The sequence below is a fragment of the Pantoea cypripedii genome, assembly GCF_002095535.1.
GTDB lineage: Bacteria > Pseudomonadota > Gammaproteobacteria > Enterobacterales > Enterobacteriaceae > Pantoea > Pantoea cypripedii.
In genome coordinates this window covers 980418-1095760 of the sequence record NZ_MLJI01000002.1, presented here as the reverse complement: position 1 = coordinate 1095760, position 115343 = coordinate 980418, and the positions used below count along the sequence as shown (strand labels likewise).

Here is a 115343-nt window from a genome sequence, read left to right as displayed (position 1 = left end):
TGCTGAAGAAAAACACTTTGGCCGCGCAGCTAAGCGTCTTGGCATGACCCAGCCACCACTGACTCAGCAAATTCAGGTGCTGGAAAGCTCGTTAAAGATTCAGTTGTTTGATCGTACGCGTAAAGGGGTGCTGCTCACCCCGGCAGGCCAGGCGATCCTGCCTGCGGTGCGCAAGTTTGCCGAACAGGTTGAGCGTCTTGAGTTAGCCATCCACGAGGCCGTGGCCGGACATACCGGCGTACTCACCATTGGTGCCATCAGCACGGCCATGCTCGATGTGCTCCCGGCTTATATTGAAAAGATGAGGGTGATTGCACCGCAACTCACACTATCAGTGAAGGAAATAGACAGCGCGGAGGCTATACCGCTACTGCAAAGTGGCGATATCGATCTGGCCTTTGCCCGTCTTACCGGCGAACTGGGCAACGACATCCATTCGCTGCCATTAGCCAGCGATAACCTGGTGGTAGCCCTGCCGCATAATCATCGTCTGGCGGGAAAAAGCCGTGTTGCGCTTTCCGCCCTGAGTAATGAGGAATGGGTGATGTTTGCGCGCCACCTCAGCCCGGTATTCTTCGACAGCATCACATCGGCATGTCGCGCCGAAGGTTTTTCACCTCGCATCATTCATGAAGTCCGTTCGGTTGCCTCGCAAATTGCGTTTGTCAGTTGCGGCCAGGGCATTGCTCTGGTCCCGGCAAAGCTTGAGCGTGTGTCACCGGCCAATGTGGTAATCCTGCCGCTGGAGAACGATATTGAGGTGGTCACTACCGCGATGGCGTGGTCATCTGCGCGCGTGAATCCTTCGGTAGAAAAGTTTATTGGCGTGGTGAAGAACACGTAAAGCATTCTTGCTGACTACAGAACAAAAGTTGAATTTAACAAAATTTCCAGCCCTGTAAGGCTGGAGAGCATCAAGTTATTTTGTTGTTACTTCCAGATTATATTTAACGACCTTATTGCCCTACCCCATATGATGAAAAACACCCTGCAATATCATTAGCATATTGCTATAACATTTTCTTTGAATTGGACAATGCTGCCGTAGCCCTCTACTTTCGATGCTTTTACGGAGGGTTAGATGGTGGAAAGTCTGTTCGTATATGGCACCCTGGGACCGGGTCGCCCCAATGCGCATATTCTGGAAGAAATCGGCGGCCATTGGTTACCGGGCCATGTTTATGGCGTGCTGCATAAACAGGGATGGGGAGCGGATATGGGTTTTCCCGGTATACGCCCTGACCAGGCGGGCGAAAAGATTGAGGGTTTTCTGTTCCTCTCCGAAGCACTCGCTCATCACTGGGATAAACTGGATACCTTTGAAGGCGCGGAGTATGCCCGAACACCTATTGCAGTCACTACGGCAGAGGGTGAAATCATTAACTCTTACATCTATGCGCTGAGGTAATCAGCAGAAGCCGCATTTCGGTCTCCTGTAAATTAGCGATTATCAAGACAAGGATATCTTCGGGCCCGCGCGTTCTGGTTAGTATCGGAAAAGCCACCTCATCATGAAGGTGGCTTTCCTCGTTTTTTTCATGGCACAGCCCACCAGCTGTCATAATACGCCTGTACTGCGCGCGATGCCGACGTAGGGGGAGATAACTCAAATGTATGATGTAACTAAATGCAAGCCGGAAACAGAAACTGGTTTGCTTCAGGCGGTGAAAACTGTGCGCGTTTCCGGCCCGAATATCCTGCCGAGCGCCGTCCGGTTTTCTGGCCGATAAATATGCGTATAGGGAGAATCGGACAATGACGGAGCCATTAACCACGGGGATAAGCATCCTCTCACCGGGCAGCGATTTCCGCTGCCCGCAAGATATCAGGCAGGAACCGGCGTCACCAGTGGCTCGCCAGCAAACCACGCATTAACGTTTGCCATTACCAGCTGTGACATTTCCCGACGTGTCTCCCAGGTGGCACTCGCCATATGCGGCGTAATCACCACGTTATCGCGCTGCCGCAACGCCACGGGCACGTTTGGTTCATCCACAAATACATCCAGACCCGCACCCGCAATCACCTTATTGTCGATCGCTTTAATCAGCGCCGCTTCATCAATCACACTGCCACGGGAAATGTTGATGAGGATCCCTTCAGAACCTAATGCTGCCAGCACCGCCTGATTGACCAGCGCTTTTGTCTCTGCCCCACCGGGAACACACACCATCAGAAAGTCACTGTCCTGGGCGAGTGATTGCAGATCCGCAATATAGCACCACGGCAACGTGGTTAGCTCGGTGCGATTGCTGTAGGCAATTTCCATATCGAATGCGCTGGCACGGCGGGCGATCGCCTGCCCGATACGCCCCATGCCGATGATACCCAGGCGTTTGCCGGAAACTTTGCGCGTCCACTGGAAACCGCCTGACGACCAGTTCCCCTGCTCGATAAAACGCTGTGCGGCGACGATTTGACGCGAGGTGGCCAGCATCAGGCCAATGGCCAGATCGGCGACATCATCGGTCAGCACACCCGGTGTATGGGTGACAGCCACACCAAAATCGCGGGCTGCTGAGACATCGACACCATCATAACCAACGCCAAACACGGCAATCAGCTTTAACCCAGGCAATGACTGCATGAACTCGCGTGTCACTACCGCTTCACCGTTAGTCACCACCGCAGTGACCTCACTGGCAATGGCGGCGAAATCGGGAGCAGTCATGTTCGCCAGCTCATAGAGATCATAACGCTCACTCAGTTCCTGCGTCAGGGCATCTGGCAGACCGGCTTGTTTCAGGACTTTCTGTTTCATGTTGTTATTCCTTTATGAAAGGCGGGAAGCCGCACGTTTACTGACATCAGGCTGAGACGGACGCGAAATCATAATGCCGATAATGCCTCCAATAATCAGGGCCGCCGCGACAATCATTAAACCGTAGTGATAACTGTTGGTGGCATCTTTGATTTTGCCAAGAATGGGCGGCAAACCAAGGCCGACAAAGTTGGCGACGGTATTAATAAATGCGATGGAGGCCGCTGCCGCCACGCCAGCCAGTTTTTCGGTGGTGACCGCCCAGAAGATTGGTGTCAGGGCAAAATTAAAGCCGACAGTCAGGACCAGCATTACATAGGCAACCAGCAGATTACTGGAATAAATAGCCAGGGTTAGCGATAAACCTGAGAGGATTAACGGTAAGCCCAGGTGCCATGAACGCTCATGGGTGGTATCTGAGTGACGGCCATTAAAATACATAAACAGGCAGGCAAAAATAAACGGTACCGCAGCAAGCAGACTGATGACGATATTGCTCTGCTCACTGGCCATACTTTTGATGATCAGCGGCAGGAAAAGCGTTATCCCTATTGAACCAAACGCCTGCAGGAACCAGACCAGGCTCAGTAACAACACGGTCTTATTTTTCAGCGCGCCTAACCAGCTATGCTGCGCACCAATTTCAACACTGGCGTTATCGCGCGCCAGCTGCGTTTTCAACCAGCCCTTTTGTTCTGCTGATAACCACGCGGCATGGTCAGGAGATTGCGGCAAACGCCACAGCACCATAATACCCAGCGCGACCGCCGGAATACCTTCCAGTGCAAATAACCAGCGCCAGCCCGCAATGTCAGCAAAACCATGCATGTTCAGGATGGTGCCGGAAATGGGTAGCCCAATAATGGAAGCCATCACAGAACCCATATAGAAGAATGACATGGCGCGGGCGCGGTTACTCTTCGGAAACCAGCAGGAAATGTAATAAATGATACCCGGTGTAAAACCTGCTTCGGCCATTCCTAACAAAAAGCGCATCACATAGAGCTGCGTGGGAGTCTGAACCAGCGACATTCCGGCGCTGACGATGCCCCAGGTGATCATAATGCGCGCAATCCATACTCGCGCACCGACTTTCGTCATGATCACATTGCTGGGAATTTCGAACAGGATGTAAGAGATATAAAACATCCCGACACCCAGACCATACATACTGGTACTCAGACCCAAATCGGCATTCATTTGTAATGCAGCGATAGAGATATTGGTTTTGTCGAGATTGGCAACGAAATAACAGATAATGATAAACGGAATAATTTTCGTATTGAGTTGCTTTAGGGTAGCACCGTACAGATCGTTGTTCATGAAACAAACCTCGATTAAGATTTAAACAATAACAATCCCTCTGACCGTAATCAGCATCTTTTAATTTAATGATTAATCAATGTGACATTACCTGAGTAACACACGCCGGTATTGATTGGATCTATTCAATGACGTTTCCTCAACCTCTGCACCGGGTTACCTGTTGATCTTACTACGCTTCCGTGTCAGACAATTTAAAGTCAAGTAAAATCAATATCATAAAAAAATCCCCTCACCGTTTGATGTTGAGATTGTAGTACAATTTATATTTATGGTACTGCAATTTAGATCACAAAAACGACAACTCATGGATGTGAAACCCGGTTGTATCTGCTCTTGCCAGAGAGGGAAAAGTCAACCGCCATCAAAAGTCTGCTGTGGCGAAGAAAGTGCAAATGTGACAACGCGTGGAATTTTTTGTTCTCTTTTTCCAATCTCAGCGGCGTATTGAATAATCTGTGCCATACTTTAACTTTCAGCAATTTCATAAAATCCGTTACAACAATAAATCACCTCTTTTTCGATTGGAGTTTAAAGAATTTTAATGCCGTTAAAAGACCGATTTTGCTTTGTTAAAACAAAAGACAAGCTGGAACCACACTATAAAAACATTGTGCAATTTGCACTTGAACATGCCAGCCTGTCAGGGCGAAATTTACGGGTTTGCGTTCCTGTGAAGGCTTCCTGCGAAGAATATTTAACCAAAGCGTTTGATGAGCCGACCTATAGAATACTGCATAGCAAAAAGCAGATTGTGGTTTCAGGCGTTAAGGTCGGGTTGTTCTCCACACAGACACTCAGAAAAGAACATATCCTGCTTGATGCCATCTACCTGGTTTTTCTTCCGAATGCAGACTTACTCAATGCCATAGAAACACAAGGCCGCAGAGCCACTGTCATTGTGTTTAGCGAATCGGATAAAGAAGGCCAGACAATCAGTAATTGGGTGAACCGCTACCAGCCCAAGCCTGTGCGCCTGAGACAAAAAAAGACGCTGGCAGTGTGAGTAAGATAAGCCGGTAATTTGTGTTAAAGGACTCTTCAAATCGGCAGATCAATGCTCTGCCGTATTTAGTCAAGCCTGAATAATAATGCCACGCTTTAGCTGTTTAATTCCGCTATGCGGAACTGGGACCGTTTTGCGTAATCAGGACTGAACTAACCACCTGAAGCAAACTGCAGAATTAACACCCGGTTGTATTATCCTAAGAACAACCAGATAAAAATCGTCTTGTTAAAACTCAAAAAAGAAGAGAATTGTCTTTTTTTTCCCCGATGCTGTTGATGTTCATTGGGATTTTTCTTTATTGAAACTAATATCTGACCTCCAGGGGACCAAAAATAACTTAAGAGTTACTTTAATGTTTAATCGCATGATATCAGGCGTGGCAGGTGCCATTCTGTTAACTTTATCACCATTAACTATGGCAGCCAGCGCATTACCGACACCGAAAGAAGCGGATTGGGTCGCCAAAGAATTCACCTTTAACAGCGGCGAAAAACTGAAAGATCTGCGTATTCATTATTTCACTTTGGGCGATCGCAATAAACCAGCGGTATTATTACTTCACGGTACTAACCAGCCTGTTAGCGCATTACTGGCTCCGGGATTCGCTGGCGAGTTATTTGGACCGGGGCAGGCGCTGGATATCAGAAAATATTTTATTATCATCCCGGAAGGTATCGGCTCAGGTAAATCATCCAAGCCTTCGGATGGCCTGCGGATGACATTTCCGCACTATGATTATGACGATATGGTGACGGCCCAATATCGCCTGATTAAAGAAGGGTTGGGTATTTCTCATTTACGCCTGGTCATGGGTTATTCAATGGGCGGTATGCAGACCTGGCTATGGGGAGAGAAATACCCGGCGATGATGGATACGCTGGTGCCGATGGCTTCGCAGCCTAATGAATTGTCCGGACGTAACTGGATGCTGCGCCGTATGTTGATTGAGTCCATCAAGGGCGACCCCGCATGGGCGGAAGGCAATTACCACCAACAACCTCCTGCGCTGAAGACCGCCAACATCATGTTCAGTATTGCCACGACGGGCGGCACGCTGGCTTATCAGCACAAAGCGCCAACGCGTGCGCTGGCAGATAAGCTGGTCGATGAGCGTCTTGCTGCCCCTGTCACCGCAGATGCTAACGACTTCATTTATATCTGGAATTCATCAGCGGATTACAATGCGTTGCCAGATTTAAAGCGCATTAAAGCGCCGATGCTGATTATCAACTCAGCGGACGATGAACGTAACCCGGTTGAGACCGGTATTCTTAAGGGTGAATTGCATCGGATTAAAAAAGCTGAATTGCTCCTTATTCCGGCCAGTGCCGAAACCAGCGGACATGGCACTATGATGCAGGCAAAATTTTATAAACAAAAACTCAAGACTTTCTTAGCCCACGCGCCCAAAACGCAGGAAAAGCGCTAAGTCAGCCACCTGACAGGAAGTAACCATGTTACTTCCTGTTTTTTTATAACGGACTTGTTTTCCACAGCATTCATCATTCAATCGTTAGCAGGGAATACTCTATGTTTCGTAGAATAAAAATCCGCACTGCACTCAGCATGATGGTTTTTTCACTGACTGCATTGCTATTGTTCGTGGGCGTTCTGGGATTAGTTGCCGTGCAGTCAGGGAATAAATCCTTTGCTACCGTCGATACCGAAGTATTACCGGGTCTGGTGGCACTGAATGAAAGTTCAGAACTGTTATTACGCGGGCGACTGGATTTACGGTTGTATGAATCCCTGATGGGCAGCGGCGACACTGACAAAGCCAAAGTCGCGCTGGAACGTGCCAGGGGCAAAATCGATGCTGCCAGCGCGAAGTGGCAGGACTACCTGAAATACCCGCAATCCGCTGGGGAGCGCCCGATTGCCGCTGAAATGGCGTCCACCCGTGACGCGCTAATGAAAGAGTTTATTGATCCGGCTTTTGCCGCTCTGGAAGCGGGAAAACTGGACGAATATCGCCAGCGTGCCGGAAAATCGACGGCACTGTATGGTGCCTTTGATAAGGCATCAAAAGCCCTGGTGGCTTTCAAACTGAAAAGCATCGATGTGGCCTACGATGACTCCAGCGATCGGGTAAAACGTATGGAGTTTACCCTGTACTTTGCCATCGCCTGTGCGCTGGTGCTGGCCGCATTGGCCTGGTCGGTGATGACCAATCTTATCGTCAAACCATTAAATCATGTGATCACGGTGTTTGACCGTATTGCTGAAGGAGATCTGCGTGCGCGCATTGATATCTCGGGTAAAAACGAGATAGCTCAGCTGTTTGCCGCCGTACAGCGTATGCGTGATGGACTGGAAAACATGGTACTGATGGTGCGCAACGGCACGGATGCTATCGGCTCAGGCGTAGAAGAAATCGCTGCCGGCAATATCGATCTGTCCAGCCGTACCGAACAGCAGGCTGCATCACTGGATGAGACGGCCTCCAGTATGGAGCAGATTATGGCGACAGTGAAAAACAACGAAGACAATACCCGTAAAGCCAATTCGCTGTCGCAGAAAGCCTCAAACTCTGCTTCCCGTGGGGCAAATGTGGTGTCTGAAGTGGTTGCCACCATGAGTTCAATTGAGAAAAGCTCGGCCAAAATTGGTGACATTGTTGGTGTTATCGACGGCATTGCATTCCAGACCAACCTGCTGGCACTGAATGCGGCTGTCGAAGCGGCACGCGCCGGTGAAGCAGGACGTGGCTTTGCCGTGGTGGCTTCGGAAGTGCGTGTCCTGGCACAGCGCAGCGCCACCGCAGCGAAAGAGATCGGCACCATGATCAATGACTCGCTCAGCAATATCGAGCAGGGTTCGGGCCTGGTGAAAGAGGCCGGGACGACCATGAATGAAGTCATGCTCGATGTGAAGAAAGTGGTCGATATCATGGATGAAGTGATGCTGGCCTCCGGCGAGCAAACCCGCGGCATCTCGCAGATCAATATCGCCATCCAGCAGATGGACGGTGTGACGCAGCAGAATGCCTCGCTGGTGGCCGAAGTCGCCACCGCAGCCAGTTCCCTGCAACAACAGGTCGTGAACCTGCAACAGTCGGTGACACGCTTCCAGGTCGATAACGATCAGACCACGCTGGCCACTGACCTGTATACGGGATCACAGGATATGGCGCTGATTAGCATCAATTAAGCGGTTTTAGCTCAGAACTGACAGTTATCGTTGATTGATGCCGGTAACTGTCAGCTTAATCATTCCCTTCGCCCGACTTATCCCTCTCTGATTTTTATGTCCCTGGCCGCTGTGACATGAATATTCATCTGAAATCACACCCTGCTCTTTGCCACAGCCGAAGCATTGTCGGGCAGTTCTCATAAATTTATCAGAGCAGACCCTCGTCGGGTCATCCAGGCTAGCTTCAGCTTAAAAGGAGGAAAGCGATGCCTATTGGACCCACCCCTCATGGTACTTCCAGCATTCCCAACAGTTTTGCGTCATCATCTGCCAGTCCACAAAGCACATGGCCACTTCGGCTGATACATAACGCCTGCGCCTGCATGAAATCCTTGTGGCCGACCCTGCCTGCCATTCCCCAGGACGCAGCATTACAGGAATTTAATCGCCTGGCCGGTGGAAGCGGATTCGATGATTATGATGCGTTGCTGGCCGCTATCCGCAACAGCCTGCACGACTTCCTGGCGCAACCCGTTGCCCGGCCAGCCAGCGCTCCACCGCTCAGCTGGCAACGGATGTCTGACGATGTGCGGACATTGCTGGCCGCTAAATACCAGGGATTTTGCGATGGGTCGGCAATCCTGCCGATGCAGGTGTTATTGAGCGACGCGCAGGTGCTGGCAAGGTTACACATGATTCTTCCCTTTCTCAGCGATGCCACCGTCCTGGCGCAGCTCCCTTCCCGTTATCCTCATCTCTATCATCTTCTGATGCGGGAAATTTTTCAGGCAGATAATAAGCCATTGATGGAGCCCGTACCCGGCGCGGGCAAACAATTAATCGTTCGCACCCTTGCCACGATTTATCCCTTACCGGCGCTGCTTATCCAAGTTATCAACGCCGTCAGACTCGCGCCGGTGCAGGGCATCAAACCCCTGCTGCAGGCTGGCGATCAATACGCGACCGGCAGATGGCTAAGCAGTGGCCGGGATGATGCCTGGCATCCGGCCCCCATCACGTTCCCGCACCTTATTACCCACTGGCGGGACTGGTCGTGTCGTCAGATCTCCGCATTTTTATCCCCTGTCGCACCACCAATAGAACCCCCCGCACCGATGGTCATTACGCTGAAGTTAACCGCTAACTCGGTACTTAACCATCAGCATCACGGCCAGCCCCTGCGGCTTGCACCCCATAGCTGCGCTGACTTTCTGCGGCCCGATCAGCAATATCCCCGCTGTGCAGCGGACCACCCCGTTACGCTTATCAATGACACCGCCCCATTGCAAGGTCGTGGCGTCGTGACTTTCGAGCATTTTGTCGCCACCAACAACCAGGGTTTGGTGCAGGAAGGCACGCGTATGGTGACCAGCGAAGCTGCCGTGATCATTTACGGTTGCCACATCCCGCAGAGACAAAGCCCGATAGCGTTACATCAGCTGCAAAGGCAAATGCGCCCCTGGCCGTCGCCTGCGCCACAAAAAAAGACACTCACCACCGCGGTGACGCCTGTCATTGGCACCTCGTCCTCAGCAGGGGGCTGGATTATATCCAGCGTACATGCCGAAGAGACCACCGCCTTATACCAGCCTGACTGGTGGAAAGTGGATAAGCGCGGCTTCGCTGCCGGTTTTGTTCGTAAGCTCGAATTTGAAACCGAACCTGCGCCAGCCAGTACGCCTAAAACCATCAGTTGGCCCGGCTGGGTGGCGACTCACTCCAATGCACCGACTTGTATCGTTGCCCCTGCACCACTCACGGCCACCAGCCTGCGAGATATGATCAATCAACTCAGCCAGCGGATTGAAACATTGCCGACGCAGCAACTTGCTGATTTGCTGGGTGAGACGACGTTTCTGACCGCCTGTGACCGCCTCGTGTCATGGGATAGTCAGCACCATAGGCTACATATCGATCCGGTCCAGGCCGCAGATTTTATTGCCCGTCTGCCCGGTGTGGCGACGTTTAAACAGGACCCGGCAGCGATCAACGCCTTCGTGCATTCCGCCAGGGGCCGCGCCGCACTGGCACGCCGTTTGTTGCTGGCGTTAGACCATAGCCTTGATGCCACTGGCCGCCCGTTGCTGATCAGTCTGCAACAATTCAGCCAGCACATAAAACCGGCCACTACCACCTATCACGATCTCGCCGCGGTGCTACAGGATATGGAGCAGGTATTTAGTGGCCATACGCGCAAGGCAATTGCCGTGACAGTCAGTGAGCGACAAGCCCAGGATAAGCTGGTGGCCAAGCTGGATTTTCTGATGCTGACCATGATGAGGCAGGAATATCCGATGCTAAAACTTTGCGACCACCCCGATCTCGCCAGCGAACGTTGCCTGTCTCTCGCCGGGTATCAGCGTGCCGTCGCCGCGCACGAAATTCAGGACGAACAAGTCCTCAATCAGGCCAGCGGGGAAGATCTGGAAAGATTCGGTTCACAACTGATGTATCGCCGCCCGGAACCCGCCTTGCTGGCTGAGTTTGCCGCCACAGATAAGCTGTTCTTTAACCCCAGACAGGGGATGCACCATTATCTGACCGGGATGCAGCTGCAACAGCAGCAGCTTATCCACTACCATTTGCACGCCAGCAGGCTGAGAGAACTGCTCAGGCATCCCAACGGCAATACGGTTGCGATCACCGAGACCTACCATGCGTTACGCACCACCATCAGTGCATGGTATCAACAGGTGCTGGAAAATCTGTCTGCTGACGACCAGGCGGTTTATCGCGCACAAGGCATACAGATGTTTATGGTGCGACTGGAGCACAGCAGCGGTGACAACACCGAGACCTCCTGCGTCGGCTGCTATCTATACGCCAGCGGCGATCTCACCTCACGCGCCCTCTTTATGACGCCGATAGCCCCGATGAACAGACCGGGACATCCAGGCAGCTTTGATGCCAGCGATGAATTCAGCAGCCGCGAACAGGCACAATCGATGCTCAATGGTGCTGGCAAAGTGGATATGTTGACCCGGCTATCCCCGGCCGCTTTGCCGCATGTCGCCCGCTATCGCTTTCTGGTTGATGTGCCAGTAAGAATTAACCCTGGAAACATCAGCGACGACTGGCCGCAATGTGCCGCAGCGATTGCCCGGCAGATCAGCGAATATCAGTTCCCCACCCTCCCTGCTGCCCTCTCCCCTACGGTACAGCCGCCCAATCTGCTGGAAATATTGTATGGCTTAAATCCCGTCACTCGTTGCTACAACGCGCTCAGGTCCGCCGTGCTGGGAGAGTCGCTGAAAAATAGGGCGCTGAAGTTCGTGGGTTGTGCCATCAGCATCCTTCCTGAAGAGGAAGCCGCGAGTGAGATCGAGCAGACTGGCGTGTACGCCCTGAACTCGGTTTACCACTGGCTGGTGAATAGCGTCATGGACCATCCGGCCCTCCCCACCGTTTCCCCGCTCGCTATCACGCGGGCTGAAGCTGCCCTGGTGGATGACAGCCTGGTGGGTGCAAAACTCTGCTCAACCGCTGCGTTTCAGCCTGTCTTCGGCAGGGAACTGCTACGGCGCTCGCTGCCGCTGAACGATCTGCCCAGGGGTTATCATCTCACCGGCGTAATCTGGGACGAATTCACCGATCAGTTGCATTGCAATGTCACCACGCCCGCCGGGGCAAAAATTTACCTGCTGGACCAGAAAAATCAGTATTTATTGCCGCAACCGGAAACCGCGCCGCCAGTCGGGCTAAGCATCCCGCTGGCCGAATTCTGGCCAGCGCTCAGCGAGCAGCGGCTCCCGGCCTTAATCGCCAGCTTATCGCCCATTTCGTCGCTGCCATTGAGGTTCAGTGAGCATGAAGCAAACCACCCTGAACAGGATATCGTCTATAACCATCTGGATCCCGACAGCTTTCCAGCCGACTGGCGCTACCAGCGCAGCTGGATAAAAACCGATCCGCATGAGCAACTGATTGTTGAGTTCAGAAATGCCTCCGGCACCACGGTCTATGTCCAGCCGAACCATGCCGGTCAGTGGCGCAACTGGCAACCGGCAACCCCGCTGGTACGCCAAAGCCGTGATACCGTTTCGCCTGAGCCGCTGTTTTTTGATGCCCTTACGCCTTCCTCCAGCGGCTATCAAACCGTAGCGCCTTATGCTTCGTCGGCACGTGTCGAGGCGGTAGAGGAAGTGGCGCGCCTGCTTCCGCAGATCCCGGCTCCACTGCTGTTAAAAAAGATCCATGTGAAATCCCTGTTTCGCAATATCGCTCCCCGGCTGCACCCCACCTTTGCTCAATTCGGTGACGGTGCCGCGAAACGTCTGGTGGAAGAGTTAGGCACATGGCGCAAACCGCTCACCGATGGCGCCGTCAGAATAGTAGAGGAAGTTTTTGGCAATTATAAACTCGTTCATTATGAGAAAGGGAATAGCGCTATTGATGCTTTTGTGGTGGATATGGAACACGTTTTGGCTGAAAGGAATAAGATTGCCGGGCGTTACAATGATTTCCTCATTAAATATCATAAATATTATCAGGCGTTGAAAAAGCTGGAACACATTATTATCGACGAACAATCAGCGCTTAAAACATTTTTAACCAAACTTAAGAAAACCCTACTCCCCAGCCCTTCCCCCTTTATTCTCAAAACTCTCGATGAAGAACAATTACTCAGGAAGTATCCGCAGGAAGTCGAAGCGATTAAGAATGCCATACACGAAGTCCATTACAGTTCCGACCTGGCACTCACCATGGTGAACCCAAATGAAAACCCCGGTGGCATGTTGAAATATATGAAAATGTTCTTTGTAAAAAGAAACATCGACAGCAAGGACGTGGCGTTTTTTCAGAAAAACTTCGTCAGCATCCTGGAAAAAGCCAATGCGCTGTCGCTCGACAAAATACATATCGTTGAGGATCGTTTTCTGAGCGATGGGCGGATCCCCGCCAACTGCGCCAGGCTGGCATTAGAAAAGATGCTCCTGGGCACCAGCGTCGTCGGGTATACCTCAAGTAAGGATGATTACCAACGTATCTATTTAATGTGGCATGCCTTAAAAGAAATGCCCGCCAAAGAAGTGGCCAATGTGTTCCTTCATGAAGGAGAACACAGCGCCATGAGCCATCAGGGTGAGGAATATATCGGTGCGGAAGTGTATCTGGATACAGGACATCCGCTAAAAAAACTGACCAGTCGCGGCATGAGCGTGCTGGCAAAAAACCTGATGTCTGACGTGAATGTTTTCAAAGATTATCTGCTGGAAGATGATCAGTTTCTCGACGCCTTCCTGACCCATTTTTATGCTTTTACCCGCGACCCGGCGATGAAAGAAAAAATATATCATTTCCGCAGCCGCTACCTGCCAAATAAACTCACCGCCAGCAACAATAAAAGTAAAGAAAATAAGGCAGATAAATACCACCTGTTTACGCCTATTGTCGAAGCAGCGTTCTTTAATATTAAATATATGATTGAATTTACCCTGCGCAATGCGGACTGGCTGCTCAGTTTCATTGGCATGATGTTGGGTTATGCGAAAAAACACGCCCGCCCGCTGGTGCATTCTGTGCATAAACGCGAGGCAGAAGCCGAGCAAGCCGCGTCGTCACCGGCTTTTTACCACCAGCTGGCAGGGGCTAATGCCACAACGGACATCGCCCATAGCTTATTTCGGCAGTTTTTTGCGATGTACGTCAGAAGCAGCGTACTGGAGGAATAAGCTGCCTGGTCAATCAATCAGATTGCCAGGCAATCCGCTAACTGGTCGCCAGCGATACCGCTTTGCGCAGCCCGGTCACGCCGGAAGAATTAGCAGGCGTGACCAGCGCGTAGTTGTAGTGCTGGTCGCTCCAGTATTGCGCCATCACGTCTTCGGCCTGGCGTTGCCCGTGCGGTAACTTAACCGGCTCCAGTGGCCGGATATACCAGCCGACTCGGGTGCCCTGCGGATCCTGATACATAATCAGGGCGGCTGGCCCCTGCGCCGTTGCCATCAGACGCGCCCCCACCAGCCTGAATCCAAACTGTTCAAGATTGGGGGGTGGATTACCATTGATAAAATAGCGCGCCACCCAGCTGGTCAGTTCCGCGTGCTGGCTTGCCATTACATCCATCGGCGTTTGCGTCTGATTATCGAAGATCTTGTAAGCCTGCACCGCATCTTCCATCGGTTGAGGCGCAACCGCTACCTGCGAATCCTTCAGTTGCCAGCCCGCAACGCCGCCGATGCTGACCGCCATCACCAGCATAAAAGCCATCGACAGCTGGCGCAGGCGCTGTTGCCGCATCCGACGCCGCAGATGTTGCGGATTGGGCCGATCAAAAGCCCAGGCCTGCCGACTCATTGCCTGACGTAATTGCTGTGCATCAGCCCGCCAGCCAGCAACCTGCGCCGCCGCTTCCGGATTCGCCTGCAGATAACGTTCCACTTTCTCTGCCGTTGCTTCATCCGCTTCACCATCCATCCAGGCATGGAGATCGTTTTCATCCGGTGGCAAAGTCATTTCAGTCTCCTCAGCGGTAACGGCGTCGCCTTACCTTCTAATTGCTCATGCAGCAGCTTACGCCCCCTTGAGAGCCGCGACATTACGGTCCCCAGCGGGATATCCAGCGTTTCGGCCGCCTCTTTATAGCTCAGGCCCTCGACGCTCACCAGCAATAAAACCACGCGATAATCGGTGGGTAGCGCGGCAAACACCGCCAGCGTATCGTCAGCAATCGCCATCGCCTCACTGGATTGCGCAAACATCTCCTCACCGGTAAAAAAAGTCAGCAGTTTCATATAGCGTTTGCGCCGCCGCTCACCATCAATAAATTGCCGGTAAAGGATGGAAAACAGCCAGGCGCGTAGGCTTTGTTCGCCATCATTCTGGCGCTCGCGGGTTAACGCTTTCGCCAGACAGTTTTGTACCAAATCCTCAGCACTGTGCGGGTTACGGGTCAGCCACACCGCAAATCGTTCCAGATGTGGCATCACCTGGCGGATTTCATCATCAGTTAGCTGTGACATGGATATCCTTTAGCGTCTGCGGCTGCCTGACATACTTTCAAACACCCCATCGCGCAGCACCAATGCATGGAATAACGCGGCGGCTAAGTGCATCATCACCGTGAGAAACAACACCAGCGCCACCGCCGTATGGAGAGGACGAAGTATGGCATACCAGTCATTATCCACCGGCAGAATCGCTGGCAAAATCACGCCACCGCCTAACGAAACCGGGTAACCCGCCGCTGACAGCATCGCCCAGCCAATCAATGGCTGAATCAGCATCAGCGCATACAACACCCAGTGCGACAGATGCGCGATACCACGCTGCCAGGCAGGGATCGAGGACGGTAACGCAGGCGTAGCAGTATAAAAGCGTAGCCACAGGCGCACAAACACCAGTACCAGAATCATCACCCCCAGCGGTTTATGTATCGCCACCAGCAGGCTATGCAGTGATGACACCGTTGCCACCATCGCCACACCAATAAACAACATCGCCACAATTGCCGCCGCCATTAACCAGTGAATGATACGCAGCGCCGGGTGAAAATAGCTAACCTGTTTCATAAGTGCGTTCCCGCCTGTTGAGACTGTTCACGCGTGCGCAGATTGTAGGATTTGGCATAGGCTGCTGAGCGCGCATTGAGTAAAGGATCGTCTGATGCAGCAATGCCATCAGGAAGAATCAGCGGATCGTAATTGATGTCATTACACGGCCCCTGCTGCTGAGGAACGGCGCGCGTTAACACTAACGTACCGGCGTTGATGGTCTGGCGATCGGCAGGCCAGATCTTTGTCGCATTGCTGCCATCATCACCCGGTTGTGCCACGGTGATCACCAGATCCCATTTCAGCGGTCCCTGCCCCAGGCGTTTTGCTATATCCTCTTGCAGGAAATTTTTGTCTTCTTTATCCGCCGCGCTGATCGGCTGATATGCCGTTTGCGGCACCATGCTCCAGCGCACCAGATGCGCGTTACCCGCTTTATCAATAAAACGGAACGCATTCAGGCTATTGAAACGATCGCTGGCCCAGCTGGAAGAAGGGGTATAGCTTTTTGCCCAGGCAGCAAAAGCCTTAAATTCAGGATGCTGACTGACGAATGCCCCGACTTTTTGCGGATCAGGCTTGCCGGTGGCCGGGTCGGGCAAGGTGGCGGTTTGCAGCGCATAAAATCCTTCCGGCGTCGCCACCGGGAACAGCGGCATGGCATTCATACCCGTGCGCCATTGCTCACCGTCCGCCAGCTGAAAAGCAAGCGCCATGCTGCGTACCGGTACGGCATAATCCGGCGCGGCGGGGTTTCCGCCAGCGATGGCGAAACGTCCGGTGACCTGCGTTTCTCCCGGCGCAAAGATCGCCGCACGCGATAAGGCGCTGGCATTGCCGTTAGAGACAAAGTTACCGATCACGCAGATCCCTTTAGCATGGTTGCGGCGGTAGCCCGGATGGTCGCCACCCGCTTTTTGCAACACCGCGACCAGTTTGTCGGCCGTCAGACGTTGTGGCGTCAGCCAGCCGCCCGCCCACAGAAACAACACGATTAAAACCAGTGGAACCAGGCCAATCAGCAACAGTCGCCGTATTTTCTGGCCGGTAGAAAGTGGAGTTGGAATCATTTTTTTGCTCACCCTGCTCACATTGAGCCCATAAGACGAATGGGCAGAAGATTTATTCCCGCAGGATGAAAAAATTTTTGTCTTTGCCATTTATGAGTCAGAGTCATTAACCCTAGCGTATTTTACGGATAATTGAATAAATCAATCCGCGTTATGCTTTTCCTGAATCAACGCGAAGGAAAACATCATGCAAGCAGTAAAACTGAATAACGGAATCGACATGCCCCTGCTGGGCTTTGGCGTATTCCAGATGACCGATGCGGCAGAATGTGAACGCGCGGTTATTGATGCGATTGAAACCGGCTACCGTCTGATCGATACCGCCGCCTCGTACCAGAATGAGACTCAGGTGGGCAATGCCCTCCGACAGAGCGGTATGGCGCGTGAAGACCTGTTCATTACCACCAAGTTGTGGCTGGGCGATGCCAGTTACGCAGGGGCAAAAGCCCAGTTTGAGCGCTCACTTAATCGACTCCAACTGGACTATGTCGACCTGTATTTAATCCACCAGCCCTACGGTGACGTGCACGGTGCGTGGCGCGCCATGGAAGAATTACAGCAGGCCGGTAAAATCCGTGCGATCGGCGTCAGTAACTTCCAGCCGGATCGACTGGCTGACCTGATGGCATTCAATAACGTCGTTCCCGCCGTCAATCAGATTGAAGTTAACCCGTTCAATCAGCAATTACATGCCGTGCCCTGGATGAAAAGCCGCGGTATCCAGCCCGAAGCCTGGGCACCTTTTGCCGAAGGACGTAATGGCCTGTTTCAGCATCCGCTGCTGACTGCCATCAGTGAGAAATACGGCAAAAGCGTGGGTCAGGTGGTGCTGCGCTGGATTTTTCAGCGTGGCGTGGTTTCGCTGGCAAAAACCGTGCGCAAGTCGCGTATGGCAGAAAACATCAGCATCCTCGACTTTGCCCTCACTGAAGAAGAAATGCTGCAAATCACCGCGCTGGATAGCGCAACCAGTGCCTTCTTCTCTCATCGTGACCCGGCGATGGTGGAATGGCTGACTAAGCGCAAACTTGACGTTTAACCCGTCGTAAAGATGGGGGTTCCCCACGAGGAGTGACCTGATGCAAAAACGTATGCTCGGAAATTCTGGTCTCGAAGTATCCGCTCTGGGCCTGGGTTGTATGGGGCTCAGCCACGGTTATGGCCCGGCAACCGATACCCGGCAGGCGATTGAGCTTATCCGCGCGGCTGTTGAACGCGGCGTGACCTTTTTTGATACGGCTGAGGTTTACGGCCCTTACCTCAACGAGGAAGTGGTGGGTGAAGCGTTAAAACCCTTCCGTGACCAGGTGGTGATTGCTACCAAATTTGGTTTCACTTTTGGTGACGATAATAAGCAGCAGATCTTAAACAGCCGACCGGAACATATCAGAGAAGCCGTCGAGGGATCATTACGCCGCCTGCAAACCGACGTCATCGACCTGCTGTATCAGCATCGCGTCGATCCGGCGGTGCCCATTGAGGACGTCGCCGGTACGGTAAAAGATCTGATTCAGGAAGGTAAGGTCAAACACTTTGGTCTTTCCGAAGCGGGAGCGGCCACCATTCGCCGCGCGCATGCGGTGCAGCCGGTAGCAGCATTGCAGAGTGAGTATTCAATGTGGTGGCGCGAACCGGAGCAGGAAATCATTCCTGTTCTCGAAGAGCTGGGGATTGGCTTTGTGCCCTTTAGCCCGCTGGGTAAGGGATTCCTCACCGGAACCATCAAGGCAGGCGCGACCTTTGGCGAGAATGATTTCCGCAGCAAAGTACCGCGTTTCGCCGCAGATGCGATTGCCGCGAATGAGCAACTGGTGACGCTGTTGACCGCCTTAGCTACGGAAAACGCCGCCACCCCGGCGCAAATTGCGCTGGCATGGCTGCTGGCGCAAAAACCCTGGATCGTGCCGATTCCCGGTACCACTAAACTGCATCGACTGGCAGAGAACCTCGGTTCTGTTGATGTTTCGCTTTCAGCGGATGCCATGGAAAAAATTACCCAGGCGCTGGAAACCGTAAGAATTGTCGGCGAGCGTTATCCAGCCCATTTGCAGTCACGGGTGGGCCGCTAAGGTTTATCACCTATAAAAAATGGGGCTGTTATCAGCCCCATTCTGCCCTGTCAGAAATCCTGTGACGTCGGACGCAGGACGATCTCGTTAATATCCACATCAGCCGGTTGCTCAATCGCATAAGCAATGGCGCGCGCAACGGAAGCGGCCGGGATTGCCTGCTGATAAAAATTCAGCACCGCTTCTGAACTGGACTGGTGGGATGTCCCGTATTTCAGTTCTGAATCCACAGCACCCGGTTCAATAGTGGTGGTGCGAATATCCCCACCCACTTCATGACGCAGACCATCGGAAATCGCTCTGACTGCATATTTGGTCCCGCTGTACACCGAACCGCCAGGGCTGAAGACTTTGATACCGGCCACCGAGGAGATGTTGATGAAATGACCGGACTTCTGTGCCTGGAATAAAGGCAGAGCGGCAGCCACACCGTACAGCACTCCCTTGATGTTGATATCAATCATGCTATCCCACTCCTCAACCCGCAGCTCGCTGATGGGGGAAATCGCCATCAGTCCCGCATTGTTGATCATCACGTCGACGCGACCAAAAACAGCCACCGCATGCGCAACCAGGGCATCAAGATCGGCACGGCGAGTCACATCGGTCGCCAGCGCACTGGCCTCGCCACCATCCGCCCGGATGTCTTCAACGATCGCGGTCATTTTGTCCAGGCGACGTGCACCCAGCACCACTTTTGCGCCCAGGGCTGCCAGATGACGTGCGGTTGCTTCACCCAGACCACTGCTGGCACCTGTAATCACAACGACCTTACCTTCGATACCTGCTTTCATGATGTTTTCCTGTTGTGGAGTTCATTCGACGCCTCCGATCATGCAACAACGCTTTATCTCAATATATGGAAGAGTTAGGATTTCAGAATTCACAATAATGGAATAAACCCGATGCAGAACCGCGCTGAAATGATCAGGATTTTTGTCGCCGCCGCTGACGCGCACTCTTTCCGCGAAGCCGCCAGTCGGCTGGGGATCTCACCGCAAAAAGTGACGCGTGCCATCCAGGAACTGGAATATATCCTTGGCGAACCGCTGTTTCACCGCAGCACCCGCCAGCTGCATCTGACGACATTTGGCACAGAGATCTGCCAGGAAGCCACCAAAGCCCTGAGTGAATTTGAGCGGGTTTTCACCAGGCGCAACGCCGGAGCGGTGAATGAGGTGGCAGGCCGGGTGGTGATCACCGCCCCTCTGGCGATTGGCAGGTTATACCTGACCCGGTTCCTGGATGAACTGATGACCACTCATCCACACCTGACCCTGTCGCTGCACCTGGAAGATGAGCTGACAGATGCGATTGCCGCGCAAATTGACATGGGTATCAGGGTGGGAACGGTCAGACATCAGAACTTTATCGCGAAGGTAGTCTGCCCGGTGCCTTTAGTCACCGTGTGTACGCCCGCACTTGCCAGCCGCTATCCTGGCCTTCTATCCGTGTCTGACCTTGCGCGCTGTCCGTTGTCAGTGCTGATGGATCGTAAAAGCGGCAAGCCCTGGCCGTGGGTATTTCAGCAGGGTGACATTTTTGTCCCTTCTGCACCGGTTTTTATCAGTGATGACCCGGAGACTGAGCTGGAGATGGTGCTCGCGGGCAAGGTATTTGCCCAGATGCCACGCTACCTGGCAGCAGCGCATTTACTGAGTGGGAAGTTAGTTGAGGTTTTATCTCAGGCAGCGCCGACACCGATGGAGCTGGTGATCTATCGGACACAATCAGGCCCGGTTCCTCCCCGGACCCGCATCGTTTACGACCATCTGATCGCCTGTTTTTCTGATGCAACGCTCTTTCCGCGCTGATCACTGACGTGACAATGTCACGCTGTTTTTACAGGCGACAATATCGGCCATCACCGCTAACGCGATTTCTGCCGGGGTTTTGCTGTTGATCGGCAGCCCAATGGGCGCATGGATGCGGTCAATCTCCCGGTCACTCAATCCACCGATGGTTTTCATCCTCGCCAGCCGGTTTTGGCTGTTTTTCACAGACCCCATCGCACCGATATAAAACGCGTGAGATTGCACCGCCTCCATCAGCGTCAGGTCATCGATACGCGGATCATGTGTCAGGGCCACCACCGCGCGACACGGATGTTGCGCATTTTCCTCCAGCCACTTTGCCGGGAAGACTTCCTTCAGCAAAATCTCCGCAGGTAAACGATGCTGGTAGTTTGCCAGCATCTCCGCTCGCACTTCGCAAACGACTGTCTGAAAACCCAATGCCAGTGAAAAACCGGCACAGGCCAGCGCGACCTCGGACAATCCCGCAATCACCACCTGCGGTGTGGCGGCAAGACACAGTTCCAGCCTGTCGCCCTGCTCGACCACCGTGGTGCTGCTGATATAACTCGTTTCCTCCAGGCCTGAACAGGCATCCGGGAGGCGAACAAATTTCCGCAGCGTTACCGCTCCGAGTAAGGCGGCCTCCATGCGCTCAAGGTACGAACAGGTCGCTTCACTCAGCGTCAAACGCTCTACCAGAATCGAGAGAATTCCACCGCATGGCAGCGCTTTGTCGGGTGTCAGCCCCCCATCCCCATAGATAACCTTCTGGCTGGGAGCATGAAATTGCCCGGAAGCGATACGCTGTAAAAAATTCTTCTTCCACACAGCCACCCGACAGAGAACCCACATGCTGGCCCGCGTCATTGATCACCATCATGGTCCCTGGCGCACGCGGCGATGATCCATAGGTACTGATGACCGTGCATAACCATAATGTATGCGTCGGTAACCACTTTCTGGCCTGAGCTAAAACCTCGACATCAAGACGCTGCATTTTTCTCTCACATTAGAAAACAGGATTTGATCATCATGCAAAAACAGACTTCATCCGCTGATTAAATTTAGCGTACAAATAATGCAATAGCCTGGACAGATTAAAATGCATCCTTATTTAACTAAAAATAGCCGGTCATTTTATTTTCTCCGATGCTAATAAATCCCCCCAGCAAAAGCAACTCACACGGCAACCCGTGACAAACCCACAACACCATGAACAACAAGCAATTTATTTTAACTTGTTAGCTGAACTCATAAGCACTATGAACAAATCTCAACAATGTGAGATCAGCTGATAAGTATAATCCCAAAACCCGTACAGATGTTGTGCCTGTCTCATTATTAAAACTTCAATATTAATAAACGCTGCATCCTGAAATTTTGCAAATTGTCTTTTTAATTCGCTGATGCAGTACATTTGGGAGTCCTGTGTGCAATGAAAGAGCTTAATATTGATGTCTCCAGACGCCGTTTTATCGCCGGTGCTGGTGCGTTAATTATCGGTGCCAGTTTGCCTCTAAAGAAGGCCATGGCGGCGGTCGTCAATCCTCAGCGTGAATTTGAAGCCAACGCGTTTGTGCAAATTGGCCTGGATGGCATCGTCACCGTTCTGAGTAAACATACCGAGGTCGGCCAGGGCGTTTACACTGGCATGGCAACGCTGATAGCGGAAGAACTGGATGCTGACTGGTCTCAAATCCGCGTGGTGGCCGCACCGGTCGATACCTCGGTTTATAAAAACCTGTCCCTGGGGATTCAGGGGACTGGCGGTTCCAGCTCGATCGCTAACGCCTATGAACAAATGCGTCGCATGGGTGCAGCGGCGCGCAGTTTGATGGTCTCTGCCGCAGCTAAATTGTGGAACAAACCAGCCAGTGAGATCACTATCCAGAATGGTGTGGTGATGCTACCGGGTACCGACCTTAAAGCCGGGTTTGGTGAACTGGTTGCCATCGCTGCACAGCTCACGCCTCCCGACCCCGCCTCGCTGGTGCTGAAAAAGCCCGAGCAGTTTACCTATATCGGTAAGGTCAAAGGCCCGCATCGCATCGACTCAAGAGATAAAGTCACCGGCAAAGCGATGTACTCCCAGGATATTAACAAGCCGGGAATGCTGACGGTCACCATCAAACGCCCGCCCCTGTTTGGTAGCAAGTTAGTCTCTTTTGATGATTCCCTGACGCGTCAATATCCTGGTGTGGTGGAGGTTAAAGCCACGCCGAGTGGTGTCGCTGTGTACGCCACCAGCACCTGGGCAGCCATAAAGGGGCGCGATCTGCTGAAAGCCAGCTGGGATGATACCAAAGCGGAGCACCGCAATACTGAAGAGATCTTCCAGGAATTTCGCACCACGGCCACCACGCCGGGTGTGCTGGCGCGTAAAACCGGCGATGCCCAGCAGGCATTCTCCAGCGCCGACAAAATTATCGAAGCCGAATATACCTTCCCTTATCTTGCGCATGCGCCCATGGAACCGCTCAACGGCTACATTTTTTGGGATGGCGACAGCGTCTATGCGGAGTATGGTTGCCAAATCCAGACACTGGATCAGGCCCAGCTGACCGCTGCTTTTGGCTTACCCCCGGAAAAAGTCAAAATCGAAACGATTCTGGCCGGTGGCAGCTTTGGTCGTCGTATCGATTTTGGCAACCCGAAGCTGGGTCCCGATCTCGCCGCAGACATGGCGGCAGCCGCCCTGGCTATTGGCCCTGGCAAAGGGCTGAAAGTTGTCTGGACGCGCGAAGATGACATCAGAGGCGGCTGGTATCGTCCAATGGTGTTACATAAGATGCGCGCCGCCATCCACGACAATAAAATCAGTGCCTGGACCAACACCGTCGCCGGTCATTCATTTTTCAAAGACAGTGCGTTCGATGCTGCCATCAAGAATGGCCTGGACCCGATGCTGGTCGAAGGTGCCAGTGAACCCCCTTATACCTTCGCTAACTTCCAGTGCGATGCCCATATCGTGCCTGGACACGTGCCGGTCACCTCGCTGCGTTCAGTCGGCAGTACCCACACCTGCCATGCCGTTGAGGCTTTCATTGATAAAGTGCTCGATGCGCTAGGCCAGGACCCTGTCGAAGGCAGGCTGGCCCTGATGACCGATGCTCCACGCGAAGCCGGTACCCTGCGGGCCGTTGCTAAAGCCGCTAACTGGACGGGGGCGATGGTGGGCAATAATCGTGCCCGTGGTGTCGCCGTGGCGAAAGCGTTTAATACCCGTGTGGCACAAATCGCTGAAGTTTCCATTGGTGAAAACGGCCAGCCCAGAGTGCACAAAGTCTGGTGTGCGGTGGATTGTGGCATTGCCGTCAACCCTGATGTGATCAAAGCGCAGATTGAAGGCGGCATCGGTTACGGCCTGAGTGTCGCCCTGTACGGCAATATCACCCTGAAGGAGGGTCATGTTGAGCAGTCCAACTTTAACAATTACCGTCCATTGCGCATCAATGAAATGCCCGAAATTGAGGTCATCATCATTCCGTCTGACGAAGCGCCCACCGGGGTCGGTGAATTAGGCGTTCCCCCCATTGCGCCAGCCGTAGCCAATGCGCTGGCAAAACTGGGGCGCTCAAGAGACAACCTGAGCCTTCCCCTGCATAAACCTGGCAGCACCATTGAAGTTTAAAAGAGGCAAACATGATCACTTTAACCCTGAATAACAAGACCCTGACTTTCAATGATGATCCCAACATGCCCCTGCTCTGGTACATCCGCGAAGAAGCAGGCATGACCGGCACCAAGTTTGGCTGCGGCGTCGCCATGTGCGGCGCCTGTACCGTTCATATGGATGGCAAGCCGGTTCGCTCATGCCAGACAACGATGGCCGAAGCGGCAGGTAAAAACATCACCACCATTGAATCCGTGCATGAATCGTCAGTCGGCAAAGTGGTACAGGATGTCTGGTTCGATCTGGATGTGGTGCAGTGTGGTTACTGCCAGTCGGGACAGATCATGAGCGCCACCGCGTTGCTGACAGAGAAGAAAACGCCCACCGATGCCGATATCGACGCGGCCATGAGTGGCAATGTGTGTCGCTGTGCCACCTACGTCCGCATTCGTCAGGCTATTCACGCAGCAGCGAAGAAACTGGGCGAGGCTGAACAATCATGAATATCTGGTTAAAACGAGCAGGCATCAGTGCCGGTGCCATTGTCATTTTGCTGGTAGCATTTGCGGTCTATGTTGCACTTCGGCCCGTCGGGGAGGAACCGGCCGCACCGGTATCAGGTGCTCCAGCCAACCTGCAAACGCAGGTTCAACGCGGTGAGTATCTGGCGAAAGCCGCTGACTGCGTCGCCTGCCATACGACGAAAGGCGGAGAACCTTTAGCCGGTGGGCTGGCGTTCAAAATGCCGTTTGGCACCATTTATGCCACCAATATCAGTGCTGATAAAGAGCATGGCATCGGTAACTGGAGCGACGACGAGTTCGTGAGCGCGGTACGCCAGGGGATCAGTCCGCACGGAAACTTATATCCGGCAATGCCGTATACCTCGTATACCGCGATGAGTCGTGACGACGTACTGGCTATCAAGGCGTGGCTAATGAGCCAGCCCCCTGTGGCTCAGGCCAATCGGCAAAACGACCTTGGATTTCCGTTTAACCAGCGTTGGGCGATGAAGTTCTGGAATGCGGCGTTCTTCCGCGATCAGCGTTTTGTCCCACTCGATTCATCCGATGCTGAGCTGAATCGTGGAGCCTATCTGGCAACCGCGCTGGGCCATTGTGGTGAATGCCATACCCCCAGAAACCTCGGTTTTGCCATGGACCAGGGCCATGAGTATGCAGGTGCCGAGATTCAGGGTTGGTTTGCCCCCAATATCTCGTCCAATCCTGACATCGGTCTGGGTGAATGGAGTCCCGAGCAGATTTCTCAATATCTGTCGCAAGGCCACGCCCCTGGCCGCAGCAGCGCTGCGGGCCCGATGGCGGAAGTGATCGAGAACAGTCTGCAATATCTGACACCGGAAGATAACCGGGCATTGGTGAAGTATCTGCAACACACCCAGTCCACAGACAATGGCGACGGTATCAAAGTCAATCTTCAGCCTGCGGGTGCGATGAACTCCTCGGCGTTGTTACCGGGTGATCAAAACGATAGCGCGGGCAGACAACTGTTTGCCGGTGACTGTAGTGGATGTCACCAGTGGAATGGCCCAGGCAAAGTGAACCAGCATGCTTCTCTGGCGGGCAGCACCACCGTCAACGATCCAAAGGGCCGCAGCCTGGTGCAGGTGATTCTAAAAGGCGCGCATATGAAAGTCGGTGATCAGCAGGTATTTATGCCAGACTTTGGCAATAAATATTCCGACGCAGAAGTGGCGTCGGTTGCCAACTTCGTCATTGGTCACTTTGGTGGTAAACAAGGTGAAGTCACCGCTGATCAGGTCAAGCAGCAAAGAGATAAGTAAACATCAGGCCCCTGAGCTGAAACCCGCTCAGGGGCTTTTTTGCCAGTTCTCTGTTAAATCCCCGCCTTACGTATGTGATAAGGCGCAAGAATGCCCCCTGGATTAGGAGGAATAAACAGGTCATTTTTTGCGACCAGTACGGATATATTCTGCAATAACGGTATCGAATATCCCTGTTCAACCTGCCAGCGATCAAATTTTTTATATGCATCGATGCGTTGCGCATAATTTGTCATTTTATCTAATGCTGCCAGGGGTTGAATCAGATCATCACTCTTCCACAAACCCATACTGACATTTTGATTGAGCAGAAGTCCTGAATAGGTTGCGGGGTCCCCCGCTACGGGATTCCAGCCCTGCAATAAAGGGCCATCGAATTTTTTCTGATTTTGATAATCCGCAATCATCGCTGGCGTCAAAATAACCAATTGCGTTCTGATGCCGATATGATCCCATTGCTGAGAAATCGCTTTAGCAATCTCCAGGTCGTTAGCAAGCGCACCTTTTGTGGTATAGAAATTTAATAACAGCGGCCGTTTGCTGTGATACCCGGCTTCCGCCAGTAGCTTTATCGCCAGCTCAGGATCGTAAGGGAAATTAAACTCAGGGTCATATCCCGCCATACCCTTACCTGCTGGCGTAGCAATGGGTAGCGCCTTGCCCTGAAAAAGCGCTTTTGAAATTAATGGCTTATCAATAGCATGGTGTAATGCCAGTCGGACTCGCTTATCCTGCATCGCCCCCTGATTAACCATCTGCAATAACATTATCCCTGAAGTGGGTTGATAATTTGCCTTGAGATTATTCAGCTTCGCGATTTTATCCGCTTCCCAGGTTGAAAAGTTAAGACTTAAATCCGCTTCACCCGTCTCAAGCATGGCCAGCCGGGTCATTTTATCCGGGGCAATCAGAAAGATGACGCGTTTAAACGCCGGGGGGGATTGCCAATAGTTCTCGTAAGCGTCCAGGATAATATGCATACCCGGCTGTCTTGTCGTCACTTTATAAGGGCCAGAACCCACCGGATGTGCGCGAAAACCATTTTCCCCGACCGCCTGATAATAGCGTTTAGGCAGCAGGTAAGCCGGAATATCAGCCATCATCGCAGGCGCAGTCGCCATCGGCCAGGAGAAGTAAACAATTGCGGAATACGGTGTTGGCGTCTCAATCCGCATGATACCGCCCCAGATCCCCGCGAGCAGCGAATCGGGAAACTTTTTCAAGCGTTCAAAAAATGAAAAATGAAAATCTTCTGAGGTCAGAGGTTGACCGTTATGAAACACCACCCCTTCCTGAAACACCAGTTGCAGAATTTGATTGTTATCATCAAGCCAGGCATAGCTTTTAACGATGCCCGGTGACAACGCCAGTTCTGATGAAATGTTTAACGGTTGGTCATAAACACACTTCAAAATTGCCGACTGGAGAGGGTTCGTTTGATTTGGCTCCCAACTAACAATATCGGTTGGATAGGCGATCGTTAGCGTGTCTTTTACCGATAAAGCAGAAGCAGACAACATCCTGAAAGGATCGGCAAAACTTAGCGCACTGAGCATCATAAAACGACGACGGGATAAGGAAATCATGCCATCGTACTCCCGGTATGACTGTTCTTAATCAGCTCCTGGGTTAACAGGCTTTCTGGCTCATGCAGTACCTGCTTTGTGTTACCCTGCTCCGCGATAAACCCTTTATGCAGCACAATCACTTTACTACATAAATAATTTACAACATTAAGATCATGTGAAATCAATAATAAGGCGAACTTTTGTTTCTTACGCAACGCCAGAAGTAAATTAAGAATTCGCGCCTGAATAGAAACATCCAGCCCGGAAACAATTTCATCGGCAATCAGCAATTGTGGCATCGTGCAAAGCGCACGCCCAATATTTACCCGCTGACGTTGTCCACCAGAAAGCTGCTGGGGATATTTATCCAGCAACTTGTGTGATAATCCAACCAGATCAGCTAACTCTTCAGCTCGTTGTTTACGTTCACTGCGCAGAAAGGGTTTGTTTTCCATTCCCTGCGTCAAAATATTAGCCACATTACGATGGGGATTCAGTGCCTGGGCGTTATTTTGGAAAATCAGCTGGATACTGTCCGACATACTGCGCCCGGTTTTTGGCAGAACCTTGCCATTGAGCAAAATCCGCCCCTGAGTCGGTGATTCCAACCCCATCATCAAACGCGCCAGGGTTGATTTACCACTGCCGCTTTCACCGAGTAAACCAATAAACTCACCAGGCGAAACAGTAAAATTAACATCGGAAAGTACCGGCTTTATGACATTACGCCACCCTTTCCGCTCGACATATTCTTTACCCATTCCTTCCACGCGCAAAAAAGGGATTGAATGCCCGGAGAATTGATGCGGTGATAATTGGGGAGCGGCATCGACAGCAGCAGCGACAACAGGCAATTGGGCACTAAAGTGACATTTTATCTCTTTATTCCGTGGCAATGGCTGTGTGAGACAACGGGGTTGCTGGCAGTCACAGCGTGGGGCAAATCGACACAGAGACTCAGCGTTTAGTGCTTCAAGGGTTGGCATGTTTCCGGGGATGCCAGCAATATATTGCCAGTCCGGATTCAGTGAAGGTCTGGCCTTTATCAGTGCGCGAGTATAAGGATGGGCGGGATGATTCATTACATCGCTGGCTGTGCCAGTTTCGATAATCTCGCCCGCATACATAACCATTAATTGATGGCAATGCTGGGTAGCGAAGGCCAGATCATGCGTGACGAATAAAATGCTGGTGCCATAGCGCGCCTGCATTTTTGCAATCATCGTAATCACATGCTGCTGGTTGATAACATCCAGAGCTGTCATTATTTCATCACAAATAACCAATCTGGGCTCAGTGACGAATGCTAAAGCAATCAGAATACGCTGCGCCATTCCCCCGGATAACTGATGGGGATAGCAGGATAATAACTCCTCGGGGTGCGATAAGTTAACCGCGCTCAGTATATCAATGGCTTTCTCACGAATTGCAACCGCCGGGAGCCGGAGTAAACTCAATTGCTCGTGAAAATGGCGCATAACGGTATGTATCGGATTTAAAGCATTCATTGGATCCTGAGGAATGAAGGTCACCTCACTGCCTAATTTCAGACGATTACCTGCGGGCACGTCGTCAGGGAAGAATCGTATCGCATCCTGATTGCCCACAAAACCGGGTGGAAGCTGATTGACCAGTGTTTTCAATAACAAACTCTTGCCCGCACCTGATTCTCCGACCAGGCCGAGAATTTCTCCCTGATGCAGCTTGAAGTTAATATTATGGAGTGCCTGCAACCGCTGACCATTTCGTTGCAGGGCAACATTCAGGTCATTCACATGCAGGGCAATTGGCTTAATATTTACCAGACCCACAGTCGCAGTGTTCATTATTGTTCCTTATGCGGGATAACATTTCTGGTCATCCCATCATTGAAGGTCATACAAATAAGTACAAAAAATACAATGCAGAGTGCAGGTTGTAATAGCAGCCAGGGACTGGCATATGCATAATCCATCCCATGCGCAATCATCGCCCCCCAGGAGGGTTGCGCAGGGTCAACTGAAACGCCAACGAAAGAGAGTGTGCTTTCAATTAATACGGATATGGCCATCTCCGTACTAAATAACATAATAATGCCTGGAATTAACGAGGGTATAATATCACGAAGGATTATGCTGAGTTGCGAAGCTCCCATTAACTTCGCCACATAGATAAACTCTCTGGATTTCAATTCTGAGACTTCGGCATGGATAACACGGCAAAAACGGGTCCAGTCCACCAGCACGATCGCTATGACAACACTGAGCAGACCCGGAGAGAAAGTGACAACCAGAAGAAGTGCCAAAATCACCGCCGGAAACGTCATCCAAAACTCCACCAGCAGCAGAATTCCCTTTTCAATCAATCCTCCCATGTAGCCCGCCACAATGCCTAATCCGATGCCCATCACCGCGCAGCCACTGGCCGCTCCCAAAGCAATCAGGATTGCAGTTCGTGTTCCATAGATTAATTGGGCAAGGATATTTTCACCCAACGCGGTGGTGCCTAGCGGGTATTGAAAGCTGCCACCCGTTTGCCAGACAGGGGGAAGTAACACCGCGTTCAGATTTTGTGTATTTGGGTCCTGCTGAATCAATATTGGCGCAAGGAATCCCAACAATAAAATGAAAGAACCCGCCAGCAGCGAACAACGCAGACGCCAGTTTGGCGCAGAGGCAGTTACGGGGGATTTGCTTTTGAACATTATACATTTCCCCTGCGGCGCGGATCGACCAGGTACATGCATGTGCCGGTAATGAGCTGGATCGATATCACTAATAATATGTAGCATAATGCAATGCCCTCAATCAGCGGCAGATCCTGATTACCTAACGCCTTAATCATCAGCATTCCCAAGCCTGGGAGGCCAAATAATGTCTCCACCAGTAACGTTCCTCCCACGAGCATACTCGCCTGATTGGATAACAAAGACAAAGCGCCCGCCAGGGTGTTGGGAATGGCCTGGCTTATCAACAACTGAAACGCTGTCTGCCCACGCAGCTGTGCATAATAAATGAAGTCCCTTTGATAAATACGTGTTAACTGGTTAAACAGATTTTTCATCTGAAGTGGTGTAATACCCATAATCAATGCCATTGCAGGCAACAATAAATGCGCAGCCAGGCTTAACCATGCCGATGGTCCACCAAGGATTATTGCAACGAAAAGCCCGTGTTTATCATTCAATGTTAAGTCAGTTGCAGGATCAATTAAGCCAAATGTCGGGAGCAGATGAAAACTGATGCCAAAAATGAACACCAATAGGATTGACCAAAGGAAATCAGGAATGCAAAGAAACAAATTATTTAAATGATCGACCCACTCTGACAGCCGATTTCCGCGATAATAAAATGCCAGAATGGCAAAAAAAAATGCCAGAGCAACGCTAACAATCAATGTGATAGTGATCAAAGTGAATGTCACTGGCACAGCGTGTAAAATCAACGCAGTGACCTGTTCGCCGCTGACATAAGACATCCCTGCGTTGCCATGCAACAATGCGTCAACCCAATAGAGATATTGTTTCCAAATCGGCAGATCAAGACCTAACCGATGTTTTATGTGCAAAATGTCAGCCGGTGTAGACATGGGTGACATTAGCAAACCCGTTGGGTCAAGTGGTGCCAGTCTGAGGAAAAAAAAGATGAATGCAGTGACAACAAGCATAAGGAAAAGATATTTTACACACAGATTAAAGCAAGATCTGAATCTAAATACCATGGACTTCGGCATAATATTGGCCACATTCATCAATAAGAGATTGATATGATAATCGGTACCTGACATTCGTTATATAATCATATCCCTCTGCTACGAACAACAGCATCTGCGACATATTTCTGAGCAAACTAACAACCTTCGCGGCACAAGTACAGTCAAGATTTCGTGCGTGATTTTCCAACTTTATTTTCAACTCCTGCCCTATACTCGGCCACAGGTTAATCCGGAAGACTTTTATCTTCGGTTAGCCATAGCCGGGCTGTGAGAAGAGCATTAATGAAGAACAAAAAACAGGCAGAGTGAAAATTAAAACATTGTTAGTTAGTTAACCGTGATTCCCTTTGCAAGAAGATTTCAATTCACAGATAACAGGAATTAATATTTTGAAGATACAGTATAAGTTATTGTTTTTATGTGTGGCGACATGTTTGACGATGTCTTATGCACAGGCAAAACCTTTTGTTAATTTCCAATCTCTGGACACCTCCCTTTACGCCTTCAGTGGTAATAAAGTCGACCCTTATAAAACGGTCTCCCCCGTTGTTGAAGCATGGGGTGACTACAGTATTGGTGACATGTATGTCTATGGAATATGGCAGCGTTCACTGCAAGGCGATTATGTTGGGGATACCAGCACCTATTATTACAAAGCGGTTCCAAGACTGAGTCTGGCAAAGAATCTTAATAAGGACATCTCCTGGGGCATTTTTAAAGATGCCTCAGCCGCGCTCTGGGTTTCACGCACTAAGGGATATAGCAACAGTTACTTCCCTGGCATTGCGCTTGACTGGCAGATTCCAGGTTTTTCCTGGTTACGTACCATTTATTATTTCGAACATAATCCGCACAAAGGCTGGGATGATCGCCGTCTGCATATTGATTACGGATATCCGTTCACAACATCAATCGGTGATTTCCGTGTAGTGGGGACGTTCGATATGACGTTCGGTCAGGGTGATAATCCAGTGATGCTCGATTTCAAACCTGAAATACATTACGACCTTGGTCAGGCATTAGGATACCAGCCTGGCCATTTATGGGTCGGTGCAGTGATTGAACCCATTAAGAACAAATATAAAATAGAAGATACGCCTTACTACAGAACGAATCAGTTTAGTTATGGTTTGATGATTCGTTATAGCTTCTCCTATTTCGCACACTAACCATTATCGACAGGTAACATTCAAAAGGAACAAACCAATGAATGATGACATCGGCAAGGTCTATTGTTGGTCAATGCTCGTTATTTTCAGCTTACTGTTTTTTATTATTACAGCATCAACATTCACATCGTTAGGGGTTGTCCTTCCTGCCATGGTGCAGGAGTTTAACTGGAGTTGGGCAAGCGCAGGCTTAGGGTTTACTTTACTCGGGCTAGCCTGTGGTCTTTCCAGTTACTTACCCGCGATGATTATTCGTCGCTTTGGTGTAAGGGCGACGTTAGTATTAGGATGCATTATCCTGGCCGCAGGTTTTAGCTGCCTGTATTCTCTTCACACTTTAAATATCTATTTCCTGGGAACGGTATTATTAGGCGTTGGATTCAGTTTTGTCGCGACGGTACCTGGCACTTACATTTTGAGCCGACTGTTCGAACGACAAACACTGATCTTTGGCATCTATTTCTTTATTGGCGGCCTTGGTGGCGTTGTCGGCCCCCTGCTTTACTTCCTCTCCGTCAGCGTATGGCATAGCTGGCGCATGCACTGGGCAGTCAGTGGCATCGCCATGGTTGTTATGCTGGTCATTGCTATTGTCATGATTAAGGAAAATGCAGCTGAGCAGGCACACAGTGAACGCATCAACCAACGTACTCAGGGCCATCACGCAGATGATGCGGCAAACTCTCGCGGTGCCTGGTCAGCGAAAGAAGCATTTAAAACATGGCAGTTCTATGTTATCGCCGCTGCCTACACCTCATTCCTGCTTTGTGGCATCACCGTCAATAGCTTCGCCGTTGCGCATATCACTGAGCAGGGATTTTCAGCGACACTTGCTGGCAGCCTTCTCAGTACCCAGGCTTTCATTAATGCATTCTCGCGTGTGGGTGGCGGTATTCTTGGCGAATTTATTCAGGCCAAAAAAATGCTCCTCATCAGCCTGTTCTTCATTATTTTAGGCATGATTGCAATAAGTTACTCCAGTTCATTGTTTATGCTCACATTATTCACCATCGGCATCGGTGTCGGGTATGGCATGACATTTCTATCCAGTAGCGTATTGCTAACTGAATATTTTGGACGTCAGCCTTATCTGGAATTATTTTCAGTGATGAACCTGATTTCTACAGTGGCATGTTTTGGCCCTCTGGTCGCGGGTATGATTAAGGATGCTGAAGGCAGTTTCTCCACTGCATTTTTAATTTATACCGCGGTTCCCTTTGCCATTTTCCTGCTGACCATTCCGATGAGAAGACCGACACGGATTAAGCAAGAGCATAAAAAACTGGCTTCCCAATAATCATTTTTTATAACCAAACAATATGCAGGAGATCACATGTCACATTCAGAGAAGAAAATTGAATTCGGTGTTTTTTTGCCGATTGCTAATGGTGGATGGATCATTTCAAAAAACACCCCTCCATTGACGGCATCCTACGAACAGAACCGCCAGGCCGCGATCATTGCCGACCAGATTGGGCTGGACTTCATTATGTCGATGGGCAAATGGCGGGGTTTTGGCGGTGAAACGGATCACTGGGGCACATCCCTTGAATCAGTCACCATGATGGCGGGTCTGGCCGAATGTACCTCGCATGCGAAGCTAATCGCCACCATGCATGCGGGATTACACAATCCCGCAGTGACTGCGAAGATGATCAGCACCCTCGATCAAATCAGTAAAGGTCGCGCAGGGTTGAATATTGTTTCAGGTTCATTCAAAGACGAATTTAAGCAGATGGGAGCCTGGGATGCATCGCTCTCACACGATGACCGTTATGATATGACACAGGAATGGACCACGGCGATTAAACGGTTGTGGTCGGAACCTGAGGTGACGATGGAGGGACGATATTTCCAGCTTGAATCCTGTGTTTCTAATCCAAAACCCGTTTCTTCCCCACGGCCCTATTTAATCTGTGCGGGCCAATCAGAGAAGGGAATGACGTTTACGGTAAAAAATGCTGATGCTTGTTTTATTGGTGGTAAAGATGAGTCTGAAACAAAAAAACTGAGTCAGATGGCACGCCAGATAGCCTTGCAGAATAAAAGCGAAATTAAAGTTTTTTGCATGTGTACCGTGATCATCGCGGATACCGATGAAGAGGCACAATCCCTGGCGCAATATTATCGCGACGGACTCGATATAGGTGCTGTTGAGGGCATGATGCGCAGCTTTGGCGTGGATATTGAAAGTGCAAAAAGTATGTTTGAACGCGCCAGCAATGCCTTTATGAGCCATACCGCAATTGGCAGTGCGCAAACCTGCCAGCAACAAATCGAGTCGCTTATTCGGGATTGTGATCTCGATGGTGTGATGCTGATTTTCCCGGATTATGTCGAAGGTCTTACCCGATTTGGTCGTGATATTTATCAGCCTCTGAAAGCATCACTTGCATTACCTAAAGGAACGTTATGAGTGAACAACTAAAAGACTGGTTGGACCCGGAACGCAGCGCCCTATGCATTGTGGATTTACAGTTTGACTTTGCCAGTGAGGACGGCCAGTGTGCAAAATACAATATGAATATGGCGAGTGTAAACGCCGCCATTATCAATATGAAGCGTTTATATTCCTCTGCAAGAGATAATAATATCCAGGTTTATTTTATCGGCCTTAAAACACATCCGGATACGGATTCTGAAGCCTGGAAGAACTTTATGTTGCGCAAAGGTTTTGATCCGGATGAGCTCTATGCAATCTGCCGTGATAACAGCAAAGGGTCAGAGTTTTATGAAATCCTGCCTCAGCAGGGGGACCATATTATTCACAAACCTAAGTACAGTGCATTTTATGAAACTGACTTCGCTGAGAGATTAAAGAAACAGAATATTGACACCCTGTTAGTTTGTGGATTAACCACCGAATGCTGCGTTGACTCCACCATTCGGGATGCCTACCACCGGGATTTTTCAGTATTTATCATCGGTGATGCATGTGCCGCCTATCGGCAGGATTTTCATGACGTCAGCCTGGAAATTCTTGAGGAAAGTTTTGCGATAAATGTCGCAACAGATGAAACGATTGACGCATTTCATCTTCTGGGGACGCGGAGGCTGCGATGATTGAGGATATTCTAAAACAGAATTATTCTGAGGTTCATAAAACCAGTGAAGAAGAATTATTAGCCATTCAGCAGGCCATTGATTCACAGGAATTAACCGACCTTGCTTTAACATTAAGTAATATACCAAGCCGTTCGGGCCACGAACTTGAAGCGGCAAATTTCGTCTATCAGTGGTGTCTTGAGCAGGGGTTTTCTGCGCGAAAAATCGCGCTGGATCCCGCCAGACCTAATATTGTGGCCGAATATGGCGGTGATGGCGCAGGGGCTAATCTGCTGTTCAACGCGCATCTGGATACAGAGAGCCCGCTGTATGACAACCTGCTGGATAATGACAAGTTCACAGCGGAAACACTGGCACAGCCGGAGTGGCAACAATGCTGGCTTGAGGACGGTCATTTTCATGGCTACGCATTAACCAATGACCGCGGCCCGATGAGTTGTTTTTTGATGGCCGCGAAGGCCCTGAAAAAAGCCGGGATAAAACTCGCTGGCAAAGTGTATCTGACGGCCTCACCTGGCGAAATTGGCCCTGAACCTGTCGAATCATGTTCTGGGATTGAATTTCTGGGTAAAGAGTTAGGCACACATTTTTTGTTTAATCATGGTGGTGTTTGCCCGGATTATGCCGTGGTGGCAGAAGGCACAGATTTTGGCGTGACCTGGCAAGCCAGCGGCTATGCATTATTCCGAATCACCCTTTATGGCGAAGGTGTTTTTACTCCAGCCCTTTTCCATGAGGGTGAATCCAGTACCCATCCAAATCCACTGCACCGTATCGGTATACTCACCGAAGCATTGCATGAATGGTGTCAGGCTTATGAGCGCGACTTCCGCGTAGAAACGCCTGGGGGTGTTTCAGTGGGTAAAGCGCAGATTGATTCTATCCGGGGGGGCGTGCCTCATACTTTCGGTGCAGGGACTGAGATCTGCCATATTTATCTGGATGTCGTACTGCCTCCTGGTGTTAAAGCCAGTGTGATTGAAAGATCCCTGAAGGCGCTTTTACTTGAGCGCTCGCCCGGACGTTTTTCCTTATATCCCAGTGTGGTAAGGCATGGCTTTTGTGCTGATGAGCAGGTTTATCCGCTTGTTCATGCGCTTGGCGCGTCCGTTCAACAGGTTCAGGGTCAACCGCTCAAGCTGGCACATTCTGTTTATTCAAGCATGTGGCGGGATCATAACGTCTTCAATATGAATGACATTCCAGCAGTGACATTTGGCTTCCCTCGGCAGTCACCCACGCCAGAGGATTTGCGCCAATGCACCTTGATTTACGCACTGTCTATGCTGGCCATCTGCGGACGAGCCTAATATTTTCAATCAATTATTTCAGGTAATTATATGAGCCCAGATTCACAGCTCGCCATGGCAACGCCGGGTATCGCGGATACCAGCCCTGATATCTCACCGCAACAGTGGCGTGCGGGTATGGCGCAATTTGCCAGTGGTGTCACCGTCATCACAACGCTTGATTCACAAGGTATGCCAACCGGGACCACCGTCAGTGCCTTTTGCTCGCTTTCCCTCAACCCGATGTTATTACTCGTGAGTCTGGACAAGCGTAGCAACACCCTTAGTAGCCTGCTGACACAAGGGGTATTTGCCGTAAATATCCTTTCCCAGCCACAGCAATCTGTCGCCTTTCAATGTGGGTCACGGGATAAAGGAAAGTTTAGCCAAATACCTCATACTATGAGCAGGTACGGACTCCCGTTGATCGACGGATGTATTGCCCATATTGAATGTAAAGTTCACCAAAGTATTGAGGGAGGTGACCATAATATTATTATCGGTGAACCATTATCTCTGGTGTCCTACCCTGACGTTTCTCCTATGATTTATCATCAGGGAAGATTTATTTAACCGCTATCTGCGACGCCTGTCATTCGCAGGCGTCAATCAATTTTCCTGGCTTGTTCCCGGTACACCCGAGGGGAAACGCCAATTTTCTGACTAAAAACGCGACTAAAATAAGCGATATCGCTAAATCCCCAGCGAAAGCAAATCTCTGATATTGATAGCCCTCTATAGTTAGGATTCGCTAAGTCCCTTTTACAAAGATCGATTCGTCTTTCCCTGACATAGTTGCTGAATTTAAGGCCCGCCTCCTGAAAAATTTTCTGAATATAGCGTTCTGAAACATTATTAAGCAGGCCAAGTTTCCCCAGGCTTAAGCTTTCATCGCTGATATGTTGCTCGATAGAATCACAAAGACGTTGAAATGCATGCGCGTTTGCATAGTTACTGAAATTATTTAACGAGATATGTTCTGCCAGGCTGGTAAGAAACAGCTCAGTCAACGCGCTATCCAGTGAGCGGAAGGAGGAAGGTGTCAGATGTTCCATTTCATTACTCACCGCCTCCAGAAACGCGTAAAGCAATCTGCTGACACCATTTTCTGATCGCAGTACCCCTGCTCTGATTGATAACGGATTCACCAGACGCTTATAAAAAGCGGTATTGGGGATCTCAATAGTCAGAATTTTAAAATCTGTTCCCATTTCCAGGCAAATATGGTCAATATTACTGCATGATCCATACAGTATACTGCCTATACTGAAATCGAGGTGATCACGATTAATCTCCAGAAGAGATTCACCCTTAATCAAAATGGCGAGCCAAAGGCTTTCAGATGCAGAGGGATAGTTACCCGTCAATGTTTGCGGCGATCCTGCCAGATTAACAAAATCAACCCCCATATGGCTTTTAAAGTAGGTAATCTCTCCGCTGAGACTTTTCTCTTCTGAATATTGCGCCGCAAGAAATATTTTCTGCATTGCCATCTTCCAGACATCACTTTTTCTCTCTGCCGGGAAATCTTTCGTATCTACTCGCCAATGATTTTCTTCCAGACGCTGCTTTATCATATCACTGCCCTTTTCATGAACTCTTTTAAACAGCAATATTTATGCCATTCTCACCGGGTTTTAAGGCAGGCTTAATACCCGTTGAGAAAGAGATTCAATAAAGGGCATTCTCACACAATTCTCTGATCACACTGCACTGCTAACGTGTTTTCTCGCAACATCATGGTGCATATCATTTTGAGCGATTAGCTCTGACAAGCCTCTTTCATCATGTCAATAAACAACCTGAATCCGAGAGTTAATTCTTTCCGCCCTGAATAGTAGAGCGTATAACCTGGGAAGTTTGGGCACCAGTCTTCAAGTACCCGAACGTACTTTCCTGCGTTGATTTCGTCGATAACATAATGCTCAGGAATACAACAAATCCACTTTCCTGATCCCACCGCCTTCAGCATGATGTCGATATCATTAACGGTGAAATTCCCGTCAATCCGGTGTTTATATTTACTATCCTGCTTTTCAAACTCCCAACCATAAATGCGCCCGGTTGAGTCGCGGCGATAGGCCAGGCACCGGTGATCTTTTAAGTCACCGGGCTCACGGGGGATTTGTTTGTCGATAAAGTAATCAGGCGTCGCCACAATAGCCATACGCAGGTCACCCCCTAACGGAATCGCCACCATATCCTTTTCAACCTGCTCACGTAAGGCAATGCCCGCGTCGAACCGCTCATCAATAATGTTCTTCAGGGAGGCATTGATATCAATTTCAAACGAAACTTCAGGGTGGTTTTGCAGCATAGCGCTCACCACCGGCAGTACATACTTTTCCGTCGGGTATTTGGGTGCCGTGATTCTAATTAACCCTGAAGGTCGTTCACGTAGCTGATCCAGCGAAATCAGTTCATCGGCGATTGCATTTAATGCCGGTCTTAAGGTGCTAAGCAGCTTCTCTCCTGCCTGGGTCGGTGAGACGCTTCGGGTGGTACGGTTGAGCAGTTTAACCCCTAAACGCCCTTCTAATCTGTTGAGGGTATAACTTAAGGCTGATTGCGACAGACCCAGTTTGATCGCCGCTTTGGAAAAGTTTTGCTCATCGGCTATCAGTGCAAACACACTGAGGTCAGCCAAATCATCTTTAAACATGTTTTCAAATCATGGAATTTTAGATATCGCTATGATGACATCATCACTGGTTGAAGTGATTCATAGGGCCTATGAATCAGATTCATAAGCGTTCACTGGCAGTGATTAATAAAAAGCCGCAACGTCATTTATGAATGTGGGTTATAAGGGAATGCATAATTATCGGACTAATTTCTGCGGGGGTAAATCCGTATAATTTTCTCAATCCCTCAGCGATTCGGAAACGAGAATTAATAATGCCCGCTCAGCAAACACTTGTTCGCCATCATGAAAAGCACCCCACTATCATTTTAAGCCTGATCCTCATCAGTTATATGATGATAGTTATTGATAACTCGGTGGTAATAACCGGACTCCCAAAAATCCATCAGGAGCTTTCTTTCAGTCTTGCAGGTCTGTCCTGGATTTCCAGCGCTTATGCACTGACGTTTGGCGGTTTGCTGTTGCTTAGCGCGAAAGCAGGCGATCTCTTTGGCCGCAAAAGAATGCTGAATATCGGGTTAACCATTTTTACTCTGGCTTCGCTGGCGATCAGCCTCGCTCCTGACGCTGCATTTCTGGTTATCGCCCGCGCAATTCAGGGGGTTGGCGCGGCAATCCTCGCCCCCTCAACCTTAGCCATTCTGCAAATCACCTTTCCGGCAGGTCCAGCCAGAACCCGTGCGATTTCACTCTATGCAGCCGCCGGAGGGTTATCCGCCAGCGTGGGTCTGGTTATCGGGGGAGTCTTAGCCGAACTGGTATCCTGGAGAGCGGGGTTTATGGTTAATGTCCCGATTGGCATCGTCTTGATTTTCGCCGCTTCCCGCTATATCGAGGAAACCGATAAACAAAGTGGCAAGGCGGATATCCCCGGATCCATCTTATCGTCTCTGGGCATGACCGGGATTGTTTATGGCACCGTCTCCTCCGGTACGCTGGGCTGGGGTTCTTTAGTTACCCAGCTTTCTTTTCTGATGGGCAGTTTATTACTTGTTTTGTTCATCCTGATTGAGCGCAAAGTTGATGAGCCGGTAATGCCACTGCATCTGTTCAAAAGTGCCGAACGTTCGGGCGCGTATGCCGCACGTCTGCTTTATATCGGTGCTGCCATGGGCTTTTTTTTCTACAGCACGCAATTTATGCAGGGCGTCTTACATTATTCTCCCATTCAGGCAGGGTTGGCTTTCTTGCCTGCAATGCTGACCAATTTCGTTGTGGCGCTGAATGTACCTAAACTGGTTCAACGCATGGGAAGCCGCCGCATATTAATTCTGAGTTTGCTGTTTGCCCTGATCGGTATGTTGATGCTTAGCCGTCTGGATGCGTCTTCGACCTTTATTCGCGGTCTGTTGCTACCCACAATCCTCATCGGCATCGGTATTGGCGGAGCCATGGGTCCATTGACCACATCCGGTATTAATGGCGTCGCACCAAAGGATGCAGGTGCGGCATCCGGCATCGTGAATGTTGCCCATCAAATCGGCGGAGCACTGGGTCTTAGCGTGTTGGTGGCTGCTGCGGAAGCAGGTGGCGAGAATCTGGCTGCGGTCCCCTTATTAATACATCAGACCGGTAAGGCATTCACCGCCGGTGCGGTGCTGATCGCTTTCTCTTTGCTGCTGGTATTAACGGTGATGGGGCGGACAAAAAAGCCTGATTAACATCATTATTGTCGTCAGACAGGACTCATGAATGCCAATACTGGCATTCATGAGCAAAATTCATAGAGTTTTGCGGATTACATGTAAAGTAATTTTGTTCATTAGCCGCTATATTAACCTCATTCGAAAAAAACAATATTACTTTATTAGTTATTGGCCTCTTGCCATTAATTAATCACATCTGAAATTTAAGCGTAAATATTTAATCCAGCTTAATGACATGGCTCTTAATATATAAACGAGGAACCTTTATGAGTCTGGTACTTATCATTGGTGCAACGGGTTCCGTTGGCCGTCATGTCGTCAGTGAAGCACTGAATAACGGACACAGGGCCCGAGTGCTGACACGTAAAAACGCGGATATCCGTAAATTCCCTGCTGATATTGAACAGGTGACAGGCGACCTGACTGATATCAACTCGCTGTACCTGGCAGTAAAAGACGTGGACGCTATCATTTTTACTCATGGTACCCATGGCTATGAGCAACAGGGTTTTGAGCAGGTCGATTACGGTGGGGTCAGAAATGTTATTCAGGCCCTGGGCGGACGTCCGGTGCACATCGCGCTGATGACGGCGATTGGTGTCACGGTAAGAAGCACCATGCACGACTGGAAACGCCGGGCAGAACGGCTGGTGCGGGCCAGTAGCTGTCGCTACACCATCGTGCGCCCCGGCTGGTTCGATTACAACGCCGCGAATCAGCTGAAACTGGTCGCCCTCCAGGGGGATAACCGACGTGATGGCAGCCCGAAAGACGGTGTTATTTCCCGTCACCAGATTGCCCAGGTGCTGGTTAACAGCATCAGCTTGCCGGATGCATGGAATAAGACCTTCGAACTGGTGGCCGAAACAGGTCCGGCAACGGAGGATTTCGTCTCGTTTTTCCGCAGTGTCGATCAGGATGGCGATGGCGTCGATGCGATTCATGACCGGGATAACATGCCCATGAATGAAGAACCAGAAAGGGTGGTTTCAGCCATGCATGCAGCCGCCCCCACCCGTATTACACGTTAAATATGAGGTCAGTTATGACAGAGGTTATTGTCGTTATCGGCAGCGGTTCCATTGCGCAGGCTATCGCGCGCCGCGTCAGCGTGGGTAAAAAAATTCTGCTGGCCGATATCCATCTGGATAATGCCAAAGCGGTCGAAGACATCCTGAAAAGAGCCGGGTTTGAGGTAGAGTCCGCCCAGGTCGATGTCAGGTCGCGAGAATCAATCCAGCAATTAGTCGCGGCTTCCACAGCCCTGGGTGATATCAAAGGCGTAATCCTGACGGCGGGACTCTCCCCCTCGCAGGCGAAAGCACAGGATCTGCTGCATGTCGATTTGTACGGCAGCGCCGTAGTATTTGAAGAGTTTGGCAAAGTGATTGCGGCGGGTGGATCTTGCGTGGTGCTGGGATCGCAGTCCAGCCATCGCCTGGATTGTGACGCGATTTCACAGGCAACCGCCGATCAACTGGCCACACTGCCTCCTGAAGAACTGCTGGAACTTCCGTGGGTCAAAGCGATTGATGACAGCCTGTATGCCTATCAGATCTCAAAACGCGGCAATGCGTTGCGAGTGATGTCTGAAGCGGTGAAATGGGGGAAACGCGGTGCGCGTATTAATTGCATCAGCGCAGGCATTATTTTCACCCCACTGGCCTACGACGAGCTGAATAGCGCGGAACGCGGTGATTACTACCGCAATATGTTAGGCAAATCACCGGCAGGACGTGGCGGCACACCGGATGAAATCGGTGCGCTGGCCGAGTTTATGTTTGGTCCTAACGGCGCTTATATGAGCGGCAGCGATGTGTTAATCGATGGCGGTGTCACCGCATCGGTAAAATACGGTGAGTTAAAACCGCAGTAGTGGTGGGATTGATCGCGCATCAGACACCTGATGCGCGTTCAACCGGTGCTCAACCCGCTGCCGGTAAGCCGAGAATGTTACGTAACGCCGCAGCGTTGGTGTTGGCACGGAAACCCGGCCCCCCGCGCTGAAAGCTTCGCGCCGATGCCAGATTTCCGGTGATCACCGGGACAGAACCGACATCCTCCACTAACTTCGCCACGACAGTTAATGCCGCTGCGTCGTCACTGGCCATCGGCACCCCCAGTTTATTGCTCTGGCTGGCACTGGCAGAGGCCTCAATTGCCGTGGCATCAACGGCGCTGAAGGCGCGGACATAGCGCGTACCGGGCAATAATCTCTGGCTGGTCTCAGCGACGCCATCCTCGCTCATTTGCGAGCCCGGAGGATTGCAGGCATCAATCACAATCTTTCCTTTCATCAATGGCGCGAGCTGCTGGCCCAGTTGCGGTAGCGCATCGTAAGGCACAGCAAACAGCAGGATGTCACCAAACGCTGCGGCTTCGGCTGGCGTACCGGCACGGGCATTGGCACCCAGCGGGGCGATCTCGCGTCGCAGTTCATCAAGATGACGGGTGGAAAACATCACCTGATGCCCGGCTTTTACCCACAGTTTCGCCACCGTACCGCCCAGCCAGCCGGCACCGATGACACCGATTTTCAGCGTCCGTCCCGTGCCGGTGCCTTCAGCTCTGGCGAGTTGCATCGTGCCGCCGGTTAATCCGATGGCTCCGGTGATTGCGGCTAATTTGATAAGTTGACGTCTGGAAAAAGACATTAGTCACCTCCTGATTTGAGAGGAATGAAAGGAGATTTGCTGCCCAGCCACAGAGAGAGAGCCAGCCAGATGAGTGAAAGAGGGATGGCGATATAAGCCAGCACACCGGCGCTGCCTGAGAAATTTAATAATCCGGCATAACTCCAGCTTCCCAGCTGGTCACCCAGTCGATAAACCACCGTATCGATGAAATTTTTCGACTTGTAGCGTTCCTCTTTATTCACCCGGGTAAATAAAATTTCTCTGCCAGGACGGGCGAATGAAAAGTTGCTGATTCTGCGCACCACCTGGAACACCACAAAAATAATCAGCGAGGGAAACGCCAGTAATAATGAAAAGCCTGCCAGCGTCACCAGCGGTAAAATTGCCAGGGTAAATGATACGCCTAACCCTTTCAGGGTTCTGGACGTTAACATCAGCTGAGAGATGAGGGTAAATATATTGACCCACAAATCGATGGTGGCGAAAAATTGCGTGCGCGCGGCTCTGTCTGAAAAAGCGTTGGCGGCTATCCTCGCCTGTTCCAGATAAAGAAAAGTCGATGTCAGGCTGTACAGAATCATAAAAACGGCAATACCTGACAGGTAAGGCGAGCGCAGGGTGTGGGTGATACCGGCAAAGACCGAACCACCCACCGGGCGTTCAGATGCATGGCTCTCGTCCTGCTGTTGTTTGATATTTTCGGCATGGCTGACAGCGCGATGTGCCGACAGCAAGCTTAGCTCCAGCATCAGGAATGCCAGAAGAATCAATCCGCGCTGATCGATGACTTCCACTAACATCAGCGTCACCAGGGACCCGACCATCGCCCCCAGGGTAGCCCCGGCAGATAGGATGCCAAATAATCTCAACCCCTGCTCCGGGCTGAAAACATCAACAATCAGTGACCAGAAAATCGATACCACAAACAGGTTAAACACCGATACCCAGATAAAGAAAATTCTGCCCGTCCAGATACGGTATTCACTGAATGCAGGCAACAACAAAATAAAGAACATCAGCAGATGCGCAGCAAAAAAATGATAACTCAATTTAATTACTGTGATGCGGGAAAATCTTTTAACTAAAAATGAAAATATCGGCGTCAGAATTAACATAGCAATCAGCGTGCCACTGAATAGCCAGGGGAGATTATTGACTCCACCCGCCACACCTAACTCATCGCGAACCGGGCGCAACAGATAATACGCCAGAAAAAGCGAGAAGACATACAACATGGCCCAGGCGAGTATTCTGAACTCATTTTTTCTGACATCTAATAATTTGCTCATTCTGTCAGCATTCATAAATAGCATCCGAATACAGAATTCCAGAGGAGAATCATAAAAGACAGTGCAGAAAATAATTTATTGCAGATTAGCATTTTGCGTCATTAGTGATGAGCTATATTCATAAGGCCATTCATCCCCATAAAGGTAATTTTGTCTGGCGTAATCTGCTATTTACCTTATGGTTCTTTACCGCATGGTTTTATCCCAGGAGACAGAGAATGACCTTAAACGTGAAAGGCTATGCAGCCTTTGCCGCCAAAGAAGACTTAGTGCCACATAATTTCGTGCGTCGCGATCCGCGTGACAATGATGTGGTGATCGAGATTCTCTACAGCGGTGTTTGCCACTCCGATATCCACAACGCCTATAACGACTGGGGCGGTGCAAAATATCCGATGGTGCCCGGGCACGAAATTATTGGCCGTGTCACGCACGTTGGCAAAGCCGTCACCAAATTCAACGTTGGCGATCATGTTGGTGTCGGTTGCATGGTGGATTCCTGTCAGCATTGCAGCGCGTGTGAGCAGGGTCTGGAGCAGTATTGTGAAGAGGGCAACACCCTCACCTATAACGACGTTGATCGTCATGACCAGATGCCGACCTACGGTGGTTATTCTGACAAAATCGTCGTCACCGAGAAATTCGTGGTCAAAGTGCCGGATGGCCTGGATTTAAAAAGCGCCGCCCCGCTGTTGTGTGCCGGTATCACCACCTGGTCTCCGCTGCGTCACTGGAATGTGGGTCCGGGCAGCAAAGTTGCGGTGGTAGGTCTTGGCGGTCTCGGCCATATGGCGCTGAAGCTGGCTAAAGCGCTGGGTGCGGATGTCACACTATTCAGCCGTTCACCGAATAAATCGGAAGATGCCCGTCGCCTCGGTGCAGAACATATCGTCATTTCCACCGACGAAGCGCAGATGAAGGCGGTCTATAACCAGTTTGATCTGATTATCGACACCGTTCCCTACGTCCATGATCTGAAGCCTTATATCCCAACCCTGGCGCTGAACGGTACGCTGGTGCTGGTCGGTTATCTCGGTGACCTGGACCCGGTACTGAACAGTGCACCGCTGGTACTGGGCCGTAAATCTGTCGCCGGTTCAGTGATCGGTGGCATTGCTGAAACCCAGGAAATGATGGATTTCTGTGGTGAGCATGGCATCACTTCCGATGTTGAAATGATCAACATGCAGGACATCAATGATGCCTGGAAACGTATGCTGAAAAGCGATGTGAAATATCGTTTCGTCATCGATATTGCCTCGCTGAAAGCGTAGTCGCCATCATGCCGGGGAAGTGCTCTGCCACCTCCCCGCAATACATATTCCGGCTATCTCTCCCCTTTTCTATTCGCCCGGACTTTGATATATGTGAAATACTCACATGTCTTATCCGATTACCCGAAAATTATGTGATTCAGGTCAAATAGTAAACGGTACCTTTGCGAATTGTTAACGATTCGGGTCAAAATTGATGAGTATCACTCATAACGCTTATCGGTAATCCCCTCTAATTAAATGTATCTCGCAATGATACTATTACCTTGTCGTTAGGCTATTCCCTCCATTAACGGATTTGAATTGAGGTTTACATGAAGATTTTAACTGTCTCTGTCATTGCTCTTGCGAGCTTATTGACTGCTACCAGCGCGCTCGCTGCTGAAATTTCATCCGATATCTCTGGCAAACAGAAATTTGGCGTGGTTTCTGCCGAAGGTGCTTATTCGCTCGATGGACTGACTGACATGCTGTCTGATAAAGCCCAGGCCAAAGGTGCAACCGCAATGAAAGTAATCTCAGCAGGTGGAGTAAACAAACTGTATGGCGTGGCTGAGATTTATAAATAATCCCGCGAAGACGAAATAGACATTGGCAAGCCCACTTTCAGAAACCATTATCGTTTCTGCGCATAATTTTGTGTGTTCCGCTGCATAAATGCTTGTTTTTATTTCGTCTTTCTTCATCTCTCATCATTATTCGATTGTACAGGTGTAAGAATGGACCGACATGAAACCATTATCTGTGAGCTATTGACATGGATAGATGAAAACATTCGCAGCCCACTCAAAATTGAGGATGTTGCACAACGTTCTGGTTATTCAAAGTGGCATCTTCAGCGCATGTTCCATCGCATCATGAATATCAGCCTTGGCAATTATATTCGTGACAAGAAGCTGGAACTTGCCGCACATGATCTCATTGATAGCAATGAAGCCGTCATCGAAATTTCCGTTAAGTATGGTTACGACTCTCAGCAGTCTTTCACCCGCTCTTTCGCCCGGAAATATAATGTGCCGCCTGCGACTTATCGTCGCATGAAAACACATAACTTAAATTTCCAGGTTTAATTCAACGTCATTGCCGGTTTCCGGGAGACTATAACAATGCCCAATAACGTGGCACTTAAGCCTCTGGCTTTGCTATGCGCTTTCACCATTTTAAGTTTAACAGGATGTGATGACTCCTCAGGGAAAACTGCTCAGGCGCAGGAAGCGCCAGAAGTGCAGGTCCTCACGCTCAATACCCAGTCTTTAGCCGTGTCAACTGAATTACCAGGGCGTACTTCGGCGTTCCGCGTGGCCGAAGTTCGTCCGCAGGTTTCTGGCATCATTTTGAAACGTGCCTTCACCGAAGGCAGCGATGTGGTGGCGGGTCAGACGCTGTATCAAATCGACCCCGCACCGTTTCGTGCCAGCTTTAACAATGCCAAAGCCGCCGTATCACAGGCCGAAGCCAATGCGCGTATTGCTCAGGTGACGCTCAACCGCTACCGCTCACTGACCGGAACTAATTACATCAGCCGTCAGGATTTTGATCAGGCTGAAGCGACCGCCGCCCAGACGCGCGCAGCAGTGGAAGCCGCCAGTGCCGCACAGGAAACCGCCCGTATCAATCTGGCGTGGAGCACCATCACGTCGCCGATCAGCGGACGTATTGGACGCTCGTCAGTGACCGAAGGGGCGCTGGTGCAGAATGCCCAGTCCGATGCGCTGGCAACCGTTCAGCAGCTTGATCCGATGTATGTCGATGTGACGCAGTCGAGCGGCGATTTCCTGCGCCTGCAACAGGAACTGGCCTCCGGCAAGCTGCGTCAGAACGCGGGCAAAGCGGTCGTCAGCGTGATTATGGGTGACGGTGCCGTCTACCCCCGCACCGGGACGCTGGCTTTTTCTGACGTCACCGTCGATCAGACCACCGGCTCCATCACCCTGCGTGCGATTGTGCCCAACCCGGATCATACCCTGCTGCCCGGCATGTTCGTCCGCGCACGTCTGGATGAAGGCACCGATCCCCAGGCCTTGCTGATCCCGCAGCAGGCCGTTACGCGTACCCCGCGCGGTGAAGCCACCACGCTGGTGGTCGGTAGTGATAACAAAGTGGAAGTGCGCACCATCAGCGTCTCGCAGGCGGAAGGCGATAAATGGCGTGTGAATGGTGGCCTGCAGGCCGGGGAGCGCGTGATTGTGTCCGGTATCCAGCGGGCTCAACCAGGCATGACCGTTAAACCTGTTGCTGCAAACGCTTCCTCCTCTTCGTCCACAGGAACCGCTGACTGATGTCCAGATTCTTTATTGACCGGCCCATTTTTGCCTGGGTGCTGGCGATTATCGTCATGCTGGCCGGGGGGATTTCGATCCTCAAATTGCCGGTGGCACAGTACCCTGACGTCGCCCCCACCTCGGTGCAGATCCGCGCCACCTACCCCGGCGCTGACGCCACCACGCTGCAGAATACCGTGGCGCAGGTGATCGAACAGAACATGAGTGGCCTGGACGGCCTGATGTACATGTCCTCCAACAGCGACTCCTCCGGCACGCTGCAGCTCACGCTGTCGTTTGAGAACGGCACGGACCCGGATATCGCCCAGGTGCAGGTGCAGAACAAGCTGCAGCTCGCCACCCCACGTCTGCCGCAGGAAGTTCAGCAGCAGGGCATCTCGGTGCGTAAATCCTCCAGCGTGTTCTTCCTGGTGCCGGGCTTCGTCGATGAATCCGGCCACATGAGCATGGAAGATATCGCGGACTATGTGGCCTCCCATCTGCAGGACCCTCTCAGCCGTATCAACGGCGTCGGCGACACCACCCTGTTCGGTTCCCAGTACGCGATGCGTATCTGGCTCGACCCCAACAAGCTGGATAACTACCAGCTGACCCCGGTCGATGTCATGAGCATGATCAGATCCCAGAATGCGCAGATCGCCGCTGGCCAGCTCGGCGGTGCGCCACCGGTGAAGGGTCAGCAGCTTAACGCCTCGATCATTGCTCAAACGCGCCTCACCTCACCGGAACAGTTCGGCAACATTCTGCTGAAGGTGAACAGCGACGGCTCACAGGTGCGCCTGCATGACGTGGCCCGCATTCAGCGTGGCGGTGAGAACTACAACTTTGTGGTGAAAATTAACGGCAAACCGGCTTCCGCACTCGGCATTCAGCTGGCTGCGGGCGCTAACGCGCTGGATACCGCCAATGCCATCCGCGCCAAAATCAATGATCTGAAGCCCTTTTTCCCGCCGGGCCTGAAGGTGGTTTATCCCTACGACACCACGCCGTTTATCAGCATCTCGATCCACGAAGTGGTGAAAACGCTGTTTGAAGCGATCGTGCTGGTGTTCCTGGTGATGTACATGTTCCTGCAGAGCTTCCGCGCCACGCTGATCCCGACCATTGCGGTGCCGGTGGTGCTGCTCGGCACCTTTGGCATCCTTAGCGCCTTTGGTTACTCGATCAACACCCTGACCATGTTCGGCATGGTGCTGGCGATAGGCCTGCTGGTGGATGATGCCATCGTGGTGGTGGAGAACGTCGAACGTGTGATGGCCGAGGAAGGGCTAAAACCGAAAGCCGCTACACGAAAATCGATGGGGCAGATCCAGGGTGCGCTGGTCGGCATCGCGCTGGTGCTGTCGGCGGTATTTGTGCCAATGGCCTTCTTCGGTGGCAGTACCGGCGTTATCTATCGTCAGTTCTCCATTACCATCGTGTCGGCGATGGCGTTGTCCGTGCTGGTGGCGCTGATCCTGACGCCAGCCCTGTGCGTGACCATCCTGAAACCGGTAAAACCGGGTACCCACGGTCAGCATCGTGGCCTGTTCGGCTGGTTTAACCGCAAGTTCGATCAGAGCGCCCATCACTACACCAATTCCGTGGCGCGCATGCTGAATCGCAGCGGTCGCTTTCTGCTGATTTACGGCGTGCTGGTGGCGGGTATGGCGGTGCTGTTTATGCGTCTGCCCACCTCGTTCCTGCCGTCGGAAGACCAGGGCGTGCTGGCCACGCAGGCGATCCTGCCAGCTGGCGCAACCCAGGAACGCACCCAGGCCGTGCTGGACCAGGTGAGCGATTACTATCTGACCAACGAGAAAAAGAACGTTGAGAACGTGCTGTCAATCAACGGCTTCGGCTTTGCCGGACGCGGTCAGAACGTGGGCATCCTGTTTGTCGGCCTGAAAGACTGGTCAGAACGTGACGGTAGCGAGAACTCGGTTGATGGTATCGTCAGCCGTGCGATGAAATCGTTCAGTAAAATCATGGACGGTAACGTGGTGGCTTTTAACCTGCCGCCCATCATTGCGCTGGGTAACGCCACTGGCTTCGACTTTGAGCTGATCGATCAGGGCGGCCTCGGCCATGAGCAGCTGACAGCCGCGCGTAACAAACTGCTGGAACTGGCGCGTCAACACCCTGACGTGCTGACGGCGGTGCGTCCGAACGGCATGGAAGACAGCCCGCAATATAAGGTCAATATCGATCAGGAAAAAGCCACCGCGCTGGGCGTGGATCTCACCGACATCAACACCACCCTGAGCAGCGCCTGGGGCGGCAGCTATGTCAACGACTTCATTGACCAGGGCAGGGTGAAGCGCGTTTACGTGATGAGTGATGCGCCTTACCGCATGATGCCGAAGGACCTGAACAACTGGTACGTGCGCGCCAGCAACGGCAAAATGGTGCCTTTCGCCAGCTTTGCCAGCGCAGAATGGGTGTTTGGTTCACCGCGTCTGGAACGCTACAACGGCCTGTCGTCGGTCGAAATTCTCGGCCAGCCGTCACCGGGTAAAAGCTCCGGTGAGGCGATGGCGCTGATGGAACAGCTGGCGAAGCAGCTGCCACCAGGCATCGGCTATGACTGGACCGGGATGTCGTACCAGGAACGGATGAGCGGCCAGCAGGCCCCGGCGCTGTATGCTATCTCGCTGATCGTGGTGTTCCTGTGCCTGGCCGCATTGTATGAAAGCTGGTCGATCCCGTTCTCGGTGATGCTGGTGGTGCCGCTTGGCGTGTTTGGCGCGCTGGTTGCCACCATGCTGCGTGGTCTGAATAACGACGTCTACTTTGTGGTTGGCCTGCTGACGACCATAGGTCTGTCAGCGAAGAACGCCATCCTGATTGTGGAATTCGCCAAAGACCAGATTGAGATAGAAGGTAAAGGCGTGGTGGAAGCCACCCTGGAGGCCGCCCGTATGCGTCTGCGTCCAATCCTGATGACGTCACTGGCGTTTATCCTCGGCGTACTGCCACTGGCACTGAGTTCGGGTGCCGGTTCCGGCGCGCAGAACGCGGTGGGCACCGGGGTGATCGGTGGCATGGTGGCGGCGACGCTGCTGGCAATCTACTTCGTTCCGGTGTTCTTCGTCGTGGTGCGCAACCGCTTTGGTGGTAAGGCGCATGATGAGGACGATGATGAGGACGATGATGAGGACGAATACATCGCCCACTAGCCTGCTTGTCACCCGCTAGCATCATCAAACCAGCCGGTTTTACCGGCTGGTTTTTTTTATCCGTACGATGACCGATTGATTACGTTATAGACACAGGAAAGAAAAGTGAGATATCTGGCAGAGCGGAAGGTAAAAGAACCACAGACGAGGGTGAGATTTTATTTTACTCAACTACGGGCACAGCATCAGCGCAATGAATATCTCTCAGTCATATATTTCTGTTTAATCCCATCGCTAATTTTCTGAGTGAGTAGTCTGCGGGAATCATCCTCTGCCACAGTTTTACTCATCAGACCGTCCGGTTTGCAATTGTCACTCAAAGGAATTGTACTCGTCGGACGAACGAGTTCAAAACTGGATAATTCATCGTCAGATCTGACATTAATAACCTGCGTCCTGATGCCATAAGCGGAAATTTCATCCGTTATTGAATCAATAAATGCTCTCAATCCTTTTTTGATTGCATAACTAATCGCAACACTACCCGGCATTTTTTTATCAATTGGTGCTGAAATTAAAATGATCTGCCCTTTTTTTCGTTTTCTGAAAAATGGGATTAATGCACGAACCAACAGGATAGGCTCATTGATTCCTGAAATAAGTGCGGAATTAACATCCAGAGAAGTCATTTCTTCGGCCGACTGAGCTAAATTATGACTATCGCATAATATCACCCCGTCCACTTCAGACTCGCGCCCAAAAACAACCTTTAAGCAACTGATTATATTTGAATTTTCATAACTACTCATTTCCTCAGCTATGAAATTATCAGGGTATAAAGAGGTTAAGTCTGTAACATTTAAATAATTTTTGACAATAGCCGTAACATGATGCCCTTTGCGGAGCATCTGCCTGGCAACCTCTTTTCCCGTTCCGGCTTCAACACCGGTTAAGATCCAGTTCATAAGTTTTTTCTATATTTAACTTTTGTAAAGTTTTGAATAGCATTTTGTAAGCCTGCGTTATCAAATACCATAAGTTAGCAGGCGAACTATTTATGAAATTGTGCTCTTTTAGGCATTTCTCAGTATTAATTTTATCATTTACCCGATTGTGCCTTATTTGCATTAGCAGATTTACTAAAAATGCTTTCAATGTTAGAAAATTTATCGCCGGGGAACTTTTCCCGCGCCCATACAAAAACAAGCAGTGGTTTATACGAGGAATAAAATGAAAACGCCTATTAGAAAGCTTTCTTTAGCTATCGCAGGGTTTATTGTTGCAAGCGCAGCACATTCTGCTGAAGTATATAACAAAGATGGTAACAAATTAGACATCAACGGCATGGTGGTTGGTGAGAACTATATCAGTAATGATAAAAGCGTAAATGGTGACCAATCCTATATGCGTTTCGGGTTCCGTGGCGAAACGCAGATTAGCGACCAGCTCACCGGCTATGGCCAATGGCAGGCGCAATGGAACCTGAATCAGACTGAAAATCAGACCAATCAAATGTATACCCGTATTGGTTACGCAGGTCTGAAATACGGTAATTATGGTTCGTTCGATTACGGTCGTAATTCCGGCATCATGTATGACGCGTTCAGTTATACCGATATGCAGCCTGAGTTTGATGGCCTGACCTATAACTCAGACCAGTTCCTGTTCCACCGTGGTAATGGTCTGGCGACTTACCGTAATGATAATTTCTTTGGCCTCGTAGATGGCCTGCATTTTGCCCTGCAGTATCAGGGTAAAAACGATGGCGGCGGTGAGCCGGGCGTGCGTGATGTGCTGCGCCAGAATGGCGATACCTTTGGTATGTCAGCATCGTATGACATAGGCGCAGGCTTCAGCATTGCTGGCGCATTCATGAGCGGCGACCGTACCAACGAGCAGAACAGCCTGACCAGCGGCATCATGGGCCATGGTTCAAAAGCGGAAGCCTATACTGGCGCGATTAAATACGATGCCAACAATGTTTATCTGGCCGTGATGTATGCACGCGCCTATAACGCCTCTCGCTTTGGTTCTGCTTCTTCTGACGACAGCGCTTATGGTTATGCGAACCAGTCAGACCTGTTTGAAGCCTATGCTGGCTATACCTTTGATTTCGGTTTAGTACCGTTCATTGGTTATAACCAGACTCGCGGCAAACATCTGGGTGCCTCCGCTGATGGCAATACCTATGGCAACCAGGATCTGGTGAAATTTGTTGATATCGGTGCGACCTACAACTTCAATAAAAACATGAATGCGTATGTCGACTACCAGATCAACCTGATGGATAGCAGTGAGTTCTCTCAATCTGCTGGCATCAGCACCAGTGATGTTGTGGCAGTCGGCATGGTTTACCAGTTCTGATTGTTACCGGGCGAGGAGATCCTCGCCCGTATTTTCCCTGATTATCCCTTTTTGAAGTAATTTTGCGGTGTTTCCCCCATCGCCTTTCTGAACATGGTGATGAAAGAGCTGGAACTTCGATAGCCGAGTTCCGTCGCTATGGTGGCAACCGACATCCCCTGCGCCAGCCGGGTCATCGATTCCACCAGCCGTAACTGTTGTCGCCATTGGCCAAAGGTATAACCGGTCTGTTTGATAAACAGCCGACTCAGCGTTCTGTCGCTGGTGCCGATGCGATCACCCCATATTTCCAGTGATTCATTATTTGACGGTGCCAGCATCAGCGCCTTACAGATTTTCTGGAGTCGTCGATCTTCGGGAAGAGGCAAACACCCCTGCTGCAGTTCCTGTGCCTCGTGTAATCCTCTTAGCAACAACGGCACAATCATTTCGGAGAGAATATAAGTTTCCTGTCGGCGCTCTTTCACCATTTCCAGCACCAGTTCACGCAGCAGGGAAGAAACCAGCAAAACACAGCATTCTTTTCTTTCATGACGCCATACATCGGGTTCAATATAAATACTGTGCATCAGGGCTTCACCGGATGCATACAGTTCATGACCAGTACGGGGTAACAATAATAATCCGCGATTCGGTCCCAGCGTCCAGGAGCCCTGGCTGGTGATCACGCTGAGTACGCCACGGGTGGTGAAAATAAACTGTAATTGCTCGTGAGAATGCCACGCCTGCCGATCGCCGTTCCGGTATTCATAGGTATTAGCGATCACCGGACGAGACTGCTGCTGATATTGTCCCTGCGAAAAGTAATGCCATGTCTCTTCCACACTATCTCCGCTTATTGACGGCAAATTCCGCCAAAACATGTCTGTTTTGCAAAACTTATTGGCAATACACCCTAGCAGCCCATCTGATATGATTAAATATGAAAATAAAAATGATTTTCATTCTTGTTTGCATACGCAAAAAAACATAGCGACATCTTCATTTGAATCGGAATTGATGAAATGAAATCTTCGGAAATTTATGGGGCTACCTGCGTCATTTCACCTGCATCAGGGAAATATCCACTGTTAATCACTTTATTACTTCCGGTGGTGGCTCACGCTACGCAGCAACAAACCACCCAGGCGGATCAAAACGTCATGGAGGTCAATGCACAGGACTATAAAGAAACCGGTAACGGGCCGGTGTACGGTTATGTTGCTCATCAAAGCTCGGCCGGAACCAAAACTGACACGCCATTGATTAAAACGCCCCAGGCCATCTCTGTCGTCACACGGGATCAGATGTCTATTCAGAATGTCCAGAGTGTGGCCCAGGCGCTGCGTTACACCTCCGGTATCGCGTCGGAACAGCGCGGGGCGAATACGGATTCACTGGAATATCTCTATGGCAGAGGTTTTTTAATCGACGAACTCTGGAATGGCCTGTATACCCCCGGCCCGTCCGGTGGCTTCGGCTATAACGTGACCAGCTTCGATCCCTATATGTTTGAGCGTATCGAAGTATTACACGGTCCGGCTTCCGTCCTTTATGGGCAGGGATCACCGGGCGGCGTGGTGAATATGGTCAGCAAGTTGCCGCAGAAAAATCAGCTGAATGAGGCAGGCGTACAAACGGGCAGTTATGGCCGAGCTCAGGGTTTTGTTGATGTGGGTGGCGCGCTGAATAATGACCAGACTGTGCTCTACCGCATCGCAGCAGACGGCTTTAATACCAGTAGCCAGACTGATTTTGTTAAGGAACGTCGCTTTTCCATCGCGCCCAGCCTCGCCTGGCAAATAAACGACGACACGCATTTCACGCTGTACGGTAATTATCAGACAGACCCGGATGCCGGATATTATAATTCTGTCCCCATCAATGGGAACATCAAGGTGCCACGCAGCCTGAACCCTGGCGATCCCAGCTTCGACAGCTTCCGCAAGACGCAAGGTGCGATTGGTGAAGAGTTAACTCACCGATTTAATGATGTCTGGTCAGTGAAACAAAGCTATCGCTTCCTGCGCAACAGCCAGAAATTACAGTATGTCGGGAATGACGGATTTAATGCTGATGGCAAAACCCTGAATCGCACCGCCTATCTCAACTATGGCGATGTTGACGCGCATACGCTCGATAATCAGGCACTGGCAACATTCACCACCGGTGCGGTGTCTCACAAGGCAACGTTTGGCGTTGATTATCAGCACATCCGCTTCAGCCACTGGTTTTACAGCGCAGCCGCACCGTCGCTGAGCATCAGTAACCCGCAATATGGGCAGACTATCCCTGGCCCAAATTTCATGTACGCCACCTCCACAGAGGCGACGCTGGAGCAGCTCGGTGCTTACGGACAGGACCAGATTGATGTCGGTAACTGGTCGTTTTTATTGGGCATGAGGGAAGACTGGACCAATAACAGTACGCATTCCTTTAAAACGCAGGAGACACAGTATCAGTCGGCCCGTGCGTTTACCTGGCGTACCGGTGCGGTTTATCAGTTCGCTAATGGTATCGCCCCTTACATCAGCTACTCACAGTCTTTCCAGCCACAGCTGGGAACGGATTATGAAGGTAAGGCGTTTACACCGTCGAAAGGCGAACAATATGAGGCAGGTGTTAAGTTCCAGCCGAAGCACAGCAACAGCTTCATTACGCTTTCTTTGTTCCAGATAAATAAAACCGATGTCCAGACCAGCGATCCCGAACACTCAGGTTTTAGCGTACTGACCGGTGAAGTCAGATCCCGGGGAGTCGAAGCCGAGGCACACGCCAGCCTGACAGACCACTTACAGTTAATCGGTAGCTATACCTACACCGACATCACCAATACAAACAGCAACACCGCACAAGGTAAAGCCCCGGTGGGGATTCCGCGTAATACCGGCTCGCTGTGGGCGGATTACACCCAGTATTCCGGCGCACTGGCGGGCTGGCAGTTCGGGGCTGGTGTACGTTATATCGGTGGTTCTTACGGTGACACTAACAACACCTTCAAAACCTCCTCTGCAACCTTAGTGGACACCGCGCTACGTTATGATTTGGGCCAGCTCAGTTCTTCGCTGGAAGGGTGGATGGCGTCACTGAACGCCAGCAATCTGTTTGACCGACACTATATTGCCAGCTGTACCGGTCAGTCTTATTGCTACTGGGGTGCGGGCCGCATGGTCCTGGCGGGTATCAAATACCAATGGTAAGTTCCGGATGCGCATCAGTCAGCCGACGTCATTTTCTGCGGCTGTCTGCCTTGCTCGGGCTGCAATTCACGCTGGCACAGGGACGTGCTGCTGAGGTGCCACCCAGCGGGAAGCGAATTATCGTTCTCGACTGGATGCTGACAGAATCCCTGCTGCTGTTAGGGATCACCCCTGTTGCGGTCGCCAATCCCGATGGATTCCGACAGACTTTTCACGCCGTGACATTACCTGCGGCGGTGGCAGACGTTGGGTTGATTTATCAACCCAATCTGGAACTGCTGACGTTGTTACGCCCGGAACTGATCATTATCACGCCTGCTCATGCCGTCATCGCTCCGCTGTTGCAGCGCATCGCGCCGATTCTTACCGTGGGTGAAGCCGACTCCTATGGACGATACGCCTTTGATCAAGCCAGTGCGGCATTGATGACTCTGGGTCATTTTTTCAACCGGGTGGCAATTGCACAGGCGGTGATTTTCAGGGCGCAGCACCTGTTCGCAACCGCGCGCAAACGCCTCGCGATGCTGCCGGGGGCGGCACAGCGAAAAGTGTTCATTGTGCAGTTTATTGATGAAGCCTTCGTCCGCCTGGCGGGTGCCGGAAGTCTGTACGGTGATTTGCTTGCCCGGCTTGGGGTGACTAACGCCTGCCATGCCCCCACCGCCGTCTCTGGTTTCGCCACCACCGGCTATGATGCGCTTTACGCTGAACCTGAAGCTTTGTTGATCGCTTTTTCGCCGATGCCCATCAGCGTCAGGCTGATGTTGCAGCACAACCCGGTATGGCAGGCGCTGCCTTTTCGGCAGCCCGGCCACCATCTTTTTATTCCACCCACACCGGCCAATGGCGGCGTGATTTCGGCGATAGCGTTCACTGACGCACTGGCCTGCGCCATTACCTCGGCGGCCAGCAGCCATGCCGGGCCACCATGCTCCTGGGTAAATTCATGAAGCGCCCTGTCGCTATTTTCATCATCTTTATGGTCTGCGCGCTGGCCGCTGTGCTTTTCTGGCTCAGAGTATCCCACTATCTGCCGTTATCGTTATGGTACGCCGCCCTTGTAACCCCCAGGCCCGATAGCATCGGGGTGCTTATTTTTCTTTATAACGATCTGCCACGCCTGGCGATGGCCGGGATCTGCGGGGCCGGGCTGGCTTTTTCCGGCGTGGTCAGCCAGCAGATGTTGCGTAATCCGCTCGCGGAACCCATGACGCTGGGCATCGCCTCAGGGTCTTATCTGGTTCTATCGTTGGTGACGGTATTCTTCCCGGTACTCTTCATCGCCGGAAGAGAATGGGTTGCTTTTGTCGGGGGCGGGCTGGCGCTGTGTTTTGTCATGCTGATTGCTTTGCGTCAGCGCACCTCGGGGGTCTCCCTGATTCTGGCGGGAATGATACTGAACCTGTGTTGCAGCGCAGTCGGGGTCATACTGGCGATTCTGTACTTCCGGCAATTAAGTTTTATGGCGCTATGGGGGGGTGGCTCTCTGGCACAGTATGACTGGCGCAGTACCACGCAACTTTTCCTGCATCTGCTGCCTTGTATTGGGTTTTGTCTGCTGTTTGCCCGGCCAATGGGCATCTATGGAACCGGAGACGTTCAGGCAAAGAACCTGGGCATTTCTGTTCCATGGCTGCTGGCGGCGACCATGGGTGCGGTGTTGCTGATCACTGCGCTGATTGTCAGCTCTGTGGGCATCATCGGTTTTGTCGGTCTCGGCGCACCGCATCTGGCGCGTCTTGCCGGTGCCCGTCGATTACGGGATCGCCTGTTGTGGGCATCAGTACTTGGCATGGTCCTTCTGTGGCTGGCCGATGAACTGGCACGTCGCCTGTCCGGGCTGTGGGGGCTGATGATCCCGGTGGGTGCGGTCACGACTTTACTTGGCGCGCCAGTGATACTGGGTTATCTGTCACGCGCTAAAACGTCTGTGATGCCGCGTGAAACCCGTGTGCTCCCCGCCATGACGGTGCCCGCAGAGAAGAAAAAGTCCCGCTGGGCGCTGCTGACGTCTAATCTGGTATGCCTGCTGGTGCTGAGCCTGGTCTTCCTGGTGCTGGGGAAAGGGTTACATGGCTGGCAACTTGAATTTCCCTGGCATTCCGCCCCACGGGTCTCGCTGCGCCTGATACAGCTCACCGCCGCCATTTCCGTCGGGGTATTGCTGGCGATTGCCGGTGGCATCATCCAGAACCTGTCAGGAAACACCATGGCCAGCCCGGACCTGCTGGGGATCACCGCCGGTGGCGCGCTGGGGATCACTGCCACCCTTTTTCTCTCGCCAGCCAATACCGGCAATATCGTGATGGGCTGTGCCCTGGGTTGCGGCGCGGTGTTACTGCTGTTGCTGCTGCTCGGCCGCCGTTCCCACTATGCCCCGGAGACGCTGCTACTGGCAGGGGTATCACTGACGCTTATCCTGCAAGCGGTATCAACCGTAGTGATGGCGAGTGGTGACCTGCGCGTCATGCAGTTGTTTAGTCTGTTGATCGGTTCCACTTATAGCGTCAGACCGCATCAGGCTGAAATTGTGCTCCTCTCGGCTATCGCTCTGGTTGCCATCCTGCCGCTGATTCAACGCTGGCTGGTGATATTGCCGTTGGGCGCTCAGGTTGCTTACGGGCTGGGCATCAACATTCGCTTTGCACGCCTGGTGTTATGGCTGCTCAGCGCGTCTGCCACTGCCATGGCGACGATGATCGTCGGGCCTTTATCCTTTATCGGTCTGGTTGCGCCGCATATGGCCAGAATGCAGGGAGCGGATAAACCGCTGCCCTTTCTTCTCACCTCCGCCTCTTTTGGCGCATTGCTGATGCTGGCTGCCGACTGGATGGGTCGATGGATGCTGTTTCCCAGGGAAATCGCTACCGGGGCGATTGCATCCCTGACTGGGGGGATCTATCTGGTGATTATTATGCTGCGGGGCCGCAGAGCAGCCTGACCTTATTTTTTCGCACCGTAGATCTTCCGATAGACCGTGGGTGTCAGACCGGTCACCTTGATAAAGGCTCTGCGCATCACATCACTGCTGCTGTAGCCGCACAAGGAAGCGATGGATTTCATCGGGGTCTCGGCACAAAGAAGTTCCTGGGCGCGGGTAATCCTCGCCCCCTCCAGCCATTCTGCGGTTCCCAGGCCCATCTCCTGATTAAACAGGCGATTCACATGGCGGGGACTCAGATTGAGGTGCTGCGCCAGATGCGCCGCATTTTTGACTTCATCAAGATGGGTCAACGCCCAGCGCTGTAAATCCTGTAACGCCGAACGGCCAGCGAGGGATGTCTGTTGTTTACGGATAAAATGGCCCTGACCTGCGGGTCGGCGAAAAAACATCACCAGGTTGGCTGCCACATCCTGCGCAACTTCCCGCCCGACATCTTCCTCGACAAAACGCAGCGCCAAATCCATGCCCGATGTCACCCCTGCCGCGGTACGCACCGGGCCGTCGGCGATATAGAGGGCATCGGCATCAACCCGGGTCGCGGGATAACGTCGTGACAACTCTTTCGCCACCGACCAGTGCGTGGTGACCTGCCGTGCATCCAGCAAACCGGTTTGCGCCAGCAACAGCGCACCAGTGCAAACCGAGCCATAACGGTGACTCTGACGACACAGCTGGGTTATGGCGGCAATCTGTCCCTCATCCAATACCTGATCGTGAATATCGGGCGCACCCGCCACCAGAAAGGTTAATCCCGCTGGCGTGGCAAACGTGGCCAGCGCACTATCCGTTGCAATCCTGACGCCGGAAGAAGACTGAACGCTATCCCCGGCCAGTGACATGACGCTGGTTTTATACACCTCACGGCGCAGGATACGATTGGCTTCCGCAAAAACATCCAGCGGCCCGGCAACATCGAGCAATTGTACGCCTGGCACTGCCAGGATCACGACGTGATGCAGCATCCTCTTTCCTCATGACGGTTTATGTCTGTATGTCCGATATTGCCCAACTAATACTATTATAGACATTCCGCTTCTCTTTTAGAATGAGCGACAGACATTCAACCGGAGAAATAACATGAACTTCACTCTTCAGGGGATCCGCATTCCCGATACGCAAATGGCCCGTGATACCACCACCTTTATTCGTGACACAGAATCGGACCTGCTGTTCAACCACTCCAGTCGGGTTTTTTACTGGGCAGCACTGGCGGGCAGGCAGCGGGATATCAAAGTCGATCATGAATTGCTGTATGTGGGGTGTATGTTCCATGACATCGGACTGACTCATGAACATTGCAGCTGCGATAAGCGTTTTGAAGTCGATGGAGCCAATGCGGCGCGTGAATTTATGCGCAGTTACGGCGTGAAACAGCAAGACATCGACAAAGTGTGGACCGCCATCGCCCTGCATACCACGCCGGGGATTCCTGAGTTTATGGCACCAGAAATCGCCCTTGTTACCGCAGGTGTGGAAATGGATGTGCTGGGAATGGGCTATGAAACCTTTAGCGATGCTGATCGGGAAGCGGTGGTTATGCAGCATCCTCGCACGCCTGATTTTAAGGAGGATATTATCCAGGCCTTCTACGATGGCATTAAACACAAACCCGCAACTACCTTTGGTAACGTCAAGGCAGATGTGCTGAAAGACAAGGACGCGGGATTTACGCCGATGAATTTCTGCAACGTGATCCGCCAGTCGCGCTGGCAAAGTTGAACACCTCCCTGCCTCACTGCGGTAAGTTCACCTGATTTGGGCAAATGAACATTGCCTGACTCAGGTGCACCCGGTAAATTTAATAGCCACATAAAACCCATGGTTTCTTAAGCCAGCAAGAAGGTTGTCATGAACCGTTTTATTGTGGCGAACAGCCAGCAATGTATAGGATGTCGTGCCTGTGAAGTCGCCTGCGTGATGGCGCATAACGATGAGCAACACGTGCTAAGCCCCGAGCAGTTTCATCCGCGCATTACGGTGATTAAACATCAGCAGCAGCGCAATGCCATCACCTGTCATCACTGTGAAGATGCCCCCTGCGCTCGCAGTTGCCCGATGGGTGCCATCAGCCGCATGGGTGATTCGGTGCAGGTTGATCAGCAAAGGTGCATTGGCTGTAAATCCTGTGCCATTGCCTGCCCTTTCGGCACCATGCAGGTACTGGTCACCCCGCTGGAGGGAGGACAGGTGAAAGCCACTGCGCACAAATGCGATCTCTGCCTTGAGCGCCCGGACGGCCCGGCCTGTGCGCAACATTGCCCGGCAGATGCACTGCGCCTGGTGAATGACGCGGCACTGACAAACCTGGTGCAAGCGCGCCGCCTGCACACGGCCTGCCAGGAAGCGCAGCCGTGGCATAAAGTCGCAGCGGCAACGCCGGTGCCTGACGATCATAAAGTGCAGCATATGCGTAAAACCCCACCGCGTGGTGAACCGGATAAACTGCCGCTGGCCGCACGCAAAGCCGGCTTTGACGAAATCTATCTGCCCTTTCGTGCCGACCAGGCACTGCGTGAAGCGCAACGCTGCCTGACCTGCGGCGAACATAGCATCTGTGAATGGACCTGCCCGCTGCATAACCATATCCCGCAATGGGTAACGCAGGTGAGAGAAGGCAACATTGCTGCCGCCGTGGAGCTTTCTCATCAGACCAACTGCCTGCCGGAGATCACTGGCCGCGTTTGCCCGCAGGATCGGCTATGTGAAGGTGCCTGCACGGTGCGCGACGATTATGGCGCGGTAACCATTGGCAATATTGAACGTTATATTTCTGACCAGGCGCTGGCGCAGGGCTGGCGGCCCGATCTCAGCGCAGTGCAGCCAGTGAAGAAACGCATTGCCATTATCGGTGCCGGACCTGCCGGGCTGGCCTGCGCCGATGTGCTGGCACGCAATGGCGTCAGCGCGACGGTTTATGATCGCCACCCGGAAATCGGCGGTCTGCTCACCTTTGGTATTCCCTCCTTCAAGCTGGATAAATCGCTGCTGGCGCGACGTCGTGAGATCTTCAGTGCGATGGGCATCCGTTTTGAGCTGAACTGCGAAATTGGCAAAGATATCGCGCTGGATAAAGTGCTTAACGACTATGACGCGGTATTTCTTGGTGTCGGGACTTATCGCTCGATGAAGGCCGACCTGCCCAACGAGGATGCGCCCGGTGTCTGTGAAGCGCTGCCGTTTCTGATTGCCAATACCCGGCAGTTGATGGGCCTGCCGGAGAGTGCAGAACAACCGTTTATCAATACCGCAGGTCTGAATATCGTGGTACTGGGCGGTGGCGATACCGCGATGGACTGCGTGCGCACGGCGTTGCGCCACGGAGCCAGCAAAGTTACCTGCGCCTATCGGCGTGATGAGGCCAATATGCCCGGCTCACGCAAAGAGGTGAAAAACGCGCGCGACGAGGGTGCAGCGTTTGAATTTAATGTGCAGCCAGTACAGCTGGAACTGGACGACAGCGGCAAGGTGTGTGGCATTCGTCTGCTGCGTACACAACCCGGCGAACCGGATGCAACGGGACGCCGTCGGCCAGTACCGATTGAAGGCAGTGAGTTTGTGATGCCTGCTGATATCGTGATTATGGCGTTTGGTTTCAATCCGCATGCCATGCCATGGCTGGCAGGCCAGAATGTGCGCCTGGATAACCGGGGGCGTATCGCTGCCAGCGTCAACAGCGCGTATCGATATCAGACCAGCAATCCGAAGATCTTCGCCGGGGGTGATGCGGTGCGTGGGGCCGATCTGGTGGTGACGGCAATGGCGGAAGGCCGCCATGCGGCACAAGGTATGATGGACTGGCTGGGGATCAAACATTAACGCCCTGCTCGCCACTGCGGGGCTTATTTCATCCGCAGTGGCAGTGTTTTTAAGACCTGAGGTCCATGATCATCTCGTACCATTCCTCACCACCATGTGTGGATTCAGACTGGCGGGTAAAGCGGTATCCGGCTTTTTCATACAGGCCGAGATAGCCCTGCTTGCACATCAGGTGAATGGTTTCTTTCCCCGTCGCGGCCATCAGAGCAACGAACTCCTTCATCATCACTGACGACCAGCCCTGCCCCTGATAATCAGGATGAATCACCACCGACATGATGACCACATTCGGGGCCTGTGGATCGTGACCAATCAGCTGTTTGAACTCCTCTGCTGACATCTCAACCTCCCAGGCACAACCGCAATTGATAAACCCGATCAGGGAGCCCTCCACGACCAGACAGCGAAATCCCTCCGGGTAATCACGGATACGGATGGCAATTTTTTCGCGTGTGGCAGCTTCATCTGCGGGATACGCCGCAGCTTCAATTTCGTGGCAATGGTCAAGATCGGCCATCGTGGCCTGGCGGAATTCCCACCGTGACATAACTCCTCCGGGTTTGAACAGGAACAAATGGGCGGCTATTCTACAGCGGAAAAATAATGAACGTACTGCATTGTTTGCAGTGTGATCTCAGCCGCCAATGAGCTTGCCATCAGTCCGTCCAGAGTCAATACCGCCAACCATAGCTGGATGAAAGAACAAATCCTGTTGTCGGGAGAGTGATGAATGTTAAGTGGGATGATAGAAAATTCAGTTCGCCCCTGCTGCAAATCATTGAGGCGCGACAATTGATGAAAAAAGCTCAAAGGTAAGAAAGTGACGTCTGACTCCCCGGTCAGACCTGCTTTTCCAGTAAACGGAAAAACTCGGCAATCTTCTCTTCATCACGTTTGTAATAGGTCCATGGGCCGATGCGACGAGAAGTCACCAGCTGTGCACGTTGCAGGGCTGCAAGATAAAGTGACACCGTGGACTGCGACAATCCTACCTTCTCCTGAATGATGCTGACACACACGCCAACCTCATCGGCATCCGCATAGGGCTGATCAAAATGCTTTTTGGGCTCTTTGAGCCACTGCAGGATTTCCATCCGAACCGGATTGCTCAGCGCTTTTAGCACATCATTTAATTTGATTTCAGACATTACCCGGCACTCGTTCTCTTATCACGTCGATATATCACGATATTACAATATCCCGATGGGGGATGCACTTCTTCAGCCCTGAAGCAGCGATGGTAAAATGCCCCCCCCTCTTTTAGGGGAGCATTTTCAGCATTAGTGTGATGAGGTGATATGCTCAAGAGCTGCCTGAGCCAGAAAGCCCGAACGACTTTTAAACTCCGGGTGCGTAGCAACACAACGATCAATCCGGTCTATCAGTGATTTGGGCAACGTAACATTGATTTTCTCAGAGCCACCCAGCAAACGGGTGACATCCACGTCAACGACAGCCCATGTGTAACCTGCATAATCAGGATTACCAGCAAGTGAGCCGACACTAGACACTGAGGGAATATCCTTCCCCAACTCAACCAATAACTCGATATGCCCGGTTATCGCTTCTTTTGCATTTGCTATCGCTTCATCCAGGGTATCACCCGCGGAAAAGCAACCCGGTAAATCGGGCACTGTCACGCCATATGCGTGTTTGTCGTCGCCAGCCTCGATCGCAATGGGATAAAACATAATTAAGCCTCTTCGAGTAAGCGGGGTTAGATCCCTGCTTGTTTCCTGATGCTTTTTACCGTACCAACCGGTAAATCTTTTTGGGGTGCGGTATTGTTACCAGACCCGGTTTTGTCGGGTGGGTAAAATGGTGATGACTACCGTTTACCCTTATCAGAATCCAGCCATCAGCCTTGATTTCTGCAATTAACTTCCTGCTGTCCATCCCTCGGTCCTGTTGTTTTCTGATAAAAAAATAATAACTCCAATAACTCCACACAACAACACTTTTAGGGTTATTGGAGTTATTTTTATCGCAGGATATCACAATAAAAACCCCGCCATCCTTAGGAATGGCGGGGCAGAATCAGCAGCAGATCACTCGTACTGCGGATAGTCGGTATAACCCTTCGCTGTACCACCGTACATAGTGGCAGCATCGACAGCGTTCAGCGGCCAGCCATTGGCTAAACGCGCCGGTAAATCAGGGTTGGCAATGAAGGGACGGCCAAAGCCAAAGATATCGCCCCATCCAGCGTTAAGGATGCGCTCTGCGCGCTCTTTGGTATAACGCCCCGCATACATAATGGTGCCACCAAAGATATCGCGGACTTGCTGGTAAAACGCGACTGGCAACTCTGGTGCGTTATCCCAGTCGGCTTCAGCGAGCGAAAGATAAGCGATGCCAATTTCCTGCAGGATTTTAACTGCTTCAGTATAGGTTTCGTGCGGGTTATCCTCGACCAGCCCCAGATAGACACGCTCTTCTTTTGTGTCGTTAAACAGCGGCGAAAAACGCACACCGACGCGATCTTTCCCGGCGACATCGGCAACCGCCTGCACTACCTCACGCAGAAAACGCAGACGATTTTGCAGCGAGCCGCCATATTCGTCTTCACGCTGATTGCTGTGGATGGACATGAACTGATTGACCAGATAACCGTTAGCACAGTGAATCTCGACGCCGTCAAAACCGGCATCCAGCGCATTCTGCGCAGCTTTGGCGTACATCTTCACAATGTCCTTCACTTCGCTGGTTTCAAGCGCGCGCGGCACAGAGGCCGGAGCCAACATACCTGCGCCGGGTCCTGTCTCGATAAAGACTTTAACGTTATCACCCGCAGGGATGGCGGAAGGAGCCACGGGCGCGGCTTCTCCCGGCTGCAATGACGTATGCGAAACCCGGCCTACATGCCACAGCTGGGCAAAAATGATGCCGCCACGGTCATGAACCGCGCGGGTGACTTTGCGCCAGCCTGCAACCTGCTCAGCACTGTGGATTCCCGGAGTCCATGCATAACCCTGTCCACGCGGCTCTATCTGCGTGCCCTCAGTGACCATATAACCCGCACTACTGCGCTGGCTGTAGTATTCCGCCATTAATTCATTCGGAATATTTCCCGGCTGTGAGCTACGTGAGCGGGTCAGAGGCGGCAATGCAATACGGTTTTTCAGGGTGAACGGACCCAGATGGGTGGTGGTGAAGAGAGCGTTGTTATCCATCATGATACCTATATATCTATATTATTGAATATGAATAAACGATTAAAATCAGAACAGGTTGAATGACATACCAGGGTGATCATCCGCTGCTCCAGAGCAATCATGTGTCTGGTGTGGAAAGCATCCTAATCGTCATATTGAGATTTATCAATATCTAAATTTACATGAAGAACCCGCAGGAAATGTTAGCCATTGTTTTTCATGGGTTATTTATCTGACATTCGTTAATCCAATCACACCTGATTGTGATTGACGGCATTATGAGACGCTTATCATTATGATAAATTCTTTATCGACATTAAGTGAAATCTATACAGATTTCATTCTATTTAATTAACATTTTTTCAACCACTAATTGACCAGTTTTTATTCATAAAATTACCCGCATAACATAGAAAAATGACAGCCAGACGCAGGAAGTCTTATGATATCGAGCCTAAAGCGTCTTTTCGCATAAATTGGTAATTTAGATTAATAAATAACCCCACTGTATGTAATTCAACCTGAACAAGTTCGATACCTCGTCATTTTGTTCACATATTATCTTCTGGGTCATGTCCTTCCTGAGAACTATTCTTATCACTGTCGAATGATATAAGAATTTTATATATTCAATACATTTCAATCATGGTAAAAATTTCAGCCCGCTTTTTCTAAGCGTTATCATAATAAGAAATGGATACTATGAAAAAACTCACCACATCACTATGTCTCACCACAGCCACGTTGCTGGCCGTAGCCAATTCAGCACACGCTGAAATAACCATCCTTGAAAAGAACAAGGACAGCAATGCGCTGTTAGCGCCGCTGAGTCTGCAATTTGGCGGCAGTATTCGCCCTGAATTCATTTTTAATAATGGTCCGGAGCCGGGTTATTATAAAAATGGTCATGATGGTGGCACCCGTTTCCGCTTTAGTGGCGATTACGCACTCAGCCAGCATACATCGGTCATTGCCATGTATGAAGTGGGTGTCGATCTGGCTAAAGCTGCCGGATGGGATAGCCACTATCCTGAAGGTAAACAGCGTGATACGCAGAGGAAACTGTACGCGGGCATCAAAGATGACCGTTACGGTACCCTGACCTACGGCCATCAGTACGGCATCTATTACGAAGTTGTGGGTATGAAAAGTGACGTCTGGGACAACGATGGTCACGCAGGTGGTACCGGGATTGGTATCAACGGCAACTACGACGGCGCAAACAGAGCCAAGAATAGCATCAAGTATAAAAATACTTTTGGTGATCTGACGGTTTATGCCAATTACCTGTTACCAGAAGATAACCTGAATGCCGGGGATGGCCTTTTCTATCGTCGTAATAGCGGCCAGGGTTTAGGCTTCGATTATAATCTGACTAAATCGCTGACCCTGAGTGCGGCGTATAGCATCACGAATGCCACCATGCGTGATAATGATTATAACGAGAAGAAATACCATCAGCAGCTTTCGGGTACTGCCCTGACGTGGCAGCCAGGCAACTGGTATATTGTGGGAACCGCAAGTTACTACAAAGACTTTGTGCCGAGCACGCGTTATTCAACCGTCGATCACTATTTCGCCGGTAGCGGATATGGTCTGGAAAGTTTCGTCGGTTACACTTTCAATATCGATGCCCCTTGGTTTAAATCGGTACAGCCTTATATTGCTGCCGACTCACTGCGCCTTAAAGGTGATGAAGAGTATCATGCTAACCACACTTATTTAGGTGTGGGCAGTAACTTCGGCCACGGTTTATCTCTGTACGTAGAACGCACCATTGCCAGCACTTCAGATAATGAAGCTGACGCAACCTGGATTACGTTATTCTACGACTTCTGATAACGGTTCTGTCGTTAACTGATAATAATGGAGCATCATCGTGATGCTCCATTTTTTATCAGGCCAGCACCGATCGGGGCAGCCGGGTGTCCCGATTTGGCTTTCTGTACTGCATCCATACTGAGCGCGCGAATGGCATTGGCCCGTTCCCGGCGTGATGACACAGGATTCTCCAGAGGTACAAACGTCACTCAGTTACTTCGCCTGACAGACCTGTTCGTAATAACCGATCTTTTCGACTTTTGCCGTCGAGCCTCCCCCTTCAAACTCTGATGCCAGCCAGGCGTTGACGATATTCTTTGCCAGCTCCGGTCCAATGACACGCGATCCCATCGTCATAATCTGTGCGTTGTTACTTTTACGCGCCCGCTCTGCCGAGAAAGTGTCATGGCACTGCGCCGCGCGCACGCCTGCGACCTTGTTTGCCACTATCGCCACACCGATGCCGGTCCCACACAGCAGAATGCCACGATCATGCTCACCCTGCTGGATAGCCGTAGCCAGCGCAAATGCCACATCCGGGTACATCGGACGATCATTCTGCGCATCATTGCTGTAGTCCTGTACATCGTATTGCTTCTCTTCCAGATAGCGTTTAATCAGGTTTTTCAGATCGATGGCCGCATCATCGGCACCAATGGCAATAGTTTTCATACATCTTCTCCAGCAGGTTATGCGCTCAGGCCTGCGATCTTCACAGGCGATCCACTCTTCTCATACAGCCTGCCACAATATCGTTCATATGTTCAACATAAGTTCTTTTGTTTTTATCGGGATTTTTGAGCACATTGCGATAACGAAGCCTTTACAGCAGGGAATCCGGCCACAATAAGGCCTGAAGTCCGAAATATTGATCAATTCCCTAACATATGAGCCGTCTCACATTTTTCGGAAATGGCGCTTGAGAGGTGCTCATTTATACGTGTAATGTTCATTTGTTCGCTACAGATACCAAAGCACAAGAAGACCCCTGAAGGACTCGAACATGTGTAATCAGCCCTGTATTTCACCGTTCACTTGCAGCCACCACGCCGTTTGCGTCTGGCCAACACCGCTTATCAAGATCAACCACGCACGTCATGGAGGTGCGTTATGAGTCAGCAGAATCTGGCGGCGGTGGAACAATCCACTATCCGCAAAATATCCTGGCGACTGGTCCCCTTCGTTGCCCTGATGTTCTTTATTAACTTCCTCGATCGCACCGCGATCTCCTTTGCCGGTCCGAATGGCATGACCCAGGACCTGGGCATCACCGCGCTACAATTTGGTCTCGCTTCCGGGGTGTTCTTTATCGGCTACATCCTGCTGGAAGTGCCAAGCAACCTGGCGCTGCATCGGTTCGGCGCACGTCGCTGGCTGGCACGTATCATGATCAGCTGGGGGATCGTGTCATTGCTGTTCACCTGGGTGAGTAGCGTGCAAGGCCTGTATACCCTGCGCCTGCTGCTGGGGATTGCCGAAGCAGGCTTCTTCCCGGGTGCGATTTTGTATCTCAGCATGTGGGTGCCCGCCCGCCATCGCAGTAAAATCCTGTCGCTGTTTTATCTGGCACAGCCGCTCACCGTAGTGTTTGGCGCACCGCTGGCCGCAGGGCTGATTGAGCAGCACGGCCTGTTCGGCCTCGATGGCTGGCGCGTGATGTTTATGGGCGTGTCGCTCCCGGCGATCCTGATCGGTATCGCGGCCCTGTTCTGGCTGGTGGATGCCCCGCGTCAGGCCAAATGGCTAAACGAGGAAGAAAAGAACTGGCTGACCAGCGAGCTGGAAAAAGAGCATCAGACGAAACAGCACCAGGCACATCACAGCGTACGTTCGGTGATGGGCAATGGCCGCGTCTGGATGCTGTGCCTGATTTACTTCGGCTTTATTTATGGTCTGTACGCGCTGGCGTTCTTCCTGCCCACCATCATCTCGGGCTTCCAGCAACAGTTCGGCACCACCTTTAACGTGATGCAGAAAGGGCTGATCACCGGCGTGCCGTATCTGATCGCCGCTGTCGTGATGTTCTTCTGGTCAAAAGATGCCACCCGACGCGGCTGCAAAACCTGGCACATCGCCATTCCCGCGCTTGCGGGTGGCGTCAGCGTTCCGATGGCGCTGTATATGGATTCACCGCTGGCCACCATTCTGGTGATTGCGATTACGGCCAGCTCGATTTTTGCTGCCTTACCGAATTTCTGGACCTTACCGACTCAGTTCCTGACCGGCGCTTCTGCCGCCGCGGCCATCGCCCTGATCAATACCCTGGGCAATGTCGCCGGTTTTTCAGCGGGCTATATCACCGGTGCGTTGCATGACGCCACCAGCAGCTATGCCCTGCCGATGTTTGTGGTAGGTGGATTCATGCTGCTGTCCGCCATTTTGATGCTGCTGCTCAATCGCCACCGCGCGCAACCCCTGCATCAGCCAACTTCTCTCGCACAGGAGCAATAATAATGACGTACCTGTTTAACCAACCTTCAGCCTTTGCCGCTGAACTGATTGAAGGATTTGTCGCTGCTAACGCCGACAAAGTTCGTCAGGTACCCGGCGGTGTGGTGCGCAGCACACGCAGCCAGCCGGATACCGTCGCCGTTGTGGTGGGCGGTGGCTCCGGTCACTATCCGGCCTTCGCCGGTCTGGTTGGACAGGGTCTGGCACACGGGGCCGCGATGGGAAATCTGTTCGCCTCCCCTTCTGCGCAGCAAATCTATAACGTGGCGCGCGCCGCTCATAATGGCGCAGGCGTGTTGCTGATGTTCGGCAACTATGCCGGTGACGTGCTGCATTTCGGCCAGGCCTATGAACGTCTGCGCGCTGAGGGCATTGCCTGCGAAGTGCTGGCGGTGACCGATGATATCTCCAGTGCCAGCGTCAGCGAGCGCGAGAAACGCCGCGGCGTGGCCGGTGATCTCACGGTATTTAAAGCAGCCTGCGCCGCAGCTGAAGCGGGTTATGACCTCGCAGCGGTGCTGAAACTGGCGCAACACGCTAACGAACGTACCCGCTCCTTTGGCGTGGCGTTTTCCGGCTGTAGCCTGCCAGGGGCAACGCATCCGCTGTTTGAAGTGGAAAAAGGACGCATGGCGCTGGGTATGGGTATCCACGGTGAACCCGGCATCAAAGAAGACGATGTTCCGCGTGCTGATGTGCTGGCGGAGATCTTTGTCGATCGGTTGCTGGGTGAACTGCCGCCAGACATCGGAAGCCCGGCTGGACAACGTGTCGCGGTAATCCTGAACGGTCTCGGCTCAGTCAAATATGAAGAACTGTTTGTGGTGTATCGCCGCGTCTCGCAATTGCTGGCAGAAGCACAATTGCAGGTGGTGGAACCGGATGTCGGCGAGTTCGTCACCAGCTTCAATATGGCCGGTGCTTCCCTCACTCTGATGTGGCTGGATGATGAGCTGGAAACCTTCTGGCGCGCCCCGGCCAATACCCCCGCCTACCGCAAAGGCAGCGTGATCGCCGCCGAACCACTTAGCGCCGCCGAATGTGTGGAAAGCGCAGAAGAACCCCTGCCCGAGGCCAGTACGGAATCGCAGGAAAGTGCGCAGCGCGTGCTGCACATGCTTGAGGCGGTCGCCGCCATGCTGCAACGCAATGCAGAAAAACTGGGAGATATAGATGCCGTTGCGGGCGATGGCGATCACGGTATCGGGATGGAGCGTGGTTCCCTCGGTGCGGTGGCAAAAGCCCGTGATGTCGCGGCACGCGGTGCCGGTGCAGGAAGCCTGTTGTGTCGTGCTGCGGATGCCTGGGCAGATAAAGCCGGTGGAACCTCCGGAGCCTTGTGGGGCGTGGCGTTGACGGCGCTTGGTACTGCGCTTGGCGATCAGCAGGCACCCGATGCACAGCGCGTCGCCAACGGGGTGTTGCACGCCAAAGAAGGCATTATGCATTTTGGCAAAGCCCGCCCCGGTGACAAAACCATGGTGGATGTACTGGTGCCGTTCAGCGATAGCCTGAATGCCGCCGTCGCCAAAGGCAAGACGCTGACGGATGCCTGGCTGGAGGCGGCGCAGGTTGCCGATCAGGCGGCACAGGCCACCGCACAGCTGTTACCCAAAATGGGCCGCGCACGTCCACTGGCGGAAAAGAGCCTGGGTACACCGGATGCCGGAGCGATTTCGCTGGCGATGGTGGTGAATATCGTCGGTGGCCTGCTGAAAGAACCGGCCACGACGACCGAGCAGGGAGCCTGAAGCATGGCGCAACCGAAAGTCTGGCTCGGCGTCAGCCTTAAAATGTACTTTGGCTATCAGCAGACGCTGGCATGGTGTCGTGATGCCGCCGGGCTGGCACAGCGCCATCCGGCGATTCAGAGCGGTGAGATCGGGTTATTTGTATTACCTGCTTACCCGGCTATCCCGGCGGTCGCGGAGATCTTTGCCGATACGCCGGTGCGTTTCGGCGGCCAGGACGTCTGTCAGGCGGAAAACGGCGCCTGGACCGGCGAAGTGAGCGCCAGCATGTTGCAGGAGCTGCGCTGCTCACTGGCGGAAATCGGCCACGCTGAACGTCGTCGGCATTTTCATGAAGATAAAAGCCAAATCGCCGCCAAGGTGGCGATGTCATTACGTCATGGCCTGACGCCGGTGCTGTGCATTGGCGAAGAACATGAGGGTAGCCCCGAACAGGCGATTGCACTCTGTGCACAACAGCTGGCCGAAGCGCTGGCAGAAGCGGAACAACAGGGCCTGCGCGGCAGCCTGCTGTTTGCTTACGAACCACAATGGGCAATTGGCGCTCCGCAGCCCGCGCCGGATGACTACATCCGGACGGTGTGCGCTGGCCTGCGTCAGTTACCCACCCCACCCGGTATTACCTTACAGGTGATTTACGGCGGCAGCGCCGGGCCGGGGCTGATCCAGCGTCTGGGAGGCAGCGTCGATGGGCTGTTCCTCGGCCGTTTCGCCCATGACCCGAACGCGCTGGCGCAGATTGTTGATGAAGCCAGTGTGCTTTTAAAGGAGATCCGTTAATGAGCCGTATCGGACTCAGTACCTATGCGTTTTTCTGGCGTATGTCAGCGAAAGTCCCGCATCCACTGACGCTCAGCCAGATGCTTGAGCAGACTGCGGAGCTGGATGTTTCGGTGTTCCAGATTTGCGATTATCCGGCGATTGAAAGCTGGTCAGACGAACAGTTGCAGGCACTGCGTCAGCAGGCCGATGCGCTGGGGATTACCCTGGAACTCGGCACCCGTGGCCTGGGCACCGCCCATCTGCGCCGTTATCTACACATGGCCGCAATCCTTGATGCGCGCGTGGTGCGCTCCATGTTCTACACCGCCGATCATCGCCCCTCGCTGGAAGAGGCCGCTGAACTGATCGCCGCCGTGCTGCCGGACTTTGCCCGCCAGCAGGTACGGTTGTGTCTGGAGACCTATGAGCAGGTCAACAGCGCCGCCATGATGTCGGTGATCAACAAATTCCTCTCGCCATGGCTCGGGGTGTGTCTCGATCCCGCTAACTGCGTGGCCGGGCTGGAACTGCCTGAGCAGGTGATTGCCAATACCGCTGCCCGCGTTGGCAATCTGCATATCAAAGATTTCGCCTTTACCCGCCGTGATGGCTGGGTTGGGTTTACCTTTGCTGGTTGCCCGATGGGGGAAGGCCTGCTCGATTACGACCGCATGATCGCCAGCGTGCGTCCGGCGGAAAAAGGTATCAATCAGATCGTTGAACACTGGCTGCCGTGGCAGGACGACGCCAGCCTGACCTGCGAGCGCGAAGCCGAATGGACGCGCCGCACCGTGGAATTCTTACGTAGTAAACAAGATCAGGAGTAATAACCATGAGCAATACACTGAAGACTATCACCGTGATTGGCGCAGGCGGCAAAATGGGCATGCGTATTTCTGCCAATTTCCAGAAAAGCGATTATCAGGTGTTTTATTGCGAAAATTCACCGAAAGCCCAGGAGCAGGTGACTGCCCAGGGACGTGAGCTGTCGGATGCAGCGTCGGTTGTGCCGCTCAGTGACGTGGTGATTCTGGCGGTGCCGGATATCGTACTGGGTAAAGTCTCTGAAGGTGTGGTGCCGCAGATGAAGAAAGGTGCCGTGCTGCTGACCCTCGATCCGGCCGCAGCCTATGCCAACCTGATTGCTCACCGTGATGGCATCGAATATGCCGTGGCGCACCCCTGCCACCCTTCAGTGTTTCTGGCGCGTTATACCAAAGAAGAACATGCCGATGCCTTTGGTGGCGTGGCCGCCGTTCAGCACGTTGCTGCGTCCTATGAAACCGGCAGCGATGAACAGAAAGCGGAGCTGAGTAAAGTCATCAGCGTGATGTACGGCCCGGTTGAGCAGGTCCACTGGGTGACCGTGACCCAGTTGGCCTATCTGGAGCCGACGCTGGTGGAAACCGTGGCCTGCATGGTCGGTGCCTTTATGAAAGAAGCGCTGGACGAAACCGTCAAACACAGCGGCGTCCCGGAAGAAGCGGCGAAAGCGATGTTGTATGGTCATATTCAGATCGCGCTGGCGGTGGCGTTCCGTGCCACCAACCCCTTCTCCGATGCCTGCATGATCGCCATGGAATATGGCCGTGAGAAAATCGTCAAACCAGACTGGAAACAAATCTTTGACCAGAAAGAACTGGATATCGTTATCGCCCGCATGCTGAAAATTGACGCAATCCGCCGTTAACCGTGATGATGATTACGGCTTGCGATGCCGCTGTCTGGCAAAGCGAGCCGTATCAGTGATATAACTCCTCCCTATTGCATATCGACTCACCCAGACATCTCGCTGCCAGGCAGGTTAACCAATGAATAAAAACACGCTATCTCAGGATGCCGAGCTGCTGACGGAAATTGCCGTTGCCTATTATCAGGATGAAATTACCCAGGAAGAGATTGCGCGTAAGTTTGGTATTTCACGTATTAAAGTTGGCCGTCTGCTGAAGCGGGCACGCGAAGAAGGTATCGTCGAGATCAACGTGCGCTACCACCCGGTATTCAGTACCCGTCTGGAGCAACAACTGCTGGAGCGTTTTCCGCAGTTGCAACGGGCGCTGATCGCGCTGGATCTCCAGGATGCGGAAGAACAACGTCGCCAGGTCGCCGCACTGGTTTCCTCCCATCTGGCTCAATCACTGAAAGATAACACCGTGGTCGCTGTCGGCCAGGGAAGCAACGTAGCGGCGGTCGCCGATCATCCCGGTCAGGTACCGATGCGTAATTGCCACTTCATTTGCGGCATCGGCGGGACGCACCGCCCCGGTGATGCCATCAATGCTGACCATATCAGCCGTCGTCTGGCGAAGAAGTTTGGTGGTACCAGTGAATCCCTGTATGCCCCGGCCTACGTGGAAAACCGCGCGTTAAAAGAAGCATTTATGCAGAACGGCACCATCAAAGAAACGCTGGATCGCGCGCGCAAAGCCGATATCGCCCTGGTGGGCATCGGTGATATGAATGAAAACAGCTATATGGTGAAGCTGGGCTGGTTCACCCCGCATGAAATTATCGACGCCAGCGTGAATCAGGGCGTTACCGGAGACATCGCCGGGTATGATTTCTTCAATGCGCAGGGGGAGCATGTCGACACCGTGATGAACGATCGTGTGATTGGACTGAGCATTGATGAATTGCGCAAGATCCCCTGCGTGATTGCCGTAGCCTCGGAGAACACCAAAGCGATGGCGATTCTCGGTGCGCTGCGTACCGGTGCCATTGATATCATTGCCACCACGGCACAAAACATCCGCACTATCCTCAGCCTGTCGAAAAAGTAATCTCCTCACATCTCCTTCAGGGGGCAATTGACCTATGCCCCTCCATATTTGCCCTGCTATATGATTCGTAACCTTTCAACAAGGCAATCCCTCCAAAATAAACTTATGAACACTTAATAAACACATGATCAACATCTCATCAACCACCCGGGATGGATGGTAGCCTGATTATCTCAGCATTTATGTCGACAAACTGGGTTTTACTGGAAAACCCTGAAATACCTTCGACTAAATGAGATAAAAAGCATCAAACAAAAGATCGTTTATTAATCTTTTGAACATCCCCTTTTCGTTGACCTGAGGTTCCTATGACTGAAATTTCATCAATAGAATCGCCAGCCGCCGTAAATGCAGTGGACAGGAATATTTCAAAGGAAAACCTGAGGCGGGCAAGTCAGGCCAGCGTCATCGGCACCATTATCGAATATTATGATTACGCGCTGTATGGCATGGCATCCGCGCTGATATTCGGTCAGCTTTTTTTCCCAGCACTGGGTCCCGCCGCTGGTCTGATTGCCAGCTTCGCCACGCTGGCCATTGGTTTTGTTGTCAGGCCGCTGGGTGCCATCTTTTTTGGCCTGTTAGGCGATCGGCTGGGGCGAAAGTTTGTGCTGATCGCCACCATTTCATTGATGGGAGCCTCATCGACGCTGATGGGGCTGTTACCCACCAGCGCGCAGGTTGGTATGCTGGCACCGGCTTTGCTGATCCTGCTGCGGTTGTTACAGGGTCTGGGAGCAGGCGCAGAACAGGCCGGGGTGGCCATTCTGATGACGGAGTATGCGCCGCCTGAAAAACGCGGATACTATGCGTCACTTCCCTTTATCGGCATTCCTGGCGGCCTGCTGCTGGCATCAGGCGCTTACGTCTGGCTGGGAACGCTGGACCATAGCGTTTTGCTTGGCGGTGCCTGGCGTATTCCTTTTCTCGCTTCAGTTGTCCTGCTGATCGTGGCGTTGTTTATCCGTTATCGATTGCAGGAAAGCCCGACGTTCGTGAAGCTGGAGGCCAGAGACATCACCGTTGAGCATCCGGTGAAACAATTGCTGAGAACCTCCAAACCTTCTTTGCTGCGCGGGATTGGCTTGCGTATTGCGGAGAACGGTAACTCCTACATCTATTACACCCTGACGCTGAGCTATATCACCTCGGTGAAAGGAATGAGCGCGGCACTTGGCTCGCTGGCAATTGTGCTGGGTTGTCTTATTGGCTTAGTCTGCGTCCCCTTCTTTGGCTGGCTGTCGGACAAATATGGCCGCGTTCCGCTATCACGCTATGCCTGCCTCGGCATGATCCTGTTTGCCTTCCCTGCCTGGTTCGGTCTTTCGACCGGCGATGTCACGCTCAGCGTCGCGGTCATCGCTATCGGCATTGGTATCGGCATTCCCAGTATGCTCGGCCCCCAGGTCTCGCTGTTACCGGAGATGTTTGGCAGCCAGAATCGCTATCTGGGCGTGGCGGTAGCCCGCGAGTTCAGCGCGATTATTTCCGGGGGGATTGCCCCGATGGTGGGATCAATCCTGTTGTATTACACCGGCAACGCCTGGTGGTCTGTCGCCTGTTATGTCGGGGGCATGTCACTGGTGGGCTTTATTACCACCTTCTTTACCCCGGAAACCCGTGGCCGCGATCTCTCATTGATCGACGATGCTAAATAGCGTGATAGAAGGCAGGGGGCGGCATGAATACCGCCCAGGTCAATGGCTGCACGCATTTGTTACGGTTTGCTGTAAAGGGATGAAGGCATCGCGTCTCCATCTCTGAACAGGCAGTCATTACCAGCTTACCAGACACAACCGTTTTATTATCGAGTTCGGTAACCGCCTGAGCGATCATCTTTAACAGGAAGGAGTTACACAGAATTATTTACAGGCTCGCGTATATCTGTGCTCAATCCAATGTTTTTTATCTTAAGGTCGCATCAGCGACCTTTTTACTGTCCCGCGTTTAGTTTCCTTGCCATTCTGGAAACTCAAGTGGCTATGCCCATTACCTACACCGTAATATTCCACCTGTGCGAATAATCCACATGATAGGCCCCGGCAGATAACCAGCGCACAGAATGTTGCGTTTACATTCGTATGTCAACCACCTGCCCCGCGAAACGGGCTGGTGATCCTGCTACGCCAGAAAGTCAGAGAGGGCATCCTCATCAACGTCTGTCCAGTGCCAGAAGTGAACCTTTACAAAAGCGCGTTAAGTATTTCACTACTTAACATTGCTGTATGCAATTTATTCGGAGCAGGTAAGACTTATTTTCTGGCGACGAAAGTATCTATGTACTCAATCGTAATATCGATGCTGGGCGGTGTTGCTTGTAATTCTGCGCGAACATCCTGACTTAAGAGGCGCTCTCTTGAATGCTGCAAACTGTCAAATATCTGAGCTGGAAATAAAGTAATTTCAGGGTCTTCAATCACACTAACAATACTAATCATGTCTTGTGGATGCTTAAGTATTGTATTCTTGTCGTTGATTTTCTTTTCATCAAAGAGGGCTTGATTGCTGTGCCATGCAACTGACTTAAGTCCGAAAAGGCACTCAAGATTTACTGTTGAAATCCCTTTCAATGAAGTTCTTGACGACTTTATAAATTCATACACATCGTCATCAAGTAAAATGGCAGAAAAATTTGAGATCCCCTGGCCTGTTTTGATCGGGGTAATGTGGGACCTTTTGGCAAAGACTTCATTGAAGTAATCCGGTTTCCTGGAAAAAAGCTCTATTTGTGCAGGCACATTTGGAACACGATTTTCTTCAGGTAGGATGAAACGATAGGCTGAACCTCCTGCATTGCTTCCCCTGTACACTTTCCCCTCATAACCATGTTCGAAAATGTAATTCCATAAATGCTCGTAAAATTGGTCATTGGTACTTTCAGTAATAAGAACTATATCTAGATCAACAGTCGCTCTGAAGTCAGCACCAACACTTTCAAAGTTTAATGCGCATGCATTACCACCGATGAGAATATAATCATCAGCATATTGATGCATATACTCTGTTAAAAAAGCTTCACCTTCCATACTAAATTCCTTTTTTGTTAATCTTTAAGCTTAGAGTACACCTGCTCTTCAAGTTCATTATATGATGACTTCACTCTTAAATCCGTTGTGTTGAACCTGGAAAACAGAAGAAAAGTTTTGTTCAACGCATCATTTTGAATGACTGGTTGATAAGGAAAAATCTGAAGCATTGCAAAACCTTCGATATGAGCATGGTAATATTCCGCATCATCCAAAATGTTAAGCATTTTAAAAAAMTAGTCACCTTTCATGGTTGCCGGTGTTATAGGCCTCATATATCTGTCTTTATCTGTCAAGCACTTTCCCAAAAAAGGTCTGGAGGGTGAGCCTAATAGAGTATACTTTGATAGGGCAGATTCTCCAGAAAGAAAGATTTCTGCTGCTTTAATCGTTTCATTTCTGACAGGTACAAATCCTGTCGAGAGAGGTGATACCCTATGCCGATAATGGTTCCAAATCTTTTTTCGCGATTCTGTGAATTGAAAATGTGAACTGCGTCCGTATGAAGTTTCAGATATTAATTTATGGGATAAAAGCTCTTTAACAGCTCTGGAAAACGCCATTTTTGAGATACCCAGAAGCTCCATAATATATGAACTGTTAAAACCATCATCAAAATAATCTGAAAGATAGTAAGTCAACAAGTATGAAGGAATAATGCCATAGCTATTTTCTGTATCAACCCATCGATCGGGAATAACTTTTTGCGATTCACTCTGAAGCATCAAAGAGGGCATTGAAACATAACGGCCAGGAATGACCAACCCATTCTTTAGTTGTTTAGATATGTTTTTTAATTCAAAAGTTAGTTCAGATGTTACTAGAATTAATGGTAAGTCTGATTTTGCCTCTAGTCGTTTGAGATGTACAAAATTATTAGATACCAGCAGCGCAGGATCTTCTACAGTCAAAACCGTAAACTTTCTTTCATCGATACTTACGATGCACAAAGCAGCGCTCTTTCTTAGCTGAAATGGAAGATTTTCATCTATTTCCTGCAAAATTTTCGTATCGATCAGAAATGATGACTCGATGTATCTTAGTGCATCAGCTAATAAACTCTTCATTTCATCACCTCAGTAACGTCTTTACTCATAGTAACGCATATGCGTTACTAAAACATAAAACCATAAAAAAACAAATTAACTTATTGTTTTTATTGGATTTTTAATGCAAATGATATCTTTGCCACCATTGTCGGAGAACCGAATGCTAACTAATGCGTTACTCAACTTTTCCTGCCCCAGTTCCGGTTCCTGGAAAAACCACCATGGGTTCGAGATGACAGATGACTTTGACCTACTGTCCAAAGTCAATGCCCCTATGGAGTGACCTCACGCTCAGGCCGAATTTGACGCGCGTAACCTTGAATGACCCTTTCAGACCACGAGAACGGGTTTTAACAAGAACATGAAGTTATTTCCTCCGTTCCATACTTTTCAGGTCTGCTGACGGTGGTCGGCCAAACTGGCGGGCGTATTCACGACTGAATTGGGTGTGGCTCTGATATCCAACAGACAAAGCAATGGTTGTAATGTTGGCATCTGAAGTGGAAAGCCTGAGCCGGGCCTGCATCAGGCGCATCCTTTTCTGATACTGCACCGGACTGAGTGATGTCACTGCGCGGAAGTGTCGATGAAAGGCCGAAACACTCAGTGCGGCCATTTCTGCCAGTTCTTCAACACGTATGCTCTGCATGTAGTTTTGTTTTAGCCAGTTAATCACTTTGTGGATCCGTGCCATATGCGTTTCAGGCGTTGCAATGTCCCGCAACATCCAGCCCAGCGGTCCCTGCAGCACCCGGAACAGGATTTCGCGCTCATACGCCGGAGCCAGAGCCGCGACTTCATCCGGCTTGTTAATCAGACTGAGCATTCTGACCCAGGCGTCGAGGAGTTCCGAGGTAACGGGCGCGACAGAAAAACCCGCGTTGTAAAGAGAACGCGAGCCAGAATCGGGCAAACCGGCCAGCAAATCCGCAAGAATTTCCGGCTCAGGAGTCAGGCTGACAGCCAGATAAGGTGCAAGGGTGTGCTCATCGGCAAAGACCTGTCCCACTGCGGGTAAATCCACCGACATAACAAAGTATGTCGCGGGATCATATCGCAGCGTTCTCTCACCGACCGTCATGCTTTTAGAACCTGTCAGAATCAGGTTAATCATCGGTTCATAAACCGCTGACAGGCGATGTTCAGGGATTTCTCCCTGCACCATTGCAACCCGTGGAATGCCGGTTTCGGTACGCTGATTACCCGCGCCGGACGCAAATTCGCGTAACTTCTGTAATTGTTTTTCCATCCCCGATTGATATCACGTCGCTGTAAGCACAACAAGAGAGAGGCAGGATTAGGCAAATTGTGAATAGGATCGCATCAGCCTTACGCCCGGCAAAAGCGTAACCTCTGTTGCGTCAACACTCACTTGCAGAGGCTAATATGAAAAATGTTTTGATTACCGGCGGCAGCCGGGGCATCGGTGCAAGCACCGCCCTGAAATGTGCCCAACTCGGTTATCGCGTCATACTGACCTGGAACAGCCAGCCTGAAGCTGCCACCAGTGTGGTTGAACGTATTGAGGCAGAGGGTGGCGAAGCCGTCGCGTTGCAGCTGAACGTTGGGAATACCGGTTCTTTCAAACATTTTCGTGCTGAACTTGAACAGGTGATGCATTCACGCTGGGAAGATGGTGGCCTGGATGGCCTGGTTAATAATGCCGGATATGGGCTTTTTAACCCGATTGAAACCGTCACGGAGAACCAGTTCGACAGCCTGATGAATGTACATCTGAAGGGACCTTTCTTTCTGACGCAGACGCTACTGCCCCTGCTGCGCCGCGATGCGTGCATCATCAACATGACGAGCGCCACCACGCGAGTAGCCACTTCAGGCGTCGCCCCTTACGCCGCCTTTAAAGGGGGACTTGAAGTTCTGACCCGTTATATGGCGAAGGAGTTCGGTGAACGCGGCATCCGGGTAAATGCTGTCTCACCAGGGGCTATCCGAACTGAACTGGGAGGAGGACTGAACGAGGAATTTGAAAATCTGCTTGCCTCCCAAACGGCACTCGGGCGAGTGGGTGAACCGGAAGAGGTTGCGCGCGTCATCGCCTCTTTACTTTCTGCCGATAGCGGCTGGATCAATGCTCAGACGATTGAAGTCGCGGGCGGATATAACATCTGATTTCAGGAGCACTTTATGCTTGATCATCTTTTTCTTTCCGTCAGTGACGTTGACCGTTCGGTCAGCTTCTATGCGCGCGTATTACCCGCCCTCGGTATATCTGTCCGTCACGATTATGACGGTAAAGAGGGGCCATCCGGTCATCCCGACCTTAAAGGATTTGGTGCAAACGGAAAAATATTCTTCTGGCTGCGTCAGGGAACGGTGTGTCCGGATGCCATCCATGTGGGCTTCGCGGGCGATTCCGAATCCGCAGTAAATCAGGCTTACGCCGCGGCCCTGTCGGCGGGTGCAACAGTGATTCATCCTCCCGGCCCACAACTTCATTATGATCCACGCTACTACGCGGCGCAGGTCCGAGATCCCGATGGCTACAGTCTGGAATTTGTCTATAAAAGCTGGCAGCACGGTAAGTAAGACTGTGATGACGAATCCAACTCCGTTCAGGTCCAAAATCAGCAGATCAATTTCAGGTACAAGAATTTCATGAAAAGCATAATGATTTACGGCGCGACCGGTTACACAGGCGGCCTGATAACCGCTTATGCTCTGGCTTGCGGCGTCCCGCTTATCATTGCCGGGCGTAACGAAAATAAACTCGCCTCCATGGCCGCAGGGTTAAATGTCCCATATCGGGCCTTCTCTCTTGACGAACCAGAGACAGTTATTGCGGCCCTAAAGGACGTTGCGGTTGTGCTGAACTGCGCCGGACCGTTTATGTATACGGCCAATGCTTTGATGAGGGCGGCTGTAGACAGTAAAACGCATTATCTGGATGTCGCTGCCGAACCCGACAGCTACAGGATCGCTGAAGTTCTTGATGCCGATGCAGCGGCTGCGAGCGTGATGCTCCTTCCGGGATGCGGTGGCAGCGTGGCCATGCTGGGGTGCCTGGCAGCACATGCGGCAGAGCGGATATCTGCTCCGAAAAAAATCGCCCTTGCTTTGAATGTCGCCGGGCCGATGTCGCGAGGATCCGCCATCAGCGCGTCTGAAAATCTCTCTCCGGAATGCCTCAAACGTTCAAACGGCAGGTTAATACCTCAGGATCCTGCCCATATCAGAAGTTTTGATTTTGGCGTAGGACCCGTGGAATGTTTTCCGGTAACGTTGCCAGACCTGACAACTGTCTGGATGACCACAAACATTCCAGACATTGAGACTTTTGTGCATCTCAGCAGCACAGAATTTCCCCAAGGGGACCTGTCACTTTTAGCGGATGGCCCAACAGAACAGGAACGCCTGAATAACCGATATCAGGCTGTTGCTGAGGCCGTAAATGTGGATGGAAAAATTGTGCAGATGCAGCTCGATACTGTGAATGGCTATAGTTTTACCGCCATGGCCGCGGCGGAGGCAGCGCGCCGGGTACTGGCGGGAGAAACAATACCTGGTTTCCAGACGCCTGTAGGCTTATTTGGGAAACATTTCGCGGAAACCATCGCCGATACGCGGATCACTGAGATGTAAACCTCCGGTCCAAATGACTCAATGGGCTAATGAATTTTGGCCCATTGAATATTTCCTGCCTTCATATCCTCAAACATATTAATGGACTTCCTTAATCCAGAGCTTTAACACCTCATAGAGTCTTTATTGCAACACGTCAGCTTAAATCTGGCTCACCGTGTCTGCTCTTCGCTCTCAGCAGCCCTTGTTTTAGTATTATGATAAGTTGGTGGGCTGCAAAATGTATTGGAGTAGATATTAATGAACATTTTTACGTTACTTGCCATTCCGTCTTGTTTTGCTGGAATTCTCTGCCTAATGAAAGCCATAGTGAACAAAAAACAAGCATACCTTTACGTGGGCTATGGGTTATCCATGGCTTCGATACTTTGCGCACAAGCAGGAATGTTATAGTTCGGAAGATAATGGATGTCTGCACAGTCCGCTGTTCGCTCAACGTAGACTATGCCTTGCGCCTGTCGTTGTTATCAAATAACGGACTTAACAGCCATAAGCGTCCTTTTTCGAATCCATCCACTACCTGCCCGTATTGCCAGCCAGTAAGCCGTCATTTTCAGCTGAGTAGCTCGATCCGGACAGTAAATAAACGTTTCAGTTTGCAGCTCATGTTGCCCCTCTTTCACTTTAGTTACCCGGTAGCGCAGTAAGAGCTTTGCGCTGCCCGGCATTACTGGCGCCAGATAAGCGTCAGTATCCGGCACGTTCTCCAGGCCAAAATCTGCACGCCAGAATTGTCCCCGTAACCCGTAGCAGAGCTCGGATGCTGACTTTTCCAGCAGAGTAAAACTGTCCAGGCCAAAGCGGCTAACCGCCTGGGGTTGTTTATTGCGCCGGAATTTTTGCGGAAGTTGTCGCACAGACATCAAAAGCCGGATGACGGCGTCCTGCTGCATATCGAATTCCGCTATTAGCGGCAGGATTTTTTCAGGCGAGTGCGTCTTGATGACGGTCTGGTGTTTTTCATGGAACTGAAACTGTGGCAAGAAAACGGGTATATCCTGCCATTGCGCAAGTGCTCTACTGGTAACGAATCCAGGGTTCAGCATGTTACCTCCTTGTTATCCTTCAAGCCCAACCAGAGTAACAGATGCCTTACAGCAAACAAGAACCCGCATAAGCCCCTGTGATTTCCTGAAGCGTTTACGCCAGTCATGCCTGATACCTGCCATAAAAAGCTTGTCGAATGTCTCAGGGCGTGAAGCAGACCTTGAAAAGTTACGGCCGGGTCAACCCCGCATACCAAACTGACCTGATCCAACCTTGCAAAAAATGGTCGTCTGAATTTCGGTTGTGCCTTTTTTACTGAATGCTTAGATTCATTTCCGACCTGATTAAGAGGACGTAAATATGAACTTTGCAGAACTCCACAACCAAAATAATCCTCTACTTATCGCTAACGTATGGGATGCCGTCAGTGCTGTCGCAGCGCAAAAAGCCGGTTATCAGGCTCTGGGAACGTCCAGCGCAGCAATAGCTGCCACATTAGGATATGAAGACGGTCAGAGCATGCCGTTTGATGAATTACTTTATATGGTTACCCGTATCCGGGCGGTCAGTGACCTGCCATTGAGCGTTGATATGGAAGCAGGATATGGTGATTCAGCTGAGGAGATAACAGCCAATCTCAAACGCCTTGCTCAGATAGGCGTATCCGGCGTAAACCTTGAAGACAGTAGAGTCATTAAGCAAGTTCGTCAGCTTGATGATGCATCTGAATTCTCCGCTACGCTAAAATCGGTATGCAATGCGCTCAAAAGTGAGGGTTATGGCCTGTTTCTGAACGTCCGTACTGACACATACCTGCTTACGCATGAAAGAGCGTTACAGGAGACATTACTACGCGGTCAGCTCTATAAAGCTGCAGGTGCTGACGGCCTTTTTGTTCCCTGCCTGACATCAGAGATAGACATTAGCATCATTGCTGAAGCCATTGATCTGCCTTTGAATGTCATGTGTATGCCAGATCTTCCGTCGTTCGGCAGGCTGAAACTGGCAGGGGTAAGCCGCATTTCAATGGGTAATTTTGTTCATTCGGCCCTTCAGTCTAAGCTGACTGATTTGATGTCTGCGATCCGCTCGCATCAGACGTTTGAAGGACTTTTTGTCGATGAAAGTGGTAAATAATGAGCTGTGTGATGTCTGGTATCAGGCATTACTTGAACGCGCTCCAGAATATACGGGGGTGTTTTTTGTTGGCGTCAAAACGACGGGCGTATTTTGCATCTCGGTATGCCGGGCGCGAAAGCCCAAACGTGAAAACGTTGAATTTTATAAAGATGCTAAATCTGCCCTGGCGGCTGGCTTTCGTCCCTGTAAAGTCTGTCGGCCAGCTGAAAATGCACACAGCGCGCCGTTATTTGTCGAACAGGCGCTTGCGCTGGTCAGGCACGATATCAAATCGCGCATATCCGACGCGGACCTGCGCAGACATGGGATCAGCCCGGAGCGGGTGCGACGCTGGTTCCTGCAACATCACGGCATCACTTTTCAGGCCTTTCAGCGAATGCAGCGGGTAAATATCGCCCTTCAGGAGCTGAAAAGTGGACGTGCGGCAACTGATGTCGCTCTGGATAGTGGCTACGAATCCTTAAGCGGGTTTGGTTATACCTACAAGCGGCTCACTGGCGCAGCCCCGACTCAGACCACGCAGGTCATTCTCATTCACCGGTTTACTACTACGCTGGGGCCTATGTTCGTCTGCACCACAGATCAGGGAGTCTGCCTGCTGGAGTTTACCGATCACCGGTTGTTAGAAACTGAGTTTCGCGACATCCAGCGTTTACTGAACGCCAAAATTGTCACCGGAGAAAACCGTCATACACGGCAGACAGTTAAAGAAATCAGCGAATATTTTGCCGGAACACGCCAGCAGTTTGATCTCATACTCGATATCCAGGGCAGTGATTTTCAACGATCCGTCTGGCAGGAACTGCGTGCTATTCCTTATGGACAGACCTCACGCTACCAGGATATTTCGCTGATCCTTAATAAACCCGCTGCTGTACGCGCAGTTGCCGCAGCTAATGCAGCAAACCGAATTGCGATTGTCATTCCATGCCACAGAATTATTGGTAAAGATGGCGGTATCTCACGCAAAGAGTGGCTTATCGAGCATGAACGAGATAACCGTTAGATGAGTCGATGCGTAAGACTGGCTGCTCCTAACGGGCATCACATTCCTGGAGCTGTCCGCTTCGTGCCAAAATGCAGGGTGACTTTGGACGCAAAATGAGGGCCCCTTATGAGGCTTTTTCATTGACTGTCATAATAAAGTTCACGGTTATTTCTCCCCGGTTTTCGTAGAAATGCGGAACATCAGTTCTGGCTGTAGCGGAGAATCCTGCCTTCAACTGGAACAGGCTCTCTTTCACGCACAGCGTTAACGTCCCGGACTGTACATGCAATAACTCCAGCGTTCCCGGGGAATGCCCCGGTGATTCAAACTTTTCGCCGGGCTGCATTTCCCACAGCCAGAGTTCGGTCATATCAGGCCCACCTGAGCCGGCAAGAAGCCTGGCGCTCCCACCTTTGTCCCCTTTCCAGAGTTCAGGGATCTCCGTATCAGCAATAATATGGACGTCAGGCTGAGTGCTCACATCAACAAAATCTGCCACTGAAACCCCCATTGCAGCCGCAAGGCGGCATAACAGCGCAATACTGGGGTTGGCTTTGCACCCTTCAATCTCTACCAGCATGCCCTTACTGACATTTGCGCGTCGGGATAGCTCATCAAGAGACATTTTTTTTTGTTTTCGGAACTGCTTAATCCGGAGCGATACCGCTTCGTTTACGATGCTGACATCTGCACCGGCACCGGTCACTAAATTGACTTTTTTGGTCATTGGTCGATATTATGAAATAAAATGGTCGTTACAGGATTATCCCGTGTTCACAGTCTCTGCGTCAATTGCCCCTGAAGTTTATGGTATTGCTCCCGGTTTTCGGGCGCTCAGTATTTATGTGCAGGCTGCGCCTGTAGTAAGCCCGCAGGTTGGGGAAAGAGCGCTGAAAGCCGCCTGTGAAGCGGTGCTGGCAGGTGTCCCCGATTGGGCAGAATCCCATCTGGCCGCATGGGCAGATGTATTCCAGAGGTTTGGTGCCAAACCAAAACGCACCCCCTGTTCTGCTGATGCGCTGCGTAAGCGTGTGCTTCGCGATGGTGTCATGCCAGCGCTCGACCCGGTTGTTGATCTTTATAATGCCGTCAGCCTACGGTATGCCGTTCCGGTGGGTGGCGAAAATATCTCTGCGTATAAGGGTGCCCCCCGCCTGATTGTGGCAGAAGGCACTGAACCTTTTGATACCGTAAAAGAAGGGGAACCGGCAGTGGAATTTCCTTCGCCAGGCGAAGTCGTCTGGTGTGATGATGTGGGTGTAACCTGTCGTCGATGGAACTGGCGGCAGGGGATCAGAACCCGCTTAAGTGTGGAAGCTGAACACATGTGGTTTGTTCTGGAAAGTCTGCCTCAGATGCCACTGGCGCAGCTTCATGAAGCCGGGAAAATGCTTACCGACGGCCTTGAAGAAATGATGCCAGGTCTGCAGTTTGAAGTCGTCTTCATCTGCCAGTAACGCTTTTACTTTTATTCAGGAGAAGGAGTATGTTCACCGGTTTGTCTGCTTTCCCGTTAACCCCTGTCACCGCCAGCGGGATAGATGAAGAGGGATTCTGTAAGATTCTGGCCCGCCTGGTGGCAGCCCGCGTTGACTCTCTGGGCATTCTGGGTTCAACCGGCAGCTATGCCTATCTGACCAGGGAACAGCGCAAACGTACCGCAACCCTGGCCCGTCAGCTTGTCGGAGAAATCCCCATGATGGTTTGTGTGGGTGCCGTCAGTACCGATGCAGTTCTGCACCTGGCTGAAGATGCACAGTCCGCAGGCGCTGATGCACTGCTGCTTCCTGCGGTGAGTTACCAGTCACTGCGCAATGAAGAGGTTTATGCGCTTTTTGAGACGGTTACCCGACATGTTTCAGTACCGATTTGTGTTTATGACAACCCAGGCACCACACACTTCACATTTACAGATGAATTGCATGGATTGCTGTCGTCACTAAAGGGCGTTCAATCGGTTAAAATTCCGGGCGTACCGGATACGCCTGTTGCTGCCACTGCCCGAGTCGATGCATTGCGCCAAAATCTTCGTCCCGGCGTGACCATCGGCATCAGTGGCGACGCTTATGCCGGGCTGGGATTAAATGCCGGTTGTGAAGTCTGGTATTCCGTTTGTGGCGGTTTATTCCCGGAAACAGCCAAACAAATCACGCAGGCCGCGGCAGTGAACGACCATGGCCTCGTGACTGCCTTAACTGCCCGCCTGGACCCTTTATGGGCGCTGTTCCGTAAACATGGTGGCAGCATTCGCGTTATTGCCGCCGCAGCTGGCGTGCTTGGGCTAACCGACTCGGACTGTCTGCCTCGTCCCCTGTTGCCGCTATCAGCAGGAGATATCGCAGATATTGCCCGGGTGATGACCGAGCTGGACCTGAAATAACCTGACTACATAAATCAGGATAATTTCACGCCGCGCGCGCGCAGTGTTCTCTGGTTCCGGGTCAGAGCATTGATCGTTCTGTCCCGGCTTGAACGAATGTGTGCACTGATGAGGGATGAGGCAGTTTCGAAATCATCCTGTTTCAGAACATTTACCAAAACGCGATGTTCTTCCCATGCTGGCTGTTCGCTGCCACTATCAAGCCAGCGCGCACGTGACAGCTGCTGCAGAACATCTTTAAGGCTTTCGGTAAGAAATTTATTCCCGGCCAGACCTGCCAGAGCAAGATGAAACTCCGTACCGGTACGGCTCAATTCTTCTTTTGACGCGGACGGGTTGTCTATTTCAAGCAGCCCGGCAAGCGACTGAAGCTGATCCTGAGAAATTTTTCCTTCTGCCATACGCAACGCAGATACTTCCAGCGCTTCGCGATAATCAAACAGCTGACGAATTTCTTCCGGCTCGACAGGCGCAGTCATCCAGCCACGCCCTTCACGACGCAGAAGTCCTTCATTTGCCAGCCTGATAAAAGCGGCCCTGACCGGCGTTCTGGATGCGCCAAAAGCAGCTTCAGCCCATCGTTCTGTGATGCGTTCGCCTGGGCTGATATCCAGATTCAGGATCATTTCTCTTAGTCGATTTTCCACATCTGTCTGCTGTGACATACCTCTGACCCCACTTCAGGTTGACATTAATAAACTCAGATCTGTATGGTATCCCAACTTGGTATCCCAAGCAATTTTGATAGGCTAATTTATGTCTGAATCGGGCAATTCGTACTGGCAACGAAATCTTATTATCTGCATGGTCGGTGCGTTTTCTACAGTATTCGCCATGACGCTGATGCTGCCTTTTCTGCCGCTTTTTGTTGAGCAGTTGGGTGTATCCGGACACGCAGCTATTGTTCAATGGTCCGGCGTGGCTTATAGCGCAACGTTCCTGTCCGCAGGCCTCATTGCACCCGTCTGGGGGCGTCTGGGCGATCGCTATGGCCGTAAAGCCATGCTGGTCAGAGCCAGCCTCGGGATGGCAATTATGGTTTCACTGATGGGGTTTGCCACCAATATCTGGCATCTGCTGGTCCTTCGGCTTCTGGTAGGACTGGCGGGAGGATACTCTTCCGGAGCCACAATTCTTATTGCGGTTCAGGTTCCTGCAAAACGTTCCGGATGGGCGCTGGGGATGATTGCTTCCGGCGTTATGGCGGGCAATCTGGCCGGACCGATTGCAGGCGGCTGGCTTCCGCCGCTTATCGGGATCCGCACGACCTTCTGGCTTGCTGGTGCGCTTATTTTCATGGCGTTTCTGCTTACGCTGTTGCTTATCCGGGAACCGGTTAAATCCCCTGGCAAAGCAACAAAAACAAAAACCGTAAGCTGGGCAGAACTTCCCGGCAAGGGGGCCGTCATTTGCATGCTGCTAACGGGCCTGCTTCTGATGCTGGCAAACATGTCGATTGAACCCATTATCACCGTTTTTATTCGCACCCTGACGTCAGATACCGCTTCGGTGACCCATACCGCAGGGCTTGTTATGTCTGCCGCCGCGCTTGGCAGCGTTTTATCTGCCAGCTGGCTGGGACGGCTGGCAGACCGAATCGGGCATATCAGAGTGATAACCAATGCCCTGATAGTTGCAGGATTACTGCTGATACCGCAGGCATTTGTGACAGCAGGCTGGCAGCTTATCGTTCTGCGTTTCCTCATGGGGATCGCACTGGGTGGGCTGCTTCCCTGCATCGCCGCTGTTATCCGCAGCCACGTACCTGAAGAGCGCATCGGAGGAATAATGGGGTACTCCCTTTCTGCCCAGTTTATCGGGCAGTTTACCGGTCCGCTGCTTGGCGGGTTTACAGGTGCCCATCTCGGCATGCGTTTTGTGTTCCTGGTAACCAGCCTGCTTATGCTGGCCGGTGCCGCACTCAACTGGCGCGTTCTCCAGAGACGTAAAGCCAGCCCGCATAAATAATTTTTTGTCCGGAGATTAAAATGACTGTCATTGATACATTTGACCCTGCTCACAGTGCACTGCTGATAATGGATTATCAGCGTGTCATTCTGGAAAATTACCTGAGCAAAGATACTGCTACAGATGTACTGGCCAAAACTGCTACCCTGGCAAATGCAGCCCGAAAAGCTGGCGTTAAGTTGATTTACGTGACCGTTGGCTTTCGCGAGGGCTATCCAGAAATCAGCAGCAGAAATACTCTGTTTGCAGCCATCAGGGAACACGGGATTTTTTTAACAGGTGCTCCTGAAAGCGCCATCCATCAGGACGTTTCGCCACAGCCTGGCGAAACGGTCATCATCAAGCACCGTATTGGCGCCTTTAGTTTTACAGACCTGGACATGATCCTCAAAGCTCAGGGTATCCTCACGCTGATCATGGCTGGCCTGACAACCAGCGGCGTGGTGCTCAGCAGCGTCCGACAGGCATTTGATCTGGATTACAACCTGCTGGTTGCTGCCGACTGCTGTGCAGATGCCGACGAAGGCACCCATTCATTTCTTATTAACCGCATACTGCCGCAGCATGCTGAAGTGCAGACAGCAGACGAATTGATAAAGAAAATGAACCCCGGTATGGCCTGATTCACTGACCAGCTGCTATCACAGCTGGTCAACACTTCTAGCAACGTCAGCTTCGCTTCACTCAAGACAAATCACACCAAACGCCGCCAGATCGATATCCGCACGTTCCTGATGCAGGCTAACCTCACCACCTAATCCGAATAACACCAGCCCAGAGCCGCAATCAAGCACCACCTTCTGATGTGCAGGGCTCAGACTGGCAATCAGCCAGGCGGTCTGCTGACCAGAGAATTTCAGCACCACCACATTGGGATTATTGTTTGGCAGCACACGAACGAGACTTCCTGCCTGAGAGGTCAGAAACTTAACCACCGGCCATGCCGGATAAGCCGAGAAACCCGATACGTTGATCTGTCCCAGCCCGATATCACCGAGCAGTCCGGCTGGACACCAGTGGCTGATATCCGCGCCGCTTAACTGCGCAACATAACCCACCAGCCAGCTGGCGAAAAAGCGCCCTTTTTGTCGCGGGTCGCTGTTAGTCATTGTCAGCCTGATGTTGTCAGGATTGGGGTAAACCGCCGCACCGTAAGGGTTATCCCGCATGCTGATCATGGCAGGACCAAGATGATACGGCAGGCTGCTGCCAATGATGTCGCGCGTCGATTGGGTGATATAGGGTAACGATTCCAGCGTCTGCATCACGGCCCGATCAGTCGCGTCATGCACAATCGGGCAGGTCGCGTGTGTCACAAAATCGATTGACTCAAGCGGCGGCCGCTTGCGGTTCAGCTCCGTGAAGTAGCTGATCATCCCGCCCCCCAGCTGCACGTCCCTGAAAATAGCGCGGGCAGCGCTAAAGATATCTGCCAGCTCAGGACACCAGGGCCACTCGCTGCCAGGCGGCGTGGACTTCAGGTCGGTGGCAGGAGAAATAATGATACAGGCAGGGCTGATGCGGTGAGTCGCTAACATCGTCGCCAGTTCAGCAAGATGACGCCGGAAATCATCCTGCTGCCCAATCGGCAAAACATACTCAATATGCAACGCTTTTGCAGGAAGTTGTCGCATCACATCAGACAGTGCAGCCAGAGGCTGATAACCTTCTTTTTCCGGATGGCAGTGAAAAAGCACATAACCGGGATTCAGTTCCCGCAACAAGCCAGCCAGCACATCAGCATCCTGCAACATCTCCGCCGTGATCAGAATACCCGTTGCTGGCATGGTCATCTCAGCCGTTGCGGGTACATACTCACTGGAAATCGCCTCAGTTGTGGCCGGACGCGCCGTCAGGCTGATGGCTTGCCGCTGCGGCTGGCTGGCATCAACGATATAGGGCCAGGGATATTCCAGCGGCCGGGAATAGACTTTATAAGATGCGTCCATCCATGCCCGTTGATCCTCCATTTCAAATATATCGCCCTGATAATCAGTCACAACCTCAATGCCGTCACCATGCTGATAAACCAGGCGCTGAATCGTTTTAAACGGTTGCCAGGGTTCAATATTTACCGGAAAACGTCCGTGCTCGGTTTCACCATTGCTGTGCAACACATCCACCGGTGATCCCACCACACCCACCAGCGGATAAAGCACGGTAAAACCACAGCGTGCCGTTGAGAAATTATCCTCAGCCTGCAATTCAGCCTGGACATCAATATTGTCTTTGGTGATACGCAATACGCGTTTTAGCGTTGCCCGGTTCTGAGCGGAGATCTGACATTGGTTAATCGCGACAACCTGAAGACAATCATCCATCCTCTCGATATTCAGTTGCAGAAGCACCATGGGACAGGTGCCCCAGTTATCATCCCGCAGAATATAACCAATCGAGCGAATCACCTCGCTTCCCTGATAGTGAATATGCCGGATGTCCCCGGCAATCAACTCCAGTTGCCATGCGCCATATTCGATCCTCTCCGGGATCACCAGAGGTTGATCCGTACCGTAACAATCAATCAGCTGGCTCATCTTCACCCCATCTGACCGTCAAATTCAGCATCAATATCCTGGCCGGTTTTGATTTCTTTCAGGAACAGGGTTGCCCACATGCCAATGGAACCCATCACTGCCACGATCACCCAGGTAGCAGACGCATTGTGCAGCGAGCTGGCCAGCGTCCACAGCAGGCTGCCCAGCACGAATCCCAGCACCATCATGGAAGAGAGAAAACCGATGGCGGTCCCTCGTACCCGTGTCGGGAAACTTTCACTTTGATAAACGTAACCTGCTGATGCCCAGATACCGTTAGTCACCTGGAAAATCAGGAAATAGACAGCGACCACCAGCCAGAAACTTTCGCTGAACAGCAAAATCAGGCTCAGAGGGGCAACCGACAAAGCGGCAAAGGTGATGACTTTTTTGCGACCAAAGCGCTCACCCAGCCAGCCACCGATAATGTAAAAAAAGAAGCCAATAAAGCCGCAATACAACATCAGTTCGCTGGCCTGGCTGCCGCTAAATCCCTTGCGCTGTGTCAGCCACCAGGTGATATAAAAATTACTGGCAACATAGCTGATACCGTAAGAAATCCAGCAGATCGACATGGTGGCAATGCGCTTTCTCAGTACCGGGGAGTGCAGAATCTCTTTCACGGGATTGTTTCTCGCGCTCCCGGTTAATTTTTCCTGCTCAAAACGTTCTGATTCTTTAATAAAAACACGGCCCAGAATAACCACAGCAATCGGGATGGTGCCCAGTAGAAACACCGTTCTCCAGCCCAGGTCGCCAAACGCCATATACACCGCAGAAGCAAAGAAAACCCCTAATGGCCAGCCGCCCTGCACGATGGAATACAGCAATCCCCGATTTTTAGACGGCAGCTGTTCATTCACCAGCGTGATCGACACCGCCAGTTCGGAATAAGCCAGCCCCGACGCCAGCGCGCGGACCAGCACCAGTTGCCAGAAATTATCGACAAAGTACGTTGCCCCGGTAAATAGCGCCGTGCCGCATAAACAAATCATCCAGAGGAGCTTGCGGCCCACTTTGTCCATGCTGTAACCCACGACCAGAGTAATCAGGAACTGGGCGCCATAGACAAAAAAGCCCAGTATTCCGAGCATCTGTTCGGATATCTGTAACTCTTTGGACATCTCCGGTAACGCCAGCACCAGCAAATTAACGTCATAAGACGCCAGCGACCAGCCAATACAGGCGATGAAAATCAAATAAATGGTGTAGGACCGTTCAGTTAAAGATGTCTTCTTAAGTATTTGTAATTCCATAACATCTATCCCGTAGTGAGTTTTCATTGTTTTAACGTCATTGGTCTGATGGCAGGAACCTCAGGCATCAGACTTACTGAACATTTTCTCGTTAATGGAACAAATGTATAAGACAAGGTAAATCAAATGTTAGGGAGTATCGGTAAATACGGGATCGTGATCACCTTATAAACAGTAAAAAGCACGAATCCTTCACAAACACATGAATTACTTTCGTTCATATGTTCAATAAGGTCATTTCCTCTGAACAAATATTCACTGCGCAGGGAGAATGGGATGAAAGTGACGAGGTTTTTATCGCTCAGAACAAAAGTTACCAATGAGTACATTTAATAACGAAATATGTTCCCCCCTTGTCGCCACATCTCAAAAATAAACTGATTTTAAAGGAAAAAAATAAAAACCCATCATCGATATCTCCATAATTACAGCCAATATACGCATTCATTAAAATCTTCCTTTTGAGTAGAAAATCGTCTTTTTTTGTGATTCCTCTGGCAGATTTACACCGTCATACTGGCAGGATGTTACCCGTAGCTTGCACAATAGAATAAATACTCCATATTGAATATATATTCAGAGGTCGTATGCAACAGGTACATAAACTGACTATCAGAGAGAAGATTTGTTTTGGTCTCGGGGATTCCTCGGCCAACATCTTCCTGGGCATGACCATGATGTTCCTGCCCTACTTTTATACCGATGTCCTCGGTATCTCAGCCGGAGCAATGGGGCTGCTGTTTGTAGTGGCGCGACTGGTTGATGCCGTATACGACCCGATTATTGGCAGCGTTGCGGACCGCACCCCGACACGCCACGGCCATTACCGTCCCTGGCTTTTATGGCTGGCGATACCTTATGGCCTCTCCTGTCTGCTGGTGTTCATCGCCCCCGATTTCTCCCCCAGCGGCAAACTGGTCTATGCCTATGCTACGTATCTTTTCTTGATCCTGATGTATGCCTCAACCGTGGTGCCTTATGTGGCACTGCTGGCCTCGCTGACTTCCGATCCACAGGAACGTCTCAGTGCCAATGCCTGGCGCTTCCCGCTGGCAAAAATGTCCTTTCTCATCTGCTCGCTGACCGTGCCGCTTTTCGTGGCCTGGTACGGCAAAGAAAATGAGGCTGAAGCCTACAGGGTGGCGATGAGCATGATTGCCCTGCTGGCGACCCTGTTTATGCTGAGCTGCTTTTTTGGCACCAGAGAACGCGTCACGCCGATCAGACAGGCCAACCCCACCTCATTTATGAAACAGGCAAAGGCAGCACTCAGCGCCCGCCCGGTGGTGATTTTCTACATTTTCAAAATCACCAGCTCGATTGCCTTTGTGATCAAAGGCAGCGTCACCATCTATTTCGTCAAATATTTTCTCAACCGGGGCGACAGTTTTGTCTCGGGTTTGCTCTCCGCCACCGCCATCGCAGGCATCGTCGCGCCGATGATTGCGTTGCAGCTTATCAAGCGCAAAAAACTGTCAGCGCTGGGTTCGCTGAAATTTGCCCAGATGGGCGGCGGCCTGGCTGCGCTGGCACTGTTCTTTGTCAGCCCGGAGCAGCTATGGTTGGCTGTTGGCTTACTGGTGGTTTCAGTCCTGTTTGCTGAAATGGGATCGATCATGGCCTGGGCGCTGCCTTCCGATTGTGCTGACTACTGCGAACGCAAAACCGGCATCAAAATGTCCGGATTTATCGCCGCCGGGACGCTGTTTTCGATGAAAGTGGGGCTGGCGCTGGCGGGTGGTCTCGTCGGTCTGGTGCTCAGCCTGAGCGGTTATCACGCCGGTGCGGCAGTTGCGCCGCAGACCATGAGCGCCATTATTTTCCTGATTGCCGGAGTGCCCGCAATTTTCCACGGCATCAGCCTGCTGCTGATTATGTTCTTTTCCCTTGAGGACAAAAGTGCCGCGTCAGGAACGCTTCCATCCGCACAACCTTCCGTTGCTCATCAGATTAAGGAACCCTGATATGTTAGTTTCGCCACAAACGCTGAATGTTCCACAGTGGGGACGCGCTGAATTCATTTTTCAGGTCAATGCCGATGCCCGTCACTTCACCGCTACCTGGGTCACGGCCATCTTTCGCCACCAGCAGGAAGAGAAAACGGTACGGGGATTTTATGACGATGACGGGCGTTTCCTGATTCGCTTTATGCCTGAGCGCGAAGGCAGCTGGACTTTCACCACCACCAGTAACCATCCGGCCCTGCATGACCAGCACGGAGAAGTGATTTGCATAGCCGCTGGCGAGGATGCGACCGGGCCGGTGAGATCCGCTGAGACCTGGCATTTCAGCTATGCCAGCGGACAACCCTATTATCCCTTTGGTACCACGGCGTATGTCTGGAACTACCAGTCGGAAGCGGTACAGGAGCAGACGCTGGCGTCACTGGCACACTCGTCATTCAATAAAATCAGGATGTGTGTTTTCCCGAAACATTACACTTACAACTTCCGTGAACCGGAACGTTTTCCTTTTCCCGGCGACATCACATCCGGCTTTGATTTCACCCGTTTTGACTGCCAGTTTTTCCGGCAGCTGGAAAACCAGATCGATGCCCTGAAGGCCCGCGGCGTTGAGGCTGATCTGATTATCTTTCACCCGTACGACCGCTGGGGCTTCGCGGAAATGGCTGAGGAGGTGGATCAACGCTATGTCAGTTACCTGGTAGCGCGTCTGGCGAGTTTCAGCAATGTCTGGTGGTCACTGGCCAATGAATTCGACCTGCTGCTGAAAAAGCCGATGTCGTTCTGGGACAATGTCTTTCAGCAAATCACGGCAGAAGACCCGTATCAGCATCTGATCTCGATCCATAACTGGCACAACCCTCCCCTGCACTACACCAGTAATGCCCATTGGTATGATCAGACACAGCCGTGGGTCAGCCATGCCAGCATCCAGCATCACGACCTGTGGTTTGTACCCGGCTGGCGCGAAGACTTTGGTAAACCGGTGGTGATCGATGAATGCCGCTATGAGGGGGATGTTGATCTGGGATGGGGCAATATCACCGCGCACAAAATGCTCGACCTCACCTGGCAGGGTGTGTGCCGGGGAGGCTATGTCACCCATGGCGAAAGCTACCTCAGCGACGACGACATTATCTGGTGGTCACATGGTGGGAAACTGAAAGGAGAAAGCAGCCCGCGTATTGGTTATCTGCGGCAACTGCTGGAAGAAGGTGAGCCAAAACGCCTGTCGCCCTGGCTGAGAAAAACCGATTCGCACTGGGATGCTGCCATCGGCCATATGGGTGATGATTACTGGCTGATTTGGTTTGGTGAAAGCCAGCCGGGTTTCAAGTTACTGACGATGCTGCCGCAAGGTAAGGAATATCACGTGGATATCATCGACGCATGGCAGATGGAAACCCGGCGGCTGCCGCAAACCTGGCGCTCAGGCGATCGCCTGCCTTTGCCGGGTAAACCAGGCATGGCCTTGCGTATCACCGCCGTCAGTTAATCACCCACCAGCAGGCGCGCTGTCTGGATTTCCACCGGCCCCCTGAATATTTAATCGCCCTGAGAAATAAATGTGATTCGAATCCCATTTCCGTGCGGCTTACATAGCTGGCAGAACAGAAAACCATCACAATTATGAATATTAAATCGATCATGAATATATATTCAATGACGATTAAATGCAACGTCATCTGACGTCTGAGTACGTCCGGTGATTTATTGTTACCCCATAGAATAAATATTCAATAAAGAATTTGTATTCAGGAGTGTGTCATGAATCCGTTCGCATTTGAGGTCAGCGACCTGCAAAAAAAAGCACGTGCGATACGCCGTCGGATCATTGAGCTAAACGCCAATAGCCCGGCTGGCGGCCATACGGGTGCTGATCTGTCGCAGGTCGAAATCCTGACCGCACTTTACTTTCGTGTCCTGAACTGTGCCCCTGACCGGCTCAATGACCCGACGCGTGACATCTATATCCAGTCGAAAGGCCATGCCGTTGGCGGTTACTACTGCGTACTGGCCGAAGCCGGGTTTATCCCGCCAGAATGGTTACCCACATACCAGCATGCCGATTCCCATCTGCCCGGCCATCCGGTGCGCCACAAAACGCCTGGCATTGAGCTGAATACCGGCGCACTCGGACATGGTTTACCGGTGGCGGTTGGTATCGCCCTGGCAGCAAAGAAGGACAACAATCCGAGGAAGATTTTTGTCGTGACCGGGGATGGCGAACTGGCAGAAGGGAGCAACTGGGAGGCCGCCCTGGCTGCCGCGCACTACGGGCTGGATAACCTCATCATCATCAATGACAAAAACAAACTCCAGCTGGCAGGGGCAACCCGGGACATCATGAATACCGACCCGCTTGCCGCCAAGTGGCAGGCGTTTGGTCTGAACGTCACAGAATGTCAGGGCAACGATATGCACAGCGTGGTCTCCACGCTGGAATCGCTGCCCGCCAATGGCAAACCTAACGTGATAATTGCCAACACGGAAAAAGGCTACGGGGTTTCCTTTATTCAGGGCAAACCGGAGTGGCATCACCGGGTCCCGAAAGGTGATGAGATCAAACTGGCGCTGGAGGAGCTGCAAGATGAGTGAGAAAAAGCACCTGGCAACCGTTATGGTTGAAGCCTTTATCGATGCGGTTAACGCAGGTATCGACCTGGTGCCGGTCGTGGCGGATTCAACATCCACCGCCAAAATCAGCCCGTTTATCCAGGCGTTTCCCGACCGCCTCATCAATGTCGGGATTGCTGAACAGTCGCTGGTAGGCACCGCCGCTGGTCTGGCGTTGGGCGGAAAGGTGGCCGCAACCTGCAACGCTGCACCTTTTCTGATTTCACGCGCCAATGAACAGATCAAGGTCGACGTCTGCTACAACAATACCAACGTCAAACTGTTTGGTCTTAACGCCGGAGCCAGCTATGGCCCGCTGGCCAGTACCCATCACAGTACCGATGATATTGCGGTGATGCGTGGCTTTGGCAACATCGAAATTTATGCCCCTTCCTGTCTGCAGGAGTGCCGCCAGATTATTGATTACGCGCTGCGTCATGTCGGCCCGGTTTATATCCGCCTCGATGGAAAAGAACTGCCGATCTTACACGACGACAGTTACCAGTTCGCACCGGGCAAGGTTGATGTACTGCGAGCAGGCGAGGATATCGCGCTGGTGGGACTGGGGTCGGCAGTCCACGAGATTGTTGCTGCAGCGGCACAATTAAGCGATCTCGGCATCTCGGCCACGGTGATTTCTCTGTCATCCATTCGTCCCTGCGATAAGTCTGCCCTGGCCGCGGCCATGGCTCATCTTCCCTGCGTTATTTCGGTGGAAGAGCACAACATCAATGGTGGCGTCGGCAGTATCGTTGCTGAGGTACTGGCGGAAAATGGCTCCTGTGCCCGCCTGAAACGCTTAGGGGTGGCAGATGGACAATACGCTATCGCGGGCGATCGCCAGACCACGCGGGAGCGTCTTGGCATTGATGCCGACAGCGTCAGACGCAGCGCATTAACCCTGTTGCAGCAATAAATATCATCCTCTTACCTCACAAAAAAATTACAGTCTGTTAAGGAGAATGTCTGAAATGAATACCTATACCTACCCGAAATTTGGTGCCGGTTTGTGGCACTTTGCCAACTATGTCGATCGTTATGCGGTGGATGGTTACGGCCCGGCGCTGAGTACGCTGGAGCAGATACGTATCGCCGGAACCGTCGAAGATTTATCTTACGTCGATGTGCCCTATCCGTTCACGGAAGGTGTCAGCGTCAGTGATGTCAAAGAAGCGCTGGCAAACGCCGGACTGAAAGCCATCGGCGTCACCCCCGAAATCTACCTGCGCCGCTTCTCACGCGGTGCCTTTACCAACCCGGACCCGGCCATTCGCCAGCAGGCATTCGAACTGATGCACGAAGCGGCCAAAGTGGTGCGTGAGCTGGGCGCCAATTATGTGAAAGTCTGGCCCGGACAGGATGGCTGGGACTACCCCTTCCAGGTAGACCATAAGAACCTGTGGAAGCTGGCGGTGGATGGCATGCGTGAACTCGCCAGCGCCAATCCCGATGTGAAATTCGCCATCGAATATAAGCCGCGCGAACCACGGGTAAAAATGACCTGGGATTCCGCCGCCCGTACCTTGCTGGGTATCGATGATATCGGGCTGGATAATGTCGGCATCCTGCTGGACTTTGGTCATGCGCTGTTTGCCGGTGAATCTCCTGCCGATTCCGCCCAGCTGATCATCGATCGTGGTCGCCTGTTTGGTATGGACGTCAATGACAACCTGCGTGGCTGGGATGATGACCTGGTGGTGGGTACGGTGCACATGACGGAAATCTTCGAATTCTTCTATGTGCTTAAGATCAATAACTGGCAGGGCGTGTGGCAGCTGGACCAGTTCCCGTTCCGCGAAGACAACGTTGAAGCCGCCAACCTCTCCATTCGCTTCCTCAAGCACATCTATCGCGCGCTGGATAAGCTGGATATCGCCGCCTTACAGGCCGCCCAGGCTGAGCAGAACCCACTCAGGGCGCAGAAGATCATTCAGAACGCGCTGTTAAGCTCTATCGAATAACAAGATGATGGCCTTCTTCAGACGGAGAAGGCCATTTATTACTTCAAAGTAATAATTAATGTTCATACAACTTATAAAAGCCATAACAACCACATAACTAAAATGACTTTAAAGTAGTTTTAATGTGATGCAGGCATCAAAATCAATCCATTCAGCTGGAGTGATGTTACCCGTACCTCGCAAATTGACTGCTCCCCGCCGTAAACGGCGAGGATTCCCACTTCACAGAGCCTAACCTAAGCCGCAGTCAGCGGTTCAGGATTTACAGCCTCTCCGTGGGCTAACACTGCCAGCCCGGCAGCTTTGATATTTTTTGCAGCGTTAATATCACGGTCATGTTCAATGCCACATTCAGGGCAATGCCAGGACCGGATATTTAACGCAAGTTTAGACAGGGTGTGACCGCAACCGCTACAGCGTTTTGACGAAGGGAAAAACTGATCTATGGCGACCACTGAGCGCCCGGTCCATTCAGCTTTATATTCAAGCTGGCGCACAAATTCGCCCCAGCTGGCGTCAGCTATCGCCTTAGACAGCTTAGGGTTTCGGATCATGTTTTTCACTTTTAAGGATTCAACACAGACAACCTGGTTTTCGTTGATCAGTCTGCGGGTTGCCTTGTGCAGGGCATCCAGTCGGCAATCAGCTATTTTCGCGTGGAGTCGGGCAACCTTTAAACGGGCTTTGGCGCGGTTTTTTTGAGCCTTTTTTCTTCCTGCTCAATTGACGCTGTAGCAACGCAAGGCGCTCTAGCTAGCTAGGGGTGCTACTTAAATTTAATCACTCAGGAGGGGTTTTATGATGCGACTTCTTATTATTTATAGCCCTGGGTTAAGATGAAATCAATTACTAAAGCATTACAATCTAGACATGTATGTCACTTGTAAATTTTAGATACACTTGTAACACACAACTGATGATTTAAATTTCCATCTAAACATTAATGATATTATTAACTGCACCCATAATTTTAATAGACTTAAGGCTCTTTATTTATTGTTGATGTGGAATGATTTATTTGGAACAATCTGACAGCAATCTGCAAACCCTGGGAGGAACAAAATGTCAGCAACACCTTATTATATCGCACTGATACTCGTCTTTTGTGTTGGACTTTTATGGGTAAGCCTGCTGCTGGACCTGTTTGGTATGCGATGCTGGATGCACTACGTCACACAAATCCTCGAAGAGAACATTAAAAAGCCTATTGTAAAGTGATCGCAACATGACATTATTGTAATGTCCTTCGGTTTAACGACTTCTTATTCGGGTAGCCAGTATTATTATCAGTATTGTATTACTGGCTTTAACGATGTCATTAAGTTCCCGTTTTTTAGAGATCGTCAGCATCCTGAAAAACGCCACTCAGGGTGATGTACTCTATTACAACAGATACACCAGTGAAAAATCATCTTTGGGCTTCACCTCTTCAATCTCTGCCAAAAAAGCATCTTCCGCGTATTTGTTATGTCTGGTAATACCATGATAACTATAAATGATATTAATCACATCGTCTTCATTGAAATCGCTGTTAAGCTCAACAGATGCAGCAATAAGCCATTTCAACAGAAACCATTCTGACATCAAAAAATAAAGATTGGTAAAAGGTTCCCTTCCGTTTTTCACCGGAAAAAAATCCTCATACATGCGGTACTGGATATAGTTACTGAGCAGTTCGGGGCGATTCTGTAGCCACGGCACTGCTTTCTCTTGCCAGATTTTATTTAGCCGCTGCATGGGTATCAAGACATCATTTTCTTCAATGACTTTGTTCTGCAACTCAATTAATTTTTGAGAATATTTTCGTAAGGTCGCACCGCCGCGCCCTTCATACTTTGTGCTCAGATACGTTTGCAGTCGCAGAAGTAGCACGGATTGCAGCTGATAATCCGGGATTAATTCTTCAATGTTTTTTCTTATCTGGCCGTTTTGAATCGCCGCCTGGATATCCTCAAAATAATTTAACAAACTTTCATACAGATCATCGCTCTCTGCCAGTTTATCGCGATAAAGAAGCAGCATTATGATACCGTAAAAGCCCTCTTCGATTGCCATACCGCAACTGACCATAATATTCGAACACATCAGATTGAGCAGGCGATCTTCCTGGCGAATATCAGGTGCATTAATCGCTTCGGGGCTGAGTTTGACTCTTTCGCTGTAGAGCATCGCGCCAAGGTTAGTTAAGAGTCTCTTCGCTGCTTCGGGACAAGATAACGTCAGGTTACTTCTGATTTCATATTTATAGCTTGCATAAAGGCGGGGATAAATCGCGCAAGTGGTACTTAGCGCTTTTTCCCCCAGAGATTTATGCACTTTGCATAAGCGGTCTTCATCAAGAAAAGTACAGTCACCATTGTTTTTTAATTGAATCTTCCCCCAGCTACTCTGACTCTTTTTTGTTGTGATGATATTTTCCACGGCAATATTACGAATTTCAATTTCATCACTATTTATGTAGCGATTCACTGTCGGCTCATCAAGCTCAATGTCCCAGCCTTTACAGCAATGGTCGGGACAGGCACTGCCCACACAATGAAACTGGCTGAAAAAAGCTGGCTCAACAATAACTATCTCTTCCATACAACTCGCTCTCTTCAGAAGAAAAAATAAAGTTCTTCAAAGATAACCAAAAGTAAAGGAATCAATAGTCTCAACAAAAAGCGAAATCGCTGCCTGTTTTGCTCATAACGAACCCGCCTGAACGCAGGTTCGATCCCGATCACTGATAGAGCCGAACCGACTCAGCCAAGAGCAATGCCTGTCAGCGGGCCAAAGCTGGCGATACGTTTAAGCGGTTCATCTGAGTTCAGTTTGTACTGCCATAAATTGCCACCTAGGTCGGTAATCCATATCACGCCACGATGATTGTCTAAGGCCAGCCCAATACCTTCGTCCAGTCCCGTAGCAAGGATACGATGATGGGTAAACTCGCCATTTTTCACCGAGGCACAATTTAACGTGTTTCCCCCTTGCAGCGAATCTCCCCGGTCTGTCCAGTACATCAGGTTATTAGCAAAATCGTATTCCAGATCAATCGGTTCTGGCAGGTTTTCCATTACCGGCTTAATATCCTGGCGTGTAGAGGCCGTTGTGCCTGCCGGGAGAGTGAGCGATGCGCGCATAATGCGCCCCTTCCCACCTTTTGGAGGCCCTTTTTGCGTCCAGTAAAGAAAACCAGCTTTGGCATCAATAGCGATGCCTACGCAATGGCGCGTATAGTCTCTGGAATCCTGAGGAAAAAGTCCCGTCTGAATAAGCACCGATGGATCCGAACCATCGTCCTTGGAACGAAAAACACGCATCCCTTCACGATCGCACCAGTAAAGATGCCCGTTCTCACGGTCATGGAGAAGCTGCTTACCGGTGACAAAAAGCCCATTTTCCACCAGGCGCTTACGGTCAGAACCATCCAGGTTCGCGGTCTCAACACTGCCATCAGCCTGGAAAAATTCCAGCGTCTCAGGCTCCTTGTTTTCCCCCATATTGGTCCAATAGATCTTGTTATTCGGCACATCGACGGCAATGCCATCCGGATGAGATCGCAGGCCTGAAATGACAGAAGCCTGTTCCCCGGATTCAGGATTAAACTTAATGATGGTGCCATCAAGCGGCTGTAATAGATAAAGATTGCTCGTGCTCATAAAATCCTCTACATAATTCATGCTGCAACCATGACCCGAGTTCCGCTTTCATCCCGGCGTTCAAATACTTTATAAGCATCCGTCGGCGAAACATAAGCGCAAAGTGTGTCAAAATCATTTGCCCAACTCACACCAGCCCCAGGAAAGTGTACAGCGATGGTGAAACGGATAGAGTATCAAATAGAAAAGTACAGTTTCATGGAACTCAACGAATCGCCTGCCCGTACCCGGCAGTGGGAAGAGGTACTGGATGAGTGTCGTCAGTTACGGGCTGGAGCTGAAGAGCGGCTCCGTATTGCATTACTGAATCTGGATTACGTCACCAGTTTTGAGCTGCCTTTCCGGCTGTTGCTGGTGCGAACTCCGCAGCTGATTGCCGGATTACGTGATGAACTTCAGATTACCCGCAAAAGTGCCACCTTCAACGGTAAACGTTTCGGTTGCATCTGGAGCGTAAAATCGGACTTGAGCAACATGCCGGATGAATTTCAGTACCGGCTAACAACCCGTATCCGGCGGGTAGATTCAGCGGGTATCACCGCAGCCCCTTACCAACAAATCGCCAGAGAATTGAAAGCGCCGCGTGAACGTCTTAAAAAGGCACTGGAAGAGGGTCTGGCTGTATCGGCGCTGGACGGATTATTCTGGTTTGGCTCACAGCGTATCGCGGCAGATGTGCTGAGTTTGCGCAAAAAAGGCATGAGGATCAGGACATTTGAAACCGAAGTCTTCGAAAATCTCACCGGTACGACCCGGTCGGTTCCCGTTTATTCATGTGAGATTGATACATAATTTGGGGCACATCAAAATTGCTACACATAACCCGGTTGTGATGACCTGCAAGCGACACGGCACAGTAGAAAAAATAGACTATGCTTGTTTACGGTAGTCCCACACATTAACGTGAAACTCTGGGGCTGTGGCACAGACACTGTAATGCTTTGTTTATAAAGCATTTGCAGTCAGTATAAGGTTCCAATACATGTCGCCATTCGCAAAGTTGTCTTGTATTGCTTCGCTTCCTGACCAGACTCCTCTTTGCATTAAGGGAAGGTTCCCTGTCTCTTTTCCTGCCTTATTTTGTCTTATTTTTCTCGTGCTGCGTTCTGACAACCATAATTAAATCGGACATCAAAATGCTTAAGACAATAAACCAGTACCTGGTACTTTTTTTATTGGTTATGGCTTTCATGAGTCAGGCCAGCGAGATAAATCTCTATTCTATCAATACAGGTTCCTTTGTTTACCATCTGACGGGAAATCACGGCCAATACACAGAAAACTTCGAAAATAATTTCTTCTCTGTCGAACGTAAACTTTCAGAAGACTCAAAATACAGTATTCTCATCGGAACGATGAAAAACAGCTTCGACGATCGCTGTCTGGCTATGGGTGTGAGGAGAGACTGGAAAGACTGGGATAATGGCTGGGTTTTCAAAGGGGTATATGGTTATACCGGTGAATTTTTCTTCGATGCCTTCAAAAACTGTGGCGATCATGGGTCCTATCATGATTTCAAAAAGGCCACCGGCATCGGCTTCTCTCCCTATATCTATCATGGCTTTCAATACAACTTCACCAGTTATTTCGGTATCGAAACCGGCATCATCATCCCCAGTGTGTTTGTCATTACTGTACAGTGGAGTTTCAGATAAAAGTTAGAAATTGCTTGCAAATGCTTTGTACGAGACTAAGTTAAATAGTTTTTCAAAATCAGAGGGAAAAGAAATTTTAAAATGCGAAACGGACTTTGTTTAGACCATAAAAACATATAAATAACATTATAGATATAGAGATAAATAGGTATAGCAAGATAAATTATATGTATGGAGTGATAGAATAAAAACAACACTAATAATATGATGATCATTAGCGATTTCCCTGACATCATGGTCGATAACTAGCTTGACAATAAATGGCAAACCATAGACCCCGTAATTATTAACGCGCTGAAACGAATCACACCATTCCCCTGGGGGGGAAATATAAAGGCAGATAACAAATGAACAGCCAAAAACATTTTCAATCCACTGAAAAATACAAATATTTATTGTGGTCATGCATTTATTTTGCACGACCAGAATAATAACGTGGCTGTATTATCTCTATATATTAACAAACTAATGGAGGGTGAGACTAAAAACAACATCGCCCGACACAAAGATGAGATACAGGGATTGTTAATTTATATACATGACATATTTCTCACTTCGAAGCAGGCAGCAGAAAAACCGGATATAACACCTTTATCTACTCGAGAATCAGAAATACTACACTGGTGCCGCACTGGCAAAACCTATCCGGAACTTGCCGATATTCTCGAAATATCAGTAAGCACCATCAAGTTCCATATGGGAAACATTGTAAAAAAACTGGGCGTAAAAAATGCCAAACAGGCCATTATCCAGTCTGGCGTGAGCCACAATAAACACGACATAAAGTATTAATCGTGTTTTACCAGAGGGGTGCCACCTGCTGCGGAAGGCAGGGGGCATCCTCACTTCTCCTCCCTACTCCACCCTCATTTCTTAAAAATTGTGACCTGGGCCTCAAACCCGTCCTTCGACCCGAAGAAATTATTGATAATAAAAACAAAAGATCAGGGATACACCGACATCTGCTAAATATGACAACTGTCACAAATTCATAATCAGGTCACTATTTTCCAGAAAAGGTTTCTTTTTTACTATATCTGCACTCAGGCAAACGGTTAAAGATACCGCACAAGAGGGATACACCGATCCCGGCATGATGCTTCAGGAGTCAGAATGGTGGTGGAAATAACCTGGCAATGCGAACTGAACGAAGGGATCCACGCCAGACCTGCCGGGCATATCGCCCGGCTGTGCAACACCTTTGAGGCCGAAATGGTGTGGCACAACACCCGCACACAGCTGGAAGCCAGTGCGAAGAGCGCGCTCTCCCTGGTCGCGACCGATACATTACGGGATGATATCTGCCTGATTACCGTCAGCGGATCTGACGCGCCTGACGCAGCGGCTGCGCTAAAAGGGTTACTCTATCGCCTGCCTGAGTTCAACCTCGAACAGGAGGCTGAGCATGTATTGGCTGCCGGTTCCCTTCCCCGCTGTTTACACGAATTACGTCCCCAGTATCTTTGCGGCATACGTATCAGCGCGGGCATCGCGGTCGCCAGACCCTGTTTCATGGCAGGCGTAACGTTTACTGAGTTACTGGGTCGCAGCCCCACCGACGCGTTCAGTCCACAAAGCGAGAAACAGCGTCTGACAGAGGGGCTGGAAAATCTGCGCCGGACCAAAATGGCGGCACTGGCACAAGCCGAAGGCATCGAGTACGACCTGATTGAAGCCCATTTGTCATTCATCACCGATAGTGCCTTCGAGGCCAGTATGATCGGGTATCTTGATGAGCATAGGAATGCATGGTCGGCTATCGTCCAGTCCGCTATGGACTTCAGCGCAATTCTCGAACGCTCCTCCAGCCATTACATTCAGGAAAGAACCCTGGATCTGCTGGATATCGCCACCCAGTTGCTGGGCGGGATCTATAGCGAACGGTCACTGGCACAAAACTTTCTGATGCCGGATGAACCCGTGATTGTGTTTGCCAGTGCGCTCACCCCAAGCCAGTTTTTGGCTCTCGACAAAACGCATCTTGCTGGTCTGGTGCTGTCATCAACCGGCGCGACATCTCATACGGCGATTCTCGCACGTTCACTGGGCATCCCTGCCCTGGCCGATATTGATTTTTCAGCCCTCACCCTGCCACCCGATCAGGATATCGTGCTGGATAGCGATCAGGGCATCCTGATCACCGTGCTGGATGAAAAGATCCGGCGCTATTACCGTCATGAAATCGATGTACAGCAGCAGATGCGGCAAAAGATACAGGAATTTGCCCAACTTGCCTCCGTCACGGCGGACGGACATCACATCGGTATCGCCGCCAATATCGCCAGCGTCGAAGAAGCACAAGTGGCTTTTGCTAACGGAGCGGAAGCGATTGGCCTGTTTCGTAGCGAAATGGCATTTATGGCACGGGAAACCCCGCCCGACTACCCGGAACTGGAGGCGCTTTATCACTCGGTAGTCACCCTCGCTGCCGGCAGACCCGTGGTGTTTCGTACCTTTGATATCGGCGGTGATAAACCCGTGCCCTGGCTGCTCTCCGGCAGAGAAGACAACCCCGCGCTGGGTTACCGCGCCGTGCGCAGCTATCCGCAACACCGCCAGCTGTTTGCCATGCAGCTGAAAGCCATCCTCAGTGCATCGGCTATCGGAAATGCCAGAATCCTGCTGCCGATGATTGCACGGCCGGAGGAGGTGATCTGGTGCCGGGAGGTACTGGAGGCCGTTAAACAGGAGATGCGCGATGCAGGCCATCCATTCAATCCGGCCATCGAACTGGGGATCATGCTGGAGGTGCCTTCCGTACTTTTTGCCATCGCGGACATGGCCGAACATGTCGACTTTTTCAGCCTTGGCAGCAACGATCTGGCGCAATACTTTTTTGCTGCTGACCGGGGTAATCCGCGTGTCAGTGCAGTGTATGACAACTATGCCCCGGCTTTTTTACGTGCCATGCAACAGGCCGTCACCGACGTACACCGTGCTGGCAAACGCATCGCCCTTTGCGGTGAACTCGCCGCGGATAACGCCCTGCTCCCGCTATTAGTGGATATCGGGTTTGATGAACTGAGCATGAGTGGTAGCGCCATTCCCGCCGTTAAACATGCGTTGAAATCGTTAAACTTCACGCATTGCCAGGGGCTGGCTCGGCAAATAAATCTGACTCACTACTCTGCACAGGCCGCCGCGCTACTGCAATCCGCAGCAGCAACGAAATCCCACACTGGCAAGCCCTTGCTGACGCCGGAAACCATTCTGTGGGAACTGGACGCAGCAGATAAAAACGAAGTCATCAAAAAAATGGTCGACAACCTCTGGCTGCACCAGCGCACCGACTGTCGCGATAAGTTGTGTCAGGACATCTGGGCCAGGGAGATACCCTTTCCTACCGTTGTCGGTTCCGGCTTTGCTATCCCCCATGCCCGGACAGATGCCATTCATGACTCCACCATCAGCGTCGCCACGCTCCGGCAACCGGTGTCCTGGGGAGGCGTACCGGTGGATAAAGTCTTTATGCTGACGATCAGCCAGGCGGCAGCGGAAAACGAGCATATGAAATATTTTTCTACGCTGGCGCGAATGCTAATGAATGACGAGTTTGTCATCAAAGCACAGCGTGTAGCCACACCCGAAGCGCTCTGTGACCTGATAATCAGTGCCTTATCTTGCTAGTTGCCGAATTATGTTATGAGGCGGGTATGTTAAAACTATTAAAAAATACCAAACGTCATTTTATGACCGGTGTGTCCTACATGATCCCCTTTGTGGTCGCTGGCGGGGTTTTGCTGGCACTGGCGGTGATGTTCAATGACCAGGCGGCAGTCCCCGATCACGGCTTTCTCAAAGCGATGTCTCAGATTGGCCTTGCGGGATTGACCCTGTTTATTCCCATTCTGGCCGGATTTATCGCCTACTCGATGGTGGATAAGCCCGGCATTGCTCCCGGTGCCATCGGTGGCCTGATGGCGTATCAGATGGGGGCCGGGTTTTTAGGCGGAATGCTGGCGGGGATCATTGCCGGGCTGATTGTCTGGTGCCTGCTAAATATCATTGCCCGGCTGAAAATCCCCCACTTTCTCAGAATGGTACTGCCGATTTTTATCATCCCGCTGGCCGGGACCTTTCTCACCGGCATGGCGGTTTATTACATCATTGGTGACCCGGTTGCCGGGTTAATGAAATGGCTCAGCGTCTGGCTGAGCAATATGCAGGGTGCCTCTTTTATCATTCTTGGCACGGTGCTGGGTGGCATGATCGCCGTCGATATGGGCGGCCCGATGAACAAAACCGCTTTTTTCTTTGCCGTCGCGCTTATCTCCACCAATCCACAACTGATGGCCGCTGTCGCTGCCGCCGATTGCACCCCACCGCTGGGGCTGGCACTTGCCACCTTCATGTTCAAAGGCATTTTTAACGATGTCGAACGGGAAGCAGGTAAACCGGCCGTCATCATGGGCTTCATGGGGATCACCGAAGGCGCGATCCCTTTTGCCGCCGCCGATCCCCTGCGGGTGATCCCGGCGATTATGCTCGGCAGCGCGGTTGCCGCCGTTCTTTCGCTATGGTTTGGTGCCACCAATGCCGCGCCCTGGGGCGGGCTTATCGTGCTGCCCGTGGTCAGCAATCATCTGGGTTACATTGTCGCAGTAGCCGCCGGAACCTTAACCACGGCCATCGCGGTTAAGATACTGAAAAGTTTCGTCAAACCGCAGGTATAAGGCAGACAATGAGCGCATTCATACAATCAATTTTGAGCGAGTTCAGCACTCAGTGCTCCACCACAGAAACCGTGCTGGTTGCGAATGGCAACGCACAAGCACCGATCATGGCGTATCACCTGCACGTTTCGCGCATTGAGCTGACTGTGAAAGGCACGCTGAGCATGCTGCTTCCCAAAGGGGAGGATAAGATCGTCAAATGCCAGCGCCCGGTGGGAACCGTGACCTATATACCCGCCGGTAGCTGGAACTCACCGTTGTGGGGAGAACCGGTGATCTGCATGTCCATCGTCTTCTGGAAGCAGGATGTCGGGTTTAGCATCAGCAACTGGGACGGGACGCAGTTCAAAGAGGTGGAGAAATTTAACCTGCAAAACTCCATCAGCTCGGTGCGTGATCGCCTGCTTGAGCTGGCGGAGATCCTGGCCTGGGCGCAGAACCATACCAGCGAAACTTTTGCCCATATCGTCTATGCGCTGCTAAATGATCTGTTGTACCAAATCACCGACGGTATGAATAACCACAAGGGACCTCTCTCCCTACTCGATGAAATCAAAAGCCATATTGATAGTCATTACCAGACGGATATTAGCCGGGAGAGCGTTGCCGGGACCTTCAACATCTCACCAGGCTATCTGTCGCGTCTTTTTTCCCGTGAGTCAGACGTAAAATTTAATGAATACCTCAAGTTAGCCCGGATCTCGCGTTCGAAAACGTTGCTGACAGGCACCAACCTGAAAATCAATGAAGTCTCAGAGAAGTGTGGTTTCACCGATACCAACTATTTCTGCAAAGTGTTCCGGGATGTCAATGACTGTACGCCACTTGAGTACCGGCGTAAGAACAAGGGAGTAAGTTTATAATGGCCCGAACAGCAAAAGATGAAGTGCATCCTTTCACCCGTGAACGCAACCTGCATATCGTGGCGGTGACCGCCTGCGCCACCGGCGTGGCGCATACCTATATGGCGGCCGAACAACTGGAAAAGCTGGCGAAAACCTACAATTTTTCGATCAAAATCGAAACCCAGGGCGTGCTGGGGTTAAAAAACCCAATCAGCGAAAAAAATATCCTCGACGCCGAACTGGTCATCATTGCCTCTGATATCACCATCGACAACGCGTTGCGCTTTGAGGGTTGCCGCATCCTGAATGTCTGCATCAACTCCCTGCTGCTGAAACCGGCTGAGGTGGTGTCGGCCATCCGCAAATCACTCAGTCTGCCCAGAGGCAACGTTATCGAGCTTTAGCAGCGCATCAATCTCCGCAATCCTGTCACCGCCGTGACGTTCAAGAAACTCAAGCACGCGCCACGGCGAAGCATTAAGAATCCGCTCGGCGGGAAAATCCGCCTCCTGCAACAGCGGCAGGCAGGCGCTGAAATCCCCCACCGCAAATGCGCTGTGCGCATCGGTTCCCAGCGATAGCATCCCGCCGCTATCGCGAACGGCGGCAATAATTTTGCGGCAATTCCCCTCACTGCCCTTTCTTGAATGCACAAACGAGGCATTATTCACCTCCAGCGCCACATCGCAGGCTTTTGCCGCCTCCACCACTGCCGGGATATCAATAGGATACTCAGGATTGTCAGGATGACTGATGATATGCACCTTACCGCTGGCAATCACTGCGATCAACGCATCGGTATGGGTGACGATATCCGCCGGGGCGAACACTTGCTTGTGGAACCCGGCAATAATCACATCCAGCGCCGCACGCATTTTGTCGCTGCAATCGGTCTCACCATCAGCTTTGATATTCGCCTCAATCCCCCGCAGAATCCCCACGCCATCCACCACGCGCGGCAAAATGCGCATGTTGCTGAAGTGAAATGCATGAGGCGCATCCACCATGGCCGGACCGTGATCGGTGATGGCGATAAGTTTAAGGTTTTTGCGCACCGCTGCGGCAATGTAGTCATGAACCGTACTGTAAGCATGCGTACTGGCCACGGTGTGCATATGCAGATCGACAGGGTACATGGTCATTTCTCCTTATGCTGGCCCCTGCCAGACAGGGGCCAGGGTGATTACGCCAGCAGCACTTTGGCCTGCTGCACAATGGCGTCAACGGTGATACCAAATTCCGCGTAGAGCTGCTCTGCGGGTGCCGATTCACCGTAACTTTTCATGCCAATAATGGTGCCATGCAGACCGATGTACTTGTACCAGTAGTCAGTGATGCTGGCCTCAATCGCGATGCGCGCGCTCACGGCTTTTGGCAGCACGGCCTCACGGTAAGCAGCATCCTGACTATCAAACACATCCGTGCAAGGCAGTGAAACCACTCGCACCCGAACGCCTTCCGCCTTGAGCTGGTTCCATGCCGTTACTGCCAGTTCAACTTCCGAACCCGTGGCAATCAGAATCAGTTGCGGTTCACCGTTACATGCCTTCAGTACATAACCCCCGCGCGCGATATCCTGCAGCTGCTGTGCACTGCGCTGCTGCTGGGCCAGATTTTGACGGGAGAAAATCAGCGCGGTCGGCCCGTCCTGGCGTTCAACGCCATATTTCCACGCCACTGCGGATTCCACCTGATCACAGGGACGCCAGGTGCTTAAATTCGGCGTCAGGCGCAACGAAGCGATCTGCTCTACTGGCTGATGGGTTGGACCGTCTTCTCCCAGACCAATCGAGTCATGGGTATAAACCATCACCTGCCGCTGCTTCATCAGCGCCGCCATACGCACCGCGTTGCGCGCATATTCCATAAACATCAGAAAGGTGGAGGTATAAGGCAGGAAGCCACCGTGCAGCGCGACGCCGTTGGCTATCGCCGTCATGCCGAACTCACGCACACCATAATGAAGATAGTTACCGGCGCACTCTTCGTTAAGCGCTTTGGCACCTGACCACAGCGTCAGGTTCGAGGGAGCCAGATCAGCCGAACCGCCAAGAAACTCAGGCAGCCAGGGACCGAACGTTTCAATCGTGTTCTGCGAGGCTTTGCGGCTGGCGATGTTCGCGGGTTGTTGTTGCAACCGTTCAATATACGCCTGGGCTTTACCGGAGAAATCCGCGGGCAATGCTCCCTGCATACGTCGGGTAAACTCAGCCGCCTCCTGCGGGAAGTCTTTCGCATACGCAGCGAATTTGTTGTTCCATGCCGCTTCTTTTGCCTGTCCGGCCTCTTTCGCATCCCATTGCGCGTAGA

97 protein-coding genes and 3 pseudogenes (2 of these 100 cut by a window edge) are annotated in these 115343 nt (G+C 51.4%); 61 read left to right on the top strand and 39 right to left on the bottom strand.

The genetic code is table 11. The annotated features are described in order from the left end of the window. Together HA50_RS26305 and HA50_RS26300 are read left to right on the top strand one after the other, a co-directional pair. On the top strand, positions 1 to 844 hold the 3' portion of the coding sequence (locus tag HA50_RS26305) for a LysR family transcriptional regulator (protein WP_084879726.1). 47 nt of this gene lie to the left of the window's left edge; the window shows 844 of its 891 coding nt (coding positions 48-891); its start codon lies off the left edge, out of view; the stop codon is at positions 842 to 844. Positions 845 to 1084: 240 nt separating this feature from the next. Next, positions 1085 to 1408, top strand: coding sequence for a gamma-glutamylcyclotransferase family protein (locus HA50_RS26300; protein ID WP_084880259.1), 324 nt, complete (start codon positions 1085 to 1087; stop codon positions 1406 to 1408). A gap of 417 nt (positions 1409 to 1825) precedes the next feature. On the opposite strand, the gene HA50_RS26290 is transcribed toward HA50_RS26300, so the two are convergent. Both HA50_RS26290 and HA50_RS26285 read right to left on the bottom strand, forming a co-directional pair. Then, positions 1826 to 2761: a 2-hydroxyacid dehydrogenase gene (locus HA50_RS26290; RefSeq protein ID WP_084879724.1), complete on the bottom strand. Its 936-nt coding sequence runs from the start codon at positions 2759 to 2761 to the stop codon at positions 1826 to 1828. 12 nt (positions 2762 to 2773) lie between these two features. Next, entirely contained in the window at positions 2774 to 4084 is a 1311-nt protein-coding gene (locus HA50_RS26285; protein ID WP_084879723.1) for an MFS transporter, read from the bottom strand. A 544-nt stretch (positions 4085 to 4628) separates the two neighbouring features. Between HA50_RS26285 and HA50_RS26280 the strand changes: the two genes are divergently transcribed. From HA50_RS26280 to HA50_RS26265, 4 genes are all read left to right on the top strand, one after another. After that, positions 4629 to 5090 (top strand): hypothetical protein, encoded by a 462-nt coding sequence (locus HA50_RS26280; protein ID WP_084879722.1) that lies wholly within the window; start codon positions 4629 to 4631, stop codon positions 5088 to 5090. A 355-nt stretch (positions 5091 to 5445) separates the two neighbouring features. Further along, positions 5446 to 6522 carry an alpha/beta fold hydrolase gene (locus HA50_RS26275; RefSeq protein ID WP_084879721.1) on the top strand — a complete coding sequence of 359 codons (1077 nt, stop codon included), beginning with the start codon at positions 5446 to 5448 and terminating at the stop codon, positions 6520 to 6522. Positions 6523 to 6623: 101 nt separating this feature from the next. Then, the gene (locus HA50_RS26270) at positions 6624 to 8243 is read left to right on the top strand and encodes a methyl-accepting chemotaxis protein (protein ID WP_084879720.1); all 1620 of its coding nucleotides are present in this window, start codon (positions 6624 to 6626) and stop codon (positions 8241 to 8243) included. Positions 8244 to 8608: 365 nt separating this feature from the next. Continuing rightward, positions 8609 to 13897 carry a hypothetical protein gene (locus HA50_RS26265; RefSeq protein ID WP_084879719.1) on the top strand — a complete coding sequence of 1763 codons (5289 nt, stop codon included), beginning with the start codon at positions 8609 to 8611 and terminating at the stop codon, positions 13895 to 13897. Between the two features lie 37 nt (positions 13898 to 13934). On the opposite strand, the gene HA50_RS26260 is transcribed toward HA50_RS26265, so the two are convergent. The 4 genes from HA50_RS26260 to HA50_RS26245 are packed head-to-tail and all read right to left on the bottom strand — an operon-like array spanning position 13935 to position 16788. Then, positions 13935 to 14681 (bottom strand): anti-sigma factor family protein, encoded by a 747-nt coding sequence (locus HA50_RS26260; RefSeq protein ID WP_084879718.1) that lies wholly within the window; start codon positions 14679 to 14681, stop codon positions 13935 to 13937. Then, positions 14678 to 15187, bottom strand: a complete 510-nt coding sequence (locus HA50_RS26255) for an RNA polymerase sigma factor (RefSeq protein ID WP_084879717.1) — start codon at positions 15185 to 15187, stop codon at positions 14678 to 14680. The genes HA50_RS26260 and HA50_RS26255 overlap by 4 nt, the downstream gene beginning before the upstream one ends. Before the next feature lie 9 nt (positions 15188 to 15196). Next, positions 15197 to 15736 (bottom strand): cytochrome b, encoded by a 540-nt coding sequence (locus tag HA50_RS26250; protein ID WP_084879716.1) that lies wholly within the window; start codon positions 15734 to 15736, stop codon positions 15197 to 15199. Further along, positions 15733 to 16788: a catalase family peroxidase gene (locus tag HA50_RS26245; protein WP_084879715.1), complete on the bottom strand. Its 1056-nt coding sequence runs from the start codon at positions 16786 to 16788 to the stop codon at positions 15733 to 15735. The genes HA50_RS26250 and HA50_RS26245 overlap by 4 nt, the downstream gene beginning before the upstream one ends. A gap of 187 nt (positions 16789 to 16975) precedes the next feature. Between HA50_RS26245 and HA50_RS26240 the strand changes: the two genes are divergently transcribed. Beyond that, positions 16976 to 17827 carry an aldo/keto reductase gene (locus tag HA50_RS26240; RefSeq protein WP_084879714.1) on the top strand — a complete coding sequence of 284 codons (852 nt, stop codon included), beginning with the start codon at positions 16976 to 16978 and terminating at the stop codon, positions 17825 to 17827. 40 nt (positions 17828 to 17867) lie between these two features. Continuing rightward, positions 17868 to 18857, top strand: a complete 990-nt coding sequence (locus HA50_RS26235; protein WP_084879713.1) for an aldo/keto reductase — start codon at positions 17868 to 17870, stop codon at positions 18855 to 18857. Between the two features lie 50 nt (positions 18858 to 18907). Here the strand turns inward: HA50_RS26235 and HA50_RS26230 are convergent, their stop codons facing one another. After that, positions 18908 to 19651, bottom strand: coding sequence for an SDR family oxidoreductase (locus HA50_RS26230; protein ID WP_084879712.1), 744 nt, complete (start codon positions 19649 to 19651; stop codon positions 18908 to 18910). Between the two features lie 111 nt (positions 19652 to 19762). On the opposite strand from HA50_RS26230, the gene HA50_RS26225 reads away from it, so the two are divergent. Continuing rightward, on the top strand, positions 19763 to 20671 hold the full coding sequence (locus HA50_RS26225; protein ID WP_084879711.1) for a LysR family transcriptional regulator: 909 nt from the start codon (positions 19763 to 19765) through the stop codon (positions 20669 to 20671). On the opposite strand, the gene HA50_RS26220 is transcribed toward HA50_RS26225, so the two are convergent. Continuing rightward, the gene (locus HA50_RS26220) at positions 20672 to 21481 is read right to left on the bottom strand and encodes an XdhC family protein (RefSeq protein ID WP_244193681.1); all 810 of its coding nucleotides are present in this window, start codon (positions 21479 to 21481) and stop codon (positions 20672 to 20674) included. Between the two features lie 607 nt (positions 21482 to 22088). Here HA50_RS26220 and HA50_RS26215 point away from each other — a divergent pair. The 3 genes from HA50_RS26215 to HA50_RS26205 are packed head-to-tail and all read left to right on the top strand — an operon-like array spanning position 22089 to position 26070. Further along, positions 22089 to 24284 carry a xanthine dehydrogenase family protein molybdopterin-binding subunit gene (locus tag HA50_RS26215; protein WP_084879710.1) on the top strand — a complete coding sequence of 732 codons (2196 nt, stop codon included), beginning with the start codon at positions 22089 to 22091 and terminating at the stop codon, positions 24282 to 24284. Between the two features lie 11 nt (positions 24285 to 24295). After that, the gene (locus HA50_RS26210; RefSeq protein WP_084879709.1) at positions 24296 to 24769 is read left to right on the top strand and encodes a (2Fe-2S)-binding protein; all 474 of its coding nucleotides are present in this window, start codon (positions 24296 to 24298) and stop codon (positions 24767 to 24769) included. Continuing rightward, the gene (locus tag HA50_RS26205) at positions 24766 to 26070 is read left to right on the top strand and encodes a cytochrome c (RefSeq protein WP_084879708.1); all 1305 of its coding nucleotides are present in this window, start codon (positions 24766 to 24768) and stop codon (positions 26068 to 26070) included. The genes HA50_RS26210 and HA50_RS26205 overlap by 4 nt, the downstream gene beginning before the upstream one ends. A 53-nt stretch (positions 26071 to 26123) precedes the next feature. Here HA50_RS26205 and HA50_RS26200 read toward each other — a convergent pair whose 3' ends face one another. Genes HA50_RS26200 through HA50_RS26185 form a run of 4 tightly spaced genes read right to left on the bottom strand, consistent with a single transcriptional unit; the run spans position 26124 to position 31283 of the window. Continuing rightward, complete coding sequence (locus HA50_RS26200) at positions 26124 to 27656, bottom strand: ABC transporter substrate-binding protein (RefSeq protein ID WP_084879707.1); 1533 nt, start codon at positions 27654 to 27656, stop codon at positions 26124 to 26126. Continuing rightward, on the bottom strand, positions 27653 to 29464 hold the full coding sequence (locus HA50_RS26195; protein ID WP_084879706.1) for an ABC transporter ATP-binding protein: 1812 nt from the start codon (positions 29462 to 29464) through the stop codon (positions 27653 to 27655). The genes HA50_RS26200 and HA50_RS26195 overlap by 4 nt, the downstream gene beginning before the upstream one ends. After that, entirely contained in the window at positions 29464 to 30321 is an 858-nt protein-coding gene (locus HA50_RS26190) for an ABC transporter permease (RefSeq protein WP_158087446.1), read from the bottom strand. Before HA50_RS26190 ends, HA50_RS26195 begins: the two co-directional genes overlap by 1 nt. Next, positions 30321 to 31283, bottom strand: coding sequence for an ABC transporter permease (locus HA50_RS26185; RefSeq protein WP_244193707.1), 963 nt, complete (start codon positions 31281 to 31283; stop codon positions 30321 to 30323). Before HA50_RS26185 ends, HA50_RS26190 begins: the two co-directional genes overlap by 1 nt. A 488-nt stretch (positions 31284 to 31771) precedes the next feature. Here HA50_RS26185 and HA50_RS26180 point away from each other — a divergent pair, with 488 nt between their 5' ends. Genes HA50_RS26180 through HA50_RS26155 form a run of 6 tightly spaced genes read left to right on the top strand, consistent with a single transcriptional unit; the run spans position 31772 to position 37428 of the window. After that, the gene (locus HA50_RS26180; RefSeq protein WP_084879703.1) at positions 31772 to 32500 is read left to right on the top strand and encodes an outer membrane protein OmpK; all 729 of its coding nucleotides are present in this window, start codon (positions 31772 to 31774) and stop codon (positions 32498 to 32500) included. Between the two features lie 37 nt (positions 32501 to 32537). After that, positions 32538 to 33797, top strand: coding sequence for an MFS transporter (locus HA50_RS26175; RefSeq protein ID WP_084879702.1), 1260 nt, complete (start codon positions 32538 to 32540; stop codon positions 33795 to 33797). A gap of 36 nt (positions 33798 to 33833) precedes the next feature. Then, on the top strand, positions 33834 to 34916 hold the full coding sequence (locus HA50_RS26170) for an LLM class flavin-dependent oxidoreductase (RefSeq protein WP_084879701.1): 1083 nt from the start codon (positions 33834 to 33836) through the stop codon (positions 34914 to 34916). Continuing rightward, the gene (locus tag HA50_RS26165; protein ID WP_084879700.1) at positions 34913 to 35563 is read left to right on the top strand and encodes a cysteine hydrolase family protein; all 651 of its coding nucleotides are present in this window, start codon (positions 34913 to 34915) and stop codon (positions 35561 to 35563) included. The genes HA50_RS26170 and HA50_RS26165 overlap by 4 nt, the downstream gene beginning before the upstream one ends. After that, positions 35560 to 36876 carry a zinc-binding metallopeptidase family protein gene (locus HA50_RS26160; RefSeq protein WP_084879699.1) on the top strand — a complete coding sequence of 439 codons (1317 nt, stop codon included), beginning with the start codon at positions 35560 to 35562 and terminating at the stop codon, positions 36874 to 36876. Before HA50_RS26165 ends, HA50_RS26160 begins: the two co-directional genes overlap by 4 nt. Positions 36877 to 36906: 30 nt before the next feature. Then, the gene (locus HA50_RS26155) at positions 36907 to 37428 is read left to right on the top strand and encodes a flavin reductase family protein (protein ID WP_084879698.1); all 522 of its coding nucleotides are present in this window, start codon (positions 36907 to 36909) and stop codon (positions 37426 to 37428) included. A gap of 32 nt (positions 37429 to 37460) precedes the next feature. On the opposite strand, the gene HA50_RS26150 is transcribed toward HA50_RS26155, so the two are convergent. Both HA50_RS26150 and HA50_RS26145 read right to left on the bottom strand, forming a co-directional pair. Continuing rightward, the gene (locus HA50_RS26150) at positions 37461 to 38432 is read right to left on the bottom strand and encodes a helix-turn-helix domain-containing protein (protein WP_084879697.1); all 972 of its coding nucleotides are present in this window, start codon (positions 38430 to 38432) and stop codon (positions 37461 to 37463) included. Between the two features lie 185 nt (positions 38433 to 38617). Continuing rightward, a complete protein-coding gene (locus tag HA50_RS26145) occupies positions 38618 to 39517 on the bottom strand; it encodes a LysR family transcriptional regulator (protein ID WP_084879696.1) in 900 nt (299 codons plus the stop codon). Between the two features lie 236 nt (positions 39518 to 39753). On the opposite strand from HA50_RS26145, the gene HA50_RS26140 reads away from it, so the two are divergent. The 3 genes from HA50_RS26140 to HA50_RS26130 all read left to right on the top strand — a co-directional run bounded on the left by HA50_RS26140 (position 39754) and on the right by HA50_RS26130 (position 43021). After that, positions 39754 to 41160, top strand: coding sequence for an MFS transporter (locus tag HA50_RS26140; protein ID WP_084879695.1), 1407 nt, complete (start codon positions 39754 to 39756; stop codon positions 41158 to 41160). 251 nt (positions 41161 to 41411) lie between these two features. Further along, complete coding sequence (locus HA50_RS26135; protein ID WP_084879694.1) at positions 41412 to 42176, top strand: SDR family oxidoreductase; 765 nt, start codon at positions 41412 to 41414, stop codon at positions 42174 to 42176. 14 nt (positions 42177 to 42190) lie between these two features. Continuing rightward, positions 42191 to 43021 carry an SDR family oxidoreductase gene (locus HA50_RS26130; RefSeq protein ID WP_084879693.1) on the top strand — a complete coding sequence of 277 codons (831 nt, stop codon included), beginning with the start codon at positions 42191 to 42193 and terminating at the stop codon, positions 43019 to 43021. Between the two features lie 49 nt (positions 43022 to 43070). Here HA50_RS26130 and HA50_RS26125 read toward each other — a convergent pair whose 3' ends face one another. Together HA50_RS26125 and HA50_RS26120 are read right to left on the bottom strand one after the other, a co-directional pair. After that, positions 43071 to 43799 carry an NADPH-dependent F420 reductase gene (locus HA50_RS26125; protein ID WP_084879692.1) on the bottom strand — a complete coding sequence of 243 codons (729 nt, stop codon included), beginning with the start codon at positions 43797 to 43799 and terminating at the stop codon, positions 43071 to 43073. After that, a complete protein-coding gene (locus HA50_RS26120) occupies positions 43799 to 45070 on the bottom strand; it encodes an NTP/NDP exchange transporter (RefSeq protein ID WP_139811040.1) in 1272 nt (423 codons plus the stop codon). The genes HA50_RS26125 and HA50_RS26120 overlap by 1 nt, the downstream gene beginning before the upstream one ends. A 218-nt stretch (positions 45071 to 45288) precedes the next feature. On the opposite strand from HA50_RS26120, the gene HA50_RS26115 reads away from it, so the two are divergent. The 5 genes from HA50_RS26115 (at position 45289) to HA50_RS26095 (ending at position 51784) form a co-directional block, all read left to right on the top strand. After that, entirely contained in the window at positions 45289 to 46344 is a 1056-nt protein-coding gene (locus tag HA50_RS26115; protein ID WP_084879690.1) for an NAD(P)-dependent alcohol dehydrogenase, read from the top strand. Positions 46345 to 46658: 314 nt separating this feature from the next. Then, positions 46659 to 46913 carry a YdgH/BhsA/McbA family protein gene (locus HA50_RS26110; RefSeq protein WP_084879689.1) on the top strand — a complete coding sequence of 85 codons (255 nt, stop codon included), beginning with the start codon at positions 46659 to 46661 and terminating at the stop codon, positions 46911 to 46913. Positions 46914 to 47063: 150 nt separating this feature from the next. Then, positions 47064 to 47414 carry a helix-turn-helix domain-containing protein gene (locus tag HA50_RS26105; protein WP_084879688.1) on the top strand — a complete coding sequence of 117 codons (351 nt, stop codon included), beginning with the start codon at positions 47064 to 47066 and terminating at the stop codon, positions 47412 to 47414. 36 nt (positions 47415 to 47450) lie between these two features. Further along, positions 47451 to 48623: an efflux RND transporter periplasmic adaptor subunit gene (locus HA50_RS26100; protein ID WP_084879687.1), complete on the top strand. Its 1173-nt coding sequence runs from the start codon at positions 47451 to 47453 to the stop codon at positions 48621 to 48623. After that, positions 48623 to 51784, top strand: a complete 3162-nt coding sequence (locus HA50_RS26095) for an efflux RND transporter permease subunit (protein ID WP_084879686.1) — start codon at positions 48623 to 48625, stop codon at positions 51782 to 51784. The genes HA50_RS26100 and HA50_RS26095 overlap by 1 nt, the downstream gene beginning before the upstream one ends. A 185-nt stretch (positions 51785 to 51969) precedes the next feature. Here the strand turns inward: HA50_RS26095 and HA50_RS26090 are convergent, their stop codons facing one another. Beyond that, complete coding sequence (locus HA50_RS26090) at positions 51970 to 52689, bottom strand: SDR family NAD(P)-dependent oxidoreductase (RefSeq protein ID WP_084879685.1); 720 nt, start codon at positions 52687 to 52689, stop codon at positions 51970 to 51972. A gap of 265 nt (positions 52690 to 52954) precedes the next feature. Here HA50_RS26090 and ompC point away from each other — a divergent pair, with 265 nt between their 5' ends. Beyond that, complete coding sequence (gene ompC / locus HA50_RS26085; protein WP_084879684.1) at positions 52955 to 54088, top strand: porin OmpC; 1134 nt, start codon at positions 52955 to 52957, stop codon at positions 54086 to 54088. Between the two features lie 41 nt (positions 54089 to 54129). Here the strand turns inward: ompC and HA50_RS26080 are convergent, their stop codons facing one another. Further along, positions 54130 to 54912 carry an AraC family transcriptional regulator gene (locus tag HA50_RS26080; protein ID WP_158087444.1) on the bottom strand — a complete coding sequence of 261 codons (783 nt, stop codon included), beginning with the start codon at positions 54910 to 54912 and terminating at the stop codon, positions 54130 to 54132. Between the two features lie 180 nt (positions 54913 to 55092). Between HA50_RS26080 and HA50_RS26075 the strand changes: the two genes are divergently transcribed. The 3 genes from HA50_RS26075 to fhuB are packed head-to-tail and all read left to right on the top strand — an operon-like array spanning position 55093 to position 60208. Then, positions 55093 to 57267, top strand: a complete 2175-nt coding sequence (locus tag HA50_RS26075; RefSeq protein ID WP_084879682.1) for a TonB-dependent siderophore receptor — start codon at positions 55093 to 55095, stop codon at positions 57265 to 57267. Further along, positions 57261 to 58217 carry an ABC transporter substrate-binding protein gene (locus HA50_RS26070; RefSeq protein WP_084879681.1) on the top strand — a complete coding sequence of 319 codons (957 nt, stop codon included), beginning with the start codon at positions 57261 to 57263 and terminating at the stop codon, positions 58215 to 58217. The genes HA50_RS26075 and HA50_RS26070 overlap by 7 nt, the downstream gene beginning before the upstream one ends. After that, on the top strand, positions 58214 to 60208 hold the full coding sequence (gene fhuB, locus HA50_RS26065) for a Fe(3+)-hydroxamate ABC transporter permease FhuB (RefSeq protein ID WP_158087443.1): 1995 nt from the start codon (positions 58214 to 58216) through the stop codon (positions 60206 to 60208). Before HA50_RS26070 ends, fhuB begins: the two co-directional genes overlap by 4 nt. A gap of 2 nt (positions 60209 to 60210) precedes the next feature. Here the strand turns inward: fhuB and HA50_RS26060 are convergent, their stop codons facing one another. Then, entirely contained in the window at positions 60211 to 61173 is a 963-nt protein-coding gene (locus HA50_RS26060; RefSeq protein ID WP_084879679.1) for a GlxA family transcriptional regulator, read from the bottom strand. A 115-nt stretch (positions 61174 to 61288) separates the two neighbouring features. Here HA50_RS26060 and HA50_RS26055 point away from each other — a divergent pair, with 115 nt between their 5' ends. Together HA50_RS26055 and aegA are read left to right on the top strand one after the other, a co-directional pair. Beyond that, positions 61289 to 61930, top strand: a complete 642-nt coding sequence (locus HA50_RS26055; protein ID WP_084879678.1) for an HD domain-containing protein — start codon at positions 61289 to 61291, stop codon at positions 61928 to 61930. 129 nt (positions 61931 to 62059) lie between these two features. Continuing rightward, on the top strand, positions 62060 to 64027 hold the full coding sequence (gene aegA, locus HA50_RS26050; RefSeq protein WP_084879677.1) for a formate-dependent uric acid utilization protein AegA: 1968 nt from the start codon (positions 62060 to 62062) through the stop codon (positions 64025 to 64027). 49 nt (positions 64028 to 64076) lie between these two features. Here the strand turns inward: aegA and HA50_RS26045 are convergent, their stop codons facing one another. The 5 genes and pseudogenes from HA50_RS26045 to HA50_RS26025 form a co-directional block, all read right to left on the bottom strand. Next, a complete protein-coding gene (locus tag HA50_RS26045) occupies positions 64077 to 64574 on the bottom strand; it encodes a GNAT family N-acetyltransferase (protein ID WP_084879676.1) in 498 nt (165 codons plus the stop codon). Positions 64575 to 64866: 292 nt separating this feature from the next. Next, positions 64867 to 65175 (bottom strand): ArsR/SmtB family transcription factor, encoded by a 309-nt coding sequence (locus tag HA50_RS26040; RefSeq protein WP_084879675.1) that lies wholly within the window; start codon positions 65173 to 65175, stop codon positions 64867 to 64869. 132 nt (positions 65176 to 65307) lie between these two features. Continuing rightward, the gene (locus HA50_RS26035) at positions 65308 to 65718 is read right to left on the bottom strand and encodes a type II toxin-antitoxin system HicB family antitoxin (protein WP_084879674.1); all 411 of its coding nucleotides are present in this window, start codon (positions 65716 to 65718) and stop codon (positions 65308 to 65310) included. Positions 65719 to 65744: 26 nt separating this feature from the next. Next, positions 65745 to 65923: pseudogene (locus HA50_RS26030) on the bottom strand (type II toxin-antitoxin system HicA family toxin). Between the two features lie 152 nt (positions 65924 to 66075). Further along, complete coding sequence (locus tag HA50_RS26025; protein WP_084879673.1) at positions 66076 to 67200, bottom strand: alkene reductase; 1125 nt, start codon at positions 67198 to 67200, stop codon at positions 66076 to 66078. Positions 67201 to 67884: 684 nt separating this feature from the next. On the opposite strand from HA50_RS26025, the gene HA50_RS26020 reads away from it, so the two are divergent. Continuing rightward, positions 67885 to 69021 (top strand): porin, encoded by a 1137-nt coding sequence (locus HA50_RS26020; RefSeq protein WP_084879672.1) that lies wholly within the window; start codon positions 67885 to 67887, stop codon positions 69019 to 69021. A 68-nt stretch (positions 69022 to 69089) separates the two neighbouring features. On the opposite strand, the pseudogene HA50_RS32205 reads toward HA50_RS26020, so the two are convergent. Together HA50_RS32205 and rpiB are read right to left on the bottom strand one after the other, a co-directional pair. Further along, positions 69090 to 69185 (bottom strand): annotated as a pseudogene (locus tag HA50_RS32205) (hypothetical protein); the annotation flags it as partial. 31 nt (positions 69186 to 69216) lie between these two features. Beyond that, complete coding sequence (gene rpiB / locus HA50_RS26010; protein WP_021186464.1) at positions 69217 to 69675, bottom strand: ribose 5-phosphate isomerase B; 459 nt, start codon at positions 69673 to 69675, stop codon at positions 69217 to 69219. Positions 69676 to 70113: 438 nt separating this feature from the next. On the opposite strand from rpiB, the gene HA50_RS26005 reads away from it, so the two are divergent. The 7 genes from HA50_RS26005 to HA50_RS25975 all read left to right on the top strand — a co-directional run bounded on the left by HA50_RS26005 (position 70114) and on the right by HA50_RS25975 (position 78405). Continuing rightward, the gene (locus HA50_RS26005; protein WP_084879671.1) at positions 70114 to 71454 is read left to right on the top strand and encodes an MFS transporter; all 1341 of its coding nucleotides are present in this window, start codon (positions 70114 to 70116) and stop codon (positions 71452 to 71454) included. Between the two features lie 2 nt (positions 71455 to 71456). Continuing rightward, on the top strand, positions 71457 to 73205 hold the full coding sequence (locus HA50_RS26000) for a dihydroxyacetone kinase family protein (protein WP_084879670.1): 1749 nt from the start codon (positions 71457 to 71459) through the stop codon (positions 73203 to 73205). Positions 73206 to 73208: 3 nt separating this feature from the next. Next, complete coding sequence (locus HA50_RS25995) at positions 73209 to 73985, top strand: triose-phosphate isomerase family protein (protein ID WP_084879669.1); 777 nt, start codon at positions 73209 to 73211, stop codon at positions 73983 to 73985. Beyond that, complete coding sequence (locus HA50_RS25990; RefSeq protein ID WP_084879668.1) at positions 73985 to 74794, top strand: sugar phosphate isomerase/epimerase family protein; 810 nt, start codon at positions 73985 to 73987, stop codon at positions 74792 to 74794. The genes HA50_RS25995 and HA50_RS25990 overlap by 1 nt, the downstream gene beginning before the upstream one ends. A 5-nt stretch (positions 74795 to 74799) precedes the next feature. Then, positions 74800 to 75657 (top strand): phosphogluconate dehydrogenase C-terminal domain-containing protein, encoded by an 858-nt coding sequence (locus tag HA50_RS25985; protein WP_084879667.1) that lies wholly within the window; start codon positions 74800 to 74802, stop codon positions 75655 to 75657. A 121-nt stretch (positions 75658 to 75778) separates the two neighbouring features. Further along, positions 75779 to 76747, top strand: a complete 969-nt coding sequence (locus HA50_RS25980; RefSeq protein WP_084879666.1) for a sugar-binding transcriptional regulator — start codon at positions 75779 to 75781, stop codon at positions 76745 to 76747. A gap of 308 nt (positions 76748 to 77055) precedes the next feature. Next, entirely contained in the window at positions 77056 to 78405 is a 1350-nt protein-coding gene (locus tag HA50_RS25975; RefSeq protein ID WP_084879665.1) for an MFS transporter, read from the top strand. A gap of 594 nt (positions 78406 to 78999) precedes the next feature. Here HA50_RS25975 and HA50_RS25970 read toward each other — a convergent pair. The 3 genes from HA50_RS25970 to HA50_RS25960 form a co-directional block, all read right to left on the bottom strand. After that, the gene (locus tag HA50_RS25970; RefSeq protein ID WP_084879664.1) at positions 79000 to 79773 is read right to left on the bottom strand and encodes a hypothetical protein; all 774 of its coding nucleotides are present in this window, start codon (positions 79771 to 79773) and stop codon (positions 79000 to 79002) included. Between the two features lie 17 nt (positions 79774 to 79790). Continuing rightward, on the bottom strand, positions 79791 to 80840 hold the full coding sequence (locus HA50_RS25965; protein WP_084879663.1) for a hypothetical protein: 1050 nt from the start codon (positions 80838 to 80840) through the stop codon (positions 79791 to 79793). A gap of 349 nt (positions 80841 to 81189) precedes the next feature. Further along, positions 81190 to 82071, bottom strand: a complete 882-nt coding sequence (locus HA50_RS25960; RefSeq protein WP_084879662.1) for an AraC family transcriptional regulator — start codon at positions 82069 to 82071, stop codon at positions 81190 to 81192. Between the two features lie 137 nt (positions 82072 to 82208). Here HA50_RS25960 and HA50_RS25955 point away from each other — a divergent pair, with 137 nt between their 5' ends. The 3 genes from HA50_RS25955 (at position 82209) to HA50_RS25945 (ending at position 84422) form a co-directional block, all read left to right on the top strand. After that, the gene (locus HA50_RS25955; RefSeq protein WP_084879661.1) at positions 82209 to 82952 is read left to right on the top strand and encodes an SDR family NAD(P)-dependent oxidoreductase; all 744 of its coding nucleotides are present in this window, start codon (positions 82209 to 82211) and stop codon (positions 82950 to 82952) included. A 15-nt stretch (positions 82953 to 82967) separates the two neighbouring features. Further along, positions 82968 to 83369, top strand: a complete 402-nt coding sequence (locus HA50_RS25950; RefSeq protein ID WP_084879660.1) for a VOC family protein — start codon at positions 82968 to 82970, stop codon at positions 83367 to 83369. Between the two features lie 69 nt (positions 83370 to 83438). Then, the gene (locus tag HA50_RS25945) at positions 83439 to 84422 is read left to right on the top strand and encodes a saccharopine dehydrogenase family protein (RefSeq protein WP_084879659.1); all 984 of its coding nucleotides are present in this window, start codon (positions 83439 to 83441) and stop codon (positions 84420 to 84422) included. Positions 84423 to 84889: 467 nt separating this feature from the next. On the opposite strand, the gene HA50_RS25940 is transcribed toward HA50_RS25945, so the two are convergent. Beyond that, positions 84890 to 85468: a hypothetical protein gene (locus HA50_RS25940; RefSeq protein ID WP_084879658.1), complete on the bottom strand. Its 579-nt coding sequence runs from the start codon at positions 85466 to 85468 to the stop codon at positions 84890 to 84892. Positions 85469 to 85769: 301 nt separating this feature from the next. Here HA50_RS25940 and HA50_RS25935 point away from each other — a divergent pair, with 301 nt between their 5' ends. Continuing rightward, a complete protein-coding gene (locus HA50_RS25935; protein WP_084879657.1) occupies positions 85770 to 86546 on the top strand; it encodes an isocitrate lyase/PEP mutase family protein in 777 nt (258 codons plus the stop codon). Next, positions 86530 to 87555 (top strand): bifunctional transcriptional activator/DNA repair enzyme AdaA, encoded by a 1026-nt coding sequence (locus tag HA50_RS25930; protein ID WP_084879656.1) that lies wholly within the window; start codon positions 86530 to 86532, stop codon positions 87553 to 87555. Before HA50_RS25935 ends, HA50_RS25930 begins: the two co-directional genes overlap by 17 nt. A 106-nt stretch (positions 87556 to 87661) precedes the next feature. On the opposite strand, the gene HA50_RS25925 is transcribed toward HA50_RS25930, so the two are convergent. Then, positions 87662 to 88264, bottom strand: a complete 603-nt coding sequence (locus tag HA50_RS25925) for a helix-turn-helix domain-containing protein (RefSeq protein WP_084879655.1) — start codon at positions 88262 to 88264, stop codon at positions 87662 to 87664. 43 nt (positions 88265 to 88307) lie between these two features. Here HA50_RS25925 and HA50_RS25920 point away from each other — a divergent pair, with 43 nt between their 5' ends. Together HA50_RS25920 and HA50_RS25915 are read left to right on the top strand one after the other, a co-directional pair. Then, positions 88308 to 88994, top strand: coding sequence for a B3/B4 domain-containing protein (locus tag HA50_RS25920; protein ID WP_084879654.1), 687 nt, complete (start codon positions 88308 to 88310; stop codon positions 88992 to 88994). A 29-nt stretch (positions 88995 to 89023) separates the two neighbouring features. Beyond that, entirely contained in the window at positions 89024 to 89917 is an 894-nt protein-coding gene (locus HA50_RS25915) for a dihydrodipicolinate synthase family protein (RefSeq protein WP_084879653.1), read from the top strand. A gap of 14 nt (positions 89918 to 89931) precedes the next feature. On the opposite strand, the gene HA50_RS25910 is transcribed toward HA50_RS25915, so the two are convergent. After that, positions 89932 to 90582, bottom strand: coding sequence for a GntR family transcriptional regulator (locus HA50_RS25910; RefSeq protein WP_084879652.1), 651 nt, complete (start codon positions 90580 to 90582; stop codon positions 89932 to 89934). Between the two features lie 91 nt (positions 90583 to 90673). On the opposite strand from HA50_RS25910, the gene HA50_RS25905 reads away from it, so the two are divergent. Together HA50_RS25905 and HA50_RS25900 are read left to right on the top strand one after the other, a co-directional pair. Then, on the top strand, positions 90674 to 91885 hold the full coding sequence (locus HA50_RS25905; protein ID WP_084879651.1) for an MFS transporter: 1212 nt from the start codon (positions 90674 to 90676) through the stop codon (positions 91883 to 91885). A 20-nt stretch (positions 91886 to 91905) separates the two neighbouring features. Further along, a complete protein-coding gene (locus HA50_RS25900) occupies positions 91906 to 92508 on the top strand; it encodes a cysteine hydrolase family protein (protein WP_084879650.1) in 603 nt (200 codons plus the stop codon). Positions 92509 to 92565: 57 nt separating this feature from the next. Here HA50_RS25900 and HA50_RS25895 read toward each other — a convergent pair whose 3' ends face one another. After that, positions 92566 to 94419, bottom strand: a complete 1854-nt coding sequence (locus HA50_RS25895; protein ID WP_084879649.1) for a D-apionate lactonase family protein — start codon at positions 94417 to 94419, stop codon at positions 92566 to 92568. Between the two features lie 2 nt (positions 94420 to 94421). Further along, a complete protein-coding gene (locus HA50_RS25890; RefSeq protein ID WP_158087442.1) occupies positions 94422 to 95675 on the bottom strand; it encodes an MFS transporter in 1254 nt (417 codons plus the stop codon). A gap of 587 nt (positions 95676 to 96262) precedes the next feature. Here HA50_RS25890 and HA50_RS25885 point away from each other — a divergent pair. From HA50_RS25885 to HA50_RS25865, 5 genes are all read left to right on the top strand, one after another. After that, positions 96263 to 97639, top strand: coding sequence for a glycoside-pentoside-hexuronide (GPH):cation symporter (locus HA50_RS25885; protein ID WP_084879647.1), 1377 nt, complete (start codon positions 96263 to 96265; stop codon positions 97637 to 97639). 1 nt (position 97640) lies between these two features. After that, positions 97641 to 99134: a DUF5605 domain-containing protein gene (locus HA50_RS25880; RefSeq protein ID WP_084879646.1), complete on the top strand. Its 1494-nt coding sequence runs from the start codon at positions 97641 to 97643 to the stop codon at positions 99132 to 99134. Between the two features lie 272 nt (positions 99135 to 99406). Then, a complete protein-coding gene (locus HA50_RS25875; RefSeq protein WP_084879645.1) occupies positions 99407 to 100237 on the top strand; it encodes a transketolase in 831 nt (276 codons plus the stop codon). After that, complete coding sequence (locus HA50_RS25870) at positions 100230 to 101171, top strand: transketolase family protein (protein WP_084879644.1); 942 nt, start codon at positions 100230 to 100232, stop codon at positions 101169 to 101171. Before HA50_RS25875 ends, HA50_RS25870 begins: the two co-directional genes overlap by 8 nt. A 55-nt stretch (positions 101172 to 101226) precedes the next feature. Next, complete coding sequence (locus HA50_RS25865) at positions 101227 to 102216, top strand: sugar phosphate isomerase/epimerase family protein (RefSeq protein WP_084879643.1); 990 nt, start codon at positions 101227 to 101229, stop codon at positions 102214 to 102216. Positions 102217 to 102452: 236 nt separating this feature from the next. Here the strand turns inward: HA50_RS25865 and HA50_RS25860 are convergent. The 3 genes and pseudogenes from HA50_RS25860 to HA50_RS25850 all read right to left on the bottom strand — a co-directional run. Then, positions 102453 to 102966 (bottom strand): annotated as a pseudogene (locus HA50_RS25860) (RNA-guided endonuclease TnpB family protein); the annotation flags it as partial. A 633-nt stretch (positions 102967 to 103599) separates the two neighbouring features. Beyond that, positions 103600 to 104799 carry a flagellin lysine-N-methylase gene (gene fliB, locus HA50_RS25855; RefSeq protein WP_084879642.1) on the bottom strand — a complete coding sequence of 400 codons (1200 nt, stop codon included), beginning with the start codon at positions 104797 to 104799 and terminating at the stop codon, positions 103600 to 103602. Between the two features lie 161 nt (positions 104800 to 104960). Then, a complete protein-coding gene (locus HA50_RS25850; protein ID WP_084879641.1) occupies positions 104961 to 105881 on the bottom strand; it encodes a hypothetical protein in 921 nt (306 codons plus the stop codon). A gap of 135 nt (positions 105882 to 106016) precedes the next feature. Here HA50_RS25850 and HA50_RS25845 point away from each other — a divergent pair, with 135 nt between their 5' ends. The 7 genes from HA50_RS25845 to HA50_RS25810 all read left to right on the top strand — a co-directional run bounded on the left by HA50_RS25845 (position 106017) and on the right by HA50_RS25810 (position 113437). Beyond that, complete coding sequence (locus HA50_RS25845; RefSeq protein WP_084879640.1) at positions 106017 to 106652, top strand: ECs1377 family protein; 636 nt, start codon at positions 106017 to 106019, stop codon at positions 106650 to 106652. 389 nt (positions 106653 to 107041) lie between these two features. Next, positions 107042 to 107515 carry a hypothetical protein gene (locus HA50_RS25840; RefSeq protein WP_167379271.1) on the top strand — a complete coding sequence of 158 codons (474 nt, stop codon included), beginning with the start codon at positions 107042 to 107044 and terminating at the stop codon, positions 107513 to 107515. Positions 107516 to 107950: 435 nt separating this feature from the next. Next, positions 107951 to 108307, top strand: a complete 357-nt coding sequence (locus tag HA50_RS25830) for a helix-turn-helix domain-containing protein (protein WP_084879637.1) — start codon at positions 107951 to 107953, stop codon at positions 108305 to 108307. A 321-nt stretch (positions 108308 to 108628) separates the two neighbouring features. Further along, positions 108629 to 111142 (top strand): phosphoenolpyruvate--protein phosphotransferase, encoded by a 2514-nt coding sequence (gene ptsP / locus HA50_RS25825; RefSeq protein WP_084879636.1) that lies wholly within the window; start codon positions 108629 to 108631, stop codon positions 111140 to 111142. A 26-nt stretch (positions 111143 to 111168) separates the two neighbouring features. Further along, positions 111169 to 112188 (top strand): PTS fructose transporter subunit IIC, encoded by a 1020-nt coding sequence (locus tag HA50_RS25820; protein ID WP_084879635.1) that lies wholly within the window; start codon positions 111169 to 111171, stop codon positions 112186 to 112188. An 8-nt stretch (positions 112189 to 112196) separates the two neighbouring features. Then, positions 112197 to 113051, top strand: coding sequence for a helix-turn-helix transcriptional regulator (locus HA50_RS25815; RefSeq protein ID WP_084879634.1), 855 nt, complete (start codon positions 112197 to 112199; stop codon positions 113049 to 113051). Beyond that, positions 113051 to 113437 carry a PTS fructose transporter subunit IIB gene (locus tag HA50_RS25810; RefSeq protein ID WP_084879633.1) on the top strand — a complete coding sequence of 129 codons (387 nt, stop codon included), beginning with the start codon at positions 113051 to 113053 and terminating at the stop codon, positions 113435 to 113437. The genes HA50_RS25815 and HA50_RS25810 overlap by 1 nt, the downstream gene beginning before the upstream one ends. On the opposite strand, the gene HA50_RS25805 is transcribed toward HA50_RS25810, so the two are convergent. Both HA50_RS25805 and tkt read right to left on the bottom strand, forming a co-directional pair. Beyond that, a complete protein-coding gene (locus tag HA50_RS25805) occupies positions 113399 to 114169 on the bottom strand; it encodes a phosphatase (RefSeq protein ID WP_084879632.1) in 771 nt (256 codons plus the stop codon). The two genes, HA50_RS25810 and HA50_RS25805, sit on opposite strands and share 39 nt — an antisense overlap. A gap of 47 nt (positions 114170 to 114216) precedes the next feature. Continuing rightward, positions 114217 to 115343 carry the 3' portion of a transketolase gene (tkt, locus tag HA50_RS25800; RefSeq protein ID WP_084879631.1) on the bottom strand. Its footprint extends 868 nt past the window's final position, so the window shows 1127 of its 1995 coding nt (coding positions 869-1995); its start codon lies off the right edge, out of view; it ends in the stop codon at positions 114217 to 114219.

Coding starts and splice junctions, on each gene's coding strand:
- HA50_RS26290 (WP_084879724.1), bottom strand. CDS start 2,761: ATGAAACAGAAAGTCCTGAAACAAGCCGGTCTGCCAGATGCCCTGACG.
- HA50_RS26285 (WP_084879723.1), bottom strand. CDS start 4,084: ATGAACAACGATCTGTACGGTGCTACCCTAAAGCAACTCAATACGAAA.
- HA50_RS26280 (WP_084879722.1), top strand. CDS start 4,629: ATGCCGTTAAAAGACCGATTTTGCTTTGTTAAAACAAAAGACAAGCTG.
- HA50_RS26275 (WP_084879721.1), top strand. CDS start 5,446: ATGTTTAATCGCATGATATCAGGCGTGGCAGGTGCCATTCTGTTAACT.
- HA50_RS26270 (WP_084879720.1), top strand. CDS start 6,624: ATGTTTCGTAGAATAAAAATCCGCACTGCACTCAGCATGATGGTTTTT.
- HA50_RS26265 (WP_084879719.1), top strand. CDS start 8,609: ATGAAATCCTTGTGGCCGACCCTGCCTGCCATTCCCCAGGACGCAGCA.
- HA50_RS26260 (WP_084879718.1), bottom strand. CDS start 14,681: ATGACTTTGCCACCGGATGAAAACGATCTCCATGCCTGGATGGATGGT.
- HA50_RS26255 (WP_084879717.1), bottom strand. CDS start 15,187: ATGTCACAGCTAACTGATGATGAAATCCGCCAGGTGATGCCACATCTG.
- HA50_RS26250 (WP_084879716.1), bottom strand. CDS start 15,736: ATGAAACAGGTTAGCTATTTTCACCCGGCGCTGCGTATCATTCACTGG.
- HA50_RS26245 (WP_084879715.1), bottom strand. CDS start 16,788: ATGATTCCAACTCCACTTTCTACCGGCCAGAAAATACGGCGACTGTTG.
- HA50_RS26240 (WP_084879714.1), top strand. CDS start 16,976: ATGCAAGCAGTAAAACTGAATAACGGAATCGACATGCCCCTGCTGGGC.
- HA50_RS26235 (WP_084879713.1), top strand. CDS start 17,868: ATGCAAAAACGTATGCTCGGAAATTCTGGTCTCGAAGTATCCGCTCTG.
- HA50_RS26230 (WP_084879712.1), bottom strand. CDS start 19,651: ATGAAAGCAGGTATCGAAGGTAAGGTCGTTGTGATTACAGGTGCCAGC.
- HA50_RS26225 (WP_084879711.1), top strand. CDS start 19,763: ATGCAGAACCGCGCTGAAATGATCAGGATTTTTGTCGCCGCCGCTGAC.
- HA50_RS26215 (WP_084879710.1), top strand. CDS start 22,089: ATGAAAGAGCTTAATATTGATGTCTCCAGACGCCGTTTTATCGCCGGT.
- HA50_RS26210 (WP_084879709.1), top strand. CDS start 24,296: ATGATCACTTTAACCCTGAATAACAAGACCCTGACTTTCAATGATGAT.
- HA50_RS26205 (WP_084879708.1), top strand. CDS start 24,766: ATGAATATCTGGTTAAAACGAGCAGGCATCAGTGCCGGTGCCATTGTC.
- HA50_RS26200 (WP_084879707.1), bottom strand. CDS start 27,656: ATGATTTCCTTATCCCGTCGTCGTTTTATGATGCTCAGTGCGCTAAGT.
- HA50_RS26195 (WP_084879706.1), bottom strand. CDS start 29,464: ATGAACACTGCGACTGTGGGTCTGGTAAATATTAAGCCAATTGCCCTG.
- HA50_RS26190 (WP_158087446.1), bottom strand. CDS start 30,321: ATGTTCAAAAGCAAATCCCCCGTAACTGCCTCTGCGCCAAACTGGCGT.
- HA50_RS26185 (WP_244193707.1), bottom strand. CDS start 31,283: ATGCTTGTTGTCACTGCATTCATCTTTTTTTTCCTCAGACTGGCACCA.
- HA50_RS26180 (WP_084879703.1), top strand. CDS start 31,772: ATGTCTTATGCACAGGCAAAACCTTTTGTTAATTTCCAATCTCTGGAC.
- HA50_RS26175 (WP_084879702.1), top strand. CDS start 32,538: ATGAATGATGACATCGGCAAGGTCTATTGTTGGTCAATGCTCGTTATT.
- HA50_RS26170 (WP_084879701.1), top strand. CDS start 33,834: ATGTCACATTCAGAGAAGAAAATTGAATTCGGTGTTTTTTTGCCGATT.
- HA50_RS26165 (WP_084879700.1), top strand. CDS start 34,913: ATGAGTGAACAACTAAAAGACTGGTTGGACCCGGAACGCAGCGCCCTA.
- HA50_RS26160 (WP_084879699.1), top strand. CDS start 35,560: ATGATTGAGGATATTCTAAAACAGAATTATTCTGAGGTTCATAAAACC.
- HA50_RS26155 (WP_084879698.1), top strand. CDS start 36,907: ATGAGCCCAGATTCACAGCTCGCCATGGCAACGCCGGGTATCGCGGAT.
- HA50_RS26150 (WP_084879697.1), bottom strand. CDS start 38,432: ATGATAAAGCAGCGTCTGGAAGAAAATCATTGGCGAGTAGATACGAAA.
- HA50_RS26145 (WP_084879696.1), bottom strand. CDS start 39,517: ATGTTTAAAGATGATTTGGCTGACCTCAGTGTGTTTGCACTGATAGCC.
- HA50_RS26140 (WP_084879695.1), top strand. CDS start 39,754: ATGCCCGCTCAGCAAACACTTGTTCGCCATCATGAAAAGCACCCCACT.
- HA50_RS26135 (WP_084879694.1), top strand. CDS start 41,412: ATGAGTCTGGTACTTATCATTGGTGCAACGGGTTCCGTTGGCCGTCAT.
- HA50_RS26130 (WP_084879693.1), top strand. CDS start 42,191: ATGACAGAGGTTATTGTCGTTATCGGCAGCGGTTCCATTGCGCAGGCT.
- HA50_RS26125 (WP_084879692.1), bottom strand. CDS start 43,799: ATGTCTTTTTCCAGACGTCAACTTATCAAATTAGCCGCAATCACCGGA.
- HA50_RS26120 (WP_139811040.1), bottom strand. CDS start 45,070: ATGAGCAAATTATTAGATGTCAGAAAAAATGAGTTCAGAATACTCGCC.
- HA50_RS26115 (WP_084879690.1), top strand. CDS start 45,289: ATGACCTTAAACGTGAAAGGCTATGCAGCCTTTGCCGCCAAAGAAGAC.
- HA50_RS26110 (WP_084879689.1), top strand. CDS start 46,659: ATGAAGATTTTAACTGTCTCTGTCATTGCTCTTGCGAGCTTATTGACT.
- HA50_RS26105 (WP_084879688.1), top strand. CDS start 47,064: ATGGACCGACATGAAACCATTATCTGTGAGCTATTGACATGGATAGAT.
- HA50_RS26100 (WP_084879687.1), top strand. CDS start 47,451: ATGCCCAATAACGTGGCACTTAAGCCTCTGGCTTTGCTATGCGCTTTC.
- HA50_RS26095 (WP_084879686.1), top strand. CDS start 48,623: ATGTCCAGATTCTTTATTGACCGGCCCATTTTTGCCTGGGTGCTGGCG.
- HA50_RS26090 (WP_084879685.1), bottom strand. CDS start 52,689: ATGAACTGGATCTTAACCGGTGTTGAAGCCGGAACGGGAAAAGAGGTT.
- ompC (WP_084879684.1), top strand. CDS start 52,955: ATGAAAACGCCTATTAGAAAGCTTTCTTTAGCTATCGCAGGGTTTATT.
- HA50_RS26075 (WP_084879682.1), top strand. CDS start 55,093: ATGAAATCTTCGGAAATTTATGGGGCTACCTGCGTCATTTCACCTGCA.
- HA50_RS26070 (WP_084879681.1), top strand. CDS start 57,261: ATGGTAAGTTCCGGATGCGCATCAGTCAGCCGACGTCATTTTCTGCGG.
- fhuB (WP_158087443.1), top strand. CDS start 58,214: ATGAAGCGCCCTGTCGCTATTTTCATCATCTTTATGGTCTGCGCGCTG.
- HA50_RS26060 (WP_084879679.1), bottom strand. CDS start 61,173: ATGCTGCATCACGTCGTGATCCTGGCAGTGCCAGGCGTACAATTGCTC.
- HA50_RS26055 (WP_084879678.1), top strand. CDS start 61,289: ATGAACTTCACTCTTCAGGGGATCCGCATTCCCGATACGCAAATGGCC.
- aegA (WP_084879677.1), top strand. CDS start 62,060: ATGAACCGTTTTATTGTGGCGAACAGCCAGCAATGTATAGGATGTCGT.
- HA50_RS26045 (WP_084879676.1), bottom strand. CDS start 64,574: ATGTCACGGTGGGAATTCCGCCAGGCCACGATGGCCGATCTTGACCAT.
- HA50_RS26040 (WP_084879675.1), bottom strand. CDS start 65,175: ATGTCTGAAATCAAATTAAATGATGTGCTAAAAGCGCTGAGCAATCCG.
- HA50_RS26035 (WP_084879674.1), bottom strand. CDS start 65,718: ATGTTTTATCCCATTGCGATCGAGGCTGGCGACGACAAACACGCATAT.
- HA50_RS26025 (WP_084879673.1), bottom strand. CDS start 67,200: ATGGATAACAACGCTCTCTTCACCACCACCCATCTGGGTCCGTTCACC.
- HA50_RS26020 (WP_084879672.1), top strand. CDS start 67,885: ATGAAAAAACTCACCACATCACTATGTCTCACCACAGCCACGTTGCTG.
- rpiB (WP_021186464.1), bottom strand. CDS start 69,675: ATGAAAACTATTGCCATTGGTGCCGATGATGCGGCCATCGATCTGAAA.
- HA50_RS26005 (WP_084879671.1), top strand. CDS start 70,114: ATGAGTCAGCAGAATCTGGCGGCGGTGGAACAATCCACTATCCGCAAA.
- HA50_RS26000 (WP_084879670.1), top strand. CDS start 71,457: ATGACGTACCTGTTTAACCAACCTTCAGCCTTTGCCGCTGAACTGATT.
- HA50_RS25995 (WP_084879669.1), top strand. CDS start 73,209: ATGGCGCAACCGAAAGTCTGGCTCGGCGTCAGCCTTAAAATGTACTTT.
- HA50_RS25990 (WP_084879668.1), top strand. CDS start 73,985: ATGAGCCGTATCGGACTCAGTACCTATGCGTTTTTCTGGCGTATGTCA.
- HA50_RS25985 (WP_084879667.1), top strand. CDS start 74,800: ATGAGCAATACACTGAAGACTATCACCGTGATTGGCGCAGGCGGCAAA.
- HA50_RS25980 (WP_084879666.1), top strand. CDS start 75,779: ATGAATAAAAACACGCTATCTCAGGATGCCGAGCTGCTGACGGAAATT.
- HA50_RS25975 (WP_084879665.1), top strand. CDS start 77,056: ATGACTGAAATTTCATCAATAGAATCGCCAGCCGCCGTAAATGCAGTG.
- HA50_RS25970 (WP_084879664.1), bottom strand. CDS start 79,773: ATGGAAGGTGAAGCTTTTTTAACAGAGTATATGCATCAATATGCTGAT.
- HA50_RS25960 (WP_084879662.1), bottom strand. CDS start 82,071: ATGGAAAAACAATTACAGAAGTTACGCGAATTTGCGTCCGGCGCGGGT.
- HA50_RS25955 (WP_084879661.1), top strand. CDS start 82,209: ATGAAAAATGTTTTGATTACCGGCGGCAGCCGGGGCATCGGTGCAAGC.
- HA50_RS25950 (WP_084879660.1), top strand. CDS start 82,968: ATGCTTGATCATCTTTTTCTTTCCGTCAGTGACGTTGACCGTTCGGTC.
- HA50_RS25945 (WP_084879659.1), top strand. CDS start 83,439: ATGAAAAGCATAATGATTTACGGCGCGACCGGTTACACAGGCGGCCTG.
- HA50_RS25940 (WP_084879658.1), bottom strand. CDS start 85,468: ATGCTGAACCCTGGATTCGTTACCAGTAGAGCACTTGCGCAATGGCAG.
- HA50_RS25935 (WP_084879657.1), top strand. CDS start 85,770: ATGAACTTTGCAGAACTCCACAACCAAAATAATCCTCTACTTATCGCT.
- HA50_RS25930 (WP_084879656.1), top strand. CDS start 86,530: ATGAAAGTGGTAAATAATGAGCTGTGTGATGTCTGGTATCAGGCATTA.
- HA50_RS25925 (WP_084879655.1), bottom strand. CDS start 88,264: ATGACCAAAAAAGTCAATTTAGTGACCGGTGCCGGTGCAGATGTCAGC.
- HA50_RS25915 (WP_084879653.1), top strand. CDS start 89,024: ATGTTCACCGGTTTGTCTGCTTTCCCGTTAACCCCTGTCACCGCCAGC.
- HA50_RS25910 (WP_084879652.1), bottom strand. CDS start 90,582: ATGTCACAGCAGACAGATGTGGAAAATCGACTAAGAGAAATGATCCTG.
- HA50_RS25905 (WP_084879651.1), top strand. CDS start 90,674: ATGTCTGAATCGGGCAATTCGTACTGGCAACGAAATCTTATTATCTGC.
- HA50_RS25900 (WP_084879650.1), top strand. CDS start 91,906: ATGACTGTCATTGATACATTTGACCCTGCTCACAGTGCACTGCTGATA.
- HA50_RS25895 (WP_084879649.1), bottom strand. CDS start 94,419: ATGAGCCAGCTGATTGATTGTTACGGTACGGATCAACCTCTGGTGATC.
- HA50_RS25890 (WP_158087442.1), bottom strand. CDS start 95,675: ATGGAATTACAAATACTTAAGAAGACATCTTTAACTGAACGGTCCTAC.
- HA50_RS25885 (WP_084879647.1), top strand. CDS start 96,263: ATGCAACAGGTACATAAACTGACTATCAGAGAGAAGATTTGTTTTGGT.
- HA50_RS25880 (WP_084879646.1), top strand. CDS start 97,641: ATGTTAGTTTCGCCACAAACGCTGAATGTTCCACAGTGGGGACGCGCT.
- HA50_RS25875 (WP_084879645.1), top strand. CDS start 99,407: ATGAATCCGTTCGCATTTGAGGTCAGCGACCTGCAAAAAAAAGCACGT.
- HA50_RS25870 (WP_084879644.1), top strand. CDS start 100,230: ATGAGTGAGAAAAAGCACCTGGCAACCGTTATGGTTGAAGCCTTTATC.
- HA50_RS25865 (WP_084879643.1), top strand. CDS start 101,227: ATGAATACCTATACCTACCCGAAATTTGGTGCCGGTTTGTGGCACTTT.
- fliB (WP_084879642.1), bottom strand. CDS start 104,799: ATGGAAGAGATAGTTATTGTTGAGCCAGCTTTTTTCAGCCAGTTTCAT.
- HA50_RS25850 (WP_084879641.1), bottom strand. CDS start 105,881: ATGAATTATGTAGAGGATTTTATGAGCACGAGCAATCTTTATCTATTA.
- HA50_RS25845 (WP_084879640.1), top strand. CDS start 106,017: ATGGTGAAACGGATAGAGTATCAAATAGAAAAGTACAGTTTCATGGAA.
- HA50_RS25840 (WP_167379271.1), top strand. CDS start 107,042: ATGGCTTTCATGAGTCAGGCCAGCGAGATAAATCTCTATTCTATCAAT.
- ptsP (WP_084879636.1), top strand. CDS start 108,629: ATGGTGGTGGAAATAACCTGGCAATGCGAACTGAACGAAGGGATCCAC.
- HA50_RS25820 (WP_084879635.1), top strand. CDS start 111,169: ATGTTAAAACTATTAAAAAATACCAAACGTCATTTTATGACCGGTGTG.
- HA50_RS25815 (WP_084879634.1), top strand. CDS start 112,197: ATGAGCGCATTCATACAATCAATTTTGAGCGAGTTCAGCACTCAGTGC.
- HA50_RS25810 (WP_084879633.1), top strand. CDS start 113,051: ATGGCCCGAACAGCAAAAGATGAAGTGCATCCTTTCACCCGTGAACGC.
- HA50_RS25805 (WP_084879632.1), bottom strand. CDS start 114,169: ATGTACCCTGTCGATCTGCATATGCACACCGTGGCCAGTACGCATGCT.